The following is a 115,343-nucleotide window of genomic DNA, read 5'->3' on the forward strand; positions in this document are numbered from 1 at the left end:
ATCTTTAACCAAGTTAGCTAATATTTATTTACAAAAAGAAGATTGGAGCAACGGTATTGTAGTGCTCCAACAACTAGAAAAAGAAGCTAACTATCCGCAAAACATCATTTTTGCTCAAAGTAATTTAATGAAAGGATACTATAAGAAAGGTGATTACACCAATGCTATTACTTATGCTGAAAAAGTGTTACTCAAAGGAAAGGTAGATACTAATATTGCTGAGGATGCTAAAATCATTTTAGCCCGCTCTTCTTTCAAAAACAATGACTTTTTAACTGCTGAAGAATATTTTAACGAAGCTAGTAAAAAAGCTACTGGAGAGTTAAAAGCAGAGTGTTTATATTACAATGCTTTCTTTTTACATGAAAACAAAGAATATGAAGCCTCTACCAAAGCTGTACAAGATTTAATTGCTAACTACTCATCATATAAGTACTGGGGAGTTAAAAGTTATATAATTATGGCTAAAAACTATTATGCTTTAAAAGATGCTTATCAGGCAACATATATCTTGGAGAACATCATCAAAAACTTTACACAGTATAAAGATGTAATTGAAGAAGCAAAAAACGAGCTTCGTACCATTAAAAATAAAGAAGCAAAAACAAACGAATCAGTAACTACCCAAAACTAAAATTTGTTAATAACAAACGAAAGTTAAATGACTAGATCGATGAAAAAGCACTTAAGTTTACTTGTTTTATTTGTAGTAGCATACACAAATGCACAAGAAAAAAACACCACTAATAAAGCTAAAGACACTATTATAAAAACCGAAGTTGTAAATGTAGTAACTTCATATGTTCCTAAAATTACTGATGCTTTTAAAATAAAGCAAAAACCTGTAATTGAACACACAAAAGAAACTCAGAAAAAAGCTTTAGAATATCAAATATTTTCAGTCCCTGTTGCCTCTACCTTTATCCCCAAAAGCGGAACAATGAAAAAAGTTGACTTGGGTAAAAGAGAAAAGTTATATCCTAACTATGTATCGGTTGGATTTGGAAACGTCCTTTCACCTTTTTTAGAAGCATATGTAAGACGAAATGAAAGTTATAATAGTGAATTAACAGCACATCTAAAGTTCCTATTATCATCTGACCCTGTAGCTAACACAGAATTAAGCAGTACTTTTTATAATATTGACCTAAACATAAACTACACCCAACAAGAACGTTATTTTCAATGGTCAGCAGGTATCAGTGCTGAAAAAGACAAATACAACTGGTACGGTTTACCTACAAATATTACGTTTACAGAAACTACTTTAAGTGCTATTGAAGAAGCACAAAGTTACAATCACATAAAAATATTTGGTCAAATAAAACCAGATGACTCTTTTTTAGATGAAGCTAATGGGTCAATCGCTTTTTTCTCTGACTCGTTTGAAAGTGCTGAATTTTTAGTTGATGGTAATGCACAATTTCGTTTTCCTTTAGATAATTTTCATCGCCAATTAAACGATTTGTATATAAATACCACTATTAATTACTTAGGAGGTTCTTATGCTTACGCATACGATGCAATTACTCCGATAGATTATAACTTCATTACACTTGGAGTACATCCTACTTACAAATTCAATGTACAAGATTTAGCAATTCAATTAGGAGCAAAAAGTTACTTTTCAATGGATACAGAGAATAGCGAAAATAACTTTTTTATCTACCCTGATGTGGAGATTTCTTATCCTATAGTTAAAGAACTAGCAAATGTATTTCTTGGTGCTTCCGGTGATTTAACCACAAATATGTATCAATCTTTTACAGATGATAACCCATATTTGTCTCCTACTCTTGACATGAGACAAACTAATAAAAAGTTTGATGCTTTCGGAGGAATTAGAGGTAAACTAAATCATCAATTCAGTTATAATGCAAAAGTAAGTTATGCTGACATAGAAAATAATCCATTTTTTGTACTGAATCAATCAAAATCGGAGGGTGATAACATTGCTGGAACTAATGGATTTACATTCTATGGATATGAATATGGGAACTCTTTTAAAGTAATTTATGATGATATTAAGTTAATGACCTTCTTTGGTGAAGTTGCCTTTGATGGCATTAAAAATCTTACTATTGGAGCGAATGCTCAGTTTAATAAATTTACCTTAACCAATGAAGAAGAAGCTTGGAACACGCCTAAAATAAAAGGAGAAGTTTTTGGAACCTACAAAACCAATAAATGGTTTGCTGGTGCTAACTTATACTTCGTAGGAAATCGTAAAGGAAGAGTTTATGACACTTTACCTGCTGAGACCTTTACTTCAGTAGACTTAAAAAGTTATTTTGATGTAAACTTTAATGGTGGGTATCATTTTGATGATTCGTTCTCTGTTTTCTTAAGCTTAAACAATGTTTTAAACAACAGCTATCAACGATTCAACAACTTTAATGTACAAGGATTTCAAGCAATGGGCGGCTTAACCTGGAAGTTTGATACACTGTTCTAAAAATTAAAATATATAACTTACATTTAGGGTGTTAAAACTAATACCCTAAATGAAAAAACTAACTTTTTTATTACTTACAAGTATTACTTTTTTTGCTTGTAAAACAGAACAAAAACAACCTACAACAGCTTCAAACACCTACACAGAAGCAAACTACAAACAAGATTCAACACAAGTAAAAAAACTATTCAACACTGCACTTACCCAAGGTAAATCATATGAATGGCTACGTGATTTAACACAAAATATTGGAAGCCGTTTATCTGGTTCAGAAGGTGCAGCTAAATCAGTTATTTGGGGAGAAAAACTCATGAAAGAAGTTGGTTTAGATTCTGTTTGGCTACAACCCATTATGGTGCCTCATTGGGTTCGTGGAGAAAAAGAAGTTGCTAATTATGAATTTAACGGAGAAAAAATAAATGTCCCTATTTGTGCTTTAGGAGGCTCAATTGCAACACCTTCTAACGGAATTACAGCAAAAGTTATCGAAGTAAAAAATATTGAAGAAGCTAAAAACTTAGGTGATAAAGCCAATGGTAAAATTGTATTTTTCAATGGTGCTTTTGACAACACTCTTATTAATACCTTTCAAGCTTATGGAGGTTGTGTAGGACAACGCTATGGAGGAGCTGCCATAGTTGGAAAATTTGGAGCAAAAGCAGTCATTGTTCGCTCTATGACTAATGGAATTGATGATTATCCACACACAGGTTCTATGGGGTACGGTGATATTCCAAAAGAAGAATACATTCCTGCAGCTGCTATTAGTTCTCGTGCTGCTGAAAACTTAAGCAAGCATTTAAAAGAAAACCCTAGCTTACAGTTTTATTTTAAACAAAGTTGCAAGAACTTACCTGATGCCCCTTCACACAATGTCGTAGGAGAAATTAAAGGAAGTGAATACCCTAATAAAATTATGGTTGTTGGAGGACATTTAGATTCTTGGGATTTAGGGGAAGGCGCACACGATGACGGAACCGGAATTGTACAATCGTTAGAAGTTGCTTATTTATTCAAAAAGAACAACATTAAACCTAAAAACACCATACGTATTGTCTTTTTTATGAATGAGGAAAATGGTTTACGTGGCGCTACTGAATATGCTCGTTTAGCAAAGGAAAATAACGAATTACATATTGGAGCTTTAGAATCTGATGCCGGTGGGCATACTCCAAGAGGTTTCTCTATCGATGCTAATGAAAGAAACTTGCAACTAGTTCAAAGCTGGAAAAAGCTTTTAGCACCTTACGGATTACATGATATTACTGCTGGAGGTGGCGGTGCTGACATCGGACCTTTAAAAGACGACCATGTTACCTTAGTAGGCTACCGACCAGATTCACAACGCTATTTTGATTATCATCATGCAGCTACTGATACATTTGATAAAGTAAATAAACGTGAACTTGAGTTAGGAAGTGCTTCTATGGCTAGTATTGTATATTTAATGGATAAATATTTATATAACGAAGAAGCTTTAAAACCTTAAAAAGTATAAGATGAGCACTAGATTAAATAAAGAATACTTTGAAACTAAAAGAAAACACAAAGAAGGTTATGGAAAAAAGAAATTTACTTTAAAAAAAGTCATTTTTAATTTAATTATCACCTTTATTATAATTACCTTATATAATATTTTTAACAACTATTTATCTAAGAAGGCTGAACAGAATAAAAAAGAAAACTCTTCATCTTATATATTAATCCAGTAATAAACTCAGTTAATGAATATATTAATATTAGCATTAAGAATTATTTTCGGAATATTTTTCGCCTTTGCAGGTATTATGCACATTGTGAAACCTAAGATTTTCAATCGCTTTATTCCTAATTTCCTTCCCAAATTAGTTGTAAACTACATAGCTGGTTTATTAGAACTGCTTATTGGTATTGGATTACTAATTAATCAAACTACCAAACAAGCAGCCTTAGCAATGTTTTTATTAATGTTAATTTTCTTACCTATTCACATTTGGGATGTTTTTAGAGAAAAACCTGCAATTGGATCTAGGAAAATAGCCATTATAAGAGTGCCTCTTCAGTTTTTGTTATTATATATTGCCTATTTAATTTACACACACTAATGAAAAAAACACTACTCCCTCTGCTCTTTTTTAGTTTCCTACTTTCTTGTAAACAAAAAGAAAAAGTAGATACTATTGTTATTAATTCCTATACATACACGGTAAACTCTAATTTTGACACCGCTGAAAGTTTTGCTATTAAAGATGGAAAATTTATAGCCATAGGAAACAATAAAGAAATACAAGAAAAATACACAGCAACTAATCTTATCGATGCTAAAAATAAACCTGTTTACCCCGGATTTATCGATGCACACTGTCATTTTTTCGGATTAGGTTTACAACAACAGAAAGTAGACTTAGTTGGAACTGAGAGTTATGATGAAGTACTACAAAGATTAATTGATTTCCAAAAAGAAAAGAATACAACCTACATCACAGGCCGTGGTTGGGATCAAAATGATTGGGAAGTAAAAGAATTTCCTACCAAAGAAAAATTGGATAGTATATTTCCAAACACACCTGTTGCTATTCGAAGAATTGATGGTCATGCAATGTTAGTCAATCAAGCTGCTATTGATTTAGCTGGAATAACTCTTGACTCAAAAATTGACGGAGGAGAATTTATAAAAAAAGACGGTAAGCTAACAGGGGTGCTTATTGACAATGCAATGAACTTTATTAACAATCCAAAACCATCAAAAAAGGAGCAAATTCAAGCATTAAAAGATGCTGAAAAAATCTGTTTCGATTTAGGATTAACTACCGTTGACGATGCTGGTTTAGATAAAGAAGTTATTGAGTTAATTGATAGTTTACAAAAATCGGGGGATTTAAAAATGCGTATATACGCTATGATTTCTAACAATCAAAAAAACCTTGATTACTACCTCAACAATGGCATCATTAAAACGGATAGATTAAACGTTCGTTCAGTAAAAGTTTATTCTGACGGAGCTCTAGGTTCTCGAGGAGCTGCTCTTAAAGACGAGTATTCTGATAAAAAAGGACATTATGGTGCTTTGGTAAACTCTTATGAGAACTTACAAAAATTAGCTAAGAGAATTGCTGCCTCCAACTATCAAATGAATACCCATGCAATTGGTGACTCTGCCAATTATGTGATGTTAAAAACCTATAACGAAGTATTAAAAAACAAAACTGACAGACGTTGGCGTATTGAGCACGCTCAAATAGTAGACATAAAAGATTTTAATCTATTCAAAAATGTACTTCCATCTATACAACCAACACATGCCACTTCTGATATGTATTGGGCTGAAAATCGTGTAGGTGCTGAAAGAATTAAAGGCGCTTATGCTTATAATGATTTATTAAAAGAATACGGAAAAGTTGCCTTAGGAACGGACTTTCCTATTGAACATGTTAGTCCATTATATACATTTTACGCAGCAACCATCAGAAAAGATTTAAAAGGATATCCCGAAAAAGGTTATCAAATGGAAAACTCTTTATCTAGAGAAAATGCTTTAAAAGGAATGACCATTTGGAATGCTTATGCAAACTTTGAAGAAAAAGAAAAAGGAAGTATAGAAGTTGGTAAAGTAGCTGATTTTATCATTTTAGACAAAGACATCGTGAAAATCGACGGAAAAGAAATTCCGAATACAAAAGTTTTAGCAACCTATATTAATGGTGAAAAAGTAAATTAAAAATGCATCTTTTTCTATTCGTTGTAGTCTGATTTACAAAATCAATAAATCATGACACAACTACAACGAAAACAGGAGTTTTACAAGCAGTTAACTTTAGCTAAAAAGGCACTTAAAAGCAAAAGCTTTCAGGTGTCTTTTTATCATTTAGAAAACGCTCATGTATTAGGACAAAAACATGTTTATAGACACACTCTATCTCATTATTGGATGCTAGTTTACGGAATAAAAACAAACAGTAGCAAAGAAATTATTGGGCAACTTTTTAGAATTATAGCTTCAATTTTATTCACTTTAATTTGGGTACCTACAGGGAATACAGGAGGTACAAACATTTCAGCAGTGAAGCCTATTCCTATTAGAAAAGAACTTCAAAAATATTTTTAAAAATAAACGCATCTTTTTATTCTTTTCCTAGTCTATTATACGAACACACAAAACATATAATATCATGAAAAATAATAATCAATGTACCTGCACTTGCGAAGGATGTAAAACAAATGACTGCTCAAATTGTACATGTGAAAACTGCACATGCAACAACTGTAACTGTTAATTAAATCAATTTTTAAATGTTTTGTCACGCTGAATAAAATGAAAAACAAATGTTTATTTATTCAACGTGGCATTTTTCGTAAATTTATAGAATGACAACGCAACAAGTTTGGAAAAAATACGCAGATGATATAAAACACTTTATTTTAAGTAAGGTGAAAGACACTACTGTGACTGATGACCTCTTACAAGAAACATTTATAAAAGTTCACACTAAACTTCATACATTAAACGATATCACCAAACTAAAACCTTGGATTTTTACGATTGCTCGGAATACGATGATGGATTACTTCAAGAATACTAATCAAACAATTGAATTTAAAAATTTTGAAGTTCAAACAGACATAAAAGAACACGAGCATACCGAGAAAGATTGCTTACGTGGAATCTTACAAAGCTTGCCTAAAAAGTATAGGGATCCACTATTTTTATCAGATATAAAAGGCTTAAAACAGCAAGAAGTTGCTGACATTTTAAAACAAAATTTACCAACTACTAAATCTCAAATTCAACGTGCTCGTAAATTAATTGCTCAAGGTTTTATGGATTGCTGTGGATTTTCACTTAACGAAGAAGGAAAATTAGTAGGTGAAATTCAAGACAAAGAAGATTGTAAAGTTTGTAAGTAGATTTTATTATTCAAATTGCACAAGCTACATTAAAAAAACAATTAAAAAGTACCTTGTTTAAAATATGAATCTATAATTTTTAAAACTTTCGTAACTTTGTGTAAATTCAACACTAAATGAAGATATCACAAAATATAAAAGTTGCTGTAGATGCTGTTGTTTTTGGCTACCAACAAAAAGAACTTTCTGTCTTATTAATAAAAAGAGGCATCGAACCTTTTAAAGGAGCTTGGGCATTGCCTGGTGGATTGGTTTTAGAAAACGAATCACTAGAACATGCAGTTGAAAGAGAATTATTAGAAGAAACAGGAGTTACTATCGATTATCTTGAACAACTATATACATTCGGAACTCCCAAAAGAGACCCAAGAAACAGAGTTATTTCTGTTACCTATTTTGGTTTGGTAAGTCCCAATCATTTTAAAATTAGTGCTGATACTGATGCCGCTGAAGTACAATGGTTTCCTATTCATGAACTCCCCAAACTAGCATTTGATCACAATCGTATTTTAACCACAGCTTTACAAAGACTTCAAAACAAAATAAACTACCAACCTATAGGTTTTGAATTACTAAAAAAAGAATTTCCTTTTTCTGATTTAGAAAATTTATATCAAACAATCCTTAATCAAAAAATTGATAGACGTAATTTCAGAAAAAAAATTATGAGCTTTGGAATACTTACCGAAACCGATAAAATACACCAGCCTTCTAGTGGTAGACCTGCAAAACTTTTTAAGTTTAATGCTAAGAAGTATAAAGATCTAGAAAAGAAAGGATTCCACTTCGAAATTAAGTTTGCGTAAAAAAAACACTAAAACATTTTTTATTTTAAAAAACCGTATTATATTTGTGTAAAAATTACGCAATATGATTTTAAACTTAGATAAAAGCTTTACTCCTTACGGAACAGAAAACAATGTAGACTATAATTTCTTTACTTTTTCAGGAGGGGAACCACATATTAAAATCATTTCTGAACTTGAAAATGTGTCAGAAGTTACCATTACACATCGCATCCAGTCTTTTAATGATATCGGTACGCTTTTATTGGCTACTAATGCATTAAAAAACATGGGGATTGCAAAGTTACATGTTGTCCTTCCCTATTTTCCAGCAGCTCGTCAAGATAGATTAATGGTATCGGGTGAACCTTTATCGATAAAAGTATATGCAGATATTATAAATGCGCAAAACTTTAAGTCAGTAACTGTTTTCGATCCACATTCTGAGGTAACTCCTGCCCTATTGAATAACTGTAAGGTTATCGATAATCACAAATTTATAGAGCTAGTTACACAACAGCTTTCAGAAGATTTGACTTTAATCTCTCCTGATGGTGGTGCTTTAAAAAAGATATACAAAGTTGCTGCTTACCTTCAAAACTATGAAGTAATTGAATGTTCTAAAAGCAGAAACGTAAAAACAGGTCAGTTGACAGGTTTTAAAGTATATACTGATGACTTACAAGGAAAAGATTGTTTGATAGTAGATGATATTTGTGATGGTGGAGGTACTTTTCTAGGGCTAGCTAAAGAACTAAAAGCTAAGAATGCTGGAAACCTCTACTTAGCCGTAAGTCACGGAATATTTAGTAAAGGTTTTGATGAACTTGAAAAACACTTCACCAAAATTTTTACAACGGATAGTTTTAAAACTATAGAAAACGATAATTGTATACAGATTGAATTGGGAAAATTGCTATAAAAATCATAAAAAACTACTATGAAAAATAACATTATAAAGTCAACATTTATTGGATTAGCTGTAGCTGATGCTCTAGGGGTACCTGTGGAGTTTAAAAACAGGCAAGAGTTAAAACAAAATCCTGTAATAGATATGAGAGAGTTTGGAACACATCATCAACCCAAAGGAACTTGGTCTGATGACAGTTCTCTTACATTTTGTTTAGCTGAAAGTTTATGTCAAGGGTACGATTTAGTGGATATTTCATATAAATTTATCCAATGGATGAATGCTGAGATATGGACTCCACACGGTAATGTTTTTGATATTGGAATCCAAACAAGAAAAGCGATTGAACAACTTTCAAAAATCATAAATAAAGAAGACTATAAAGAACTAGAAATTTTAAAATATTCTGATGATGAATATACCAATGGTAACGGTTCATTAATGAGAATTATTCCTTTACTCTTTTACATAAAGGGTAAAAAAATAAAGGACCAATTTAATATTATTTGGCATGTTTCATCACTAACACATCCACACATAAGGTCGGCAATTTCTTGTTTAATATATTTAAAATTAGCTGAACATATTTTAAATGGATTTTCAATTGTAGATTCATATAAAAAGATGCAAAAGGAAATTACTGTCTTTTTTTCAGAAAGAAATATTTCTTCTTACGAGCAAAATTATTTCTCTAGAATTTTAAAGCAAGATATATCTAGTTTAAAAGAAGAAGATATAAATTCCAGTGGCTATGTTCTACATACATTAGAAGCTTCACTTTGGTGTTTACTTATCACTTCTAATTATAGTGAAGCAGTTTTAAAAGCTGTAAATTTAGGGGATGATACTGATACTACAGCTACTGTAGTTGGAGCTATTGCTGGTATGTATTATGGAATTGATAATATACCTCAAAAATGGATAGATTCATTAGTAAGAAAAGATGATATTATTCTCTTAAGTCAACAATTCGCAAAAAAATATCGTTATGAAAATTAACCAATAAAAACGTAACAAATATTGCTTACGTTTTTGAATAAAATTGAAAAAAATGAATGAGAAGAACACAAAAAGAATAAGTAAGTTTTTAAGCCTGATATTAAGGCATCAGCCTGAAAAAATTGGGCTAAAATTAGACATCAACGGATGGGCTTCAGTAGAAGAACTTTTGAACAAATCAAGTAACAACGGAGTTACTTTTACAAAAGATGAATTGGAGTTTATTGTAAAAAACAACGACAAACAACGATTTTCATTAAATGAAAATCAAACAAAAATAAGAGCCAATCAAGGACACTCTTTAAAAAATGTAACCATAGTAACTGAAACAAAGACTCCTCCTCCCTTTTTATATCATGGAACAGTAGCTAAATTTATTCCTTCCATAAAAGAAAACGGATTACAAAAAATGAGTAGGCAACATGTTCATTTGAGTTCCGATGTAGAAACTGCTAAAAAAGTAGGCAGTAGAAGAGGTAAACCTATAATTTTGACTGTTCAGTCAGGTGTTATGCATAAAAAAAATTATGAGTTCTTTTTATCTGAAAATGGAGTTTGGTTAACTAACCTTGTCCCGGCTGAATTTATTGATTTTTTAGATTTATAATAGTATGAAAACATTTGTCATTGGTGATATTCATGGAGGCTTAAAAGCCTTACCCCAAGTTTTTAAAAAAGCCAAAATCACTATAGAAGATACCTTAATTTTTCTTGGTGATTATGTAGATGGCTGGAGTGAATCTGCACAAGTCATTGATTTTTTAATAGAGTTAAACAAAAAGCATGAATGTATTTTCATTAAAGGAAATCATGATTTGTGGTGTGAAGATTGGTTGAGAACTGGTGAAGGTGAAACCATTTGGTTAGCACATGGTGGAGAAGAAACCAAAAAGAGTTACGAATCTTATTCAGAAGAACAAAAAAATGAACATCTAGCATTTTTTCAACAAATGAAACCTTACCATATCGATAGTAAAAATCGTTTGTTTATTCATGCTGGATTTACCTCTATGCACGGAGTTGAAAAAGAGACATTCAAATTAAATTATCATTTTGATAGAACCTTATGGGAAACAGCGTTGGCTACTGATAAAAACTTATCTGAAAAATCTGAACTATATCCTGAAAGGTTTACACACTACTCAGAAATATACATTGGTCACACCCCAACTATACGCTATAGTTCATCAATACCTATAAACGCCTTAAACTTATGGAACATTGATACTGGAACTGCATTTACAGGGTGTTTAACAATCATGGATATCGACAACAAAGAGTTTTGGCAAAGTGACCAAGTAAAAAATTTGTATCCAAATGAAAAAGGGAGAAATTAAAATTCTCTATAAACTCATCTAAATAATAATACTTTGAAATATAATAATAAAACAATAATAGCACGTTACAACAATAATGAAAACTTAAGTTTCTTATTTTTTTGGGGGCATCAACCCAACAAGGATGGAAGCGTCGGTAAAAGCTGTTTCAGCCAGTGGTGGAAAGCTTCTTTTGAAATCGATGGTATTACCTACCCTACTGCTGAGCATTATATGATGGCTAGTAAAGCGAAAGTGTTTAATGATGAAGAAACTTTACAAGAAATCCTTTCTGTTAGTACACCTCATCAAGTAAAAAAACTAGGGAGGAAGGTTAAGAACTTTTCTCCAAAAGCATGGGATCAACACAAATTCGAAATCGTCGTAAAAGCCAATCATGCTAAATTTTCTCAAAATAAAGACTTAAAAGAATTTTTATTAAATACAAAAGATAGAATTATAGTAGAAGCAAGCCCTGTTGATTCTATATGGGGAATTGGAATGGCTGCTGACAACCCGAATGTTACTAATCCAGAGTTATGGAAAGGGCACAATTTATTAGGGTATGCCTTAATGGAAGTTAGAGATTTATTAAACAAAAATTCATAAGCATTTGATTACAAAATTTTGGATATAATTAAACATAAAATTGTGAATTTATACAATGTTTTACTGGGTATAGCTATAGGAGACGCTTTTGGTGCCGGTTTAGAGTTTCAAGATAGAAATTGGATTCAAAAAAATGTAGATTTTACCAAGTTCATCAACGTACGCCACTTAATTAAGATCTCAACTGATAAGTTAAGTGCTTTTACAGAAAATTATTACGATTGGCAATACACAGATGATACAGAAATGACTATTGGACTTATAAAAGCTCTCTATTCAAAAGAAGAGTTTAATGAGAGTTTATTAGTAGAAAAATGGAAAGATGAATACAACAAAGGGAAACATGAAAAAGGCCACGGCAGAAATGGCCATGGGTCAATGAGATGGTTTTTCTCTGGAGAAATGACAATTGAAGAAATTAAAAACTTTCAAAGAAATAGGCCAACTCCAGGAAATGCTCCAGCCATGAGATCAGTCCCATTAGGTTTCATTCCTTCGAATCTCATTAATAAATATGCAAAGATTAATGCTAACGCAACACATCCTAATATAAATGCCATACTTAGTAGTCAATGTATTGCAAGAGCTACTGAGTACTTACTTGTAAAAAAAGGAAATAAAGAAAACCTCATAAAATACTGTATAGAAAAAGTAAATCTAAATGATGAATATAAAAATTACCTTACCTCCGTTAATAAGATAAAATCAAATGAGATATTAACTAAGGGTAATTACGAAACATTGTGCGGACATCAACCGATAAGAAAACCATATTTTTTAAATGGGATTAACGGTATGCCATCAGATTCAAAATATACCACAGGCAGTGTTCTATATATCTTAAAAAATAGTACAAGTGCTTTTGATGCTCTTAAGAAATCTATTTTTCTTGGAGGTGATGTTGACTCTGTAGCATCTATAACAACAGGAATTAACTCAGGATTCTATGGAATTGGAAGCCTTCCTGACTTTATGATTGAGAATGTTGAAGGGAAACAATATATAAAAGAAATATCTTCTCGTTTTAATCAATATTTAGAGGAAATAAACTAAAATTTCAAAAGATTTAATTGTCAGTTAATTTTAATTTGCGTAATTTTGACACAAATAAAATAACATACTATGAATCCATTATTATATACAGACGGTTACAAAGTAGACCACAGAAGACAATACCCTAACAATACTACGTTAGTATATTCAAACTGGACACCAAGAAAAAGTAGAATTCAAGGAGTTGAAAAGGTAGTCTTTTTCGGACTACAATACTTCATTAAAAAATATATTATTGAAGAATTTCAAACCAACTTCTTTAACAAACCAAAAGAAGAAATTTGCAAACAATACAGTAGAAGAATCAATAATTATTTAGGTGAAAACTCTGTAGGTATAGAACATATTGCTGCATTACACGATTTAGGATACATTCCTATGGTTTTTAAAGCATTACCAGAGGGTGTTGAGGTTCCAATCAGAGTACCAATGTTTACCATGTATAATACATTGCCAGAATTCTTTTGGCTAACCAACTATTTTGAAACTTTATTGTCAACCACTGTTTGGTTACCATGTAATTCTGCAACCATTGCAAAACAGTACAGAAAAATATTAGACAAATACGCACAAGAAACCTCATCTGTTCCTGAAATGGTAGATTGGCAAGGACACGACTTTTCTATGAGAGGAATGGCTGGTTTAGAAGCTGCTGAAATGAGTGCTGCTGGTCACTTACTAAGTTTTACTGGTACAGATACAATTCCTGCTGTAGACTTTTTAGAAAAATATTACAATGCAAATTCTGATAATGAATTGATTGGTGGTTCTGTTGCAGCAACTGAACACTCTGTAATGTGTATGGGAACCAATAGTGGTGAAGAAGATACTTTTAAAAGATTAATTACTGAGGTATATCCAAACGGTATCGTTTCTATTGTTTCTGATACTTGGGATTTATGGAAAGTTCTTACCGAATACTTACCTAATCTAAAAGAAGAAGTCTTAGCCAGAGATGGAAAAGTAGTCATAAGACCAGACAGCGGGGATCCAGTAGATATTATTTGCGGAAATCAAAACGGTAAAACAGTAGAAGAACAAAAAGGAGTCATACAACTGCTTTGGGAAGTTTTTGGAGGAACAACCAACACAAAAGGATATAAAGAACTAGATAGTCATATTGGAGCTATCTATGGCGATAGCATTACCCTTGAAAGAGCCACACAAATTTGTGAACGTTTAAAACAAAAAGGGTTTGCCTCTACCAACGTAGTCTTAGGAATTGGTTCTTTTACCTATCAATACAACACAAGAGATACCTTTGGATTTGCCATGAAAGCTACTTACGGAGAAGTAGATGGAGAAGGAAGAGAAATTTTTAAAGACCCAATTACCGATGACGGAACTAAAAAATCTGCTAAAGGATTATTAAAAATAACGCTAGAAGATGGAAAATATAAATTACACGATCAAGTAAGTTGGGAAGAAGAACAAAAAGGCGAATTACGAGAAGTTTTTAAAGACGGAAAATTGTTAGTTGATGAAAAACTAAGTGAAATAAGACTCCGTACTAAAAACAGCGTATTAGAATTTTCAGAATAACAAAAAGCAGGAATTTTACTCCTGCTTTTTTGCTATTTAAAAACCTACTAAAAACACTAAATACCAACACCTTACAAACTACTTAATTTGCTTAACTCTTGATTTTTTCATATCTTAATTGCAACTAAAAAAGAAACTTATGACAGATCAAGAACAGAAAAGACTCGATACAATGAACTCTGTTTTAGTTAAAATGGAAGACATTAAAAACACGCAAAAAAGTTTAATTGAAAAAATTGGTGTGGTTGAAGTTCAACTATTCGATATCCAGTCAAAAGACTTAGACAAAGAACTCGAAAAAGTAATGGTAAGAGCTTCTGACACCTTAAATATTATAAAACAAGCTACCGAAGCTTTTGAAATGAAACGAAACCGTTTAGAAAACGAAGCATAAATAAAAAATCCGCCTAACAGCGGATTTTTTATTTTTTATCGTCTCTTCTTTTTAAAACCTTTATTCTTTCTTCTAGAAGGCTTTGATGGTTTATACGTCACAGTATCATCAAATGTATTTTTAGCTTTTCCTGCTTTATTTTTTCGCCAAGAAGTGTCTTCTGGAAGTAACTTTTTCAATAAATCAGTACGTCCAACTTTGTTTAACGTATCTTTAATCCATTGCTTATTTTCCTTTTTATACCAAAAGAAAAACTTGTGCTGATCTTCCTTCTCCTTTTTTGTTTTCGGAGTTTTCACCTCTTTTAAAGTATACGGATGATATCCACTGTAATAAATTACCGTAGCCACAGTCATAGGTGTTGGCGTAAATCCTTGTACCTGTTCTAGCTGAAAGCCCATATCTTTAGTCTCCGCAGCTAAGTTTGCCATGTCTTCTGCCTCACAAGCTGGGTGACTCGAAATAAAATATGGTATTAATTGAAGTTTTAATTTCTTTTTAATATTAATACGATCAAACCTATCTTTAAATAAATGAAAATACTTAAACGACGGTTTACGCATTAACTTTAGTACAGGATCAGAAGTGTGTTCTGGTGCTACTTTTAATCGCCCAGAAACGTGTTTTGTCATCACTTCTTCTGTATATGCATCTAACTCTTTAGGATCTGCATTTTTATTGAACTCAGGCACTAACATATCGTGTCTAATACCACTTCCAATAAATGATTTTTTAACCTTCGGATGTGCATCAACAGCTTGGTACAATTTTGTTAACGGCTTATGCGAGGTATCTAAATTACTACAAATTACTGGCGAAATACACGACGGAGCAACACATTTGTCGCAAATCGATTGTACTTTACCTTTCATTTTATACATATTTGCCGACGGTCCTCCAATATCAGATAAGTACCCTTTAAAATCATCCATTTGAGCAACTTGATCTACTTCTTTTAAAACAGATTCCTGACTTCTACTCGCAATAAACTTTCCTTGGTGTGCTGAAATAGTACAAAAACTACACCCTCCAAAACATCCACGGTGAATATTTATGGAAAACTTAATCATTTCAAACGCAGGAATAGGTCCGCGTTTGTTATACTTTGGATGCGGTAATCGTGTAAAAGGCAAATCAAACGAAGCATCAATTTCTTCCTCTGTCATTGTTGGAAACGGCGGATTAATCATCAACTTTTTATTCCCAACCTTTTGAAAAATACGACGTGCATATAATTTGTTTGACTCCTGCTCTATCACTTTAAAGTTAGAAGCATAGGCTTTCTTATCCTTCAAACAAGTTTCATGCGAATTAATTTCTACATCGTCCCAGTTCTTATTTTTCGGAGTTTTCTCACCTTCTTCTAATAAAACTGCTGTCTGCTTAATCGTTTTTAAGCTCGAAAATGGTACACCCTTTTGCAACAACTCAACAATTTCTCTTAGTGGCTGCTCTCCCATTCCGTAGACCAACATATCGGCTTTAGAAGTTTCTAAAATCGTTGGTAATAATTTATCAGACCAATAATCGTAATGCGTAACACGACGTAACGAAGCCTCAATTCCTCCAATTAATACAGGAACATCTGGAAACTTTTCCTTTAAAATTTTAGAATATACTGAAGTCGCATAATCAGGTCTGAACCCTTTATCTCCATTAGGAGTGTAAGCATCCTTATCACGACGGCGCTTACTAGCCGTGTAATTACTAACCATGGGATCCATACAACCACCGGTTACTGCAAAGAATAACCTTGGAGTTCCTAGCTTTTCAAAATCTTGTAAATTATCGTGTACACTTGGTTGCGGAACAATTGCCACACGCAAACCGTAACTCTCTAAAATACGTCCAATTACTGCAGGACCAAATGATGGATGATCTACATATGCATCTCCACTGAATAGGATTACGTCTAATTCATCCCATCCTCTTAACTTCACCTCCTTTTTCGTAGTCGGTAACCAATCTGAAAGTCGTCTAATTCTCATGCCGCTGCAAAGGTACGGGGTTTTATTTACACTACAATACAGTAAAAAACTGAAAACTAGCCATAAATAAAGAAAAAACTATACATCAAAACATCTCTTTAACAATTAATTAAGATAATTCTGGTAGTAGTTTTGCTAAATTCCGCACTTATTTATTCAATTAATTTTTACAATGACTAAAAAAATACTTTCAACTATTTTAGTGGTATTTCTTGCTTTAGGAGTTTCTTTGAATGCAGAAGCACAACGAAAGAAGAAAAAAAACACAAAAAAAGAGACTCCCGCTAAAAAAGACAAACCTAAAAAGGGCGGAATACAACCTTATGAAAAGGTAGTTACCAAAAAACACAAAACAGACGAAGGTTTGTTTAAGGTGCACTCAAAAGACGCTAACTATTTATTTGAAATTCCAGACTCTCTTCTGAACCGTGAAATGCTTATGGTGACTAGAATTGCTAAAACAGCTAGCGGTATTGGTTTTGGTGGTGGAAAACAAAATACACAAGTGTTACGTTGGGTAAAAAACAAGAAACAAATTTTACTAAAAGTAGTTTCTCACAATGTTGTAGCAGACACCATTTTACCGGTACACGAAGCCGTTGTAAACTCTAATTTTGAACCTATCTTATATGCTTTTCCAATCAAAGCATTTAGCAAAGACTCAACAGCTACTGTAATTGATGCTAGCCCTCTTTTTGAAGGTGATGTAAAAGCAATTACTTTTCCACAAAGAAGCAGAAAACGTTATAAGATTTCTAAAATGGATAAAACGAGATCTTATATTGACAGAATTAGTAGTTATCCTCAAAACATAGAAGTTAGAAATGTAAAAACTTACATTGCAGGAAATCCTCCTTCAAATTCTAGTGTAGGTTCTGTAACTATGGAATTGAGTAACTCTATGATTTTACTTCCTAAAACCCCTATGAAAAGACGTTATTTTGATGAGCGTGTAGGATGGTTTACAAGTTCTCAAACAGATTACGGTTTAGATGTTCAAAAAAGTAAATCAGTTACCTATTTAGACAGATGGCGTTTAGAAGTAAAAGACGAAGATTTAGAAAAGTTTAAAAGAGGTGAATTAGTAGAGCCTAAAAAGCAAATCGTTTATTACATCGACAGAGCTACTCCAAAAAAATGGCGTAAGTACATCAAACAAGGTATTGAAGATTGGCAAATTGCTTTTGAAGCAGCTGGATTTAAAAATGCTATCATTGCTAAAGATGCTCCTACTAAAGAAGAAGACCCTGATTGGAGCCCTGAAGATGTACGTTACTCTGTAGTTCGTTATTTAGCATCTCCAATTCCTAATGCAAATGGACCTCACGTTAGTGACCCTCGATCAGGAGAAATTTTAGAATCAGATATTAACTGGTATCATAATGTAATGACTTTATTACACAACTGGTTTTTTGTACAAACAGCTGCAATCAATCCAGATGCAAGAGGAAATCAATTTAAAGATGAAGTTATGGGACGCTTAATCCGTTTTGTTTCTTCTCATGAAGTTGGACATACTTTAGGGTTGCCTCACAACATGGGAAGTTCTGTTGCATATCCTGTAGATTCTTTACGTTCAGCTGAATTTACAAAAAAGAACGGAACAGCTCCTTCAATCATGGATTATGCTCGTTTTAACTATGTAGCACAACCAGAAGACAAAGGAGTTGCTTTAATGCCTAATATTGGACCTTACGATAAATATGCTATCAACTGGGGATACAGACCAATCTTAGATAAATCAGCTAAAGATGAAAAAACAATCTTAAATCAGTGGATTAAAGAAAAAGCAGGAAATTCTGTGTATAGATTCGGACACCAACAAGTTCGTAACATTATTGATCCTAGTTCACAAACAGAAGACTTAGGAGACGATGCTATGAAAGCGAGTGCTTATGGTATTAAAAACTTACAACGTATTTTACCTCGTTTAGAAGAGTGGACTACTGAAGATGGTGAAACTTACGAAGAGTTAAAAACTATGTACGGACAAGTAGTTGGACAGTTTAACAGATACATGGGGCACGTAAGTTCTAACATTGGTGGTGTATATGAGTATTTTAAAACTGCCGATCAAGATGGAGCTGTTTATATACACGTACCTAAAGATCATCAAAAAAGAGCGTTACAATTTGTAAATAACGAATTGTTTAAAACTCCTACTTGGTTAATTGATGAAAACATCATCAGTAAAACACAACACTCAGGAATTATTGAGCGTATTAGAGGTTTACAAGTACAAACCTTAAATAGGGTTTTAAAAACTGGAAGGTTAACTCGTATGATTGAGAATGAAACTTTAAACGGAACTAAAGCATATTCTCTTATTGAAATGATGGGTGATTTACGTAAAGGTATTTGGAGCGAAGTATACGCTAACAAAACCATTGATCCGTATCGTAGAAACTTACAACGTGCACATTTAGACAGATTGGACTTTTTACTAAACAAAGCAAAAGACCAAAAAGCACCAAGAAGTGATAGAGGCTATTTTAAACAAACAGCGGTTACTATCAATCAATCAGATATTAAACCTGTGGTAAGAGGAGAGCTAAAACGTTTACAAAAAGATATTAAACGTAGTATTCCTTCTACTCGTAACACAATAACCCGTTACCACTTACAAGATGCAGCAGATAGAATAGACACTATTCTAAACCCAAACAACTAATTTTTCTTACATAACAGCAATCTAGTAGATTGCTGTTATTTTTATACTTTTATTATACATCAACAAAACCAAATGAAAAAAAACTTAATTCTATTCTTTATAATTACAATTTCATTTGCTAGTTGTACTAAAAAAACAACAGTAAAGAAAGCTGAAAAGAAAGAAAACACTTACGTTAAAGACCATTACACTAAAAAAGAGGTAAAAATTACAATGAGAGATGGTGTAAAACTACACGCCACTATCTATTCACCAAAAGACACTAGTAAAACCTATCCTATTTTACTACAACGTACTCCGTATAGTTGCCAACCTTATGGAGAAGATAAATTTAGAAGAAAAATTGGTCCAAACCCAGTTTTAATGAAAGAAGGAAACATCATAGTATATCAAGATGTTCGCGGACGTTGGATGAGTGAAGGAGTGTATGACAATATGCGTGCTTACATTCCTAATAAAACAGAAAAACAAACCGATGAAACTACCGATACCTATGACACTATCGATTGGCTAGTGAACAATGTAGCTAACAATAATGGTAAGGTAGGTACATGGGGAATTTCATATCCAGGTCATTATGCTACTGTTTCAACCATTGATGCACACCCTGCTTTAAAAGCTGCTTCACCACAAGCGTGTATTGGAGATTTCTTTTTTGACGATTTTCATCATAACGGAGCTTTTTTATTAAGCTATTTCAAAGCTATTTCTTTATTCGGAACTTACAAAGATCAACCAACTGATTCTGCTTGGTACTCATTCCCTGATATGAAAACTCAAGACCAATATCAGTTTTTCTTAGATAAAGGGCCATTAAAAAACTTAAACGAATATTTTCAATACGATAAGCTAGACAGCAAAGTTACCGACAATAAGGAGCGTATTGATGATTTCTTTTGGAAGGAAATTGTAGAACATCCTAATTACGACTCGGTATGGCAAAGCAAAGGAATTATCCAACATTTAGATAAAGTTCCTTCTACAGTAGCAACAATGATTGTTGGAGGTGAATTTGATGCAGAGGACTTATACGGGCCTTTAGAAACTTATAAAAACATCGAAAAAAATCAACCAAACAACTATAATACAATTGTTTTTGGACCTTGGGATCATGGCGGATGGTCTAGAAATAAAGTAGCTAACAAAGTTGGTAACTACTACTTTGGAGATTCTATCTCTTTAAAATTCCAAAAAGAAGTAGAAACAAAATTCTTTAACCACTTCTTAAAAGGTGATGGTTCTAAAAACTCTGGATTACCAGAAGCCTATGTTTTTGATACAGGTAAAAAAACGTGGAAATCATACGATGTATGGCCACCAAAAAATGCTCAAAAACAAACATTTTTCCTTTCAGAAAACCAAAACTTATCAATCATTCCCCCAGCTCATAAAAAATACATAAAGCCTGTCAATTTTATAAGTGATATTAAACGTCCTGTGCCTTATTCAGAAGATATCAAAACGGTGTTTACTCCGCGTAAATATATGACAGATGATCAGCGTTTTGCTGCTCGAAGACCTGATGTATTGGTATTTGAAACAGAGGTATTAACAGAAGATTTTACCCTTGCTGGTGATATTTTAGCAAAGCTACAAGTAGCTACTACAGGTTCAGCAGCCGATTGGATTGTAAAGGTTGTTGATGTGCATCCTGCTGATTTAAAAAACGACAACAAAGAAATGCAATCACATTTAAAACTAAGCAACTACCACTTAATGGTACGTAGCGAAGTAATGCGTGGACGTTTTAGAAATAGTTTTTCAAATCCAGAACCATTTACTCCAAATCAAAAAACAGCCGTAAATATTAAACTACAAGATGTTTTCCACACGTTTAAAAAAGGACATAAAGTGCAAATACAAGTACAAAGTACTTGGTTTCCTTTAATAGATTTGAATCCGCAAACCTATGTAGATAATATTTACAAAGCAGACGAAAAAGATTTTAAAACACAAACACACTCAGTATTTACCGATTCTAGTATAGAATTTACAGTGTTAAAATAACAACAAACTTTTTTCTATTTAAAAACTCACAACACTTAAGTATTGTGAGTTTTTTTTATTTTAGAATTTATAACTCTAAATAACAATACGTACCTTTATCTTTAAATAATAATGTATTTTATGAACTGGATTTATTTAATTATAGCTGGTATTTTTGAAATAGGATGGCCTTTAGGCTTAAAGCTTTCTCAAAACGTTCAATATAAATTCTTAGGCATTTGTATTGCTATTATTTGTATGGCTACCAGTGGATATTTTTTATGGTTAGCTCAAAAAACAATTCCTATGGGAACAGCTTATGCTGTTTGGACAGGTATAGGCGCTGTAGGTACTTTACTTGTTGGTATTATATTTTTAGGAGACTCAGCCAACATTTGGCGTCTTATTTCTGCATCATTAATTGTATTTGGAATAGTAGGACTAAAACTAGCCAATTAAATTATTATTTTATTCTCAAAAAAAAACTAACTGTGCCTAAAAAATATTTTTTCCTTCTTTTTTTAAACATTCATTTTATAACATACGGACAAGAGAATTACCCTGTTCCTTCTAAAAACTCTAACAGCCTTTTTTACATACAACACAGCAATAATTTTAACACATATGTATACGATGTTAATCTTAAAAACTCTAAGTTAAACACCAAAAAGCCTATCAAAGAATACAGAATACTATATACCAAAAATGCTGAAATTAAGCCTCTAACTCCAACACAAAAAAGGCTTGCTTATGGTATGGTATTGCTTAATGCAGATGATAATTCTTTTAAATTTAGGCTAGCTGCTTCTTCAAAACTTGTTTTTAATTTAGAGAAAAAAAACAATCGTTACAAAATTTTTGTAAACCATAATACAACAAAAATATACCTAGACAGAATGTTCTTAAATATTAATGGAACTGGTTTAAGTACTGAAATAAAATCGGTTATTCTTTACGGAAAAGACTACAATACCAATAAAAAAATTGAAATTAAAGTTGAAGACTTTTAAACGATAAAACAATCTTATATAAATCTAGACACAAAAATTGATCTTTGAGTTTAATTTAAAATACTAGGTGATAATCCCTCCTGTTAGAACTTTTTAACGCTACTACAGGAGAGGTGATTCACACCATTCATTCGGGCAGTATACAAATGCTGACCGATGTATAACTGGAACCTACCTCAAACGGTAATGGAAGTAAAACCTGCCCCTGTTTATTCTACTTGGGGTGGTGGCTCTGGTGTTGTAGTGGTTTACGGAATAGCCAAACCTGCTCAAACTCCGCTTGCTGGTCCTGTGAGTGCTCTTTAAAATTTATAATACTAAATAAGCGTCTGTTTTAAAGACGCTTATTTAACTAACCCTATTAAATTAAACTCTTAGTACTCTTTTTATTTTTTTATATTTGGATGAAAAGTACTTATAGAAAACTGTTAGCTGCAAGTTTAACCTAAACCTATGAATCAAATTCCAGATAAATTAAAAGACTTTTATGACTCAATTGAAAACCTGAATTCATTGACCATATGGAATATTCATCGAGAACTGAAAGTAACAGCTAAAATAGAAGGAGATTGGAAAAAGAAAGTTATTGTAGAAAGGAAGTCTCTGAATTACAATCTAAATAAAGGAGAGTTACTTACGAATGTGCAAGTCACAGATTCACAAGGACAAATAACAAGTATTGGTTTAGAAAAGGAAGACATTGAATATCTGAAAGAGCGACTAGACTTCACTCAAAATTCTTGGCTAAAATCAAGATATTCTCATTTACTCTGGCAAGAAATAAGGCATAATAAATATGCTGAAGTTGCCATTGATAATTATATTGCTACAATTAATAGAATTAAGGTAGAAGAATCTCGAGAATTACCAATTATTCTTTCAGCAATTTTGTTTATTTCAAAGAAAACAAAGAAGAAGTTAGAGGTCGCAAAAGAAGTAGCTATTACCCTCATTAATGATTTACCAAATTGGTTTAAGCCAAATATTTTAAACTCTATCTTAGAAAATAACATTTTTTCAAAAGAAGAATTAAATGATATTGCTTTAAAAGTACCAAGCTGGGTTGAAGATGAAAACCCAGTTTCATATTTTGCAAATAAGCAAAAATTAGAAGCAGGAATACAACTTTATAAGTTACTAGAACTTCCACTTAATCAACTATATGAACTACTAGCAAAAAATGAAGATTTAATTCTAGAACAACATCAGGAGGACACAGACTTTGTCAAGTATACAACAATTGGAACAAAAGCTAAATATTTAAGACTGGCAGGCAAATTGGAGGAAGCTGAAGATAATCTTAAAGAGTATAATAGACTGAAGCAAACCGTAAAACTTGGAAAAGTAAGTTGGCAACTTGGGGAAAAGGAAACTGAAATGTTCAACAAGTATCTTGATATGAAATCAAAAGTCATATTAGATATGCCAACAGAAGGAGTACTTGCATTCTTCTCTATTAACGAAGATATTCTTGTTGACCCTGAAGAAAATCTAAAAAACGCTGAGAAAACGATTAAAAACTCTATACGTAGTCTATTTAGCACAAGTGTCTTTGATATAAATAGCAACTTCAAGAACTTAGAAGATTCAGAAAAAATTGATAAAGAAGTTATTCAGAGCTATACCATTTCTCATGGGGTTAAATGCTTTAGTCTTTTTCTGAAAGTTTTCGTTGATGGAATTTTAACTGGTAAACTGAACTATTATAAAATCTACGACTTTTTTGAATCACAAACTTGGTACGGCACTAAATTCAAAAGAGGTATGACCGATAATGAAATTGACCAAAATTCAAATTGGTTAACAATGCTTGCACCTGGAATTCATAATCTTATAGCCCAATTTGAACTTTCGGTATTAATGAACACCAATAAAATCAACAACTTCATTTTAGCAATGGATTCTTTGACATTAAAATTTGAAGGAGCGCTAAGAGATTTTATTAGACTATCTGGAGGAAATACATCAACATCAAAAAGAGGAGAAATAAAGGAACAACTACTTGAAGAACTTTTGGAAAACGATACAACGAAAAAATATTTTACGGAAAAGGACATAGAGCTTTTTAAATTTACATTTACTCAAAAAGGAAAGAACTTGAGAAATAATATTGCTCATTCATTTCTACAATTCTCAGATTATAATTTACAGGCTGTAACATTAGTTTTTTTCTGTATTTTAAGGCTTGGAAAATATACATTTAACGAAAAAACCAGTAGCTAACACTGTGTATAATCTATTGCTACTAAAGGCTCACTTTCGAATATCCTAGCGGATTTTCTATTCGGTTTGTATTTACTAAATTAGTTACTTCAAACACGTTCACAACCACTTCAAAAACTCCTCTCTAGGAATTTCCCTAGCTCCTAAACTTGCTAGATGGTCGTTATATACTTGACAATCGATGAGTTTGTAGCCTCCTTTTTGTGCTAAGTGAATAAATGCTACTTTACTCATATTGCTTACTTTGCTAAACATACTCTCGCCACAAAACACCCCGTTTCCTAAATCTACTCCGTACAAACCTGCAACTAGTTTGTCATCTATCCATACTTCAATAGATTTTGCATAGCCCTTATCGTGAAGGTTTATATAAGCATCTTCCATTTCATCGGTAATCCAAGTACCTAATTGATCAAAACGATTGATGTGTCGGCAATTAAAAATCACCTCGTCAAAAGCCTTGTTTTCCGTTATCGTAAAACCACCTTTTCGCAATACCTGTTTCATTGATTTGGAAATCTTCACCTCCTCAGGAAACAACACCATACGCTCCCATGGAGAATACCAAACAATCGGCTCCCCTTCATTAAACCACGGAAAAATTCCATGTTGGTAGGCATACACCAATCGTTCAGCCGATAAATCACCGCCCAAAGCCAGTAAACCATCATCAGTAGCCAACTCATACGGAGGAAACTCTATTTTTTCAGAAAGCCAAATCATTCGTTATATTCTTTTTTACAAAAATACTATATCCGCCAATTCAACATCAACGTTTTATCAATAAAAGAGACTATTCAATAAAACAAAGTATAGTCACCATCAGCGAAGCTCGCTGACGTTTCCTCAACATAACGGAGCCATCAGCGTGACGCGCTGGCGTTTCCTCAACACAACGAAACCATCAGCGTGACGCGCTGACGTTTCCTCAACACAACAAAACCATCAGCGTGACGCGTTGACGTTTCCTCAATAAACTCTTAAAACAAGGTAAGTCCTAATAAATAAATTACGCTACCTACCACCATTGCAATTAACGTGTAGGGTAAAATTTCTTTTGCTTTTAGTTTCGTAATTCCTAATAAAGGTAATGCCCAAAAAGGCTGTAACATGTTAGTTATTTGGTCTCCGTATGCTAGTGCCATAATTGCTTTAGGCAACGGAACCCCTAATTTTAATGCACTTTCTACCACAATAGGTCCTTGTACAATCCACTGTCCTCCCCCACTCGGCACAAAAACATTAACCAAACCTGCACTAAAAAACGTAAATATGGGTAAGGTCGTTGCAGTTGCTATCGACACGAAAAAATCAGAAATTAAAGTAACCATTCCCGTACTTTTCATCACGCCCATAATACCAAAATACAACGGAAACTGAATTAAAATTCCAGATACATCACTAATCGATTCTCCCACAGCATTGGTAAACTTTTTAAAACTTCCGTGTAGTATAATTCCTAATCCTAACATAAAAAAGTTAATTAGGTTAGGCGTAATTTTTAACTGCTGAATGTCTGCCCAATAACGATAACCAAACGCCACTAAAATCAACACACCAAAAGCAATGGCTAACCATTGAGAACTATCCAATCTTTCTGCTTGTGTACTAACCTTTTCATCGGTATGCATTTGATATTCTGGTAAATTAATCGCTGTTGGAGCTGCTTTCTTTCCTAAAAAATAAAAGGTTGCCGATACCGCCGCTACTACCACGAAAAAAATCAGCAAATTCCACCAACTAAAAATCGTTTGAGAATAATCAATCACATCAGGTATTTGAGCTAAAACCTCATCCGAAGAAACCGATTGCATAATACTTTTAATATGTCCGCTTTCGTTAATTTTTATCGGTGCCGATCCTGAAATTCCACCATGCCAAACCATCAATCCCATATAACCCGCCGCTCCAATCATTGGATAATTTAGTTTGATATTGTGTTCTTGTGCATGTTCTGCTACTTTACGTGCCAACAAAGCACCAAAAATGAGTCCTAGCCCCCAATTAAAAAAAGCTACCAACATAGTAGTACAACTTACAATAGCTGCGCTGTTTGCTGTGTTGGTACAGAATTTTGTTACTTTTAAAATTAAATTACTCACAGGCTTACTCAACACCAATACATGCCCTAATACCAAAATCAACATCATTTGATAGGCAAAAACAAGTAATCCGTTAGACCAAATTCCGTTTTCCCAAAATTGTAACACCTCTAAAGAATAATTAACCACAGAACTTTCTTCTGGTTTTGTAAAAAACAGTGCTAATAAAAGAGTTAACAGTGTTAATAATATAGCGATGGTAAAAGGTGAGGGTAAATATTTTTTAAAAACATTTTCTATAACCTGCGTAATCTTCATTGTTTAAAGTTTGATTTGCTAAAAATAATCAAATAGAATAAATAGTTTTTTACCTAGTTTTGCAATATGGTAAAAGAACTTCAATTACGTGTTAATTTAGTAGAAGAACGCAAAGACAATATTTTACAGCTAAAAGCTGCTAAAAAGCTAGGTATTAGCATTGCTGATATTACTAGCGTAAAGGTGTTACGTAAATCGATTGATGCACGTAAAAAGGAAGTTATTTTTAATTATAAAGTAGCGGTGTACATTAACGAACCGCAACCTGATACTCCCGACTACATTTTTGAATATCAAGATGTATCGAATGCGAAAGAAGTTCATATTGTAGGTTTTGGTCCTGCGGGGATGTATGCGGCGCTTCGTTGTATTGAGTTAGGATACAAACCTATTGTGTTAGAGCGTGGTAAAAATGTACAAGATCGTCGTAGAGATTTACGTGCTATTAACCAATTTCATGAAGTAAACCCAGATTCTAACTATTGTTTTGGTGAAGGTGGTGCAGGAACGTATTCTGACGGAAAATTATACACTCGTAGTTTAAAGCGTGGTGATGTTCGTAAAATATTTGAAAACTTAGTATATCACGGTGCTACCAATCAAATTTTAGTAGATGCGCATCCGCACATAGGAACGAACAAACTTCCGAAGATTATTCAAAATATTCGCGAAACGATTTTAAAACATGGGGGTGAAGTTCATTTTGAAACCCGTGTGACCGATTTTATCGTTAAAAACAATAAACTACAAGCTATACAGTTACAAAACGGGACTGAAATGTCTGTAAATGCTGTTGTTTTGGCTACTGGGCATTCTGCAAGAGATATATACGAACTATTGCATAAAAAAGACATTTTGCTAAAAGCGAAATCGTTTGCTATGGGAGTTCGTGTAGAACATCCGCAAGAAATTATCGATCAAATTCAATATAGTTGTTCAGGTAAACGTGATGAGTTATTGCCTGCTGCTGCGTATAGTTTAGTACACCAAGTAGGAAACCGTGGAGTGTATTCATTCTGTATGTGTCCTGGTGGATTCATTGTTCCTGCGGCAACTGCTAATGGTGAAGTGGTGGTAAACGGGATGTCACCATCGCGTCGTAATAACAAGTTTGCCAACTCGGGTATTGTCGTTGAAATTAATGTTGATAAAGATTTACCTAAGTATGAAAAATACGGAGTTTTAAAAGGCTTACAATATCAAAAAGATTTAGAAAAGTTAGCGTTTAACGCAGGCGGAAGAAGTCAAGTTGCTCCAGCGCAACGTTTAACCGATTTTGTGGAAGGTAGATTTTCTTCTTCTTTAAATGACTGTTCGTATCAACCCGGATTAAATTCTTCTCCGCTACATTCGTTACTTCCTAAATTAATTGGAAGCAGATTGCGTAAAGGTTTTGCGGCTTTCGGACAAAAGATGCACGGGTATTATACTGCGGAAGCAAACATTGTTGGGGTGGAATCTAGAACCTCATCGCCTGTAAATATTCCTAGAAAAGAAAACCTTGAACATCCACAAATTGATGGGCTCTTTCCTTGTGGTGAAGGTGGTGGTTATGCCGGTGGTATTATTTCAGCTGCTATGGACGGTGAACGTTGTGCTGAGGCTGCTATTACAAACCTGTAATAATTAACAACTATTTGTTAGTGTAATTTCTAATTACCTCGTACTTTTGCTATTCCTAAAAATTAGATGCTTTTTTTAGCGATGAGTAAAAAGAATAAAAAAAATAACAAAAAGAAAATAGATAAACCGCATTATAAACGTTTACACAACTATTATAATCGCACTGGTTTTTATATGTTTATATGGGTAAGCTTAAAAAAAGCTTTCTGGCCAATTGTAGGCGTTATTGTAGGGTTATTATTATTTAACAAGTATGTTTATAATATTAACGATGGTTTACAAACCATGACCGAAACCTTTTCTAGAACAGGAGTTTTAATTACTTTTTTTATCTCTGAAACAATTTTAGGATTAATTCCGCCAGAAATTTTCATCGCATGGTCTAAGAAAACTGAAGATCCTATTGTAAATATTTCTTTGTTAGCTACCTTATCTTATTTAGGAGGTTTGTGTGCTTATTTTATAGGAAGAGCTTCTTTAAAGATTGACTCTGTAAGAAATTATTTAGAGGTTAAAATGGCTAAAAACCTTAAAAACACAAGTAAATGGGGAGGTTTTTTAATTTTGGTAGGTGCACTATTACCACTACCCTTTGCCATTAGCTGTTTAACTGCTGGTATGATTAAATATCCTTTTAAAAATGTAGTTTTTGTAGGCTTATTTCGTTTTGCTCGTTTTGCTATTTATGCATGGGCTATTTTTTCAGTAGTAAATTAACTTAAAATAATTATGGGACTAACTAACAACGATATTTTTAAAAAGCTACGAGTAGCACATAAATTAAGAGATACTGATATTATTGACATCTGCGCTTTGGTAGATTTTAAAGTTTCTAAATCGGAAATCAACGCTATTTTTAGAAAAGAAGATCACCCTAAGTATATGGAATGTGGTGATCAGTTTTTACGTAACTTTTTAAACGGATTAATCATTCATTTAAGAGGTCCGATGCCTGAAAAAAAGCCAACAAAAAAGTAACCACACCACTAACACTTATAATTAAAAAACCTTCTGATTTAATATCAGAAGGTTTTTATTTTCCCCTTAAATTTTTCAATCAATAATTATTTATTGAATGATTATACTACAAATATATGACTGATTTTTAACTTATTAAAAGGGATAACCGTAAGTAAATATGTAGTTTTCCGCAAAACATAAAAAGAGCGCAAAATTTGCGCTCTTTTTTGTTGTATTCATATTTTTTCTAAGTATTCTTAGAAAGGTAGGTCATCTGGTTCGTTTGCAGATAAATCTGGAGCTGGTTCAAATTGATCAGCAGGTGGAATGTTTTGAGGAGCTGCTTGTGCTAAGTTTTCAATTCTCCATCCTTGAACAGAATTAAAGTATTTTGCTTCTCCTTGTGGGTTAATCCATTCTCTTCCTCTTAAATTAATAGAAACCTTTACATCTTGCCCTACTTGATAATTATTTAATAAATCACATTTATCTTGAATAAACTCAATCATTATCATTTGTGGGTACTGCTCATCAGTAGTTACAACCATTTCACGCTTTCTAAATCCGTTAGATCCAAATGTTTGCGTTTCGTTAATTAATTTGATTTTCCCTATTACTTCCATTTCTTATCTATTTAATTAAAAGTACCTTCCAAGCACTTTCTACATCATTGTTTTGTAAATACTCTTGTGCAAAAGTATGTTTTTTTTCAGTTGAAATACCCACAAATTGTGAATGTTCTTTTGCAAAGTTATTAACAGCTTCTTCTGTAGGTAGCTGTTCTACATTACCTAACATCCCTAAATTATTTCCTGTTAACACACTACTATTTCTTATTTCAGCAGGTATTTGGTCTACTCCAACTCCTAAGGTAGTTAGTGGTTTTGGTATTTCAAAAAAGCCATCTCTTGCTCTACTGTAATAACTCCCTCCTGCTCTGGCTACTAAATCTATTTTATGTTGATCTATACTACCATCTTCTGCTAACACATTTTCGTTTACGTGTAGTTTTACTACTTCACACACAATTAAATTTCCTGCTCCGCCTTCTTCACCTGTATAAATAATGTCTTTTACTTTACACTCAAATTGTACAGGAGATTCCGCTACTCTAAACGGCTTTACCTCATCTGAAGGTAACATTGTAAAACCAGCTTTTATAAATTCATTAACTCCTTTAGGATACATCGTACTACTCAACGACATTTGCTGAACAATATCGTAATTTACAATATTAATAACCACTTCTCTGGTTGCTTCAGCATTGTCTAACGTATGTTTGGTTTTATTTCCTCTTACACTACGTGCTGGAGAAAAAATCATAATTGGTGGGTTTGCCCCAAATACATTAAAAAAACTAAATGGTGATAAATTTGGGTTTCCATCTGCATCTACTGTACTTGCAAAAGCAATAGGTCTTGGTGCTACTGCTCCTAATAAATATCCATGCAGTTTAGAAGTTGGTATATCTTTAGGGTTTATTGATAACATTCTATATAATTTTAGTGTAAATATACTACCTATTTATAAATTTAGTTATTCTAGAGAATAGTTTATATTTGATTGATGGCTTTTTTTACAAACACTTATTGGGTAAAGCGAATTGCAATTAGTATTTCCTTACTTATCGTTTTATTTATTTTATGGAATACCTATGTGTTTTTTCAAAAATTTAAAAAAGATGAACGCGCTAAAATGGAGATTTATGCTACTGCTATTAAAGAAGTAGCTTCAAACCCTGACTCTGATGGCAACTTTAATTTAGTAAACAAAGTTTATGAAACCATAGAGAACATTCCTTCTATTTTAGTTGGTAAAGATGGTGAAATAAAGCAGTTCCATAACTTAGATTCTATAAAGTCTACGGATCCTAAATACCTTCAAAAGCAATTGAGCATCATGAAAAATCAAAATGAGCCAATTGCGATAGAATACTTAGGAATTAAAGAACATATCTACTATAGAAATTCTGACCTTTTATACAAGCTCAAATACTATCCGCTTGCCTTAGTACTAATTTTAGGGTTGTTTCTTACCATCATTTACATGGTGTACAAGTCTAACAAAGTAGCTGAACAAAATAAGTTGTGGACAGGAATGGCTAAAGAAACGGCACACCAAATAGGAACGCCACTTTCTTCATTATTAGGCTGGATAGCTATTTTACGTGCTGAAAATGTAAGTAACGATTATGTTGATGAAATTGAAAAAGATGTGCGACGCTTAAATACCATCGCAAATCGTTTTTCTAAAATAGGGTCTCTTCCTGAGTTAAAACCCAATAACGTTGTATCGATTACTAAAACTGCTTATGACTACTTAGAAAATAGAAGTTCTAAACAAATTTCTTTTTCTTTTACTACCGAAACTGAAGAAATCCGAATCAATATAAATACCGAATTATATGGTTGGGTAATAGAGAACTTAATTAAAAACGCTATTGATGCTATGCAAGGCAAAGGAAGTCTATCTGTTAGCATTAGTGAAAGTTCTAAAAATGTAAAAATCTTAATTTTAGATACTGGTAAAGGGATTCCTAAAACACAATTTTCACAAATATTCAACCCAGGATTTACCACAAAAAAACGTGGCTGGGGTCTGGGTTTATCGCTCTCTAAGCGTATTATCGAAGATTACCATAACGGAAGAATACATGTGTTAAAATCTGAACTAGGAAAAGGAACTACTTTTGAAATCTTATTGAATAAGGTTTAACTGTCTCTCTTTAGTTTGTTCATTAAAAAACCGTAAAAGAAGCCTCCTGCTCCCCATATAAGCGCTCCTACAAGCATTCTTTTTAATGTAATTTCCTCTCCATCATACCACGGAAAGAATATTACCATTATTATAAACATAATTACTCCCCAGGCTATCCCCTCTTTTATCCACTTTTTCATAGCTCTTTTTTATTTATTCAAAATTCTTAGCAATATCTTCTGCTACTGCTACAAACTCTTCATTTGTTAATTTTTCTTTCTTTACAAATCGGATATCCTCCATCGTTTGCAACGGAATTAAGTGTACATGTACATGAGGTACTTCTAAACCAATTACACTCATCCCTACACGTTCACACGGAATTGTTTTTTCAATAGCTTTGGCTACTCTGTAAGAGAAAGACATTAATCCGTCGTACTCTTCTTTCGACAAATCAAATAGTTTATTTTCTTCACGTTTAGGAATTACTAACGTATGTCCTTTTGCATTTGGATTGATATCTAAAAAAGCAAAATAGTTATCATCTTCAGCTATTTTATACGATGGAATTTCTCCGTTTATAATCTTTGTAAAAATACTTGCCATGTCTCTTTAATTTAATTTTACAGTAAAAGTAAAAAAGAAATCGGGTTCTAGCGAAGCTAAAACCCGAATAAATCTTTACTCTTTTGTATTTGTTTTTTTCTTATCGAGAAATCTCCATTACTTCAAACTTCATAATTCCGTTAGGCACTTGTATTTCGGCAACATCACCTACTTTTTTACCTAACAATCCTTTACCTATTGGTGAGTTAACAGATAATTTTCCGTTTCTTACATCACTTTCGCTATCTGCTACTAGCGTATACGTAAACTCCATTCCGTTTACCGTATTTTTAATCTTCACTATTGAGTGGATTAAAATTTTAGAAGTGTCTAACTGACTTTCATCAATAATACGAGCGTTAGCTACTACGTTTTTTAATTTTGCAATTTTTGTTTCTAACAACGATTGCTCTTCTTTTGCAGCGTGATATTCTGCATTCTCACTCAAATCTCCTTTATCACGAGCATCTGCAATTTCTTGAGAAACACGTGGTCTTTCTACTTGCTCTAAATGCGCTAATTCTTCTTTAAGTTTCTTTAATCCTTCTTCCGTATAATATGATACATTACTCATCTCTTCTCTCTTTTTAAAATCAACAAACTTTTATACACTTTCTTTAACGTTTTGTAAGAAGCATATAACTTTTCTTCCTATAACCCTGTGGGTTAAATTTAAAAATCTCACGCCGTTAGGAATGAGATTGTCTTACAAATGTACAAAATATTTGTAACTTCGTTGCGTTACAATAACAACTTCTATACTAAAAAATGAAAAAAATATTTTATTTATTTCTTGTTATAATTTGTTTTAGCTGTAGTGATAACACTCCTATTAACAACTGTTTTTCTGGAATAAAAATGAATGCTATTATTGATTTATCACTTCCAGAATTTAGTGGTTTATTAGTTCCTGGAGGAGAATCGCAAAACGTAATACAAGGGCGAAATGTTTTTATTTTTAGAACAGGAACTTCTGGTTACAGAGCTTTTGATCAACAATGTCCTGAACAAAACTGTAACTCTTTAATGACTTTCAACGGAGTGGAAATAACCTGTCCGTGTGATGATAAAAAGTATAACTACCTTTCAGGTGGTACTCCTTTAGATGGTGAGGGCTGTAATGCATTAATGTATTTTGTTACTCCTATTAGTAACAATCAGTTAAGAATATCTCGTTAATACTATTTGTACTAACAATTAGATTCTTATTTTTGCAGCAACAACAACACAATTAACACATTTATCGTGAAAAACTACTTTTCTTCAAACTTTAAATTGGGTGTTCTAGGAGGCGGCCAATTAGGAAGAATGTTACTTACCGAAACGCAAAAATTCGATATCTATACTGTTATTTTAGACGGAAATGCTGACGCTCCTTGCGCTCAGCTATGTAACGAATTCCATCAAGGAGATTTATTAGATTATGATACTGTTTACAATTTTGGTAAACAAGTAGATTTGTTAACCATTGAAATTGAAAACGTAAATATTGATGCTTTAGATGCTTTAGAAGCTGAGGGATTAACCATTTTTCCAAAGCCTAAAAACTTAAGAACTATTCAAAACAAAGCACATCAAAAGGTGTTTTATCACGATAATAACATCCCTACTGCTGACTTTTCTAGGTTTACTTCTTTAGAAGAATTAAAACATGCTATAAGTAATGAAGCTGTTACATATCCTTTTGTATGGAAATCAGCTCGATTTGGATACGATGGTAACGGAGTAAAAATAGTTCGTGCCATCAGCGATTTAGAAAACCTACCTACTGGTGAGTGTATTTCTGAAAAACTAGTTCCTTTTAAAAATGAATTAGCTGTTATTGTTGCAAGAAATGCAAGCGGAGAAACTAAAACTTACCCAGTAGTTGAAATGGAATTTCACCCAGAAGCAAATCAGGTAGAGTATGTAATTTGTCCTGCTAGAATTGAAGATGCAGTTGCTAAAAAAGCGCGCGAAGTTGCTTTAAAAGTTGCAGATGCATTTGATTTCGTTGGATTGTTAGCTGTGGAAATGTTTCAAACTGAAAATGATGAAATTTTAGTTAATGAAGCGGCTCCAAGAACTCATAATTCAGGGCATTATTCTATTGAAGCAAGTTATACTAGCCAATTTGAACAACACTTACGTAGCATCTTAAACCTTCCGTTAGGAAATACCGAAAGTAAAGTAGCTGGAATTATGGTGAATTTAGTGGGGGCAGAAGGCTATACTGGTGATGTAGTATACGAAAACATTGAAGAAATTTTAAAGATTGACGGCGTTACTCCTCACATCTACGGAAAAAAGACAACCAAACCTTTCCGTAAAATGGGACACGTAACTATTGTGAATGAAGATATAAATGAGGCGAGAAAAGTCGCTCAACAAGTAAAAGAAACTATTAAGGTAATAGCAAAATAACCTCTCGACTACGTTCGAGATGACAAAAACATAAATTTATGGTAGGAATTATCATGGGAAGCGATTCAGATCTTCCAATTATGCAAGAAGCAATTGATATTTTAGAGAGTTTTGATATTCAAGTTGAAGTAGATATCGTATCTGCACACAGAACTCCTGAAAAATTATTCGATTACGCTAACAATGCACACAAGCGTGGCATACAAGTTATTGTTGCCGGTGCTGGTGGTGCTGCTCATTTACCTGGAATGGTAGCCAGTATGAGTCCGTTACCAGTAATTGGAGTTCCTGTTAAAAGTAGAAACTCTATTGATGGTTGGGATTCTGTTTTATCTATTCTTCAAATGCCAGGGGGTGTTCCTGTGGCTACAGTTGCTTTAGACGGAGCAAAAAATGCAGGAATCTTAGCAGCTCAAATTATTGGAGCTTCAGACAAATGTGTGTTAGACAAAATTATCGCTTATAAAGAAGGCTTAAAACTGAAAGTTGAAAAAGCTTCTGAAAGCGTAAAAAAATAAGTACCTTAGTACAATATTAACTTGAAGGCCTCACAGATTTTTTTATTTGTGAGGTTTCTTCAATTTTTTAAACTAAATTTTCATGACTAAAAATCCACTTTTACAAGATTTTAATACGCCCCCTTTTTCTCAAATTAAAGAAGAAGATTATAAGCCCGCTATAAAAGAAGCTATACAAATAGCTAAAGACGAAATTGATGCTATTGTAGAAAACTCTGAAGCTCCAACTTTTGAAAACACTACAGTCGCTTTAGACAATACAGGTAATAAGTTAGATAGAGCTACTTCTATCTTTTTCAACTTAAACTCTGCTGAAACAAATGAAGAAATTCAAAAAATAGCTAAAGATATTTCTCCTTGGTTAAGTGAGTTTAGAAACGATATGATTTTAAATGAGGGGTTGTTTAAACGTGTAAAAACTGTATACGATCAATTACCTGATTTAAACTTGACTCCTGAACAAGAAATGTTGTTAGATAAACAATACAAAAGTTTTGCACGTAATGGAGCGAATTTAAATGAAACTGACAAAGCTGAGCTTCGCAAAATTGATGCTGAGTTAGCAAAATTATCGTTACAGTTTGGGGAGCATGTATTGGCTGAAACCAATGCTTTTGAATTATTAATTACCCATGAAGATGATTTAGCAGGCTTACCTGAAAGCGCTAAAGAAGCTGCTAAAGAACTTGCGAACTCAAAAGGTAAAGAGGGTTGGATGATTACCTTAGATTATCCAAGCTATATTCCTTTTATGACCTATGCTGATAATAGAGAATTGAGAAAAAAGTTAGCCATAGCTTTTGGTAAAAAAGGTTTCCAACAAAATGAATATAATAATGAGCAAATTGTAAAAGACATTGTAACCTTACGCCACAAACGTGCCAACCTATTAGGTTATAAAACCCACGCTCATTTTGTATTAGAAGAGCGTATGGCTGAAACTCCTGAAAAGGTTATGGAGTTTTTAAATGAATTGTTAGAAAAAGCGAAACCTGCTGCACAACGTGAATTTGATAATTTAGAGGCCTATGCTAAAAAACTAGACGGAATAGACCAGTTACAAAAGTGGGATGGTGCTTACTATTCTGAAAAACTAAAAAAGGAGTTGTTTAACTTAGATCAAGAATTATTAAAACCTTATTTTAAGTTAGAAAATGTAATTGACGGTGTGTTTACTGTGGCTAACAAATTGTACAACTTACAGTTTGAAGAAATTGACACTATTGATAAGTATCATGAAGATGTTAAGACGTATGCTGTAACTGATACTGATGGTAATTTTGTTTCGTATTTTTATGCTGATTTTCATCCAAGACCAGGAAAACGTAACGGTGCGTGGATGACTTCTTACAAATCACAATATAGGAGTAACGATACTAACGAAAGACCACAAGTCTCTATCGTTTGTAACTTTACCAAACCAACACAAACCAAACCTTCTTTATTAACTTTTAACGAGGTTACTACCCTTTTCCACGAATTTGGTCATGCTTTACACGGAATGCTTGCTAATACAACTTATAAAAGCTTATCAGGAACTTCTGTTTCTTGGGATTTCGTGGAATTACCTAGTCAGGTTTTAGAAAACTGGTGTTACGAAAAAGAAGCGTTGGAATTGTTTGCGAAACATTACGAAACTGGAGAAGTTATCCCTATGGAATATGTTGAGAAAATTAAAGAATCTGCGAGTTTCCATGAAGGAATGCAAACCTTACGTCAATTAAGCTTCGGATTATTAGATATGTCTTGGCACTCTGGAGATTCTCCTGAAACCATTACTGATGTAAAAGAGTTTGAAACGAATGCTTTTGCTGAGACTAAATTATATCCTGATGTAGCAGAAAATTGTATGAGTACTTCCTTTTCTCATATTTTTCAAGGCGGATACTCAGCTGGATATTATTCATATAAATGGGCAGAGGTTTTAGATGCCGATGCTTTTGAATATTTTAAAGAGGAAGGTATTTTTAATAAAGAAGTTGCAGATAAATTTAAAAACAATGTATTATCTAAAGGCGGAACAGAAGAGCCTATGGAGTTATACAAACGTTTTAGAGGTAGAGAACCAAAACCTGATGCTTTATTAAGACGTGCTGGATTAATGAGCTAAATCTCTTTATTACTTTATCTAACAAAAACAGCTTCCTCTTATTAGAAAGAAGAAGCTGTTTTTTTAATAAAAATTAACATAATTTAATATAAAAAAATACAACAAGCATTTATTTTTGCCATTTATCAGTTATAAAAAATGAGCTTATATAAAAATAGCATATTTCGTAAAATCACCTCTTTATCATTGGTGGTTCTTCTTATGCTTCCTATTCTTATAAAAGCTACTCATCATCATGATAATGAAGCACACCACCATAACTGTAAAGAAAAATCTACTCACTTACACGAATCGGTAAACGACCATTGTGATATTTGTTATTTTTCTTTTGCTTCTTTTGATTTACCTACACAAAATTTCTCACCAGCTTTAGCTATTCTTCCTAGCAAGACGATAGTAGATAATTACAAGTCAATTATCTTACCTTCTTACCAATGTCTGAATAGAAAGCTTAGAGGACCTCCAACTTACTCATAACATACTAAATTTAGAACATACTTAACTTTCTTGTATTAAGAATTGTTGTAAATATATATGCATATAAACCTACTAAGTCTGTACTGTATTTACCACTTACTTTTTCTATTAGTTAACTATCTGTTCTATATTATTTAATCAATAGTTGAGCGCTTACAGTTCAACTACTACAATTCGTTTAATTCTATTTACAATGACAAAACAAAGCTTAGGTGCTTTATTTTGTGTATTGTTTCATAATATTCTTTTTGGTCAGAACACTAATTCTGTTACTATTAAGGTTATTGATGCAACAACACAAAGTGAGTTACCCAATGCTCACGTGAGTATCGGTTCAAAGCACGCATACACAAACACTAGAGGAAGTAGTACTTTTTTTAAACTTTTAAACAAAGAATACCTCTTAACTGTTACTCATGTTGGGTATGTTACTTATAAAGAAAGTATTTCTCCTACTAATTCAGTAATAGTTATTCCTCTAATACAAGACAATTCAGTATTAAATGAGGTGGTTATTGCACAAAACCCTAAAAAAACACTAACAAAGTTCTCTAGCAACACACAAAGGATTGATGTTGATTTTTTAGAGAAAAACAGGGATAATAGTTTAATGCAAACTCTTAAAGACATACCAGGAGTTAGTACAATAACTATAGGTTCTGGTCAATCCAAACCTACCATTAGAGGTTTAGGTTTTAATAGAGTTGTTGTTGTTGAAAACGGTATAAAACACGAAGCACAACAATGGGGAGCCGATCATGGTTTGGAAATAGACCAATATAATATTGACAATATAGAAGTTACTAAAGGAGCTGCTTCTCTACTCTATGGTTCAGATGCAATATCGGGTGTAATTAGCCTGAAAAACAATTTACTACCTGATGTTAATTCCTTTGCTGGTGAACTAAACCTTACCAATAGAAGTAACAACGATTTTTATGGAGTTTCTTTAGGTGTTAAACAACGTTATAATCATTGGTATTACAAAGCTAGAATAACTCATGAAGATTATGGCGATTATAAAGTTCCTACCAAAAAAATAACGTACGATAATTACATTTTTGATTTGCATAAAAATTACTTACGTAATACAGCAGGATTTAATCATAATGTTGGAGTTTCTATAGGTTATGTATCTGATAATATAAGCTCTATAACTTCTTTTAGTAATGTTAATTCTAAAAACGGTTTTTTTGCTAATGCTCATGGTCTGGAAGTGAGAACTTCTAAAATAGACTACGATGTTGACAATAGAGATATTGATTTACCATATCATAAGGTCAATCATTTTAAAATAACAAATAATACCAGTTTTCTATTCCCCAATTATACGTTAGATGTTGAGCTTGGGTTTCAAAATAATCATCGCGAAGAACACTCAGAACCTGTTCCACATGGTTATATGCCCAAGCCGTCATCTACAATGGAACGCTTATTTAAAAAGAATACCTATAGTCTTAATGTAAAAAGTCAATTACATAACTTTAATAAACATAAAGTTACTACAGGTGTTAATTTAGAGTATCAAGATAATACTATTGATGGTTGGGGGTTTCTTATTCCTGAATATACTCGTTTTACAGCTGGGGCTTTTGTGTACGATCAAATAAAACTCAACGACAAATTATATTTAGATGGTGGTGTACGTTACGATTATGGTATAATAAAAACACAGCCATATTACGAGTGGTTTTTATCTCCTGTTACTGACGAAAACGGAAACACTACTCAGCAACAACTACAGCGTTCAAAAAGAAAGAGCTTAACTTTTGGAAGTTTTAGTGCTTCAGCTGGATTAAGTTATGGACTTAAAAACACATCGTATAAAATAAATATAGGTAAGAGTTTTAGAATTCCACTGGCAAACGAATTGGCTTCAGACGGAGTAAACTATCACATGTACCGATATGAAGAAGGAAACCTTGATTTAGAGCCTGAAAGTTCTTATCAAATAGATGGAGAATTTAAAGCAAAATATAATAAAGCCTCTATCCAGCTTACTCCTTTTGTCAATTATTTTGATAATTATATTTATTTAAGTCCAACCCCTGAGTATTACGAAACACTTCAGAAGTATCAATACAATCAAAGTCGTGTTTTTAGATATGGTGGCGAAATTATGACGCAATATGAACCTATTGATAAATTATCTATTACAGGTTCTTTAGAATATGTAAAAGCAAGACAGTTAAGTGGAAAAAAGAAAAACTTCACACTTCCTTTTTCCCCTCCATTAACAGGAGTTGTTTCGCTTGAATACACATTGAATCCTTGGTCTACTTTTGGAGAGACTAAAATATTCTCTAGTGTACGATTAGTTTCAGATCAAAACAATATTGTTCCTCCTGAAAAAACTACAGGAGGGTATTCTTTATTTAACATCGGTTTACATACTAGTGTAGATCTTTTCTCAAAAAAGCAGCCTCTTAAAATTCAAGGTAGGCTAAATAATATTTTAAACAACAAAGTATTCGACCATACAAGCTTCTACAGACTGATAGAGGTTCCTGAACCTGGAAGAAACTTTTCAATAACAATTATACAAACATTTTAATTATTTAATTTTTTTAATCATGAAAAACACATTTAAATCAGCAATCTTATTTTTCGTAAGTCTTTTAATCATTTCTTGTAGTGATGAAGATAACATCCCAGATACTTTTGATGAAAATATTAATACAGAAAATTTCAAAGGCTTGGAGTTAGGTAATTCTGATTTTGTTTTACCACAATCGAACATAGATGTTCATATTGAATTTGGCTATGAGGGTACTAGCAAAGTTTCTAAAATTTATTTTGACGTAGAAGCTTACGATGTTCCAAAAGTTAAAAACGGTGAACTAATTTGGGAGTTAAAAAACCATTTAGTACCTGTTGACCGATATGAAGGCCAATTAAACCCTCATATACATTACCATGTATATTTTGATGAAGAGAACAAGTACACTCCTTCTTTTACACCTGCTGAAGGGATTTATAAATTCAAAATTACTGTTGAACATGAAGACGGAACTAAAAGTGCTATTACTAAAAAGTTACATATCATTCAAAAATTTAAAGACTTAGAAATTGGGGAGAACAACTCAATCGCTTTTGGAAAAGATGAGTTACACACAGAATTTGAATATGTTTCTGGTAATAATACTGTTACTGAAATTAAATATGAGTTTTGGTTCGAAGAATGGAGAGAAGGACAGAATGTTGAAGTTGGAAAGTGGGACAAAGTAATTACTGTTTTACCTAAAAATTTATATGAAGGAGTTAAAAACCCACACATACATTATCACTACGATTTAATTCCTGGAGCTCCTGTAGGAAACTACTGGTTAAACATTTACGCTAAAGAAAGTGGTGAAAGTGAAACAGTAAAGCTGTCTATTCCTCTTGAAATAAAATAATTATAACTAATTAAAGACTACTTGATTTTCTCAAGTAGTCTTTTATAAATAATAAACTACCATGAAATTATTAAAAATAACAAGCGCTTTACTCTTCTTAACTTTGGTAAACTTTGGTTGTAGTAGTGATTCTGAAGAACCAGATACTGAAAAACCAACTATTACCATAAATTACAACGAAGGGTTTCCTAAATCGTGTGCTGTATTAGAAAAAGGAAAAGAGTACACAATACGTGTAAAAGTGTCTGACAACATAGCTTTGGCCACTTATGCTATTGATATCCACCATAATTTTGATCATCACACGCACGATGACCAAGGTTCTAATTGTGAATTATCTCCTATAAAAGATCCTGTTTCTCCTTTAATTTTTATGGAAAATTACACAATTGATAATAATCTTAAAGAATATGAAATAGCACAAAACATTACAATTCCTACTGATATTGATTCTGGTGATTACCATTGTCAAATTTCTGTAATTGATGTTACTGGATGGCAAAGTAGAACCTCTGTAGATATTAAAATTAAATAAGTTCTATTTTTTATTCTTCTCTTCAATCCACTTGCTCATAAACTTAGTAGTCTGTAAGGTTTGATGTTGCAACAAACTTCCAAGAAAATTTTGTGTACGATGTATTTCAAAATTTTCTTGGATTTTTTTAATCCCCCTAATAAAAGAAACACCTAACTTGTCTTTATCATATAGTGAATTAATTATTTCTATACCTTTTTGTTGAGACTTTTTCCAAAGAATATCATAAGTATATAGCTCTATAGCTTTGTTAGTAAACTTCTCAAAATTATCTTCTATAAATCCGTTCCAAGGTAAGTTGTCATACATTCCTTCTGCTCCTATCGAAGTAGTAACACTTGGAGTTCCACATTCCATTGCTTCGGTTAACTTTCCTTTAATTCCCGCACCAAAACGAATGGGAGCTAACACGACTCTAGCATTTTTAACTACTTCGAGCGCATCTTCTGCAAAACCTTTAATTATAAATCCTTCTTTTGGTTTATGCAATTGTTGAATTTGTTGCGTAACATAGGCTCCGTAAATATGTACTTCTGCTTTGGGTAGTTGTTTTCTGATCTGCTTCCATATTGTTTTTAATTGCAAAACAGCATCGACATTTGGAGCATGAAAAAAGTTACCTATAAACACAAAATGTTTTCGTTCTTCAAACGACTTCCAATTTTTAACCACCTTTTCATCAATCGCATTCAACAAAAAAGGCAAGTGATATAACAAAGCTTCATCAATTTTAAAAACGTCTTTTAAAAGTTCGATTTCATAGGTCGAAATAATCAAACTCATATCACAACGTAAAATAGCGGCTATTTCTCTTTTCGCTTCATTCGATTTCAACAAAGCTTCTGTTGAAAATTGTTTTCCTTTTTTTAATTGTTTATGGCGTGTTTTACGTAAAAAGTGTAAATCTTCTGTATCTAAAATTCGCAAAGCTTTCGGGCAATGTTCTGCAACACGCCAACCGAATTGTTCTTCCATCATAAAACGATCGAACAACACAACATCAGGTTGAAGTTCCATAATAAAATTATCAAAAGAACTTGAATTCAATTCGATAGATTTTTCTTCAATTCCTAATTCAGCTAAGTTTAAAGAGTTTTCAGTTTTTTGAGCTGGTGTGGCAAAAGTAATGGTATAATTATGGTTTTTAAAAACATTGATTAGCTGTAGCATTCGGTTACCAGCTCCTGTTGTTTTTTCTACCCAAACATACCCAATAATTAAAAGTTGTTGCATTAATTTAGTTCGCTAATTGCGTTTGGTAGTTATTTTGAACGCTTTTTGCCCACTCAGTGATTTGTTGTACTTCTTCTTTAGACAAACGAGCATCGGCATGCATCCAAGTATATGAATCTAATGGCATTTTTCCTTTTTCAACTTCTTCCCAAACTTCTTTCATTTTGTGTTCCTTTCTTTTTAAAGAATAGGTAGCCCATTCAGAAAAATTCAATTCTTCTTTTCCGTGATTTACATGATCTGCCAACCAATAATTCACAGGCGTAATACTACTATACCAAGGATAACGTGTTGAGTTACTATGACAATCAAAGCAAGCCGTTTTTAAAATTTTATGCACTGCATCATTTGGCTTGGTTTCTTCTATAAAATACTGAACAGAAGTAATTTCTCCTTCATTTTTTTCTGGTTGAAAAAATTGTACTATTACTAACAATAGTAATAAAACTATGATTATTTTTTTAAAAATTTTCATACAATGCGTTTAAGTTTTAAAGATATGAAAACTAATTTTATCGACAAATAATTGTACTTTTGTACTTCATTTTTACGAAAGCCCAAAATGGGCAATTGCAAACAATGGTTAACATAAACACAAATAGTTGAACTATTAGTAATGGACATTGTGCAATATAAATAGATGAAATTATAAAACACAACTCATGAAATACGATTTAATCGTTATTGGTTCTGGTCCAGGAGGATATATCGCTGCTATCAGAGCCGCTCAATTAGGTTCTAAAGTTGCTATCATTGAAAAATACTCAACTTTAGGTGGAACTTGTTTAAATGTTGGATGTATTCCTTCAAAAGCTTTATTAGATTCTTCGCACCATTACTATGATGCAGTAAATCATTTCGAAGAGCACGGTATCTCTGTAGAGAAACCTTCTTTTGACTTCGGAAAAATGGTAGCTCGTAAAGCAAATGTAGTAGAAACTACTACAGGAGGTATCAAATATTTAATGGACAAAAATAATATTGAAGTTTACGAAGGTTTAGGATCTTTTGAAGATGCTACGCACGTAAAAATCACTAAAAATGATGGTACTGAAGAAGTAATTGAAGGTACTAACATTATTATAGCTACTGGTTCTAAACCATCTTCTTTACCATTTATTACTATTGATAAAGAGCGTGTAATTACTTCTACAGAAGCTTTAAAACTTCCTGAAGTTCCTAAGCACTTGTTAGTTATTGGTGGTGGTGTTATTGGTTTAGAGTTAGGTTCTGTTTACAAGCGTTTAGGTGCTGAGGTAACTGTTATCGAGTACGCTCCAACAATTACTCCAACCATGGATAAAGATGTTTCTAAAGAACTGACTAAAGTTTTAAAGAAACAAGGAATGAAAATTAATGCTAGCCATGGAGTTACTTCTGTTGAAAGAAATGGTGACGAGGTTGTAGTAAAAGCTACTAATAAAAAAGGTGAAGAGGTTACTTTCACCGGAGATTACTGTTTAGTTTCTGTAGGTCGTCGTCCGTATACTGAAGGATTAGCTTTAGAAAAAGCGGGTGTAAAAGTTACTGAAAGAGGGATGGTTGAAGTAAATGATCATTTACAAACTAATGTTTCTAACATTTATGCAATTGGTGATGTAGTTCGTGGAGCTATGTTAGCGCATAAAGCAGAAGAAGAAGGTGTTGTGGTTGCTGAATATTTAGCTGGACAAAAACCTCATATTGACTATAACTTAATTCCTGGTATTGTTTACACATGGCCAGAAGTAGCGGCTGTTGGTAAAACTGAACAAGAATTAAAAGATGCTGGTATTGATTATAAGTCTGGAAAATTCTCAATGCGTGCATTAGGACGTTCTCGTGCAAGTGGAGATTTAGACGGATTTGTAAAAGTATTGGCTGATAAAAACACTGATGAAGTATTAGGAGTTCACATGGTAGGTGCTCGTGTTGCTGACTTGATTATGGAAGCAGCTGTAGCAATGGAATACAGAGCTTCTGCGGAAGATTTAGCTCGTATTTGTCATGGACATCCAACCTACTCTGAAGCTGTAAAAGAAGCAGCGAAAGCAGCTTGGGATGGTAAACCATTAAACGCTTAATAAAAAAGCTTTAAACATACTTTAAAAAGCAATCTCGTATGAGGTTGCTTTTTTACTTTACTTCAATTGGCTAACTTTTCTAAGTTTTACTAAATTCGTCTTTTTTATAAAAATATAGACAGAAAATACCTAACTTATAATTAATGAATAATGTCTTTGAAACTTTTAGACCAAAAAACCCTATAATAGCACAACATGTCCATTATTATTATTTGGATGTAAAACCACAAAATAAAAAAATAGAGTTTGATTGCTATCCACATTTCAATAATTCCATCTCTCTTTACAACTCACATTTTAGTCCTGAAATTGGAAAAATAGTTTTTAAAAATGATACTAATCCTCTTCAAATTTTCACTCCTTTAAGAGAAAATATTTTTAATGTCACACAAATTGGTAAAGTACATAGAATTGTAATAATTTTCAACCCTTTGGGTATTCATCAATTTTATAGGGGGTTATCTTTTACATATTTTATAACAAAATTCAATTTCTTTTCTGAACTTGAACTTAACGCTCTGTTTAGCTCACAAAATATTAACACTATTGCAGGATTATTAGACCAATTTTTATTTCGTAGATATGTAGCCTATAACAATACTATTTTAAATAATGCTATCGAGGTAATTTTTAACAATTTTGATACTATAACTATTGAATGTTTAGCTTCTAAATTAAACGTGAGTAGAAGGCACTTAAATAGACTTTTTAATTCTCATTTTGGTGTTTCAGTCAAAAAGTTCAACAAAATTGTACTCTTTAGAAAAACTTTAGAAAAAAAACTCTTAATCGATTCGGAACAAAGTTTTACTTCTTTGGCACATGAGTTCAATTATTTTGATCAATCACACCTTACTAAACTTTTCAAGAGCCTTACTTTAAGTTCCCCTAAAAACCTTATAAAAAAAGGAACACAACTTGGTAATGAAGATACTTTTTGGCATTTAAAATAGCTACCGTCCCATTTTTACAAGTTTCATTTCTTTTTTGCAATTACATTTGTAAAAAAAACAATAATGAAATTACTATTTTACACCTTCTTCTTTTTAGCTTTTATATCAACTAATGCTCAGACCACATATTCTGAACTAGTAAAAAAAGCTATGAAAACAATGAATACTTCAAAAGACACTACCTCTTACAAAAAAGCATTAAGCTTATTTGAAAAAGCTTTTGAAAAGTTTCCTGATAGTATTACCGATACTGAATTATACTATTCTTCTATTATTGCTGCTGATTTAAAACAAAATAATAAAGCTTTCAAATACTTAACTCCTCTATCTGAATTAATAGAAGATGAAGACGGTTATCCTGGTTGGGACTATGTTGTTGGTGAATATGCAGATGAAGATTACAAAAATATTCAAAACGACAAAAGATGGACAAAATTAAAAACTAAGGCTTTAAAAAGAAAAACTAAATTCTTTAGTAATCTAAAAAAATCAGAAGTAGAGTTTTTCAATACTTTAAAAATAAGTATTCCTGAAACCTTAAAGAGCGAAACACTTTTTAAATATTTAAAAGAATTTAATCCCTATATAACAAAACAACAACAAAGTTATTCTATAAGCTTTAAAATAAACGATTCTTTAAAAACATCTTATTACGTTCATTTACCCCAAAACTATACTCCTAAAAAAGAATATCCTGTCCTTATTTTTTTACATGGAGCTGTAAGACATACTAAACTTTCTGACTTTGAAACAAAGAAAAACCTAAAGTATTGGAACAGATATTATACAAAGTATGCAGATAAAAATAATGTTATTTTAATTTTTCCTAAAGGAAACAAAAAGTATAATTGGATGACCTCTGATGCTGGTTTTTTTATGGTGCCTTCAATTGTAAGACAATTAAAAAAAGCTATCAATATAAACGATGATAAAATTTTTATTTCTGGACATTCAAATGGAGCTACTGGGGCATTTTCATATTTAATGAAACAGCCTAATATATTTGCTGGATTTTATGGTTTTAATACTGAACCAAAAGTGTATACGGGTGGAACTTATATTGAAAACATATTAAATCGTTCATTCATTAATTTTTCTACCGACCAAGATTACTATTATCCTCCAAACGCTAATGATAATTTAGTTAAGTTAATGAAAAGTATAGCCGCAGATTATAAGGATTATCGATATAATGGTTATCCTCATTGGTTTCCTCAATTTGATGCTTCTGAGTCTGCTTATAAAATTCTTTTTTCAGATTTAATGAAAAGGAAAAGAAATCCTCATCCAAGAAAAATAACTTGGGAGTTTGATGATAATAATTATGGAAGTATTGATTGGTTAACTAACATACAACTTGACACTTTACAAAAGAAAACCTCTTGGCATAATAATTTAAATTTTGACATTAAAAAGTGGCTTACATATAATGAAAAAGATAGCTTAATAGAAAAAATTGTAGATAAAAAAGCCTTTGACTTTCCAAGAAAATCAGGAAAAATAATTGCTTCATACCAAAACAATACCTTCACCATTAAAACTTCTCGAATCAAATCTTTTAGAATTAATCTTTCTCCAGAAATGGTTGACTTAAGTAAGAAAATAACAATTTATGTTAATGGCAAGTGTTACTTAAAAAAAAGAATTATATATGAAAGAGAGTTCATGATAGAAAATTTTAAAGAGAATATGGATTATAAACGGATTTGGGTAAACTTTATCAAAATCACCATATAAAAAATCCCGAACTGAATAGTTCGGGATTTTTTTATTGGTATGACGTTATTTCTTATTGAATTCCGTAAAAAGAACTCATGTTATCTTCAATTTCAGACGCTTTTTTAACCGCCTCATACATTTGAAATGTCTTATTCTGTCTTTCAGCAACAATACGCTTTCTATATGTGTCATAGTTAGGTAATGCTGTTGGCTCTTCTCTCTTTTCTACTACAAAAGCAAATACACCTTTATCTCCTGCAACATTTTTAACCACCTTGTTTTCTTTAGCGTTCATCATTGCTCCTACTACTTTAGGCTCAAATCCTACACCAGAAATTGTTGGTGATTGTAAGTTTACATCGGTTGCTGCTCTCACTGACTGACTCACAGATTTTGCGATTTCTTCTAAAGTAGCTCCGCTCATCTTATCTTCAATCATTTTGGCTTTTCTTTCGTTCGTTAATATAGGACGAACAGAAGTAATTGCCTTATCAACAGGCATTAAACCTTTAGCTGTTTTTGCTGTTAGTACCGCTACAATATATCCTCCTTCAACATCAAAACGCTTGTAACTTCCTTCTTCAGTCTCTGGTTCAAAAGCCCAAGTAATAATTTGTCTTTCGTTACCAACTCCTGGTACGTTTTCATCTAAAGATTTTAATCCTACTGCTGGTAGTGAAGTTAAGTTTTTTTCTTTTACAGCTTCTTCAAAAGCTTTTCCATTAGCTAATTCTAAAGCAAATGTTTCTGCATTTTGGAATACTGCATTCTCCGTTTCTTCTGAAGCTTCTATCTTACGTCCAAAAGTAGCTAACTTCACTACTGGTTGAAAATTCTTTTGCCCATCAATTTTAATTACATGGAACCCAAATTGAGTCTTTACAACTCCCATATCTCCTTCTTTACCTTCAAAAACAAAATCTCTGAATGATGGTACCATTCTATTGTAAGCAAACCAATCGTAAAATCCTCCTTTTTCAGCAGAACCTTGATCAGATGACATTTTTTTAGCTAAATCTGCAAACTTAGATTTATCTGCTTTAACAACAGCTAATAAGCTATCTGCTGTTTTCTTAGCTTCCTCTTCCGTTTGAACAACAGTAGCATCAGCACTAGCAGAACCAACAAAAGGAATTAAAATATGACTTGCTTTCGCAGAGTCTGGTAATTGTTTTACCTCAGTAATTTTAGATAACTTAAAGAATCCTGCATCTTTGTATGGTCCGAATACATCACCTTCATTTCCATTGAAAACCTCTTCTGCAATTACTTGAGGAACTTGTATTTTAAATTTATAACTATTATCTAATCTTAAATCAGAATCATTTTCTTCTAAAAATTCATTGTAGTTAGTAGTATTTTTTAACCCTTTAACTGGAGTGTTATTTACTACAGAATCATCAATTAATTTGGCCACATTAGCTTTAATAGCTTCTTCATCTTTTGTTGAAGGTTCGATATTAAATTTTACAAAGTTAATGTCTCTTGAAGCTTCTACTTGAAAAGCATCTTGATGTTGGTTTATATAATTTTGAATATCGCTTTTCTTTAAAGTTACTAAGCTATCTGCAATTGTTGTATAAGGTACATATACATACCTACCAGATACTTTTGTGTTTTCAGTTAAATATCTAGACTCACCTTCTTTTAAAGAAGCTCCTAAACCAGCAGCTACTAAGTTGTCGTATGTTGTTTTTTCTATGTTACTTTTAATAGAAGCCATGTAATTTTGCCATGCAGCCCATTCTTGTCCATTTTCTTCTTTTATAGTAGCTAAATGTTCTTTTAACTTGTTTTTATCGAAAATACCTGAAGTTTGGAATCTAGCATCATTTTGAACTACAGGAGTTTCATATAAGGCATTTAAAATATCTACATCTCCTACAGTAATTCCAGCTTCTTCTAATTGTTTTTTGTATATTTTTTGACGGATTAAATTATTCCATACTGCCTTTGCTGCTTGCATCTCAGACATACTATTTCCTGTTTGCGCTTTGTAAGCTTCTAGTGCTTCAGCAAACTCTTGACGAGAAATGGCTTCTCCATTTACTTCACCTATTTCGTTTACTTTACTTGCGCTGAAAAAATCTGATATTGTAGAAGGGTCTAATACAAAAGCAAAAAGTGCTAAACCAATTACAAGAATTAAGAACATTGAACGTTCTCTAATTTTCGATAAAATTGCCATACGTAATTTATTTTATTAACAGTGTGCGAAAATACAATTTCACATTAAATAATGCAATGTTTTTTTACGCTGTTTTTGAGGGAGTTCTAAGTAAATGAGGCTAGCTTAATCTTCTTTATAGATTACTTTAAAATAAATTTCATCAATCTTAGTTGCACTTACTTTTAAAATTTTGATTTGGAAGTTTTCTATATCTAATACCTCATCTTGTAATGGTATTGTTTCTGTATGGTTTAAAATAAAACCTCCTAAGGTTTCATAAGCTTCTTCTTTAGGAATTCCTAAACCATATTCTTCATTTAAATAATCTACCTCTAAACGAGCTGAAAAATTAAATTCATACTCACTAATTCGTTCTTCTAATAATTGTTGCGTATCATGTTCATCTTCTATTTCTCCAAATAACTCCTCTACAATATCTTCAACTGTAATAATACCTGAAGTTCCTCCATACTCGTCAACTACAACTGCAATACTTTTACGCTTTTTTATTAAATTATTAAGTACATCATTAATAATCATTGACTCAGGAACAAACTCTACTGGTAACAAAATCGACTTAATAGTACGTGGTTTTTTAAAAAGCTCAAAGGCATTTACATACCCTAAAATATCATCTAATGAATTTTTATAAACCAAGATTTTCGATAACCCAGTTGTAATGAACATTTTTTTGAGATTACTTACCGTTTCGTGTAAATCAACCGCAACAATTTCTGTCCTAGGCACCATAATTTCACGAGATTTAACCTTATGAAACTCTAATGCATTTTGAAATATTTGAATTTCTGAATCAACTTCTTCTTCATCGTTTCCTGAATCTAACTGTTCTAAAATATAATTCCCTAATTCTTCTTTACTAAATTCGGTCTGAATTTCATCTTCTTTTGTTCTAAAAAATACATGTAGAAAAAAATCTGATATTCTGGTAATTACCCATGTAACCCCATAAAAAATAACATAAAAAATATAAGCTGGTAGTGCAAAGAACTTTAGCATTTCGTTTGCATAAATTCTAAAGATAGCTTTTGGCAAAAACTCTGCTGTTACCAATATAATTATAGTCGAAATAAGGGTTTGAGTTAATAAACTTACGTCTGATAACACATAGTTTACAACCGCATAATCTGATGGTAAAAAAGATTGAAACCATTTCATTAACAGCTCTCCCATAAAGTAACTATAAATAACTAAAGCTACATTATTACCTACTAACATAGTGGTAATAAACTTTGAGGATTTTTCAGTTAGCTTAGTTAGAATTTTAGAGAGCAAACCGTCTCCCTTTTTTTCTAACTCTATGTGAAGTTTATTTGCAGATATAAAGGCTATTTCCATCCCAGAAAAAAAGGCTGAAAATAAAATAGAAGTAAGAATTATTAAGAGTTCGGGTTGCATTAACGTTCTTTGTTTCTTTTTTCTACTTTTCTTCTAAAGTGTCGTTTGAAGAAGAAAATTAATATGATAAAGATAGCAAATCCAAACATAATAAATGCTTCTTGTCTGTCTGAATTCCATTTAAAGATTCCTTCAACAAAAAAGATTACTCCTATAATCAAGTATCCGTATTGTAAATATTTCCAAAGTGCGTTCATTATATATCTTTTTGTGTAGTTTCTACATCTCCAGTAATATCTTTAGCTATCCATTTAGTTAAGTCTTCGCTCGACTCAAATCCAAAACCATTAATTACAGATTCAGGTGTTGTAAATCGAAAACCGTCTTCTGTAAAAAAATAATGCTCCTTTTGATCCCAAAACAACTGGTTAGTTTCTAATTTTGTTTGATTGCTATGGTTAGTGATAACAACATTACCTCTAATTTCAGATATTTTTGTTTTATTATAGGTTAATGCATAATTACCAGAAATTGTTGTTGAATCTGCTCTTTTTTTTTCTATTGTTACTATTTCTATTCCTTTTGGAAACTCACTGTAAGGGTGTTCTTTTCTATTTGAATAGTCATAAAAAATAGGTGCTTTTGTTTTTGAACTTATTCTTCCAGAATCTTTGTGAACATGATAAATATTTACTGCCGAACCTACTGGTAAATTTTTATCAGCAAGAAAATCTCGCACCTCCTTTTTAGAATTAGTACAAGAAAAAAACATTGCTACCAAATAAATGGTAGCAATGCTATTGTATATATGTTTTGCTCTTTTAAGCATTAACTTCTATTAAGGTACACGAACAGTTTCTCCAATCCAACATCCTACTCTATAACTTGCACCTGAAGACATTCCTTTTTGGAAAATTAACTTTTTAGATGGTACATTTTTTTTGTAACTAGAAATATATCTTCCTGCTCCACATCCTGGATCAACTTTTTGTGCTTTTAAAGCTTTATTTAAGGCTGCTACATATACCATTCTTTTTTCAAACTCGTCGCTACCACATGAATTTGCGCTTCTTTGGTATAAACTTGCAATAAACAAATATGCTTTACCCATATTAGGATTGTATTTCAAAGCTTCGTAAGCTAAAGCTCTTCCTCTACTTCCACCAGCATTTTGGGCTTCTCTTAATTTATACTTGGCTTTTTTAAATGGATCTGTTTCTAAGTCAAATGCTTTTTTTCTCATCTCAGCAGCTCCACCTTTATCTCCATTTTTAGCCAAAACTCCTGCTAAGAAGTTATATGCATCTGCAGACTGTGTTACTTTAGCATACTCGTTTGCTAATTTTTCAAATAAAGGATCTGTTTGACACTCTTTGTTATACATTCTTGATACTGCTCTTTTTAACCAAACACCATCAGTTTTATTTTCTTCAAAATCTCTAGAATAAATAGGTATTAATCTCTCGCAAGTTGCTATCTTAGATATTTTAGCGTCTAAACCACCTTCTACTTGACCTAATGAAGAAGAGTTAATAGTATATGCTCTTAAAAGACTCTTTTCTCTTGATGTAATAGTACCCACAGAATCTTTCTCTTGTAACTTTGCTATCTTCTTACTGTAATCTTCCAGCTTTTCATCAACCGATTCCATTACATCATCATAAGTATCAAATACTTTTTGTGGATTTGTATCTTGATACTTATCAGCTATCATTTGGAAGTATCTAAAGATATTTTTTACCCCCATATCTTTAGGAGAAATATCATAAGCCTTTTTTAAGATTTCAAAAACTTCATCATCAGAAGCTAATTTATTATCTATTAAAAACTCAGCGTAATCACTATGCGCTTTTGCTGCCCCTTTCTTTGGATAATTAGCTAATCTTGTTTCATATACTTTTTTAGCTAAAACAGGATCTTTTAAGTTCTCTGCAACTTTTGCTCCATACTTGTATATGTTAATAGACAATGTAGCACAGTTATCTAATAAGTATTCTAAATTAGGTTTTGCTTGGTCATATTTTTTAGTTGTAGCATCTCCTTTAAAAAGATTGTATTTAATATGACACTCTTGACTTGCTTGCGCTTTCGCTCCACTTACGGCTACAAACAAAAATAATCCTGTTAGTAAATACGTAATTTTTTTCATCGTTCTCAGTTTATGTTAATCTATTCGTGTTTTTTGGAACCACTTAATACTATTTAAAGATAAACTTAATCTTACATTAAAGTAGTCTTCTTTTATTAAGTTATTGTTAGTAGTACCTCTTTGCCCATACTCAAACCCTATATTAACGTTTGATAGTTGTCTTGGCAACGGTAATCCTAATCCAACATTTATGCCAAAGTCTTTCACAGAAGTAAAATTATCGGTAGTTTTAACTAGCAATCCTGTATCTTCAAAACGCAAACCTGCCCTATAAGTAACTCTATCCCAATAACTTGAAATAGAATTTATTTTCGGTATAAAATATCCTCCTATTGCAAATTTATTTGAATCTTCATATTTATGAGATGATCCATCTGCTATAAAAACACTATTACTTTCTAAAGCTGTTTGAAATTCTTGATTAATTCCTACATACCATTTATTTTCTTTTCCTAAACCAAAACCATAAATACTTTTTAAAGGCATGTTGATATTACCATTTAAAGTTCTATTGAATAGTTCATTTCTAGGAACTTCTTGCCCTGATCCATTAAATGACAATGAATACATTTTCTCAGATCCTTTAGCAGATAAATCTGTAGACAAAATAAATGATGCTCCTGTAGATAGTTGTAGTTTATTTTTAAGTTCTGTTTTATATTGTATACCTAACTTAAACTGTCCTCCTCTTAAATTGAAAGACTCTTCATGTTTAGTTGCTAATGCTACATCTGCTCTTTGATTTAAAACGCTATTATCTATGCTTCCAAAAATAAATCCCGCTTCAGCACCAATAGACAAGCCTTTATAAACATACATACCATAACTAGCATATATCTTATTGGCTCCTCCTTCACCTGTGAATAAAGTAACATTATCAGCATTTTCATCATTTAGCAAAGAGTAGCCTACAGATGAAAAAGGTTGCAAACCAATAGATAAACCTGCATTTTTTCCTACAGGAAAACCTAACGATATATATCTTAAGTTTGTTGAGTTACCTGTTTGAGAAGCATTTTGTTCTTTAACTGTTAAAAAAGTCAAACTACCACCTATTGCGTAGGTTGCTGCTTTTAAATCAGCATTTGAAGCTGGGTTTGTAAAATTTAGGTGATGATAATCTTTCATTGCAACACCTATACCTCCCATAGAAGCTTGTTCTACTGTTACTGCCTCAAAACTCTCACCAATACCAAAATAAGAATAAGGTGATGCACTATTTCTTTGTGCTATTATTACTGATGAAGTAAGTACAAAAACTCCTAATATAAATCTCTTAATCATTCGCTAAATTGTGTATCAAAATAGTATGTAACCCCTCCAAAACAAAATTTGGATGGGCAAATATGACACTTTTTAATTGTTTTGACAAAAAATATGTATCTCCTCCTGTTAAAACTACTGTTAAATGTGGATATTTTTTTTGATATTGTACTATAATCCCGTCTATTTCATTACAAACTCCATTGATAATCCCTGAATGAATTGAACTTTCTGTATCTGTACCAATAAAGTTTTCTAATTCTTTTGCTTTTAATAACGGTAACTTAGAAGTAAAAGTATATAGTGCCTTATACCTCATAGTTATCCCCGGTGAAATAGCCCCTCCAAGATAATTTCCTTCATCTGTGATAAACTCATATGTTATACAAGTACCAGCATCTAGTACCAATACATTTTTATTTGGATATTTTTTTATCGCTGCTGATGCCAATGCTATCCTGTCTACTCCTAATGTTTTTGGCGTTTTATATAAGTTCTTAAATGGAACTTTGGTATTTGAGTCTAAAAAAACCGGATTCAAAAGTTCAGCTATTTTTTTCGTTTCCTCATCTGTAAAATTAGCTACAGACGATATAATACTATTCGAAATTGAAAAATTTGAAATTATTTTTTTTAGCTCTGAAATTATATTTGTTTTTTCAAAAGTAAAGACTTCTTTAATAGTATCTATTTCAAAAACAGCTACTTTAACTCTTGTATTTCCTACATCTATAATTAGGTACATATTTCATTTCTTAGATCTTGTAAATTTACGTTACATTTTTTTAAAGTTTTTACTTTGTATAATTAAAAAACGATTGTATATTTGCATCCGCTTAACGAAAGTAGCAACTGGTGCCTTAGCTCAGTTGGTAGAGCAAAGGACTGAAAATCCTTGTGTCCCTGGTTCGATTCCTGGAGGCACCACAATAAAACTAGTAAAATTAGTTGCGAGTTTTATTTTAAAGATGTTACTTTTTAAGTTATGACTGGTGCCTTAGCTCAGTTGGTAGAGCAAAGGACTGAAAATCCTTGTGTCCCTGGTTCGATTCCTGGAGGCACCACGATAAAAACCCGAACAAAATTGTTCGGGTTTTTTAGTTTTAACAATAAATCAAAATGTTCTCATACATTTTTATTTTTAATACAAATTCTTGCAAAATTCTATCATCTAAGAGGCATTAAGGTTTATTTCAGTTTCAAAAAATCAGGATATATAAGTAAGACTATGCATCTACCGCTGAACACCTCACTAAACATGATTTATAAATACTTACTTTTTTAAAAAACTTATATATTCTTTAATTTTCTTTAATCGTTTTTGTAATTATATATTTGTTTATTTTTAAATTGGTCATGTTAAAACAAGACCAATAAATACTTAGGAACCTTATCGTATGAAAAGAACAATGAGTCATACTCTTGAGATACTTCTCAGGTAGTAGAGTATTGAAAGTGTGTTAATGAGTAAGGTTAAGAAAGAAGAAAAAATTGCAAGACATAAAAATATTAATCAACTCATTTAGTTTCCAATCTAAATACAGTAAACGCTATGATACTTTAATTAACAAATTAAGCGATATATAACAGTTAATTTAGATTAAGTATTAAACGCTTTAGAAACTGTAATAAATGAGTTAAAACAAAAACAAGAATGAATAACACCAAACCTCGATGGCTACAAGACTTTAGAAGGTTTGTTCCTTTAAAAAGTCAATTTTTTCTTTCGGGTAATATTAAGGATTTTCAGTTACTGGAGAACGATTTTGGCAGCTACAGTTGGCATCGATTAGAAAATGTAATAGATTCTGAATTAAAAAACATAGGGTATACACATGTGGTTTACTATAACCCGTTAAGTGGTTTTGACATTCCCTTTTTTACAGGAAATTCAGATGAAAAAAAAGTGTTTTTTCAAAAACTTCAAATTCCTCTTCAGCAAGAAGGTGTCTATAACGATTTACAAACCTTTAATACGGTATTACAAAAGATTATTCACTATCCTGATGAACCCATTGGGTTAATTGTCGATTTCGCTTCTCAGTTTTTAATAAACCCTGAAAATTTGGTAAAAGCAGAACACGATTCTTTTAGTATAGCTCATATCTTATCTCAAACTACAGAAACTAAACCTTACGGTAACCCTCCTAATCCGTATTACAACATTGTAATATGGTTAGTTGATAAAGAAGGAGACTTACCTGACTGGATGGTGGTTAACAACCCAAAAATAAGACACATACCTATTGGAAAACCTAATCACATTGCTCGTAGAAGATTGATTCACCCGATTGTGGAGAGCCTAAGTAAAGATAAAACTAATGTAGATACTATAGTTACTGAATTTGTGGAAGAAACTGAAGGTCTTTTATTGTTAGACTTAGTGGCGATTATAGAACTAGCAAGGTCAGAAAACATACCAATATCTATGATAGCAGATGCAGTACGGCGATACAAAGTAGGTGTAACTGAAGACCCTTGGATGAAAATTCAACGTAGCAAAATTGAAAACGGAGAAGCTTTTATCAAAGAACGTGTTATTGGACAAGATCATTCTGTACAACATATCATGGATATTGTAAAGCGAGCCATCACTGGAGTGGGGAATTCTAAAAGAAATAATCGCCCAAGAGGTGTAGTTTTCTTAGCAGGGCCTACTGGTGTTGGAAAAACTGAATTAGCTAAAACCTTAACCAGTTTATTATTTGGTGATGAAAGTGCCTATATTCGGTTTGATATGTCTGAGTTCAGCGCTGAACATTCCGATCAACGCTTAATCGGTGCTCCTCCAGGATATGTGGGTTACGATGTTGGTGGCGAACTCACCAATGCTATAAGAGAAAAACCATTTAGTGTAGTCTTATTTGACGAAATTGAAAAGGCACACCCTAGAATATTAGATAAATTTCTTCAGATTCTAGATGATGGGGTTCTTACGAGTGGACGAGGAGACACCGTTTATTTCTCTGAGACACTAATAATTTTCACATCAAACCTTGGAATTTATAAAAATTCAACTACTGGTGAACGATTACCAAATGTGACTTATAAAGATAGTTTTGAAACTGTTGAAAAGAAAGTACGACATGAAATTGAGCGCTATTTTAAGTTTGAACTCAATCGACCTGAACTCCTCAATAGAATTGGAGACAACATTATTATTTTTGATTATATACGTAAAGATGTTGGTGAAATGATTTTTGATATGATGATGAAAAATAATATAAAGGGGATTCAAAAACAATTAAATATTACACTAAATATTCACCCCACAGTGATGCAAACATTAAAAGAATTATCTGTTACTGATTTAAACAATGGTGGTAGAGGCATTAGAAATAAAATTGAGTACCATTTTATCTCACCTTTCTCTAGAGCTTTGTTCTCTTTAAATCCAGACAAGGGAGAAACGGTAGAAGCAACTTCTATTTCTTTTGAAAACCGAAGTACTACCATTCATCTAACTAAAAAATAATTGAATGAAAATAGGAATCTCTCGTTTACACTTTCCAGTAACTACACTTGGTCCAGGACAAAGAGTTGGCATTTGGTTTCAAGGCTGCTCTCTACATTGTGAAGGATGCATCTCAGCAGATACCTGGCAATTCAAAACCAATTCAATAAATATAGAAGAAGTAAAAAATCTATTAAAAAAGTGGCTTCCAACATGCGATGGAATTACTATTTCCGGCGGAGAACCCTTTGATCAAGAACCTGCTTTACAAAATTTGCTAAAATTTCTTAAGCCTTATAAACTTTCCTTGTTAGTTTACAGTGGATACTCTTTCCAAGAATTAAAATATAAAAAAGTTGTTCAGGAGAAATTAATCGATGTGTTAATTTCTGAACCTTATGACTATACAAAAGCCCAAACCCGAGCTTTATTAGGAAGTGACAATCAACAAATTCATTTTCTTACTAATTTAGGAGCGCAAAGTTTTGCTAAATATTTAAACAAAAAACCCGAAAGTAAATTAGACATTCAGTTTAATAATGAGACTCTTTGGATGGCAGGCATACCTATTAATGGAATGAATAAAATAACTGAAAGTTTTCGACAAAACAACGTTGAAATAACCAATACTCAAGCGGTGATAAAGCAACATAAGAAATGAAACACATACGACTTTGTCCTGCATGTAATACTGAACGACCAGTAACCGAAATGTATTGCCAAAACATAATCAGTAATTCAACATGTAGTTGGTTATTAATGAATGTACCCCAAACTCCAGTAGGCGGTCGAATCGAAATTCATCCTGAAGCTGAAGAATCAATCAAACGCCTTTGTGAAAACGGGCATGAAGTTGGAGAAGACGATTTTATGTGCATGGAATGTGGTGCTGACATTCAAGAATTAACAATTAAAGAAGAAGCCCTCAAGAAAATTGATGCATACACCATTATTGAACCTATCGAGATTTCAGGAGCTACCAAAGAATGTTTTTTAGTTAAAGACACTAATGAAAAACACTTTTTTTTAACTTATTATCATGAAAATTCTGAGCCTGATAAAACAATTTATGATGTACTGCACCGAGCAGATGTTGATCATATTGCTAGATTAGTAAAAACAGGTTATTGGAACAATCGATTTTTTGAAGTTTCTGAGCATATCCAAGGAGGATCACTCAATGATTTAGGATATATAAAAGAAAACAGACTCGAAACTTTAGTAAACGAAATCGGTCGAGCACTACGAGATTTCTCAGAAGCTGGTTTTAGACATCGTAATTTATGTCCTAAAAACATTCTAATCCGTGATAATGAAACCTTCGATTTGGTAATTATCGATTACAGTTCTGCAAGGTTATCAGATTATGATCTTGATACCGATACACCTATACAATTAACTCGGTATACAGCTCCGGAAGCTATCATTGGTGGAGTAAGTCCTGCCTCGGATTGGTGGAGTTTAGGAATGATAGTTTTAGAGCAAATTACCAAAGGAGCGTTCTTTGAAAACATTAATAACAAGGCGTTCATGATCCATTTGGTAACCAGAGGCGTTCAAATTCCAGAAGGTATTGATGAACGTATACTTTTATTGCTAAAAGGCTTGTTATGTAGAGATCCTCTTAAACGTTGGCGCTGGGAACAAGTAGAAAAATGGCTGAATAAAGAATATGTTGCTCCTCCTATAGAAGCTACTTCGGGGACTGATCAAAAAAAAGAAAAAACCATCCAACTTGGAGATACAACTTACACCAATGTAAGCTATTTTGCACTTGCGGCAGCAGAGGAAAATAATTGGGAAAAAGGTTTGACCTTATTTACTTCTGGTGAAATTTCAAATTGGGTAAAAGAAATCCTTGGAGAAGGAAAAATAGCTGCTACTATTAGAAACTTACGCTCTAAAGAAGATATCGATTTGGAGTGGAGGTTTTCCTTAGCTTTAATGCACCTCAATGAAGCTTTACCACTTACTTGGCGAGGACAAATTATTATTCCTGCATGGTTACTTGGCAACCCAACACTCGCTTCAGAGCTTATAGAAGGAAACATTCCTGATTATTTAAACACACTTTCACGTGAAAAATGGTTGGTTAACCTCAAGAGTAGAAAACAAAATGTTTTGCAAAAAGCAAAGAGTTTAGGTATTGAATTGGATAATGACAAGCTCAAGATTAATACACTAAGTACTTCTAGGGTACGATTAAAATCTGAATTGAATCTTTTACGTCAAATTTATCCTGATGCCAAAAACATCAGTTTATCTGATTTAATGGGAGACATCCGACTTAGTGAAGAAGATTTGATACTTATTTTAAGCGCTCAACAAGATCAATTTATCTCCTTAAATCAATTAGTAAAAGAAGCTACTAATTTGGCAAGAGAAATAAAAATTGAATCTAATGAAAGTTTTTTTAGAGAAACTCTAATAAAATCCAGACTAGAAATTTACGAATCTCTACACGAGCTTTTAGAAGGGTTTTCACTAAGTAATAACAATAACTTAAATCGTTGGGCAGATCGTTTCAGGATAGAAAGACGATTACCCATATTGCAATCAATTTTATGTTTATCTATTCCCAAAGACAAATGGATTACACCACCAAAGCATGAATATGCTTCTAGTTTATTAAACTTTTTTGAAAAAAAGATTATTCATACTTCCTCTAGAGGTCCTTTAGTTAGATTAGTTATTTCTAAACATTCTCCTCGTTTAGATTTAAAGACATTAGGAACCTCATTAAAACCTTCAGAAAAAATACTCAATAGTATTATTAATCGCTCATCTAGTACGGAAAAAATAGATCCATTAAGTTTCAGCCAAAACCCATTACTTAGTTACCGAACAAGGAGGTTAGTTTTAAGAACAGCAAACTTTAAACGCGATACCGGCTTAGACTCTTTGTATTTAGGGTTTCCATTCCTAATTAGTCAGTTCAAAAAAAATAATCGTCCCCGAATATTACCTATTATTTTATGGCCAATTACACTGGAATTTAAATACCGATCAAACCCTACACTAAAAATTGGTTTCGACAAAGTTCGTGAAGAAATTCGACTAAACCCAGCTCTTTCAAGCTCCTTAGAACCTGAAAATTACAAAAGAATAACACAAATTTATAATGAGGTTTTAAGTAGGCAATCTCTAAGTGTTTCTGAGGTTATCGATGCCTTCGGTTCATTTGTAAAACACAAAACTTCAAAACTTGTTACTCATCCTGAAGTTACTTACATGATGGAAGATATAGGTCTTGAACTACATAGCTCTGGAGTAATTTTTAATGCCAATTTTACAGGTCAATCAATTAGTGAAGATTTGCGTTTACTTCAAAAATTACCACATTGGGGAACAGCTATGGAACCAATTTTAAAAATAAGCACGCCACAAACACCCGAATATAAGCCCATACAATCAGAAAATAATCGATTTACTGTCGTTAATGTAGATCCTTCACAAGAACACGCAGTAATGCATAGTCGATTAAAACCAGGTATTGTCATTGAAGGTCCACCTGGAACAGGGAAAAGCCAGACGATTGTTAATATTATTTCCGATTGTATTGGTAGAAAGGAAAAAGTATTAGTAGTCTCTCAAAAAAGAGCAGCAATTCAGGTAATTATGAAACGGCTAGAGGCTGTAGGTCTAGAAAAAAGAGCTCTTTCTATCACTGATATTGCTAAAGATAGACAAGAAATTATTCGAAGTATTCGTGAACAGGTTTCTTTCGATTTAAACAAATCTGAGCAACAAAATATTCTTGAAAAAATCACATTCAAGCGAAATAACCTGGCAAAACAAATTGATAGAATCGAATCGAAATTGAATATAATTTCTAAAGAGATTCATGTACTGGACGATCAAGCAGGCGCAAGTTATCGAAACATTTTATCTGAACTCATTGAAATTCAACATAGTGATTATATTGATATTCCTGAAGCCCGAAATTTTCTAGAAAATACTTCAGCAGATGATTTGAACATTCTTGAAACGGAAATCAGTACGTTAATGCGTGAATGGGTGCCTTCAAAATATGAAAATAATGCGCTTTCCAATTTAAAAATAACACAATATGATGACGCAACAAAAAAAGCAATTAAGCAAGATATAGAGCTTTTTAATGAGATTGAAGAAAAAAGAGTAGATTGTATAAAACAAACCACAGGAGTCTATGATAATGAACACGCTCAATTTTATAAAGCATGGCTGTATAAAAACGAACAAAAACTCCTAAATATTACTGATACAGAAGCTAAAAATGCTAAAATTTGGCTTGATTTTATTTGGGATGAATTCAATGAAAAGTCCATTGGTGACGATATTCTTGATGAACTAAAACAATTACTATCAAACCTCAAAATACTGATTTTCAAATACAAAAAAATCTATTTTTCGAGTTGGTTAATACAAACTGATAATGAAATCCTAGAAGAAGTAATTCGAGCTTGTGACAGCTATCTAAATACATCCATTTTTAAGTTTCTTAATCCTTTAACATGGAAACATCAATTTCTATTGAAGAAAGTCTTAAAAGAACTTGAACTTCACTCCAATAAAGAAAATATAAAACTATTAAAAACAAATTCTGAGTACGAAATTACTTTTAGAGCTTACCGAAACCACTTTAATAATGTATTAATAAAGTTAAACAATACAGTAGAAACCATTACAAACCCTAAGTTTCTTGCTGTGAAAATTAGTGATAAAATCAGCGAACTATTAGACACGATTGTTTTAGTAAAAGCATTAAAAAAATGCCCTTTGAAAGATGAAGCTAAAAAAGTTTTAAAATCCGGAAAAGAATCTGAATTTCAAAATTTCATAAAAGAATTAAGCAGTGCTAGTAATCGTTTTGAAAAAAGACAAGAATCCTACGAAAAACTAACTGACTTAAAACAATGGTTAATAGATTCTAGTTTTAATTTTTTCCATTCAAACATAAAAAATAACAATACCGATTTATCTGTCATTCAAAAAATGTCCCAAGACATAAACCACTTTATTCCATATCAAAAATTTAGGATAAGACTAGGAGATAAACTTCAAGAAGACAAAACATTACAACTTTTAGCAATTTTTAGGAATTACGAAAATAAAATTACTCAATACACCTCTGAACGTTGGCCTAAAATTATCCAAAAAACAATACGACGAGAAGGTTTATTGGGTTGGAAACAACGTATTGAAAAAGAAACACCAGCCTTACTAATGGCTGATAGTGAAATTGACCAAAATGTACGATTGTTAGAAAATAGTTTAGCTGAAATAAAAACATTAAACAAAGAACTACTTAACTTAAACTATGACTTTGAAAAAATTGGCTCAAAGTCACAATGGCATGGTATTACACGTCTACGAGGGCAGAACTATAAAAAACTACGAGAATTTATTCATTTAGGCAACAATTTAGGCTTAATGAATATTCGTCCAATTTGGTTGATGAGCCCAGAGGTAGTTTCACAAGCTTTACCTTTACAAGCGGGATTGTTTGATGTAGTAATTTTTGATGAAGCTTCTCAAATGTTAATTGATCATTCAATCCCTTCACTTTATCGTGCAAAACGTGTAATTGTAAGTGGTGATGAAAAGCAAATGCCTCCGGCAAACTTCTTTGGTCATAAAATGGATGATGACGAAAGTCAAGGCATAAATATCGAACTCAGTGAGGATAATTCCGAAGAAGAATTAACTCTATATGAAGAGGCTTGGAATAAAAAAGAAGTCAAAGATTGTCCAGATTTATTAACATTAGCCAAAACGGTTCTTCCCACCACTACACTTCAAATTCATTACCGTTCTCAATACAAAGCACTTATCAACTTTTCTAACCATGCCTTTTATGCTGGTCAATTACACATTCCTGCTTATCACCCTAAAAACGAAATTAAGAAAATAAAACCTCTAGAAGTCATTCGAGTAAATGGTGTTTATAATGAACAAACCAACGAAACTGAAGCTGAAGTGCTAATTGAATACTTATATAACCACTGGCAATTACCTGAAAATGAAATTTTAAGTACAGGTATTGTAACCTTCAATAAAAAACAAGCAGATCTTATTGAAGATAAAATTGAAGAAAAAGCGCTTTCAGATGATGCTTTTATGGAAGTTTTAAATCGTGAACGTAACAAACAACAAGAAGGAGAAGCCATGGGCTTTTTTGTTAAGAATGTAGAGAATGTTCAAGGAGATGAACGTGATATGATTTTATTTAGCACTACATTTGGTTTTAATAAACAAGGAGTTTTCCGCCGCAATTTTGGAGCTTTAGGGCATCGTGGAGGAGAAAGAAGACTCAATGTAGCTATTACAAGAGCAAGACATAAAGTAGTTATTGCCACCTCAATGCCCATCAAAGATATTTCTGATATGCTTTCTACAGGACGATCTCCATCAAAACCAAGGGATTATATTCAGGGCTATTTGAAATATACCGAAACACATTTTAGTAATCAAATAGAGTTTGCTAATCAATCGTTAAAAAGGCTTTCATCAAGAAAAATAGAAGAAAGTAAAACACTAAATAACGATGGTTTTAAAAATACTGTTAGAAATTACATTCACAGCTTGGGTTATGAAACCGTGGAAAATAATGATAACAATGTTTTTTATTTAGATTTAGCCATTGAAGATAAAAACACAGGACGATTTGTTATTGGAATTGAATGTGATGTACCTCAAAACTCATTACTTAAAGATGCAAGACATCGTGAAATATGGCGCCCATTGATTTTAAAAAAATCGATTCCTCATATACATAGAACTACCTCTTATAAGTGGTTACAAGATACAGATAATGAAAAATTAAGGCTGAAACACGCCATACAAAATGCTTTAAACAACACACCATGAGCGGACCAAAAGTTGTACGAATCGTTACCCCAGCTGAGCGAAAATTGATAAAGAAAAGGTGGTTAACTCGATTAAAAAACAAAATAGAACACGTGAAGGCTTATGCCATCAAACATAATATGTTTACAGAAGAACTTCAAGATGCTTTGGATGAAACATTGGAGTATTACCAAAATATCTCAGAAGATGATTATAGAAAAATAGAGCGAGAAGTTTCGGGACAAATCGAGTTTCTAGATAAGGAAAAAAAGAATTTGGTAAAAAAAGTAGTTAAAATTAGGACTTCTAAATGGGAATCTTTTAAGAACCTAAAGAGTACACATAACGAATTACGCTTTTTACTTAAAAACAAAAGCATTGATTTCCAAGATTTCGACACTCCTTCAAATATAAATGAAATAGAAGAATATCGTGAAAAAGTAGATTATTTGTATAGCCTTTTAAAAGAAGCTTCTTTTAATTCTCAAACACTGACAAATGAACAAAAAGCAATTCAAGAACGATTATCTTCTGGTGACAGTTTGCTGTCTGTACAAAAATGGCGTTCCAATCGTCCTAAAGTAATTTCCAGACTAAAAAAGTTGGAAAACGCGTTAAAGGAAATGTATATTTCTGAAATTCCTCAGAACAAAATACACGAATTTATGAATCGTTGTGCCGAATTAGAAGAAGAAGCTCCTAATTACGATTTGTTATTGGATTCATTAACTATTCAGGTAGCCGAGTTCAGTAAAAATCAATTGGCATTACGGGAAGCTAAAGAAAAGCTCAAAACAGCCATTGACCAATTAGAATCTTTAGAATTGAATCTGAGTTTTATTGATAGATGGACAGACTTACTTAATTCAGATAATCTAAATGATGTAAAAGATGCCTTAGAAAAAGCCAAATACTTGTATACTGAAGTTTCGGAGAAAATCATTATTGAAACTCGACGAAAGGCTATTAAAAAGGCATTACAAAATGCAGGTTATGAAGTTAATGACACAATGGAAACTGCATGGGTTGAAAATGGGAGCTTAGTGGTAAAAAAAGCTAAAAATTCGTTATATGGTGTAGAGTTTATGAGTCCCAAAAACCTAAGCCGCATTCAGGCACGAGTTGTTGCCGATAAAAATAGAAATAATGAACGCAGTCCAAATCTGGACAAAAATCACGAAGAAATTTGGTGTGATGAATTTTACGATATTAAAACTATTTTAGAAAGCCAAAATTTATCTATTGTTGTGGATAAAGCAGAAGAAGCAGGTGCAGTAAAAATGAAAGAAATTGCTCTAGGTAATGATTATGTAAAAAGAGAAAATCAATCCAAGAAAAGAAAAAATGTTTAAATTCAATACAAAAATATGTATAACTACATACCACTATAGACAGTATCTTATTGTAAGGTAGCTTTGAAAACAACTCTATATTTAAATAAAGAAACTTGGAGCTTTACCAAGCTTCTTTATTTTTTTAATTTAAACTTCATTTCAATAGGCAAATGATCTGATGCCTGTCCGAACTTTTTTAATACACTTCCCTCTACATACTCTATAAAATCCTTGGTATAAAAAATATAATCAATACGTTCTTCTGGATTTTTTGTATCAAAAGTATTCTCAGGATTTTCAGTTGAGAAAGCAGCATTTCCTACTCCATCCATTGCAAATATTTTTTGAATAACGGCTTCACTGTCTCTAGCTTTTGAGTTAAAATCTCCTAATAAAATTGTAGGGTATTGACTCTTATACTTATTAAAAAGATTCAATACGTACTCAAACTGTCTTACTCTCGTTGCTTTATCAAATGCTTCTAAATGTAAATTTATTACTACCACTTCTTTTCCTTCTACCTTAACTTTTACCACTTGTACCAACCTGTCTAAATACAAAGCGTCTCTATAAAAAGGGTTATCAGCTACTCGTTCTAAAACGATACGCTCATAATCTTTTAACTCATATTTACTTAAAATTGATTGACCTGAAACTATTTTACCAAAGTGCATACTTGGTGGCCAGTATGGAAAAGGCACATAATTCTCATCCCAGTTTACACCTCTTGCTACATAATTATAACCTAGTTCTGCTAATTTTTCTTCTTGGTTTACTTTATAAGATCTAGCTGCATTGTAATCAACTTCTTGAAGCGCTATAATATCTGGATTTACTTTTTTTATTTCAGTTAATACCTTTTTCATATTTCCCTCAAACAATTGCTTAGGTTTTGCTACTGCTCGGTTATTTGTCATCCCACTTAAGTACCCAATATTGTAGGTTACTATGCTATAGATTGAATCATTATCAGTTGTACTCGCATACTCATGCGTAATAATTTTAGCATATTCTGCTTCATCAATTGTTGGTGAAGACGCCCAAAAAAAGAAGATTACAAACACTCCTATAACCACCAATAAAAACCTTACAGCAATTCTGAAAATTAACTTCATAAAAAATAAAAAAATGTTAAATATAGTTTCAAATTTAAACTTTTTTAATCTGCAACGGTCTTAGAAGCGTAAATAATTAATAAACCTTAAAATTTAACAACATGAATAAAGCACTAACACTCTTGATTTTAGCAGTTGGTTTTACTGTTACTACTCAAGCTCAAAAGAGAGATAAAACTAAACATGAAAAATTAACTGTAGAGCAAAAAACAGAATTAGCTGTAAAAAAAATGACCTTACAGCTTGATTTAACAGAGTCTCAACAAAAACAAGTGAAGCCTTTAGTAGCAGAGCAAATTTCTGAAAGGCAGGAAATGTGGGCTAAAAGAAAAGCTATGAAAAAAAGTGGTACTAAACCTACTGCTGATCAAAAATATGCTATGAAAAGTAAAATGCTTGACAAACAAATTGCTTACAAAACTGAAATGAAACGCATTTTAAATGAGCAACAATATGAACGTTATGAAAAAATGGCTGCTCGAAAAATAAAGAGACATAGCAAGAAAGGTGATCGCAAAATACACAAAAAAAGAAAGCATCATAAAGAAAATAAAAGCGATAAGTAATATCGATTTATAGTAGATTAGTTTTTGATTGAAAAAAAAGCTCGGTTTTGGAAACAGAACCAGGCTTTTTTATTTTTTCATTACTCTTTAAACCAACTTGAATATTTCACATAATTATTGGCAATTCGATCAATTTCATCTGAAATAAGTTCTTTGGAAATATCTTTTACTTTTTTTGCTGGAACCCCAGCGTACACACTTCCACTTTCAATATGTGTATTTTTAGTAACTACAGCACCTGCTGCAATAATAGAATTTGACTCTACTACACAATCATCCATGATAATACTTCCCATACCTACCAACACATTATCATGAATAGTGCACCCATGTACTAAGGCATTATGACCAATAGACACATTATTTCCAATAGTTGTTGGTGATTTTTGATATGTTGCATGTATTACTGCACCATCTTGTACATTTACTTTATCTCCCATTTTTATATAGTGTACATCTCCGCGAATCACTGCATTAAACCATACACTACACGACTCCCCCATTTGCACATCGCCTACAATAGTTGCGTTTTCTGCAATGTAACAATCATTTGGAATTTGTGGGTGTTTTCCTCTTACTGGTTTTATAATTGGCATAAATTTTTATTTAAAATATGATAATAAATTTGCTTTTTTGGATGCTGAAACCATAATTTCTTTCTCGTTTGACAGCACAACACTTCCTCCTTTTCCTTTTTTATACTTTACTATTTCATTAACGTTGACTAAATACGATTTGTGTACCCTAACAAAAGAACTGTCTTTTAAAGCTTCTTCAAAATATTTAAGTGTTTTACTTACCACTTTTTTAGAATTATCAAAATAGATTTCCGTGTAGTTATCATCTGCTTTGCAAAATAAAATTTCCTCAACAGCTACTACTTCAAATCCATCTTGTTGCGGAATCGTAATTTTCCCATTTACTTGATGAGTCATTTTGGGAGTTAACACATTAGTTTCTAACTCATTTTCTTTCTCTTTAATTTCAGTTACAATACCTACTGCTTTAATCAACTCGTCGATTGAAATTGGTTTTAACAAATAATAAGTTGCTTGATTATTTAATGCCTCAATCGCGTAATGATCGTAAGCAGTTACAAAAACTGTTTCAAAAGTTTGATTTTCAACTTTTTCTAACAAGTCAAAAGCATTTCCAAAAGGCATTTCTACATCTAAAAACACCAAGTCCAATTCGTGTTTTTCAATTAGTTTTAGTGCTTCTTCAATATTACTTGCTTCTCCTAACAAGGTTACATTAGGACAGTATTTAGTAATATAGTTTCGTAAAATATCTCTACTTATTTGCTCATCTTCAACTATAATTGCTTTTATTTTCATTGCTAATTTTTATCCTTTTTTAGTGTCAATACTACTTTAGTTCCGCTTCCATCTTCAAAAGCATTTAAAACCACCACAGATATTTTATCCTGATACATATTATTTAAAATAGCAATTCTATTTTTTATTGTACTCATTCCTTTTGATTTTTGTTTGAGTTGGTTCTTCGTCTTCATTTCTATTGATTTCTCTCTTCCAACCCCATCATCTTCAATTAAAATAGTAATAGAATCATTGTTTTTTGGAAGCATTGAAATTTGAAGTTTTCCCTTTTCTTGTTTGTATCGAAGTCCATGCCAAATTGCATTTTCTATATACGGTTGCAATAACATTGGTGGAATCGAATATTCATCTAAAGGTATACTTTTGTCTATATTAATAGTATAATCAAACTTATCTTTAAACCGGTTGTGCTCTAACTTCACATACAATTCTAACAACTCAATTTCTTTGGTTAACGGTATGAAATCTTCATCTGAATTTTCTAATACCGAACGCATTAATACCGAAAACTCTGACAAATATCTATTTGCGCTTCGCTCGTCACTTACTGCAATAAAACTGTTAACTGAATTCAATGCATTGAAAATAAAGTGCGGATTCATCTGTGACCGCATCGATTTTAAAGCCAGTAAATTATTGGCTAACTTTTGTTGTTTATTCGTTCTAAACATAAAATACACCAACAAAACCATTAATAAAAAACCTCCAATTAATGAATAAATAATCCATTTTTGACGTCTATTACTCTCCTCTACCAATTGCTGGTCTTTGTATGCTAAACTTATTTTACTATCTGTTAATTCTTTGTCTTTTTCTAAACTTACTATTCTGTTTTGGTTATCTGAAATTCGTTTACTAAAACGTTTTACTTGTTGAATTTCCTGTTCTTTTCGTGAATATAAAGTATCTACCAATTTTACATAATCTTGATACGTTTTTAGAGCTTCTGTGTAATCTCCAACCGTAGCATATACTTCCGATAAACGCTTAGTCGCGTCTTTTTGAATAATTAAGTCTTTGTTTTTATCCGCATCTGCAATACTCTTTTTTAAATATGGAATTGCTTCTTCATATTCAGATTTTTGCATGTAGGCATTTCCTATTTTATAGTTGATTTTTTGTGAGGTAATTGAATCTACCAAAGATTCGTTGCTTTCCGCTTCTACAACTATATTATCTGCTTCTTTTAGGCTTTCTTTTCGCAACTGAATTTCTTCGTCGTATCGTTGAGATTTATTATAAAAATCGGCTACTTTTTGCTGTTCTTTTAACGAGCGCTTTTTGTTTTCTTCGGATGCTAATTTTAATGAGTTTTTAAAATAGCCATCTGCTTTTTGTGTGTTTCCTTGGGCTGCAAAAACTTCTGCTAGCTTAGAGTTTAAGTCTGTTATTTTAGGTGTGATTAAATTCTTTTTCGCAATTTCTAATCCTTTTTCGTAGTTTGCTTTAGCCTTGTTATAGTTTTTTTGAGCTAAGTACACATCTCCCAATCCTTGGTATGCAGTTAAACGTAAGTAATTATTAAGCACCCCGCTTTGTAGGCTTTGTATATAGTTTTGTTCACTACTGTTATAATCTTCCGATAAAAATGCTGCTTTTGCCAGTTTCAAACGAACCCTAGGCGAGTTTACTTCTTGTAAGGAAATTTGATAATTCTCAACCGCTAAATCGTACTGTTTCCAATAAAAGTACACCTCAGCTAACTCTTTAAACACAGTAGCTCTTTGGCTTTTATTTGGGTCTATCAACAACGTCTTTTCAACAAAAGACAAGCTCTTATCAATATTTTTCTTTTTGTAAAACTGAACAGAATCTAAATATTGTGAATATAAACCTGTTTGTTTTCTTGTACTATAAGAGCTTAGTTTTGATTTTTTTTGGGGCGTAAAATCTTCTACTTCCACCTTTATATCTTCATCATCTCTAATTGTATAAAAAACACGATTAAAACTAGGATGTGATACTTCTAGTTGACTTCCCGTTGTGGCTTTTACAGTATAGCTTCCCGTTATTTCAGAAAATCGATATGTTCTTCCATTTACTTCTACACTCGCATCTTTTATGGGACGACTTGTTTCTTTACTCACCACTTGAACTTTTACAGAAAATTCTTTCGATAGTTCTTTATCTACTTGAGAATAAACTGATGAAAACTTTAGTAAAAGTATAGGGAGTAATAATATGTAAAAAAGCTTTTTCATTCTTTAAATCTTACTGTAAACATACATACAAAAAGCCACACAAAAAAACACACAAACCACTAAAACACCACAAAAAACAGTCAAAAAATAGATGTTACTCATTTAACTCATTATTTCCCTAAATGAAACAACCTGTTCACTCATTCTGTATTTTTTAAGAAAAAAGTTGAAAGTAATTTTGAATAGAAATTAACACCAATCAAACTTATACCCAATTAATAACTAAAAATAAAAATTATGAAAACGCACACATTAAAAGTATTTTTCTTTTGCTTAATATTACTAACAACAACTACGTTTGCCAACAAAAACACCCCTATAAGAAAGGTAAAAAAACAAACTGTTAAAGTTGCTTTGTTACTGGATACCAGTAATAGTATGGACGGACTCATTAACCAAGCAAAAGCACAACTATGGGAAATTGTTAATGAATTATCGTATGCTAAATACAACGGTATTACTCCTAATTTAGAAATTGCTTTATACGAATACGGAAATTCAAGTTTATCTCCTAAAGAAGGATATATCCAACAGGTTTTACAATTTACGAGTGATTTAGATGAGATTTCTGAACATCTTTTTTCTTTAAGCACTAATGGCGGAAGTGAATATTGTGGTCAAGTAATACAAACTTCTTTAAACGAATTGGATTGGGGAACTAATAAACGTGATTTAAAAATGATTTTTATCGCCGGAAACGAGCCTTTTACTCAAGGAAAAGTAAACTATAAAGATGCTATTACTAATGCTAAAGAAAAAGATATTATAGTTAACACAATATTCTGCGGTGATTATAACCAAGGGATTACTGGAAGATGGCAAGACGGAGCTATTTATGGAGATGGTGATTATATGACTATTAATCAAAACAAACACATTGTACATATTGTAACACCTTATGACAACGATATTATTATTTTAAACAAACGTTTAAATGCCACCTATATTCACTATGGTTCTTATGGATATTCTAAATATAGTAACCAAGCGAAGCAAGACATGAATGCTGAGAGTTTAGATGAAGCTGTAGTTGTAAAACGTGCCGTAACTAAAAGCTCTAAACTATATAAAAATGCTGAATGGGATTTGGTGGATGCTTCAAAAGAAAAAGAAATTGATTATGGTTCTTTAAAAAAGAAGCAGCTTCCTAAACAGTTACAAAACAAATCTGCCAAAGAAATTAAAATGTATGTGGAGAAAAAACGTAAAGAGCGTACTGAAATTCAACAAAAAATTCAAGAACTAAATAAAAAAAGAAAAACGTATGTAGCTAAAAAACAAAGGGAAAGTTCTAAAAAAAATGAGTTAGAAAGTGTTATGATTAAAGCTATTAAAAAACAAGCAGAAAAGAAAAATTACTCTTGGTAGTTTTAATTGGGGTTTGGTTAGTTAAAGCGGAGTAAAACTCCGCTTTTTTTATTTTACCAATAGATCTTGCCCAATACTAATGTTATTATCACTTAAACCGTTCATCTTTTTCAATTGTTGTACCGAAACATTATATCTTCTTGATATAGAGTATAGCGTATCTCCTTTTTGAACTTTATGTGAAGTTGTTTTATACGTTGGCGTTTTTACTGCTAAAGAACCATCTCTTCTAACTCGATCGTATTTATCTAAGTTATACTTTGTAATAATAGAAATTAATTTTTGAGGATATTTTCTGTCCGTTGCATATCCTGCTCTTTTTAACCCGTATGCCCAACCTTTATAATCTGTATGCCTTAATCTAAATAAACTTGCATATCGTTTACGAGTTAGTAAAAACTGTGAGTGATCTTCATACGAAGTTTCAGGGTATTTATATTTTCTAAAACATTCTCCTTTTTCATCATCATCATGAGTTACACTATTACCTTGCCAACCTCTATGACATTTAATGCCAAAGTGATTGTTTGATCTTCGAGCTAAAGGGCTTCTTCCACTCCCCGATTCTAATACTCCTTGCGCTAAGGTAATACTAGCAGGAATACCATGTTCGTGCATTTTCTTCACTGCAATTGGTGCAAATTTTTGAATATAGGCCTCGGTATGGTTTGTAGTTGTTGATATTGGCTTTTGTATTTGCTCTAACTGTGGTAACTCAGGCATTTTTTCTTCTCTAGGTTCTAAAACCACCTCTTTTGGTGTATTTTTTACCACATTTTTACCCGACCCGCAACTTATAAATATTGCCGCACAAACTACTAAAAAAACTACCTTTATTTTCATTAAACCTTTATTAACTCTTTATTTTTATTCTTTAATTTCTGGTTTACTCCTGCTATTCCTTGTAAACCTCCTGTATGAATTACTAGTATTTTACTGTTTTTCGAAAACATATCTTTTGCTACTAAATCTAGTATTCCAAATAACATTTTCGCTGTATAAACTGGATCTAATAAAATACCTGTTTTCCCTTTAAATTCATTTATAAAACGGATTAACTCTTCAGTATATTTTCCGTAACCTCCAAAATGATAGTTGGTTTGCAAGTTCCAATTTTTACTTTCTTTTGCATAAGGTGTTATTTCTTCTGCTAAGAAATCACCTTTTAGTGCAGGAAACCCAATTACCTTTTGATTCTTTTTGGCCGAATTTATCAATCCAGAAATCGTTCCTCCAGTACCTACTGCGCAGCAAATATAATTGAATTTTTCATCTTCATTTGTTAAAATCTCCTCGCAACCTTTTACAGCTAAAGCATTTGTTCCTCCTTCAGGAATTAGGTAAAAATTACCAAATTCTTTTTTTAACTGATTAATAAATTCTTCAGATGTTTTACTTCGGTAGGCTTCTCTAGTAATAAACTTAAATTGCATACCACTTTCGTAAGCTTTTCTCAAGGTTTCGTTTTGTAAAAGTGTTTTGGCTACATCCTTTCCAAGTTCATCACCTCTAATAATTCCTATTGTTTTAAAACCTGCCATTTTTCCTGCAGCAGCAGTAGCTGCAATATGGTTTGAAAAAGCGCCTCCAAAAGTTAATAAGGTTTCTTTTTTTTGTTGTTTTGCTTCTGCAATATTATACTTCAGTTTTCTGAATTTATTGCCTGAAACGAATGGATGAATAGTATCTTCTCTTTTTATAAAAAGTTCAACCTCTTTTGTTGTTAAAATAGGTAAGTGAATTTGTTGGTTTTCTGGTATGGGAATTTCTAGTTTAAACAGCATTTTAAAAAGTTATCAATGCAAAAATAAGCCTTTAATCTATTTTTAGTTTATCCCCTACTATACCAATAGTAATTTTTTAAAAAAATAACAACATAGTAGTGAAAAGTATCAACGACCCATGCCGCGGTGTCTGCGGAGCATGCCGCGGTGTCTGCGGAGCATGCCGTGGTGTTAACGGAGCACGCCGTGATAGTGGCGACCCATGCCGTGGTGTCTTCGGAGCATGCCGTAATATCAGCGACCCGTGCCGCGGTGTCTGCGGAGCACGCCGTGATATCAGCGACCCGTGCCGCGGTGTCTTCGGAGCACGCCGTGATATCAACGACCTATGCCGCGGTGTCTTCGGAGCATGCCGTAATATCAGCGACCCGTGCCGCGGTGTCTTCGGAGCACGCCGTGATATCAGCGACCCATGCCGCGGTGTCTTCGGAGCACGCCGTGATATCAGCGACCCATGCCGCGGTGTCTGCGGAGCATGCCGTGGTATCAGCGACCCAATAAGGAGACCATTCAATAAAGTGTGTGGGAGTATTCAATGAAGTGTGTCAACTCGTTTTTAGTTTTCTAAATTAAGATATCAGAGGTCGTTAATAACGACTAAAACTACTTTTAGTACTTAAATCGCTGAGCTTATGGGCTTCCGTAAGAAAATTAAATTATTATTAGTAAGTTCGTAAAAGCATAAACAAACATAAAATACAACTATAAACCTACCAAAACAGGTGTATAACGATGTATTTTACATCTATATAAACAAGTTGGGCACTATAAAAAAAGACACACATGGAAACTTCAAAATCAGAACATATAATTGGTCTTGCAAAGGAAATAATTGATGATATTGAATTGTCACGACTTGACGCTCAAGCTATTTTACTTAAAACCACTAGACTAGCAAGGTATGTAAATAACGATATGATTAGAAAATGGCTTAGATTTGAAATGCAAGGTTATAGAAGTAGTGACGAAATAGCTTTAAAATACATGTCATTGACAGGTCGTTGGACAGATAAAGAAAACAACAAAGGTTATTGGGTTCCTCTCTCTCAAATTGAATCAATAATTGAATCTCAAAAACAAAAATTATCTTTGATAAGAATTCCTGATACAAGTGGAGACCAAGCATTAAGAGTTATATCTAGCGTTAAGAATGCAATGTCAAGTTCAACAGATATTATTTCAAAATTAGGCGGAGTTAAAAGTAGAGTAATTTCTTATTTGCATGATTTTGCAACAAGTGTGTATTATGAAAAAACATTTGATAGTTTGGCTGAAAGTATATTTGATAAATACAAAGAGGATATTGATTTATTAATTGCCGAAAATTCAGGAGATGTGATTGAGCAAATACCTTCTGTAATTAATAGATTGGCAGATGGAGATGCTGAATCTATAAGTCATGCATTAACAACTTGTCGCAGAATAATTGATTCTTTTGCAGATTATATATATCCAGCCTCTGATGAAACAATTGAGATTGGAGGAAATACACTCTCATTAAAGAAGGATAAAGTTCAAAACCGGATTAATGCATTTATACATAGCAACTGTGATAGTAGTTCAAGAAAGAAGAAATTAAGGCAGAATCTTTCAAATTTATATGAACGAGTTTCTGTCGGAGTCCATTCTGACGTTGATGAAAAAGAAGCTCGAAGTTTATTCTTTAATACTTATTTGTTGCTTGGAGAGATACTGTCACTGAAAAATTAACAGTGCCCAACATTTTGTATAAGTAATGGCAGGCAAAGTGCTAAATATCAAGGTTTGTAGCCCGCTCAAACTGCGTAGCGGTTTGACAGTAAACTACCACGCAATCTGCCACTACTCATACAATTTACCGTTGTGTGCAAGCTGAAGAAACATCACGAATTGAATGATATTTAAAGGAATAAATAACCAAACCGTTGAATTTAAAATAACGAATTATCAGTTTCCTGAAATAAATGATTGTGAATATGACTCGAATTGGTTGTTGGTTTATTTAAAAGTAAATAGTGATTGCGGAAATTGGGAAACGATTGACCCTTCACTTTTGGTAAGAGATTTAAAAGACATTATCGAATGGTTTGAACAACTTTCAAATGACATCGAAACGGATTCTGATTCGCTTGTGTTTATGGAGCCGAATTTGGAATTTGAATTAATTAAAAATCAATTGGATTTAAAAACTGTGCGAATAATATTTGACTTGGAATCTCGACCGCTAAATGCAAATGATGATAAAGAATATTATGTTGACTGCGAAATGGACAATGTGGAATTGAAAAAAGTTGCGGAGGAATTGACTAAAGAATTAGAATCGTTTCCCGAAAGAGCAATCCGATGAAAAAAAGCCAGCACACAACAAAGAACTGAGGTAAAAAACAAGTTAACTTTATACTTTTTTAAACCAACGTACTTTTATAATTTGCGTCATAAGGCAAACCACTTTTTACAATAGCAAAAGCTTGTTTTAGCAGCTTATTACATAAAGTTATTAAAACAAGTTTTTACTTTTATTCTTAATATTAAAAATCAACTAACTGCTCCTCAACTTGTTCCCATTCTTCCATTAGTGCATCAACTTTCGCCTTTTTTGCTTTGTAGTTTTCGAAGAAGTTAGGACGTGAAGATACTTCATCGTAGTTCTGTGCTAATTCTAAATCTATTTTTTCTATTTCTGCCTCTAAATTTGCTATTTGTGTTTCAATTTTATTAAGCTTATTTTTTAACTTTTTTAATTCTTTTTCTTGCTCTCTTGATAATTGATAGGCTTCTTTTTTAGAAGTATTTTTTTCTTTAGTAACTACGGTTCTTTTCTCAGCATCGCGCAAACTTTCCATTTTATGTTGCTCTAAGAAATAATCAATATCTCCTAAATATTCTTTTATTTCACGGTCTTTAAATCCGTAAACCGTTGTGGTTAATCCTTGTAAAAAATCACGGTCGTGAGATACGACAATTAGCGTACCATCAAAGTTTTGTAGTGCTTTTTTTAATACATTTTTAGAAGCAATATCTAAGTGGTTGGTAGGCTCATCCATTATTAAGACATTAAATGGCGATAGCAACAACTTACATAATGCCAAACGATTTCGCTCACCTCCTGATAGTACTTTTGCTTTTTTATCTACTGCCTCTCCTCCAAATAAAAACGAACCTAACATATCTCGCACACGCATTCTATTACTATCGGTAGCAGCGTCTTCCATAATTTCTAGCACTGTTTTCTCTGGTGGTAATTCTTCTGACTGATTTTGTGCAAAGTAACCTATTTCTACATTGTGTCCTAGTTTTAAGTTTCCTTCAAACGGAATTTCCCCTACCATCATTTTGGCCAAGGTAGATTTTCCCTGTCCGTTTTGTCCTACAAAGGCAATTCTACTATTACGTTCAATTAATAAGTTTACATCTTTTAACACCTCTTTTTCTCCATAGCTTTTTGCTAAATTTTCAGCCTCTACAATAATTTTGCCTGGTTCTTTTGATATAGCAAAACGCACATTCATTACCGCATTATCATCTTGGTCTACTTCAATACGTTCTACTTTTTCTAACTTTTTAATTAACGATTGTGCCATGGAAGCTTTGCTTGCTTTTGCACGGAATTTCTCTATTAATTTTTCGGTATGTTCTATTTCCTTCTGTTGATTTTTCTGTGTTTGCAGCTGCTTTTCTTTAATCTCTGCTCGCAGTTTTAGGAACTCAGAGTACGGTTTTTTATAATCGTAGATTTGACCTAACGAAATTTCTATAGTACGATTGGTTACATTATCTAAAAACATCTTATCGTGCGATACTAAAACGATAGCTCCTGCATAGTTTTTTAAAAAGTTTTCTAACCAAATAATCGACTCAATATCTAAGTGGTTTGTGGGCTCATCGAGTAATAAAATATCATTATTCTGAAGAAGGAGTTTTGCAAGTTCAATACGCATACGCCAACCTCCAGAAAAAGTATCAGTTAACTTATCAAAATCTTCTCGTTGAAAACCTAACCCTTGTAAAATCTTTTCGGTTTCTCCTTGGTAGTTATATCCACCAAGTAACTCGTAACGTTCAGTTTTCTCGTTTAAATCAATAATTAATTGATTATACGCTTCACTTTCATAATCAGTTCTTTCTGCTAGTTGACGATTAATTTCATCAAGCTCTAGTTCAATTTCTTTAATTTCAGTAAATGCTTGGTATGCTTCTTCTAAAATAGTTCTTCCATGTACAAAATCAATATCCTGTCGTAAAAACCCTATACGTACATCTTTATCAAATGCCAGTGTTCCGCCACTACTTTCAATATCTTTTGATAAAACTTTTAATAAGGTAGATTTTCCTGCTCCATTTTTTCCAATCAATCCAATTCTGTCTCCTTTTATTAACTTAAAAGTGATTCCAGAAAACAAATCTGTTCCCATAAATGAAACTGATACATCGTGTACGTTTAACATATTTTTAGCAAATTACTTTAGTTTTGTAACTAGAGTTACAAACGATAGTTTTATTTTTGTTGAAATTTGTACAAACTTACAAAAAGCAAATAGTTAATCGAACTTAATACCCATAAGAAATGTTTGGAAAAGGAAGTAAATTGTATAGTATTTTTAATAGTAAATGTCCTCGATGTCATGAAGGAGACTTCTTTAAATACAAACTTAACTTCAACCCTAAAAAAGTAACTACTTTACATGAAAATTGTCCTCAATGTAATTTTAAGTACATGATGGAGCCTTCTTTTTTCTTTGGTGCGATGTATGTAAATTACGCGCTTGCAGTAGCTCTTTTTGTTGCTATTTTTATTATTGCTAAAGTTTTTATTGGCTTATCTATTTTACATAGTTTCATAGCTATAATAGTTGTTTCTTTAATATTAACACCTATTACATTAAGACTTTCAAGAATTATTTGGATTAACCTATTTGTGGGTTATAAAAAGAACGCCAAAGAATTACAATCAGAAAAATAACTCTACTAGGAATAAGTTTATTATTTCTTAAAATATAAAAAGGTTCGTTATTCAACGAACCTTTTTATATTTATTTCTTTATCCAACTCTTCACCCTTCTCGAGATGATTATATAAGTTTTCTGCAACAGTTGGGGCAATCATTACACCACGTGTTCCTAAGCCGTTTAAAATAGCTAATTTTTGATATTCTGGATGTTTTCCTACTAAAGGTCTTCTATCTTTTACTGTAGGGCGTATTCCTGCTGATTGTTCAATTACTGTATATGGAACTGATATTATCTTTTGTAATTTTTCTTCCAACTCTTTTCTTCCTTCTTCTGTTGGAACTGATGTTTTATCTGTCCAATTAAAAGTAGCTCCTACTTTATATGTATCGTCACCTAACGGCATTATAAATACACTGCCTTTTAATAAAAAATCTATTTTTAGTTCGGGAGCATGAATTGTTATCGTTTCTCCTTTCGTTCCATTTAAAGGCAAATAATTAAAAAATGGATTTTTCTTTAAACCAAATCCTTCACTAAACACAATTCTTTTTGCTGTAATATTATCATAACTTACTTTATCTTCTTGAATAGTAACTTTTGAATAGTCAAAGGCTTGTTCTAGGAGACTTTTTAATGATTTTATATACTCTTTATAAGACTTTACTAATAAAGGGGTGTCAATTCTTCCTGTTCCTTTTAATTCTCCAAATCCATAATTACCTATAATTCCTTTTATTTTTTTTTTTGATATTTTTGGATTCATATAGTAAGACAACATTGGTTTATCTGATGCAATGAACCAATTGTTTTCATCTCCTACACTTGAAAATACTTTTTTAGTAGTAAATTTATAATCTAAGGTAAGTTGTAACTTTTCTTCTAGTTCTTCATAAAAAAGGATTGCCTTTTCTAGTTGTTCATGTCCATTCCAAACTGGCGTAAATCGTTTTAAGATTACAGGATTGTATACTCCACCAGCAACTACTGAAGATACTTGTGAAGTATTTTCAAAAACAATAAAACTTTTATTGTTTTTAATTAATTGTTCTGTAAAGGCTATTCCTGATAACCCTAAGCCAACGATGATATAATCTACCTCTTTATTCATAATTCAAAAGTACTACTATTGTAATAAAAAAGAGCTTGCAATGCAAGCTCTTTTTTGTTTATACTGAAAAGGAATATTAATAATTCCACATATCCATTTCTCTATTACGAATACCTTCTTTAATTCTATTTGCTTCTAACAATTGAAATAAAGAGTTACCACGAACATAATCAGAAATAGCTCTGTCTCCATAAATGTTCTCTTCTCTCAAAATGGTTGAGTTAAAACGTCTTGCATTTAACAAGTTGTCATAAGAAAGTGGTTGTGCTGAATTTTCTGGGTTGAATACTTTCGAACTATGTAACGTTTCACGAGCATCTGGGAAAAACACCCAAAATAATGGATATACATTTTCACTATCGTCAATTTCTTCAACTCCCATTACTTGTACATCTGGCCCCATAGGTGCTAAGGCTAATAAACGATATTTTAACTCGCCTTGACGTTTGTCAAAATACCAAATACCTTTCAATTTAAATCCTTTAATATCCTGAGACTGTACATAATAATCATCCACATAATCTCCATTTTGACGTTGATTATGAACCATCATTTCTATATCGTTCATACCAATCTTTGTAGTAAAATAAGAGTCGTTATAAACCTCAGTTATTTCACCGTTTTTGATACCTTTTAATAAAGTATCAAATAAAGAACGTCTTGTAAGACCTGCATTCATAGTATCAATTGGGTAATAATAAGGTAGATTTATTTTCTGGTTTAAATCTACATATTCCCACACCACTTTAGACCATAACACATCTCTATCACTAATGTAGCCATAAGGAAGTGGTTTGTCATCTTCTGAAGCTATTTGAGCTTCAGATTTAACTCCAATTTCATCTACCTTTTTAGCATTTAAAAGGTTAGCTTGTGCACTTGCATAGCTTGTCGCAGCAAACGCGAATAAAACCATATAAAAACGCTTCCAATTCATACTTTCTTATTTTTTACTTATTAATTTGTAATTTCTACGCTAACAGGTAATACTTTTTTAATTTTGTAGTTAGAACCTGATACTGATGCTTTGATATCAAAAATCGTAATTACATCATTTCTTCTAGCCTTATTTATAGCTGCTTTAGCTCTAGAGTTTAAGCCTCTACCACTAACTGAAATAGCTACTTGTCCTGGTACTTTAACCTTAAAGCTAGATACGTTTAGTTTTAAATCAAATAAGAAGTCTGGTAATCCTGCAGCTACGCTTATTCTTCCTAAACTAGCTTTTGGCATTTTTACGGTACCATATTGACCTCTAACCATACCTACTGCTGGTGGTATGTCTTTAATTCTAAATTTCTTAACAGAACGTACACCTTTTGATGCACCCGTTGGAGTTCCTGTAACTACGATGTTTACCTCACTACCTTTTCCTGGATACATAGTATACTTGTCTCCTCTAACTCTTTTCAATCCTGGAGCTTTTGCAGAAACTTTATTTCCTGGTACTCCTGGAATAGAAATAGTTAACGGGTTAGCTAAACCACGGTATACTACATTCATTTTATCTGCAGAAACTAGAGCTTCATTTGGTCTAGGAATAACAGCATAAGCTCCTTTAATATCTATTTTTACAATAGAATCTCCTTCTTTAAATTGGAACTCTCCTTTTAATTCCTTATCTCCTACATTACCTGCTGGACCGTCTAGAATAACTTGTCCTGCTTGAATTTTTTCTTGCTCAACTTCTTTATCATTAATAATAACTTTCTCTGCAGTTAAATTAGGATCTTTTTTTCCTAATACAATTCTACCTGATAAGTTTTCTCCAGGATAATAAGCACTCTTATCAAAAACAACCATTGCTTCATATTTGGTCATAGATACAGCACTTTGTAATTCTCCTTGTAATAAAGCTGTTAAAGCATCAGATTCTGTAGCTTTAATATCTGCTTGGATTTGAGTTAACTTAGTTAAAGACGCAATTAAAGGGAAACCTTCAAAATGATATTTTAACCAGTCAATTTTTTTACCGTCTTTATTTTCTACTTTACTTGTATTAAAACGAGCGGCTATTACATCTGCTACTTCTGTACCTTCTAAAGCAGCAACAGCATCATTTCTGAAAGCATCTATCTTAGCAACAAATTCTTGTCCTTTTTTTGATATTTTACCTCCTTTAAAGAACAATTCATCTAAAAATTTAGACTTATCCATTGTTTCATATGCTTTTTTATCTTCTAAATCACCAGTCATTTGGCTCTTTAAATCTCCTACGTAAGCATATAATTCATCAGCTGCTACTTTTAACTTATCTGTTTTCTCCTTAGCTTCACCGTATTGCTTAGCTTGTTCTGCTGCCTTTTGAGCTAACGTTTCGTAAGCTGTTTTATTTTTCTCTGTTGCTTTTTGGTTAGCTACTGTTAACTTTTCATTCATTAATCCAAAGGCAGATAATACTTCCTTACTCATGTTCATTGCTAACATTGCAATAAACACTAAGTACATAAGGTTAATCATCTTCTGCCTTGGTGATAGTTGTCCTCCTGCCATATTAATTAGTTTGTTTAGTTAATAATTAGATTAAACTAATTAATTATTTGTTAGACATTGCAGTTAACATTCCTCCATATACTCCATTTAATGAAGATAGGTTTGTTGCTAACGATTGCATTTGCTCTTGTAAACGTTGAGAGTTTTCTACCATAGCTGAGTTTAAATCGGCTTGTTTACTAGCATTTTCTACTTGAGTTTGGTATAAACTATTTAATGATTCCATTTGAGCTGCTGCTCTAGACATTTGTTCATTGTAACTATTAGTAGCTGAAATTGATTGAGAAGCTGAAGCTAATGGCTCTACTGCTCCTTGGAAGCTTTTAATACTGTCTCCTAAACGAGATACTAATTGAGCATCTAATTTAGCTTCACTTAGTATATTGTCTAATTTTTGAGATAACATGCTTTGTGCTTCTTCTGGTGAAGCAGAAACTTTTTTATCTCTTTTGTTACCTGATGATTGTCCATCTGCTAACTCTGGGTATACTTTTGTCCAATCTAAATCGTCTTCAACTGCTTCAAACGCTGACAATGCGAAAACTGCTGCTTCAACAATCATACCTACCATTAATACTTCATTTCCAAAAGGCCAGTGTAAAATTTTAAATAATGCTCCAATAATAACTACTGCGGCTCCTAAACCGTAAGCCATGTTGAACATTTTTTTAGTTGATTTTGATTGTGCCATAATTCTTGATTTTTAAAATTTGGGGATTAATATTTATTCTTGTTTTCTTGTTTAATTACTTTTATTGGTACCTAAATAATCTTGTACGGTTCTAAATCCGATATAACTTCTTGCGGTGTCAGCGTATTCCCAATCACGAGAACTTACCTCTAAGAAATATGCTACATCTTTCCAAGATCCTCCACGTATTATTTTTCTTCTATTTTCTTTTATTTCAACATTAGGGTTCATGGTAGATCCCATATAATAAGACATTTGATTGTAAGCTGTATTTGTCCATTCTGAAACATTACCTGCCATATTAAACAATCCATACTCATTAGGATTATAAGACATTGCTTCAACTGTGTAAAGGGCTCCATCAGCTGCATAATCTCCACGAACTGGTTTAAAGTTTGCTAAAAAACATCCTCTATCACTCGTTGTACTAGGTCCTCCCCAAGGATATTTACCATAATCTAATCCTCCACGTGCTGCATATTCCCACTCTGCTTCTGTAGGCAATCTGAAAGCAGGCACTAAACCTAACTTCTTTCTAGATCTTTGAAAATTATTTTTTGTTTGGGTTCTCCAATGACAGAATGCTTTTGCTTGATTCCATGTTACCCCTACTACTGGGTAATTCTCATACGCTTTGTGTCCGAAATACTCTTGATGCATTGGATCATTGTATGAATAATTAAAGTCTTTTATCCATACTGTTGTATCTGGATACACATTTATAACTTCGTCTTTTAAGAAATCTCTTCTATTCTTACCTGTTCTTGCTGCAGCTTCATTATCAAACCAATAATACCTATAGTTTAATAATTTTGTATTAAATGTTCTAATTCCATTTAAAGCCTCATCTTTTCTAATATATAAAGAGTCCATCACCTCTACATAATCAGCATCAGGATATTCTTGTGAATCCCAAATTAACTCTTCTTCCCAGTTTAATGGTTTTAGTGAATCTAATCCTTCTCCTAATTCGTAATAATTTTCACGCATGTACTTATCATACGGAGTTTCATTAACAGTATCTTTTGATGCAAAAGCATATAATTGTATTCCTTGTGCATTTTTACCTGTATTAGCTGCATCCTCTCCTCCTAAAGAAGCAAATTCTGCTTGATAAGCTAATTTAGTTCTTGTTATGGAATCTCTTACCCAATGAACAAAAGCTTTATACTCACTGTTTGTTATTTCAGTCTCATCCATGTAAAATGGTTGTACCGTAACTGTTTTAGTTGGAGCATTCATAGCCCCCATAGGGTCTTCATCTTGTTTTCCCATAGTGAAAGATCCTCCTGGGATTTTAGCCATACCATATGGTTTTTCAGCAAACCATTTCCTTTTAGATTTCACTCCTACTAACTCTCCCCTATCACCACTTGAACCACAAGAGTAAATGATAGATGCTAACAATGCAAGTACTGTTATTTTTTTCATATTAAATCTTTCTTATAAAAGAGGCGTAAACCTATTATTTTTTTTATTAAAAAACAATTACGAATTATTTTTTTTTACAGAACATACAACTTTCTTTTAAACAAGCTTTTGCAAAGCCTTATACCACCTTTCTGGTATTTTTTGTTGTAATGCTTGTTCATAATCTCGATAGTTACATGGTATTAACGCATGTCTTTTGTGTTTATTATTTGATATTAAATTTATTTCCATCCACCAACGACCGCTTTTATCACTCTTATAAAAGTTTATTGGATCATCATCATTTAAAAGTACCGTAAACTTTTGGTAACTTTCTTTGGTTACAAATGGGTAATCTTTAGCTCTTGAATTTACTCCTTCTATGAAATACCAAATTACTTGAGCTATTAATTTTGCTGTTTGATGATTTAAATCTAAAAGGCTATTGTACTCGTATATTCCAAAAGATGTTACCTTATCACTTATCCCTGCATAACGTGCAACAGCACATAACTCTTCTCCATAAAATCCATTTGGCGAAGCATTTTTATTTGCAGGAGCATCGCTTTGACGTACACTGCCTATATCTACGCTTACAACATCTGCGTCACGCATTATTGGTTCTACCAATGTTATGTTTTTAACTTCTCCTAATCTGTAGGCTTCAAAATATAATTTATCTAATAGATTTATTTCTTCTTGAGAATTAAAGTAGGTTTGGTACCCTATATTACTGAAGTTAAACAGATTATTAGGCTCCTCCATTACAATTCTACTTAAATAAGATTGAGAGCTTAATTCTTCTTCTAATGAGCCTAGATCAAACCGACTATCAACAACTACTAAGTTAACTGTTTGCTCTAGTTCGTCGTAAGCTCTATAATTTGCGTAAGTTAAATCTTGTCCTCCTCCAATTATTACAGGAAGTATATTTTTTTTTAGTAAAAATGCTACTGATGATTTAACAGCAAAGTAGGTATCTTCTAATGTATTTCCTTTCTCTATGTTTCCGAGATCTGCTATACGAGTATGCCAGTTACCAGGAAATAATTGATACAAATGTTTACGAATTTCGTGTAATTCTTTACCACTCCCTAAATTACCTGCTGCTCCTCTATCTTCTTTAACCCCTAAAATTGCGATAGTTACTTCTGTTAAATCTGGAAAACCATCTTGAACAGTATGTAGTTGAATAGTTCTTCCTAATACAGAAGAAGGCTGTAAAACTACACGAGTAGCTACAGAATCTTCAATAGGGGAAAAGAAGTCTATATTCATTTATTAGGGGAATTTTTGGAGTCGCAATATACTAAACTATTTTTTTTCTGAAAGCTTCTTTATTTTTTTTTGGCTGCTTTCTTTTTAGCTGTTTTTTTTTTAGGTGTTTTTGCTTCAATCATTTTAACAGCCTCTTCTTGTGTTAGTTTTTCTATCTCTGTTGTCTTTGGAAGTTCTACCTTTATCTTTCCTTTTATTACATTAAAACGTCCCCAGCGTGCTTTTTCTACACGAATACCAACCTCTTCAAAATTGTGGATTAGCTTTTCACGCTCTTTTCTTTTTTTATCTTCTATTAATTCTTCTAAATCTGCTTGACTTAAATTATCAAAGTCGTATTTTTTATTTACGTTGATAAAAATAGAATTCCATTTAATAAAAGGACCAAAACGCCCTACTCCCTTTTGAATTGGCATTCCTTCATATTCTCCAATAGGAGCATCTGCTTTTCTTTTTGCTTCAATCAATTCAATAGCTCTATCCATATCTACAGACATTGGATTTTCTCCTTTATCTAACGATACATATTTACCATCAAATTTAATATAAGGACCAAATCTTCCATTAGCTACAACTACTTCTTTCTCTTCATAGTCTCCCAATGTTTTTGGCAACTTAAATAAATCCATTGCCTCTTCATAGGTAATTGAATTCATTGTTTGGTCACCTTGTAAACTTGCAAAACGAGGTTTCTCTTCATCAGTTGCCTCTCCTATCTGCACCATTGCTCCGTAACGTCCTAAACGCACATACACATTCTTTCCACTTTCAGGATCTACACCTAATAAACGTTCCCCTTTTGCTCTTTCTGCATTTGCAGCAACATCTTCTACAACAACATGAAAGTTTTTATAAAAGTCTTTAATCATTGCTATCCAATCTTCTTTTCCTTCTGCAATTTCATCAAATTCATTTTCTACTTTAGCTGTAAAACCATAATCTAAAATTGCATCAAAATTTTCTACTAAGAAATCATTTACTATATTTCCTATATCTGTTGGCACGAGCTTTCCTTTATCTGAACCTACTCTTTCAGTTAAAATTTGCTCTGACACTTCTTGATTGGCTAAACTTAATTGAGTGTAATTTCTTTCTTTTCCTTCTACAGTTCCTTTTTCAATATACTCCCTTCTTTGAATAGTTGAAATGGTTGGTGCATACGTAGAAGGGCGACCAATACCTAACTCTTCTAATTGTTTTACCAAGGATGCTTCAGAAAACCTTGCTGGCGGACGTGTGTAACGCTCAGTTGCTGTTATCAACTCGTTTATTAATTCTTCATTTACTTCCATTTTAGGTAACATTCCTGCCTGTTCTTCCTCTTCGTTGTCTGTACCTTCTAAATATACTTTTAAAAATCCTTCAAAAGTAATTACCTCTCCATTTGCAGTAAACTGCTTTTTATTCTTATTGTTATCTATTTTTACGACGGTACGTTCTAGCTTAGCTTCACTCATTTGTGAAGCTAATGTGCGTTTCCAAATTAAGCTATACAACCTTGTTTGATCATACTCACCTGTAATTTCATGATTCTCCATGTTAGTCGGACGAATTGCCTCATGCGCTTCTTGTGCTCCTTTAGACTTAGTTGCATAATTACGTGGCTTGCTATATTCTTCACCATAAGAAGCTATAATTTCTGCTTGAGCAGCTTTTTTTGCATCATCAGATAAGTTTACACTGTCTGTTCTCATGTAGGTTATTAACCCTGCTTCATACAAACGTTGTGCTACCATCATAGTTTTGGCAACTGGAAAACCTAATTTTCTTGACGCTTCCTGTTGCAACGTCGATGTAGTAAATGGCGGTGCTGGAGATTTTTTTGCTGGTTTTTTTTGTAAATCAGCAACAGAAAACTCTGCTCCTAAACAAGAATTTAAGAAATTTTCAGCTTCTTTTTTTGTTGAAAAGTTCTTTGCTAATTTTGCTTTAAACTTTTTTCCTTCTTCATTTACAAACTCCGCGTCAACACGATAAGAAGCTACTGGTGTAAAACCTTCTATCTCTCTTTCACGCTCCACTATTAAACGGACAGCAACCGATTGTACTCTACCTGCTGACAATCCTGGTTTTACTTTTCTCCATAATACAGGAGATAATTCATATCCTACAATTCTATCTAACACACGTCTTGCTTGTTGAGCGTCAACAAGATTATAATTAATTGTACGTGGGTTTTCAATTGCTTTTAAAATTGCATTTTTAGTAATAGAGTTAAAAACAATACGCTTAGTGTTTTCATTTTTCAACTTCAATTGTTCCGCTAAGTGCCATGCTATAGCTTCTCCCTCGCGGTCTTCATCGGATGCTAACCAAACAGTTTCTGCTTTCTTTGCTAAGTCTTTCAGTTTTTTTACTACCGCTTTTTTATCGGTAGAAACTATATACTTCGGTTTGAAATCTCCTTCTACATTTACTCCCAACTCCTTAGATGGTAAGTCTGCAATGTGTCCAAAACTCGATTCAACCTGAAAGTCCTTTCCTAAAAACTTTTCTATTGTTTTCGCCTTAGCAGGTGACTCAACTATTACTAAATTTTTTGCCATACGTCTTATATCTCTTATCTCATTTTACACTTCTGTAATATAAGTGTAATTCAGTTTGCAAAAGTATATAGTTTTTTTTTAATGGGTCTTTTTTAACAAAATTTTACTTTTTCTTAAAAAAACAATCCATGTCAATTTGTCACAAATTACACTTTTTGGTTGTATCTTTGCAGCCTATTTTAGTACGATTTAAGGATTTATGGAACACGTAGAGAAAGTAATTGATGAAAAAAAACAAGGAAAAGCCCTTGTTACAGAACACAAAGAAGGAAACAACAAAAAACTTTTTATAGAAAGTTATGGTTGCCAAATGAATATGAACGATAGCGAAATTGTGGCGTCAATTTTAGCAGAGCAGGGTTTTAATACCACTCAAAATTTAGAAGATGCTGATTTAGTATTGGTAAATACGTGCTCTATTCGTGAAAAAGCAGAAACCACTGTTCGTAACAGACTCCAAAAATACAATGCTGTTAAAAAGGTAAATCCAACGATGAAAGTTGGTGTACTGGGTTGTATGGCAGAACGATTGAAAGAAAAGTTTTTAGAGGAAGAAAAAATCGTTGATTTAGTTGTTGGTCCTGATGCATATCGAGACTTACCTAATTTAATTGAAGAAGTTGACGCAGGTCGTGATGCGGTAAATGTAATTTTATCAAAAGAAGAAACGTACGCTGATGTTTCTCCTGTTCGTTTAAACTCTAACGGAGTTTCTGCATTTGTATCAATTACTCGTGGTTGTGATAATATGTGTACATTCTGCGTAGTTCCTTTTACTCGTGGTCGTGAACGTAGTCGTGACCCTAAGAGTATTATTGAAGAAATTCGCAGTATGCAAGAAAAGAACTTCAAAGAAATTACTTTATTAGGTCAAAATGTTGATTCTTATTTATGGTATGGCGGTGGATTGAAAAAAGATTTCAAAAAAGCATCTGAATTAGCACAAGCTTCTGCAGTAGATTTTGCTCAATTATTAGACATGTGTGCTACTGAGTTCCCAAAAATGCGTTTCCGTTTTTCTACGTCTAACCCACAGGATATGACACTGGATGTAATTCACGTTATGGCGAAGCACAAAAACATTTGTAAGTATATTCACTTACCTGTTCAAAGTGGAAGTAACAACATGCTTAAAGCTATGAACCGTCAACACACTCGTGAAGAGTACATGGAGTTAGTTGATAATATTTATAAAATTGTTCCTGAAATGGCTTTAAGTCAAGATATGATTGCGGGGTTCTGTGGAGAAACCGAAGAAGACCATCTTGATACTTTAGACATGATGAACTATGTAAAATATAGCTTCGGGTTTATGTTTGCTTATTCAGAAAGACCAGGAACCTTGGCTGCTAAGAAAATGGAAGACAATGTTCCTTTGACTATTAAAAAACGTCGTTTACAAGAAATAATTAATCTACAACAAGAACATAGTTTATACAGAGCTAAAGAGCATGTGGGTAAAATTCAGGAAGTTTTAATCGAGGGAACTTCTAAAAGAAATGAAAACGAATGGAAAGGTCGTAATACACAAAACACTGTTGTTGTTTTCCCTAAAGAAAACTACAAAATGGGTGATTTTGTAAATGTAAAAATTGAAGATTGTACTTCTACTACCTTAAAAGGTACGGCTGTTGGATATTCTGACAATAATTAATTTATAGAAAAGAGTGTAAAGAGAAAAGAAAAAGGTATAAGCTTTTCTCTCTGCTCTTTTTTCTTTATTCTAAAAAAGAAATGGAAAATTTACAAGCTATAAAACAACGCTTTGGCATTATCGGTAACGATATGCAACTAAATCGTGCTATTGAAAAATCGATTCGTGTTGCTCCCACTGATATTTCGGTATTAGTTACTGGTGAAAGTGGTGTTGGAAAAGAAAGTATACCAAAAATAATTCATCAATTATCACACAGAAAACATGCAAAATACATTGCAGTTAACTGTGGAGCGATTCCTGAAGGAACAATTGACAGCGAATTATTTGGACATGAAAAAGGAGCTTTTACAGGAGCTACACAAACCCGAAAAGGCTATTTTGAAGTGGCTGATGGCGGAACTATTTTTTTAGATGAAGTTGGTGAACTGCCGTTAACCACGCAAGTACGTTTATTACGTGTTTTAGAAAATGGAGAATTTATAAAAGTAGGATCTTCACAAGTACAAAAAACAAATGTTCGTATTGTAGCTGCAACCAACGTTAATATGCACGAAGCCATTTCTAAAGAGAAATTTCGTGAAGATTTATATTACCGTTTAAGTACTATAGAAATTTCACTACCTCCTTTGAGAGAACGTGGTGAAGACATTCATTTATTATTTAGAAAGTTTGCTGCCGATTTTGCACAAAAATACCGAATGCCTACCATCAGGTTAAATGAGAATGCTGTAAAGGTTTTATTGAACTATCATTTCCCTGGTAATATTCGTCAATTAAAAAACATTGCCGAACAAGTATCAATAGTTGAGGAAGATAGGCTAATTACCCCTGAAAAACTAATTCAATATTTGCCTGAAAACCGTAGTAATCTACCTGCTGTTGTAGGTGACAGAACTACAAGTCAGTCAGATTTTGCTAATGAACGAGACATCATGTATAAAATCTTGTTTGATATGCGTAATGACATTAATGATCTAAAAAAGCTAACGCTAGATTTAATGCAAAACGGAAACTCTGAACAGGTACAAGAAGACAATCATCGTTTAATTGAACGTATTTATCAAGATCAAGATTTATCAGAAGCTTCAAACATTGAGGTAGTACAAATTCCAAAATCAACTTCTCATCAAAATGATTATGATTATGCGGAAACCATTGAGGAAGATGAAAGTTTATCGTTACAAGAAAAAGAAATAGAAATGATAAAAAAGTCTCTCGAAAAAAACAATGGTAAGCGTAAATTAGCTGCCAAAGAATTAGGAATATCTGAGAGAACCTTATACAGAAAAATAAAACAATACGACTTATAATAGTTATATTGTTTACTTTTAAAAAATTATTCAACTTTAAATGAAAAAAACTCTTTATATAGTATCGTTACTTATTACTTTTACAACCATTATTGGTTGTGGAGCATACTCTTTTACTGGTGGAAACACAGGAAATGCAAAAACAATTCAGGTTGATTTTTTTCCTAACCAAGCACCTTTAGTTGAACCAATACTTAGTCAAAAATTCACACAAGATTTACAAGACTTATTTACACGTCAAACTAATTTAACCTTGGTTAGCACTAGTGGTGATTTACATTTTTATGGTGAAATTGTTGATTATCGCATTACACCAATGAGTGCCACAGCTCAACAAACAGCTGCTCAAAACCGATTAACAATTACTGTAAATGTAAACTTTGTTAATGCTTTAGAAGAGAAAGATAATTTTGAAAAACGTTTTTCTTTTTACTACGATTATGGAGCTAATCAACAATTAACTGGAGGAGTTTTAGAAACAGCTTTAAATGAAATCATAGAACGTATTACGCAAGATATTTTTAATGCCTCAGTGGCAAAATGGTAATTTTTTGAATAAGGATTTATACATACAGTTATTAGAAAAGCCTGAATTAATTTCGCAAGAATATCTTTCAGACATTACTGATATTATTCAAGAATATCCTTTTTTTCAATCTGCTAGAGCGCTTCGTTTAAAAATTTTAAAAAATCAAGAAAGTTATAAATACAACAACGAGTTAAAAATAACGGCAGCTCACACCAGTGATAGAACTATTTTATTTGATTTTATTACCTCTGAAGCTTTCAAAGAAGCTCCTATAAAAGAAGAAAAGATTAGTTTAAAAGACAAAATTCTTCCTAAAAGGAAACAAGTAAAAGTTTCAGCAATAGAAGAAGATTTAGCTATTGGCAAACCTCTTTCTTTCACACAAAACGAAACCTTTTCTTTTAATCAATGGTTGCAACTATCATCTAAAAAAACTATTGTTAGAACTTTAGATAATAAAATTTCAGAAAAACAAGCTAAAGAAGTGCCTGTTAAGTCTGAACACGAAGCTATTATTGATCGTTTTATCGAAACTGCTCCAAAAATTTCTCGTCCTAATAAAACAAATACTTCGGATATAAAAATATCCGAAAATCAACAGAACAACCAATTAGCTACTGAAACTTTAGCTAAAGTATATTTAGAACAAAAGAAATATGACAGTGCTATTCAAGCATATAAAATATTAAGTTTGAAATATCCAGAAAAAAGTGGTTTCTTTGCAGACCAAATTAAAAGAATACAAATTTTACAAAACAATAAATAGATGACAACGTATACTTTACTTTTAGTTTTAATATTGATTGTTGCAATAGCATTAATCTTAATTGTAATGGTTCAAAATCCTAAAGGTGGAGGATTATCTTCATCATTTGGAGGCGGTGGAGCTCAAAATATTGGAGGTGTACAAAATACAAATAGCTTTTTAGACAGAACTACTTGGACATTAGCTATTACTATGTTTGCTTTAATTTTATTAGCAAACTTCGCTATTCCAAGAGGTAATGCAGCTGACGCTCCTCAATTAAATGAAACTTTAAACAATATTGAAACTACAACAACTCCTGCTACACCAGCAGCAACAGATACAGCTAAAGACAGCGCTCAGTAGTTTTTAAAAAAATAGAATATAAAATGCCAACGTAAATGACACGTTGGCATTTTTTTTATTTATTAATCTAATGTATTAGAAAAATTGTCAGCAAAAATCTAATGGCATAATTTCTGACAAAATACTACCAGTAAAATTAATTTAATCAATCAAAATATATAAAATGGGATTAAACATTAAACCTTTAGCAGACAGAGTTCTTGTTGAACCAGCTGCAGCAGAAACTACTACAGCATCAGGAATCATCATCCCTGACAACGCAAAGGAAAAACCACAAAAAGGTACTGTCGTAGCCGTAGGGAACGGAACAAAAGATGAGCCTTTAACTGTAAAAGTTGGTGATACTGTTTTATACGGAAAGTACGCTGGTACAGAGCTTAAATTAGAAGGAAAAGATTATTTAATTATGAGAGAAAGCGACATTTTCGCTATTATCTAAAATTTCTTTGCTATTAGCTTTTCGCTATTAGCCTATTAAACAAAAAATTTAAAACCAAGCCAACAGCTATATGCTAACGGCAAAAAACTTAAACAAACATGGCAAAAGATATAAAATTTGATGTAGACGCTCGCGATGGATTAAAACGCGGGGTAGATGCATTAGCGAATGCAGTAAAAGTAACTTTAGGACCTAAAGGACGTAACGTTATTATTTCTAAATCTTTCGGAGCTCCTCATGTAACTAAAGATGGTGTTTCTGTAGCTAAAGAAGTAGAGTTAGAAGATGAGTTAGAAAACATGGGAGCTCAAATGGTAAAAGAAGTAGCTTCTAAAACTAACGATTTAGCAGGTGATGGTACTACTACTGCAACCGTATTAGCTCAAGCAATCGTAAAAGAAGGATTAAAAAATGTTGCTGCAGGTGCAAACCCAATGGATTTAAAACGTGGTATTGATAAGGCAGTAGTTGCTATTACTGAAGATTTAGCTAAACAATCTAAAGAGGTTGGTGATTCATCAGAGAAAATCAAGCAAGTAGCTGCAATCTCTTCTAACAACGATGCTATAATTGGTAACTTAATTGCTGAAGCTTTTGAAAAAGTTGGTAAAGAAGGAGTAATTACTGTAGAAGAAGCTAAAGGGACTGACACTTATGTTGATGTTGTTGAAGGAATGCAGTTTGACCGTGGATACTTATCTCCATACTTCGTTACAGATGCTGATAAAATGATTGCTGATTTAGAAAATCCATATATTTTATTATTTGATAAAAAGATTTCTAACTTACAAGAAATCTTACCTATTTTAGAGCCAGTTGCTCAATCAGGAAGACCTTTATTAATCATTGCTGAAGATGTTGATGGACAAGCATTGGCTACTTTAGTAGTAAACAAGTTACGTGGTGGATTAAAAATTGCTGCTGTTAAGGCTCCAGGATTCGGAGACAGAAGAAAAGCAATGTTAGAAGACATCGCTATTTTAACTGGTGGTACTGTAATTTCTGAAGAAAGAGGTTTCTCTTTAGAGAATGCTACTTTAGATTTATTAGGAACTGCTGAGACAGTAACTATTGATAAAGACAATACAACTATCGTAAACGGATCTGGTGATGAAGAACAAATTAAGGCTCGCGTAAACCAAATTAAAACACAAATTGAAACTACTACTTCTGACTACGATCGTGAGAAATTACAAGAACGTTTAGCGAAGTTAGCTGGTGGTGTTGCTGTATTATATGTTGGTGCTGCTTCTGAAGTAGAAATGAAAGAAAAGAAAGACCGTGTTGATGATGCTTTACATGCTACAAGAGCCGCTGTAGAAGAAGGAATTGTTGCCGGTGGTGGTGTTGCTTTAGTACGTGCTAAAAAGGTATTAGAAACTATTACTACAGAAAATTTAGACGAAACTACAGGTATTCAAATTGTGAATAGAGCTATTGAATCTCCATTACGTACGATTGTTGAAAATGCTGGTGGTGAAGGTTCTGTTGTAATTAACAAGGTATTAGAAGGTAAAAAAGACTTTGGATATGATGCTAAATCTGAACAATATGTAGATATGTTAGAGGTTGGTATTATCGATCCTAAGAAAGTAACTCGTGTAGCTTTAGAAAACGCTGCTTCTGTTGCTGGAATGATCTTAACTACTGAGTGTGCTTTGGTTGACATTAAAGAAGATGCTCCTGCAGGTGGTGGAATGCCTCCAATGGGTGGTGGAATGCCAGGAATGATGTAATGGCAAATCGCCATAGATAAATACAGAAAACCTCGAGACATATCTCGAGGTTTTTGTATGAAAAACAAAAAATTACTCATTAAAAAACAACCATAAAATTATCAGTTTTTTGTATAATTGATAAAAAATAATGTGAAGCTATGAACAACAATAAGATTAAAGAGGAAATTCGTAATTACAAACTATATAAAATCCAAACTACAGATCAAAAAATACGTGAGTTTGAAAATACCTTTAAAAAAATAGAAGAAAAATCTATTTTTAGAAGTATCAAGGATTTTTCTTTAAACTCTTTTAGGATTATCTTGCTTTTACTATCAATTTTAACGGTTAGCTTTTCTTTAATTTTCTTCTTTCCTGAATTTATAGTTACCATTATAGAAAAATCAACCAAATCTTCACTCACTCAAGACAGTAAAACAATTCTTTTATTAAATCATAATGTATTTTCATACATTTTCTTCTCTACCAGTATGGTTTTATTCATTTTAACCTATACAGTAAATAAAAACATAAAAAATCGTAACTACACATTTAAGCTACATCTTTTAACTAGTGATATTATAAATCATCTAAAAGATATATCTAAAGATGAGAAAATAAAATATGAAGCATACGTAGAAAATACTAAATAAAAGTTAGCTTATCTCATACATGTAAAGTTATATTTTCCTTTCCACAACATAATCAATCATTTGCAGTAGGGAATTTTTATAATCTGAGTCTGGATAATTGTCTAAAATGGCTAATGCCTTATTTTTATAGTCGTGCATTTTAGCAGTAGTATACTCCAATCCCCCATTTTCTTTGACAAAAGCAATAACTTCTTTTACCCGTTTTTTGTTTTTGTTATGCTTCTTAACGGAATTTATTAACCACGATTTTTCTTTTGGAGAACAAGTATTCAAGGTATAAATTAACGGAAGTGTCATCTTTTGTTCTTTGATATCTATTCCTGTTGGTTTACCTATTTTGTCTTCAGTGTAATCAAATAAATCATCTTTAATTTGAAAAGCAATACCAATATACTCTCCAAACTTACGCATCTGTTGCACTGTTTTATTATTTGCTCCTACCGAGGCAGCACCAATACCACAACAAGCTGCTATTAGCGTAGCTGTCTTTTGACGGATAATTTCAAAATAAACTTCTTCAGTAATATCTAGTTTGCGAGCTTTTTCAATTTGTAATAACTCCCCTTCACTCATTTCTCTAACCGCAATAGAAATCAGTTTTAACAAATCAAAATCTTCATTATCTATAGAGAGTAATAATCCTTTGGATAGTAAATAATCACCTACTAAAACAGCTATTTTATTCTTCCAAAGTGCATTAATTGAGAAAAAACCTCTACGTCTATTACTATCGTCAACTACATCATCATGTACTAATGTTGCTGTGTGGATTAATTCTACTACTGAAGCTCCTCGATATGTACGTTCATCAAAACCACCATTAGAAACCATTTTTGCTACCAAAAACACAAACATTGGTCGCATTTGCTTTCCTTTTCTGCGGACGATATAATAGGTAATTCTGTTTAATAATGGAACTTTAGACAACATCGAATCTTTGAACTTTGTTTCAAAGAGTTCCATTTCTTTAGCAATCGGAAGTTTTATTTGCTCAACTGGCTTCATATAGTGAACAAAAATAAGAATAAAAAATGTTTACTTTTGATTAAAAACAAAATATGAAACACTTAAAGAGAAGAGCGATTGTTTTTCTTATAATCTGTACCTGTTTAATATTATTAGGAAGCTACATTTCTGACGGTAATCAACGCTCTTGTTTAGGTAATCCAGTTATTTTACCATACATTTTTTTAGGTCTCCCTTTTGTATTTTTGTTAGGTATACTGGATATTATCGTTTTAACTTTTTTAAAGAAACTAAGACTTTATAAAATTATTATTAACTTAAGTTTAATTCTAGTTTCTTTTCTCATTGCTTTTCTATTTATAGAGTACTAAGATTTATTAGCTAATTGCCCACAAGCAGCATCAATATCTTTTCCTCTAGAACGACGCACATTTACCACAATATCGTTCATTTCAAGATTAGAAATATAATTGTTTAAAGCTCTATCTGATGCTTGTTGAAACTCTCCGTCATCTATTGGATTGTACTCAATTAAATTAACCTTACACGGAACATATTTGCAGAATTGCACCAAGGCATCAATATCTTCTTTTCGATCGTTAATTCCATTCCAAACAACGTACTCATATGTTATTTTTCGTTTAGTCTTTTCATACCAATACTCCAAAGATTCCCTTAGATCTTTTAATGGAAAAGTAGCATTAAATGGCATAATAGATGTTCGAACCTCATCAATAGCGGAGTGTAATGAAACTGCTAAATTAAAACGTACTTCATCATCTGCCATTTTTTTAATCATTTTAGGCACACCAGAAGTTGATACGGTAATTCTTCGAGCTGCCATTCCCAAGCCTTCTTCTGAAGTTATTTTATCAATAGCTTTAATTACGTTATTGTAATTCATTAAAGGTTCTCCCATTCCCATAAAAACAATATTTGACAATTTATGATTATGGTATAACCTACTTTGTTTATCAATTGCTACAACTTGATCGTAAATTTCATCCGCATTTAAATTACGCATACGTTTTAAACGAGCTGTTGCACAAAATTTACAATCTAAACTACATCCTACTTGACTAGATACACAAGCTGTAGTACGTTTTTCTGTAGGAATTAAAACTGACTCTACAATTAATCCGTCATGAAGTTTAATTGCATTTTTTATAGTACCATCATTACTACGCTGCATTGTATCAACTTCAATATGATTGATTACAAAGTTCTCATCAAGCATTTTTCTTGTTACTTTAGATAAACTTGTCATATCATCAAACGAATGTGCTGCTTTATGCCATAACCATTCATATACTTGGTTACCTCGAAAGGCTTTATCTCCGTTTTCAACAAAAAAGTCACGGAGTTGTTCTTTGGTTAATGCACGTATGTCTTTTTTCTTTACTATCATCATCAGGTACAAAAATACACAAAACCTCACAAGTAACTTGTGAGGTTTTGTAAATGGTTTAAAAACTGTTTTATAAAATTAACATCGCATCTCCGTACGAGTAAAATTTATATTTTTCTTTAATTGCTTCATGGTATGCTTCCATAATAAAATCGTGCCCTGCAAATGCAGAAACCATCATTAACAATGTAGATTTAGGCGTATGAAAATTCGTTACCATAGAGTTAGCTATACTAAAATCATAAGGAGGAAAAATAAACTTATTCGTCCATCCTTCAAAAGCGTTTAATTGATTGCTTGAAGAAACAGATGATTCTATAGTTCTCATTACAGTAGTTCCAATTGCACATACTCTTTTTTTGTTGGCTATAGCATTATTTACAATATCTGCACTAGCTTGTGGGATAATAATTTGCTCAGAATCCATTTTGTGCTTAGATAAATCTTCAACCTCAACTGGATTAAATGTACCTAAACCTACATGCAATGTTGTTTCAGCAAAATCTACTCCTTTAATTTCTAATCGTTTCATTAAGTGCTTAGAGAAGTGTAATCCTGCTGTTGGTGCTGCTACTGCTCCTTCGTGCTTAGCAAAAATAGTTTGGTAACGATCTTCATCTTCTGGCTCTACCTCACGTTTTATGTATTTTGGTAATGGAGTTTCTCCTAACTCAATTAATTTTTTTCTAAATTCATCGTAAGGTCCATCAAATAAGAAACGTAATGTTCTACCTCGTGAAGTAGTATTGTCAATAACTTCAGCTACTAAACTTTCATCGTCTCCAAAGAATAATTTATTACCTATTCTTATTTTTCTTGCTGGATCTACTAATACATCCCACAAACGATTTTCAGCATTTAATTCACGTAATAAAAATACTTCAATACGGGCTCCTGTTTTTTCCTTGTTCCCGTACATACGAGCTGGAAAAACTTTCGTATTGTTCAACATCATTACATCTCCTTCATCAAAATAATCGATTAAATCTTTAAATAGTTTATGCTCGATTTTTTGTGTGTCACGGTGCAATACCATTAATCGTGCTTCATCTCTATGCTCTGAAGGATATTCTGCCAATAATTCTTTTGGCAATTCAAAATTAAAATTTGATAATTTCATTTGTAAAATTTTCTTAACGGTGGCAAATATACAATTTCAACATAGGGGTTGTCAAGCTATTGCCCTATTATTTTATGGTAACATTCTGAATTCCTACACTCAGCATATCTTTCCAAAAACTTCTATACGATTTAGTTACTACTTCTGCTTCTAAAATTTCTATGGAAACTTTTAATGCTAACGGAGCAAATGCCATTGCCATACGGTGATCATTATAAGTGGCTATTTGAATATTCTCTTTAATTTTTATAGATGATTTTAAGTGTAAACTTTCATTAGTAACAGAAATATCTGCTCCTAATTTTGTTAACTCTTCACGTAATGCTTCTAAACGATCAGTCTCTTTAATTTTTAAGGTATGTAGCCCTGTTAAATCACAAGCAACACCTAATCCGAAACATGTAACTGCAATAGTTTGGGCTATATCTGGTGCATTTTTTAAATTTTCTTTCAATACAGCTGAACTATGTTCTTTTTCTTTGGTTAAAAGAATTGAGTTGTCTTTAAAAGTAGTCGTTACTCCAAATTGTTTATAAATTTTTTCCAAGCAACTATCTCCTTGCAAACTATCTTTTTTATACGCTGATAATTTCACAAAGGAACCTACTTTACTCAACGCTATAATCGAATAAAAATAAGACGCTGAACTCCAATCAGACTCAACTACAACTGTTTGTTTCTCTAAAGTTAATTTAGGTTTTATTTTAATAACCTGTCCTTTAAACTCAGCTTCAACCTTCAATTGATGTAATAGCTGTAAGGTCATATTGATGTATGGGACAGACGTTATTTCACCTATTAACTCAATCTCTAATCCGTTTTGTAAACCTGGAGCAATTAACATTAATGCTGAAATATATTGACTACTTACATTTCCATTAATCGAAACCTTATCCTTTGCTAGTTTTTTCCCTGATATTTTAAGTGGCGGGTATCCTTCTTTTTCAACGTACTCTATAGTTGCTCCTAAATCACGGAGCGCATTAACCAAAATTTCAATCGGTCGATTATGCATGCGGTCTGATCCTTGCAATATTTTTGTAACGCCTTCTTGTGTTGCAAAAAAAGCAGTTAAAAAGCGCATCGCAGTTCCTGCATGTCCAATATCTGCAACTATATCATCAGAGGTTAACGCTCCTTGTAAATGGTGTGTATCGTCAGAATCTGATAAATTTTCTATCCGTAAACCTGAATATAATTGCTGTAAAATCAACAATCTATTCGATTCACTTTTTGAACCTGAAATGGTTATGTGAGTACCTGAATTAAATTCTTCAGTTTTTAATCTTAAATCCATAAAAAACTATTTCGTTTTTTTATTTACAATGTATACACTATAAATAAGTGCGATTACTATTTTGCTCAACCAAAAACGAATCCACTGTTTATTTGCGAAATGTACATTGTACACAGTTTCAAAGTCTCCTGAAAAAATAGCCCCTCCTGTTTTAAATAATAAAGAAAATACCGCTACGATTATTAAAAAAGGAGTTCCTACTTTTAAAACATTAATCCAAAAACTTCCTTTTTGTATATTATTAATGAGACTCATTTATTGTAGTTTTTTGTTATTGTGATGACGATCGTGATCTCTTTTAGTTTTAATATCCAACTTCTTATCAAAGGCTTCTTGCAAATTTACGCCTGTTTGATTTGCTAAACACAACACTACAAACATTACATCGGCCAATTCTTCTCCTAAATCTTTGTTTTTATCACTTTCTTTTTCACTTTGCTCTCCATAACGACGCGCAATAATTCGAGCAACCTCTCCAACTTCTTCTGTTAGTTGCGCCATATTTGTTAACTCATTAAAGTAACGTACTCCGTGATTTTTAATCCAATCATCTACCTGTTTTTGTGCGTCTTGTATATTCATATTTTCTGCTTTCTTATTAAACATTCAAAGATAAAAACTTCTATTTCTTAATCGATTCGCCAAGGCGGATTTTTTCTGTGTTCTCCTGCTTTAAACAGAATTAATTTATTACCATCTGGATCTAACAAATGGGCTTCTCTCCATAACCATGTTTGATCTTTGGGTAATTGGGTGAATTGAACTCCCTTTTCTTGTAGTTTCTCTACTAATTCATCTAAATTTTCATCTTCAAAATACAATGTAACACCCTCTCCTTTAGGCAGCTTCTCTACTTGATGAATTGAGAAAGTTGTATTACCATCTGGCACTTCAAATCGGACATATCTAGGGCTTGCATCTACAATGAGAAGCAAGCCTAGTTTTTTATAAAATATTACAGATTCATTTACATCTATAGACGGAATTGTTACTTGATTTAAGTCCATGCGATTACTTTCTCTCTTTTTACAATTCGTATTAACATTAATAAAAATAATACTCCTATTCCCGATAATACAATCATAAAATTCCATGTATTATCAAATCCAATATTATCAATTAATTGCATTCCAGAATTGTGTCCGAAAATATGCGACATAGAAAATGCAATACTATAATACGCCATATATTCTCCTTGATTTCCTTTTTTGGCTCGTTCCATTACAAAGGCGTTTGAAAAAGGGAAAGCTATCATTTCTCCAATAGTCATTAACAACATTCCTACAATTAAAATTCCAGCCCAACCTGTTAAATTGATTACTACAAAACTTAATCCTGTAAGTGATAAGCCAAAAAACATTAAGAATTCTTTAGTATACTTACTTTTTTCTAACCAAGTAATCAGCGGCATTTCTAATAGGAAAATGAAAAAACCGTTCATGCCCATTAACAGTCCTATTTCTAACTCTGTTAAATGATGTATATCTTTATAATATAATGGCATGGTAGAGAAATATTGTAAAAAAATAAACCCGAACACAAACATTCCTACAAAAAATATCCAAAAAGCCTTATCTGAAAAAATCGACTTTGGATTTTCTACCTTTACTTCATCTAACACTCTTGCTTTTTTAGGATGTAATACATTTATCAATAATAAAGTTGCTAAAACACAAGTAACTCCATCTACCCAAAACAGCCCGCTATACCCCATTGAGGTAATTATTAATCCTCCAACTGCTGGACCTGCAGAAAAACCCAAGTTAATTGCCAGACGGATTAAGGTTATTGAACGTGTTTTATTTTCTGGTTTACTATAAGTATTTAAGGCTACAAACATAGCGGGTCTAAAAGTATCTGCTACTAGCATCACCAAAAAGATACCAATACAAAACCCCCAGAAAGTTTCTACAAATTGTAAGGATACAAAGAGTAATCCTGTTAAAAACAAACTGGTTTTCATTACCTTGTAAAAACCTATTTTATCTGCTAATTTTCCTCCCAACCAAGAGCCTACAACAGAACCTAATCCAAAGCAAGTCATAATCCAACCTACATCTTTTAAAGTAAACTGTAAACTTTCTCTTAAATACAAAGACATAAACGGAATTACCATTGTACCTGCCCTGTTTATTAGAGTTATTAAAGCGAGCCACCATACTTCGATTGATAAACCTTTAAAGGTATCTAAATAATTAAAATAGAGTTTTTTCATGTGGTTTGGTTTTAGTGTTGATGTTGATATAAAAATAAAAAGTCCGACTATGAAGTCGGACTTTTTATTATCGTTATATTTTATGTAAACATAATTATAATACATACATTGCCCGATCGTCTTTGTGTCTTACCACAGTCGATTTACATTGCTTATATGTATTAAAAATTGTCATTACTTTAATTCTACGGCTGTAAATTTATAAAAAAACAAATTGTTTCTACAAAAATTTTATTTTTTATTTTTTTTAATAGTTTTTACACGCTTAAAAGTTTACTTTTAACCATTCGTCTACAGTAACACTCTTTTAATCTTATTTTTTATTTTCACTTTAATATCTACATTATCTTTGAAGTGTAAGTGAAACATAAAGTAAATCTCGCCGAACAGATAGAGATCCCTAAAAAGAAACATTTACTAAGTAACATCAATAAACTATTCTATTTTAAATATTCAGAAAAGCATGCTTATCTAAAACTTTTCAGTAGTTTGTTTTTATCATAACAATTAACACAATTTATAAAGAATTGGCTTACTTGGAGTAGCATCATTTTCAAATGGTGCTATCATAAGGTTCAAAAAGTAAGTTCCATCCTCTATTTTATTAGGTACATATATAAATTCTGTTATTGTTGCCTGCATTCTAATTTCTCCTTGTGTATCCCAAAAAGCATTATGTGCTAACAATTTTCCTTCGTCTTTTTCTTTGTCTACCGATGGTAAATCAATTAGTAAATGTTCTATTCCTTTTTCTTTTAAGTATATAGCACCTTCTTCTAACAAATAGGTTGGATTTGTGTTTGAATAACGCATCGATTTTTTGTCTGAAAGGTTTGGTAAGGTTCTGATTACAATTGCATCACGCTTTTTGTTTCCTAAAACATTTTGTAATTGTTTTTTTGAAATTACAAAGTCCTTATTTTTTAACTGCTCAGGAGCAATAGTCACTACTTCTGCTAAGAAGAAAAATTTTGATAGTTCTTTGTTTACTGAATAAACTTCTTCTGTTATATGCCCCACACATTCAGTATGTGTAATATGTGAGTGCGGATTAAACTGTATGTTATTAAAATTTACATCAGCTCCTTGTTGTACACTTCCAATCCAATTCCCATCTGAAACAGGAAAAATTTTAGGATCATCAAGATACCATGCATTTATATTTTCTTTTGAGGTATCAATTGCTATTGAAATGTCTAGTGGTTTTGATAAATCTATTTTGTATTTTCTTGAGTTGTATTCAATTGTTGCAATCATACTCAAATATACTTAAATAATAAATAATTCGGAAGCCAATCCATCTGCTAAGAACTTTCCTTTTTCTGTAGTCTTCAAAACTTCATTTGTAATGACTAGTAGCCCTTGCTGGATAAATTTCTTAGCATTTTTAAGGAGGTTTTTTCTAAACTCTTCCCCGAAATCCTCCTCAATTTTCTCTAACGACACTCCCCAAATGGTTCTTAATCCTGTCATTAAATATTCATTAAACTGATCTTTCTTAGTGAGTTTTTCTTCTTCTAAAGGGAGTTTTCCTTCTTGAATTGCTTTTATATATTTTGCATTGTTAGCTACATTCCAACTACGGTGTGTTTTATTAAACGAGTGTGCTGATGGACCAATGCCTATATATTTTTTCCCTAGCCAGTAACTTGTATTGTGTTTTGAAAAATAATTAGGTTTTCCAAAGTTGGAAATTTCGTAGTGAACAAATCCATTTTTAGCGGTTTCTACTACCAGAATATCAAAATGTTCTTTAGCTACAGCTTCGTCTACATCAGGATACTTTCCTTGTTTTATAAACGAATCTAACACTGTTTTGGGCTCTACTGTTAGCGCATACGATGAAATATGATTGATTCCAAACTCAAAAGCAGTTTGCAGATTTTCTCTCCAACGTTCATTACACATATTCGGAACTCCGTAAATCAAATCAATAGTAATATTATCAAAGTAGCGTGTCGCGACAGACAAGCAGTTTTTTGCTTCTTGTGAATTATGAGCTCGATTCATCAATTGTAAATCTTCTTCAAAAAAAGATTGTATTCCTATGCTTAAGCGATTAACAGGGGTTTTAGATAATTCAATTATTTTTTCTTCTGATAAATCATCTGGATTTGCTTCTAAGGTAATTTCTAGATTTGATACTACTGTATAGTTCTGATAAATAGTATCTATCAACAACCTTAATTCTTCAACCGACAACAAACTCGGTGTTCCTCCTCCAAAATAGATGGTTTCTATTTCTTCATTTTGTAACTCTTCCTTTCGTAATTCTAGCTCTTTCACCAAGCAATAAACTAACTCCTCTTTCTTTTTTAATAAAGTAGAAAAGTGAAAATCGCAATAATAACATGCTTGCTTACAAAAAGGGATATGTAGATAAATTCCTGCCAAATTAATTTAGTAAATCGTTTTCTTTTTGATACCAATAAATGAACTGCTGTAAATTTTTATCTTCTGATACAGTTTCGTCAACGAAAAGATCTATGAGGTTGTCTATTTTTAGTAAATCAGGTTCTAGGCTTTTTATTCTATCATAAAGTTTTTCAACATCAACAAGTTCTTTCATGTATTGATAGTTTTGCTCTTCCAAGTTCCCATGATACTCATTATTCCAAAAAGCTGGGAAGTTTCTAATCAACTTTTTAACACTCTCCATTGTATCAATATTATGCTCTATGTAATTCATGAAAGACTTATTATCATGCATTTTCCAATAAAACATCACCATTTTGTTTGTATGATTTTCAACCTCATAGAAAAAGGGTATATTTTTTCCTATAAACTCTTCTTCTGCTTTTTTACCTATTGATTTGTTTAAATCTTCCCTAACTTTACTTTTTATCTTTATTTTCCTAGTAAAATAACATAAATCAGAAACGTTTAGCTTTTCAGCTAAACTAACAATATTAATTTCATCTTCTTTCTTATCCAATATAGAAGCTATTAATTCAATTATTCTTAATTGATAAGATAACCCAAAAACATCGATTTCTTTTTCAGGTAATAACTCCAAATTTGTAAGTAAAAAATCATAGAAGAAAATATAATCAATTTCTTGTTCGTTAATTAAATCTTCTACTAAACCGTAGAAATGATAGACCTCTATACCTCTATTATCTCTCACATAAACAAAATTTTCCTTTAACCTTCCTACATCTTTATCTCTTATATTTTGAATTATTTTTTTCCTTTCTACATTAGAAATTTTTCTGATGGTATGATACGAAAAATACTTCTCAAAATGCTCTCTAGAGTTTATTCTTGATTCCTTTTGTACTAATTTTACATACCCTTCATCCTCCTCTAATTTTTGCTTTAATACATCATTATACCTATCAGGAAATAAAAAACCAACAATTTCACTTGATTCTTTTCTGAGCACCTTATAATCAGTATTTAAAGCCCCTATCCCTCCAAATAAATTAGCTTTAACAATTAATCTTTTGTTTATATTGTAATGTATATATTCCTTAATATGGTTATAAACTTCAGCGTCTACTATCTTTAAATAATCCACCCAAAACAAATCTCTTAAATTGACTTCTTCTCCTATAGCAAAAACACTTATAAAAAAACTATTTAACACTTTTATAATCTCTCGTGCATTCTTAAAGTAGTAATGTTTAAATTCTTGTCTTATTTCACTAATCTCTTCTTCCCGTTCAAAAAGGTTTAAATTATCTACAACTTCTTTTAACTTTATATTAAAAAAATGTTTGTAATCTTGCTTTTCTATTTTGGGTAAGTGTACAGGTATATTAATTATTTTTTCTAGAAATAATTTTCCATCTTCAATATTATCTCCATATCTCTTTCTTATAGCTTTTGAAACATACCCTTCATCTAAAGCAACTACGTAAATAAAGTTATTAAAACTAGCATTTAATTTTATCAACTTTAAAATAGTATATATTTCATCTTTATCTAACCTATCAATATCATCAATAAAAACGATTATTTTATAATTCGATTCGTTTAATTTCTCATTAATCTCTTTAATTAGGCTTACTAAGGTTATTTCTTTCTCAATAAAATCTTCTCCCATAGCCTTCATTATTTCGCTAACTTCAAATGTAGATCCAATTTTATTGCTAGAATTGAAACCTACTGAAGCAGAAAACTTAATTGCTTTTGCATATCTACTATATTTAACTAACTGTTTCCCTATTTTCTGAAGTACACTTTCCTTTTTTAAAAACATTAATTTAGAAAGCCCGTCAAAAAAATCAAATAGCATTTCATCTTCTGAACCATATCTCCAAGGGTTAAAATGATATGTTAAAATCCCTTTCTGATTTTCTTTCTTTTCTTTCCATACATCAATTTGTTTCTCTAAAAGATTTAAAAAAGAAGTCTTTCCTTCTCCCCATTTTCCATAAACCCCTACCGTAAGAGGTTCTACATTATTAGAATTATTCTGCAGTATTCTTTGAACTTTTTTAGCATAATGACTAAAATTGAAAAGGTCTTCATCTTTACTCTTTATCGGGGAGAATTTAATAAAACTCATTTTTCTTATACAATTAATTAGCTTTTCTTTACTCTACTTTCATTCTGTTTTACAAACGCAGCCCAACCTGTATAGTTCTTACCTCCTACTTTAGTCCCTGAATTATAAAAATGACATACCGCAGCTGCTAAACCATCCGTTGCATCTAAGTTTTTAGGTAGCACTTTTAAATTCAATAACGATTTTAACATTAAGGCTACCTGTTCTTTACTTGAAGTTCCTTTTCCTGTAATGGCCATTTTTATTTTCTTGGGCGCATACTCGGTTACTGGTATTTGTCTTGACAATCCTGCTGCCATGGCTACTCCTTGTGCACGCCCTAATTTCAACATGGATTGTACATTCTTCCCATAAAAAGGAGCTTCCAACGCTATTTCATCTGGATGATAAGTGTCAATCAATTCAATGGTACGTTCAAAAATAATTTTGAGTTTTAAATAATGATCGTCATATTTTTTTAAGAGCAATTCGTTCATTTGAACAAATTCCATCTTTTTACCTACTACCTTTATAATTCCAAATCCCATAATGGAAGTTCCTGGGTCAATCCCTAATATAATTTTTTCTGTCTTCAAACTCTCGTTTATTTAACTTCTAAAGAAGTAAATTTAAATGTGTTCCCATCAAACAAGCCTTTGTCTGATAGTTTTAAGGATGGAATTACCAACAACGCCATAAAAGATAAGGTCATGTACGGAGCTCGTAATTTGCTACCTAGTTGTTTTGCCATCGCATCCAATTCTGCATAGGCTTTTCCTATTTCAACAGCTGGTTTATCTGACATGATTCCTGCCACAGGAAGCGGAACAACTTTTTCTTCAGAAGATGTTACAGCACAAACCCCTCCTTTATTTTCAATCAATAAATTTACTGCCTTACAAATCAATTCATCCGATACACCGACAGCGATAATATTATGAGAATCATGCCCTACAGAACTTGCTATTGCTCCTTCTTTTAATCCGAAGTTTTTGATAAACGCAATCGAAGGCTCCGCATTTTGATAACGATTTACTACCGTCATTTTTAGCACATCGTTTGCTACATCTGAAACTAAATTTCCATCTTTTATCAACGAATCTGCTTCAATTTCATTCGTCACTAATTCTCCATCTAGAGCTTCTATCACTCGAATCTTTTCAGATGCTGAATGGAATTCAAAATCGGAAACGTTTTTTGCATCAGTGTCAAAATTATTCAACACTTCAAAATCTACATGCTCTACAAATGATTTTCCTTTCTCAGCTACTAATTCACCATTAATATACGTTTGTAGTACTTCAAACTTTTGTAAATCTTTCACCACAATAAAATCAGCATCATCTCCTTCGTTTAAAATCCCAACATCCAAATTGTAATGCTCTACTGGGTTTATACAGGCTGCTTGCAATACTTTAAAAACATCTATTTCTTTCGCTACTGCGCGCTCACATAATTGGTTAATATGTCCTAATAACAAATCATCGGGATGTTTATCATCGGAACAGAACATCATGTTCTCATAATGCTCAGGTAGTAAATCAATTAATGCTTCAAAGTTTTTTGCAGCACTTCCTTCACGGATAATGACTTTCATCCCTTTTTCTAACTTCTCCAATCCTTCTTCATAGGTAAAGCATTCGTGGTCGGTATAAATTCCTGCCGCTATGTATTTATCTAAATCTTCTCCACGTAGTCCAGGTGCATGACCATCTACAGGTTTGTTGTAATGTTTTGCCCAAGCTATTTTTTGCAACACTTCTTCATCTTGATAAATAACCCCCGGATAATTCATCATTTCTGCTAAATATTTGATATCAGGATTCTCCATCATTTTTTTTATGTCTTCTGAATCAATTACTGCTCCTGCACTTTCAAAAGAAGTCGCTGGCACGCATGATGGTGCTCCAAAATTGAATTTCAACGGGACTTTCTTTCCGTTTTCAATCATAAAATCAACCCCTTTTACCCCTAGCACATTGGCTATTTCATGCGGATCAGACACCGTTGCTACCGTACCGTGTGTTACGGCTATTTTAGCAAATTCTGAAGGCACTAACATTGAACTTTCAATATGAATATGTGCGTCTACAAATCCAGGTAAAATATAGTTTTCTACAGTATGTTCTACTGCTCTAATTTGTGTAATCTTTCCTTCTTTAACCTCAACTTCTCCTTTAAATATTCGTTTGTTTTGAATATCGACTATATTTCCCTGTACAATCATGCTAAAATTTATTTATTGCTAAAGTACTGAGTATTTTTCACAAAAAAAGCACCCGTAACGGATGCTTTTTTGATAAGTATATTTTTTTTAAGGTTACGCTATTGGTCCTCCTTTAATAATTTCCTCGCTTGCCATTTCTTCAAACTGAGCAAAGTTCTTTCTAAATGAATTCGCTAATTCCATAGCTTTTGCATCATAAGCATCTTTGTCTGCCCATGTTTGCTTTGGATTTAATACTTCATCAGGAACATTTTCACAAGTAGTTGGCATTGATAATCCAAAAATTGGGTGTTGTACAAATTCAACATTTTCTAAATTACCTTCTAAAGCTTCTGTAATCATAGCACGAGTATACTTTAATTTCATTCTGCTACCAGTACCGTAAGCACCACCTGTCCATCCAGTATTAATTAACCAAACGTTTACACCTGCTTCTTGCATTTTCTTACTTAACATTTCAGCGTAACGCGTTGGGTGTAATGGCATAAATGGAGCTCCAAAACAAGCTGAGAAACTTGGTAATGGTTCGTTAATTCCAGCCTCTGTACCTGCTACTTTTGCTGTGTACCCAGAAATAAAGTGATATGCTGCCTGCCCTGGTGTTAATTTAGAGATTGGAGGCAGTACTCCAAAAGCATCTGCTGTTAAGAAGAAAATATTCTTTGGGTTTGCACCTTTAGATGGTTTTTGAATATTTTCAATGTGATAAATAGGATAACTTACACGAGTATTTTGTGTAATTGATGTATCATGAAAATCTACATTTCCTTTATCATCCATCACAATGTTTTCAAGGATCGCTCCTCTTTTAATTGCTCCGTAAATTTCTGGCTCTTTCTCTTGAGATAAGTCAATTACTTTTGCATAACATCCTCCTTCAAAGTTAAAGATTGTGTTTTCAGCAGTCCAACCATGCTCGTCATCACCAATTAAACTACGGTTTGGATCGGTAGATAATGTAGTTTTACCTGTTCCTGATAATCCAAAGAAAATAGCTGTATCACCATCTTTACCAACGTTTGCAGAACAATGCATTGGTAACGTGTTTTTGAATACAGGTAAAATAAAGTTTAATGCAGAGAAAATTCCTTTTTTAATTTCCCCTGTGTATCCTGTACCACCAATTAACGCTACTTTTCTAGTAAAGTTTAAAATAGCAAAGTTATGTTGGCGTGTTCCATCCACTTCAGGATCTGCCATAAAACCTGGAGCGTTTACTACTGTCCACTCTGGAGAAAAGTTTTTTAACTCCTCTGCGGTAGGACGTAAAAACATATTGTGCGCAAACATGTTACTCCAAGGGTATTCATTTACAACACGAATATTTAATTTATAATCTTCGTCTGCACATGCATAACTATCACGTACAAATACTTCTTTGTTAGATAAATAATTAGTTACTTTATCGTATAGCTTGTCAAATTTTTCTGAATCGAAAGGAATATTAATATCTCCCCACCAAACTTGGTCTTTAGTTATATCGTCTTTAACAATAAAACGATCCATTGGAGAACGTCCTGTGAACTCACCTGTTTTAACAGCTAATGCTCCAAAACTGGTTTCTACTCCTTGTTCTTTTTCAATAGTGATGTCGTGTAACTCGTCTGAAGTTAATTGATAACGAACCGTAGCGTCTTTTATGCCTAAGTTATCTAACGATATCGTTTTCGTATCAAGATTTGTCATCTTAAAAGATTTTAGTTGTGTTTAATTTTGGACAAAAATAGTTCTTTTTGATTAAACAGCTATATCATTAAATGATTTTATCAACTTTAACCTTTAATAACTTTTTTAAAAAAGCTATATGCTAAAAGGCTCCAACCAACGATTAATAACACTCCTCCTAACGGCGTTACAAACCAAATTGCTTTTGCAGGAACATTCGCTAAGTAAATTAAATATATAGACCCAGAAAACAATAAAATCCCAGCTATTAAAAAATAACTAATTCTGTTTTTTTCTTTGTTAGTAAGCTCAGTAAACATATTTACAAAAAGTAATAAAAACACATGAAAAAACTGATAACGTACAGCAGTTTCAAAACTCTCGAGGGCTTCTAGTGTTAATTTTGTTTTTAAAGCATGAGCTCCGAAGGCACCTAAAATCACAGCAATCATTCCCAAGACTGCAGCTATTGTTAAATTTTTATACATTATTTTAATTTTTGTTTAAATTTAAACTTTTTTAGCGATATTGTCGCCTCAAATTTTATACACAACAAAAATAATTATAAATGAGAAACATATTGATTATTGGTGCTGGTAGATCGAGCTCTTCACTTATAAAATATTTATTGGATAAATCTTCACAAGAAAACCTACATATAACTATTGGTGATGTTTCGTTAGAAAGCGCTCAATCTAAAATTCACAATCATTCAAGTGCTACAGCAATACAGCTAGATGTTTTTAATGCTGAAGAGCGCTCAAATGCAATTCAAAAAGCTGACATTGTTATTTCAATGTTACCTGCTCGTTTTCATATTGAAGTAGCTAAAGATTGTATTACTTATGGAAAACACATGGTTACTGCGTCTTATATTTCTGATGAAATGAAAGCTTTAGATGAAGAAGCTAAAGCTAAAGGTTTAGTATTTATGAACGAAATTGGTCTGGATCCAGGAATTGACCACATGAGTGCTATGCAAGTTATTGATCGTATAAAAGAACAAGGAGGAAAAATGCTATTATTTGAATCTTTTTGTGGTGGATTAGTAGCTCCTGAAAGCGATACCAACTTATGGAATTATAAATTTACTTGGAACCCAAGAAATGTAGTATTAGCTGGTCAAGGTGGAGCTTCAATGTTTATTCAAGAAGGAACCTATAAGTATATTCCATATCAAAAATTATTTAGAAGAACTGAATTTTTAACTATTAATGGCAGTGGAAGATTTGAAGCGTATGCAAACCGTGATTCTTTAAAGTATAGAAGTATTTATGGTTTAGAAGATATTAAAACCATGTATCGTGGAACTATTCGTAAAGTTGGTTTTTCTCGTGCTTGGAATGTTTTTGTCCAGTTAGGAATGACTGATGATACATACACTATTGAAGATTCTGAAAACATGAGCTATCGTGATTTTACAAATCTTTTCTTAGCCTATTCTCCTTCAGATTCTGTTGAATTAAAATTCCGTTCGTATGCAAAGATTGATCAAGATGATTTAATGTGGGATAAATTTGTAGAGTTAGACATCTTCAATCCGAACAAAAAAGTAGGCTTGAAAAACGCTACCCCTGCTGAAATTTTACAAAAAATATTGATGGATTCTTGGACTCTTGAAGCTGAGGATAAAGATATGATTGTAATGCATCATATTTTTGGGTATCAATACAAGGAGGAAAATCATCAAATAGAAAGTAGCATGGTTATTAAAGGTGATGATCAAACCTATACTGCTATGGCAAAAACTGTTGGCTTACCTGTAGCTATGGCTACGGTACGTATTTTAAACGGTGACATCACAACTCCTGGAGTTCAATTACCGATTAACAAAGAGGTGTACGAACCAATTTTAAAAGAATTAGAAGATTACGGAATTACTTTTGTTGAAAAAGAAGTTCCGTATTTAGGCTATAACCCTGAGAGTATAAAAGGATAAAGTCTTCCAAAACGAACACAAGGCATCAATTTATTTGGTGCCTTTTTCTTTTAAAAATAAAAGGAATCTCTATAAAGTTGGTATTTTTACCTTTAAATACTAAACTAAGATATGGGTAAAAGCATTTTAAAAAATCATATTAAAAATTACACAAATCTTTCTGAAGAAAAATTAACGGAAATACTTTCTTTTTTTGATTGTCAATCCTATAAAAAAAAAGAAATTTTATTACTCACAAATAAACGTTGTAATAAACTATTTTTTGTTACCAAAGGTTGCTTACATTTATATTTTATTGATAGTTTGGGCTACAAAAAAACTACACAGTTTGCTCTAGAAAATTGGTGGTTAACTGACTTTTTAGCTTTTCAGAACCAAAAACATGCTAACTTTACCATAGAAACAGTTGAAAACTCTGAAATTTTGTCAATCTCCTTTTCAAAATATAACGAGTTATTAAATAAGTTTCCCTTATTAGAAAAATATTTTAGAAGTATATATGAAACCGCATACGGAGCTGCTTTAATGCGTTTAAAATACATTAACAGTTACTCTAAAGAAGATATCTTTTTTAGATTTAGAAAAGACTTCCCTGATTTTGTACAACGAGTACCTCAATATTTATTAGCTAGTTTTTTAGGATTAACTCCTGAATATTTAAGTGAAATTAAAAGAAAATAGTTATTCTTAAGTTAGTTTATTTTTTACTAAAACATACTTAACTACCTTTGCATT

At 32.2% G+C, this 115,343-nt stretch carries 104 protein-coding genes, 2 tRNA genes and 1 pseudogene (1 of these 107 running past the window's edge); 60 read left to right on the top strand and 47 right to left on the bottom strand.

Annotated elements, in window-relative coordinates; genetic code table 11:
* The 17 genes from ACXIHB_RS06720 to ACXIHB_RS06800 form a co-directional block, all read left to right on the top strand.
* Positions 1 to 634: the 3' portion of a tetratricopeptide repeat protein gene (locus tag ACXIHB_RS06720; protein WP_462099233.1), read on the top strand. It extends 2,387 nt beyond the left edge of the window; 634 of the gene's 3,021 nt are visible here — the last part of the coding sequence; its start codon lies beyond the left edge, outside the window; its stop codon occupies positions 632 to 634.
* Between the two features lie 39 nt (positions 635 to 673).
* Positions 674 to 2,455, top strand: a complete 1,782-nt coding sequence (locus ACXIHB_RS06725; RefSeq protein ID WP_462099234.1) for a TonB-dependent receptor — start codon at positions 674 to 676, stop codon at positions 2,453 to 2,455.
* 49 nt (positions 2,456 to 2,504) lie between these two features.
* Positions 2,505 to 3,944: a M20/M25/M40 family metallo-hydrolase gene (locus ACXIHB_RS06730; RefSeq protein WP_462099235.1), complete on the top strand. Its 1,440-nt coding sequence runs from the start codon at positions 2,505 to 2,507 to the stop codon at positions 3,942 to 3,944.
* Positions 3,945 to 3,954: 10 nt separating this feature from the next.
* Positions 3,955 to 4,167 carry a hypothetical protein gene (locus ACXIHB_RS06735; RefSeq protein WP_047788481.1) on the top strand — a complete coding sequence of 71 codons (213 nt, stop codon included), beginning with the start codon at positions 3,955 to 3,957 and terminating at the stop codon, positions 4,165 to 4,167.
* Positions 4,168 to 4,179: 12 nt separating this feature from the next.
* Positions 4,180 to 4,539 (top strand): MauE/DoxX family redox-associated membrane protein, encoded by a 360-nt coding sequence (locus tag ACXIHB_RS06740; protein ID WP_047788482.1) that lies wholly within the window; start codon positions 4,180 to 4,182, stop codon positions 4,537 to 4,539.
* A complete protein-coding gene (locus tag ACXIHB_RS06745) occupies positions 4,539 to 6,152 on the top strand; it encodes an amidohydrolase (protein WP_462099236.1) in 1,614 nt (537 codons plus the stop codon). The genes ACXIHB_RS06740 and ACXIHB_RS06745 overlap by 1 nt, the downstream gene beginning before the upstream one ends.
* A 51-nt stretch (positions 6,153 to 6,203) precedes the next feature.
* Positions 6,204 to 6,539 (top strand): DUF3703 domain-containing protein, encoded by a 336-nt coding sequence (locus ACXIHB_RS06750; RefSeq protein ID WP_349264472.1) that lies wholly within the window; start codon positions 6,204 to 6,206, stop codon positions 6,537 to 6,539.
* A 260-nt stretch (positions 6,540 to 6,799) separates the two neighbouring features.
* The gene (locus tag ACXIHB_RS06755) at positions 6,800 to 7,339 is read left to right on the top strand and encodes a sigma-70 family RNA polymerase sigma factor (RefSeq protein WP_173359890.1); all 540 of its coding nucleotides are present in this window, start codon (positions 6,800 to 6,802) and stop codon (positions 7,337 to 7,339) included.
* A gap of 116 nt (positions 7,340 to 7,455) precedes the next feature.
* Complete coding sequence (locus ACXIHB_RS06760) at positions 7,456 to 8,145, top strand: NUDIX hydrolase (protein ID WP_462099237.1); 690 nt, start codon at positions 7,456 to 7,458, stop codon at positions 8,143 to 8,145.
* A gap of 64 nt (positions 8,146 to 8,209) precedes the next feature.
* On the top strand, positions 8,210 to 9,046 hold the full coding sequence (prs, locus tag ACXIHB_RS06765; RefSeq protein WP_462099238.1) for a ribose-phosphate diphosphokinase: 837 nt from the start codon (positions 8,210 to 8,212) through the stop codon (positions 9,044 to 9,046).
* A gap of 18 nt (positions 9,047 to 9,064) precedes the next feature.
* Entirely contained in the window at positions 9,065 to 10,033 is a 969-nt protein-coding gene (locus ACXIHB_RS06770) for an ADP-ribosylglycohydrolase family protein (protein ID WP_462099239.1), read from the top strand.
* Positions 10,034 to 10,085: 52 nt separating this feature from the next.
* Positions 10,086 to 10,640: an RNA 2'-phosphotransferase gene (locus ACXIHB_RS06775; protein ID WP_462099240.1), complete on the top strand. Its 555-nt coding sequence runs from the start codon at positions 10,086 to 10,088 to the stop codon at positions 10,638 to 10,640.
* Between the two features lie 4 nt (positions 10,641 to 10,644).
* Complete coding sequence (locus ACXIHB_RS06780; protein ID WP_462099241.1) at positions 10,645 to 11,370, top strand: metallophosphoesterase; 726 nt, start codon at positions 10,645 to 10,647, stop codon at positions 11,368 to 11,370.
* A 33-nt stretch (positions 11,371 to 11,403) separates the two neighbouring features.
* The gene (locus ACXIHB_RS06785; protein WP_462099242.1) at positions 11,404 to 11,958 is read left to right on the top strand and encodes an NADAR family protein; all 555 of its coding nucleotides are present in this window, start codon (positions 11,404 to 11,406) and stop codon (positions 11,956 to 11,958) included.
* Between the two features lie 42 nt (positions 11,959 to 12,000).
* Positions 12,001 to 13,011, top strand: coding sequence for an ADP-ribosylglycohydrolase family protein (locus tag ACXIHB_RS06790; RefSeq protein ID WP_462099243.1), 1,011 nt, complete (start codon positions 12,001 to 12,003; stop codon positions 13,009 to 13,011).
* Positions 13,012 to 13,080: 69 nt separating this feature from the next.
* Complete coding sequence (locus tag ACXIHB_RS06795; RefSeq protein WP_462099244.1) at positions 13,081 to 14,553, top strand: nicotinate phosphoribosyltransferase; 1,473 nt, start codon at positions 13,081 to 13,083, stop codon at positions 14,551 to 14,553.
* Positions 14,554 to 14,692: 139 nt separating this feature from the next.
* Positions 14,693 to 14,947 carry a hypothetical protein gene (locus ACXIHB_RS06800; protein ID WP_047788492.1) on the top strand — a complete coding sequence of 85 codons (255 nt, stop codon included), beginning with the start codon at positions 14,693 to 14,695 and terminating at the stop codon, positions 14,945 to 14,947.
* A gap of 35 nt (positions 14,948 to 14,982) precedes the next feature.
* On the opposite strand, the gene ACXIHB_RS06805 is transcribed toward ACXIHB_RS06800, so the two are convergent.
* Complete coding sequence (locus ACXIHB_RS06805; protein WP_159613506.1) at positions 14,983 to 16,935, bottom strand: YgiQ family radical SAM protein; 1,953 nt, start codon at positions 16,933 to 16,935, stop codon at positions 14,983 to 14,985.
* Between the two features lie 172 nt (positions 16,936 to 17,107).
* Here ACXIHB_RS06805 and ACXIHB_RS06810 point away from each other — a divergent pair, with 172 nt between their 5' ends.
* The 6 genes from ACXIHB_RS06810 to ACXIHB_RS06835 all read left to right on the top strand — a co-directional run bounded on the left by ACXIHB_RS06810 (position 17,108) and on the right by ACXIHB_RS06835 (position 24,825).
* Complete coding sequence (locus tag ACXIHB_RS06810; RefSeq protein ID WP_462099245.1) at positions 17,108 to 19,606, top strand: zinc-dependent metalloprotease; 2,499 nt, start codon at positions 17,108 to 17,110, stop codon at positions 19,604 to 19,606.
* 72 nt (positions 19,607 to 19,678) lie between these two features.
* Positions 19,679 to 21,613, top strand: coding sequence for a CocE/NonD family hydrolase (locus ACXIHB_RS06815; RefSeq protein WP_462099246.1), 1,935 nt, complete (start codon positions 19,679 to 19,681; stop codon positions 21,611 to 21,613).
* A 120-nt stretch (positions 21,614 to 21,733) separates the two neighbouring features.
* Positions 21,734 to 22,051 (top strand): DMT family transporter, encoded by a 318-nt coding sequence (locus tag ACXIHB_RS06820; RefSeq protein WP_159613500.1) that lies wholly within the window; start codon positions 21,734 to 21,736, stop codon positions 22,049 to 22,051.
* Between the two features lie 32 nt (positions 22,052 to 22,083).
* Entirely contained in the window at positions 22,084 to 22,602 is a 519-nt protein-coding gene (locus ACXIHB_RS06825; protein ID WP_159613498.1) for a DUF4833 domain-containing protein, read from the top strand.
* Between the two features lie 156 nt (positions 22,603 to 22,758).
* On the top strand, positions 22,759 to 22,908 hold the full coding sequence (locus tag ACXIHB_RS06830; RefSeq protein WP_159613496.1) for a hypothetical protein: 150 nt from the start codon (positions 22,759 to 22,761) through the stop codon (positions 22,906 to 22,908).
* A 147-nt stretch (positions 22,909 to 23,055) separates the two neighbouring features.
* The gene (locus ACXIHB_RS06835) at positions 23,056 to 24,825 is read left to right on the top strand and encodes a DUF4209 domain-containing protein (protein WP_462099247.1); all 1,770 of its coding nucleotides are present in this window, start codon (positions 23,056 to 23,058) and stop codon (positions 24,823 to 24,825) included.
* Positions 24,826 to 24,924: 99 nt separating this feature from the next.
* Here ACXIHB_RS06835 and aat read toward each other — a convergent pair whose 3' ends face one another.
* On the bottom strand, positions 24,925 to 25,548 hold the full coding sequence (gene aat / locus ACXIHB_RS06840) for a leucyl/phenylalanyl-tRNA--protein transferase (protein ID WP_159489795.1): 624 nt from the start codon (positions 25,546 to 25,548) through the stop codon (positions 24,925 to 24,927).
* A 257-nt stretch (positions 25,549 to 25,805) separates the two neighbouring features.
* Positions 25,806 to 27,185, bottom strand: coding sequence for a short-chain fatty acid transporter (locus ACXIHB_RS06845; RefSeq protein WP_073181703.1), 1,380 nt, complete (start codon positions 27,183 to 27,185; stop codon positions 25,806 to 25,808).
* Between the two features lie 66 nt (positions 27,186 to 27,251).
* On the opposite strand from ACXIHB_RS06845, the gene ACXIHB_RS06850 reads away from it, so the two are divergent.
* From ACXIHB_RS06850 to ACXIHB_RS06860, 3 genes are all read left to right on the top strand, one after another.
* Positions 27,252 to 28,808 (top strand): NAD(P)/FAD-dependent oxidoreductase, encoded by a 1,557-nt coding sequence (locus ACXIHB_RS06850; RefSeq protein WP_462099248.1) that lies wholly within the window; start codon positions 27,252 to 27,254, stop codon positions 28,806 to 28,808.
* 81 nt (positions 28,809 to 28,889) lie between these two features.
* Positions 28,890 to 29,525: a YqaA family protein gene (locus ACXIHB_RS06855; protein ID WP_047788676.1), complete on the top strand. Its 636-nt coding sequence runs from the start codon at positions 28,890 to 28,892 to the stop codon at positions 29,523 to 29,525.
* Positions 29,526 to 29,537: 12 nt separating this feature from the next.
* Positions 29,538 to 29,786, top strand: coding sequence for a DUF1456 family protein (locus ACXIHB_RS06860; RefSeq protein ID WP_047788507.1), 249 nt, complete (start codon positions 29,538 to 29,540; stop codon positions 29,784 to 29,786).
* Positions 29,787 to 30,025: 239 nt separating this feature from the next.
* Here ACXIHB_RS06860 and ACXIHB_RS06865 read toward each other — a convergent pair whose 3' ends face one another.
* Positions 30,026 to 30,391: a DUF3127 domain-containing protein gene (locus ACXIHB_RS06865; RefSeq protein WP_047788508.1), complete on the bottom strand. Its 366-nt coding sequence runs from the start codon at positions 30,389 to 30,391 to the stop codon at positions 30,026 to 30,028.
* Positions 30,392 to 30,398: 7 nt separating this feature from the next.
* Positions 30,399 to 31,259: a flavin reductase family protein gene (locus ACXIHB_RS06870; protein WP_239179189.1), complete on the bottom strand. Its 861-nt coding sequence runs from the start codon at positions 31,257 to 31,259 to the stop codon at positions 30,399 to 30,401.
* Positions 31,260 to 31,334: 75 nt separating this feature from the next.
* Here ACXIHB_RS06870 and ACXIHB_RS06875 point away from each other — a divergent pair, with 75 nt between their 5' ends.
* Positions 31,335 to 32,483, top strand: coding sequence for a sensor histidine kinase (locus ACXIHB_RS06875; RefSeq protein WP_462099249.1), 1,149 nt, complete (start codon positions 31,335 to 31,337; stop codon positions 32,481 to 32,483).
* On the opposite strand, the gene ACXIHB_RS06880 is transcribed toward ACXIHB_RS06875, so the two are convergent.
* The 3 genes from ACXIHB_RS06880 to greA form a co-directional block, all read right to left on the bottom strand.
* The gene (locus ACXIHB_RS06880; protein WP_159489786.1) at positions 32,480 to 32,665 is read right to left on the bottom strand and encodes a hypothetical protein; all 186 of its coding nucleotides are present in this window, start codon (positions 32,663 to 32,665) and stop codon (positions 32,480 to 32,482) included. The two genes, ACXIHB_RS06875 and ACXIHB_RS06880, sit on opposite strands and share 4 nt — an antisense overlap.
* A gap of 13 nt (positions 32,666 to 32,678) precedes the next feature.
* On the bottom strand, positions 32,679 to 33,071 hold the full coding sequence (locus ACXIHB_RS06885) for an HIT family protein (protein ID WP_159489784.1): 393 nt from the start codon (positions 33,069 to 33,071) through the stop codon (positions 32,679 to 32,681).
* 100 nt (positions 33,072 to 33,171) lie between these two features.
* Entirely contained in the window at positions 33,172 to 33,645 is a 474-nt protein-coding gene (gene greA / locus ACXIHB_RS06890; protein WP_047788513.1) for a transcription elongation factor GreA, read from the bottom strand.
* Between the two features lie 194 nt (positions 33,646 to 33,839).
* Between greA and ACXIHB_RS06895 the strand changes: the two genes are divergently transcribed.
* The 8 genes from ACXIHB_RS06895 (at position 33,840) to ACXIHB_RS06930 (ending at position 42,512) form a co-directional block, all read left to right on the top strand.
* A complete protein-coding gene (locus ACXIHB_RS06895; protein ID WP_073181714.1) occupies positions 33,840 to 34,250 on the top strand; it encodes a Rieske (2Fe-2S) protein in 411 nt (136 codons plus the stop codon).
* Positions 34,251 to 34,316: 66 nt separating this feature from the next.
* Positions 34,317 to 35,474 carry a 5-(carboxyamino)imidazole ribonucleotide synthase gene (locus ACXIHB_RS06900; RefSeq protein ID WP_462099250.1) on the top strand — a complete coding sequence of 386 codons (1,158 nt, stop codon included), beginning with the start codon at positions 34,317 to 34,319 and terminating at the stop codon, positions 35,472 to 35,474.
* Positions 35,475 to 35,512: 38 nt separating this feature from the next.
* Entirely contained in the window at positions 35,513 to 35,992 is a 480-nt protein-coding gene (gene purE, locus ACXIHB_RS06905) for a 5-(carboxyamino)imidazole ribonucleotide mutase (RefSeq protein ID WP_047788515.1), read from the top strand.
* Positions 35,993 to 36,074: 82 nt separating this feature from the next.
* Positions 36,075 to 38,102, top strand: a complete 2,028-nt coding sequence (locus tag ACXIHB_RS06910; RefSeq protein WP_462099251.1) for a M3 family metallopeptidase — start codon at positions 36,075 to 36,077, stop codon at positions 38,100 to 38,102.
* Between the two features lie 138 nt (positions 38,103 to 38,240).
* The gene (locus ACXIHB_RS06915; RefSeq protein ID WP_462099252.1) at positions 38,241 to 38,579 is read left to right on the top strand and encodes a hypothetical protein; all 339 of its coding nucleotides are present in this window, start codon (positions 38,241 to 38,243) and stop codon (positions 38,577 to 38,579) included.
* A gap of 193 nt (positions 38,580 to 38,772) precedes the next feature.
* Positions 38,773 to 41,133 (top strand): TonB-dependent receptor, encoded by a 2,361-nt coding sequence (locus ACXIHB_RS06920; protein WP_462099253.1) that lies wholly within the window; start codon positions 38,773 to 38,775, stop codon positions 41,131 to 41,133.
* Between the two features lie 19 nt (positions 41,134 to 41,152).
* Positions 41,153 to 41,977, top strand: coding sequence for a hypothetical protein (locus ACXIHB_RS06925; RefSeq protein ID WP_047788518.1), 825 nt, complete (start codon positions 41,153 to 41,155; stop codon positions 41,975 to 41,977).
* Between the two features lie 61 nt (positions 41,978 to 42,038).
* Positions 42,039 to 42,512 carry a DUF4625 domain-containing protein gene (locus ACXIHB_RS06930; protein WP_239179204.1) on the top strand — a complete coding sequence of 158 codons (474 nt, stop codon included), beginning with the start codon at positions 42,039 to 42,041 and terminating at the stop codon, positions 42,510 to 42,512.
* A 3-nt stretch (positions 42,513 to 42,515) separates the two neighbouring features.
* On the opposite strand, the gene ACXIHB_RS06935 is transcribed toward ACXIHB_RS06930, so the two are convergent.
* Together ACXIHB_RS06935 and ACXIHB_RS06940 are read right to left on the bottom strand one after the other, a co-directional pair.
* Entirely contained in the window at positions 42,516 to 43,745 is a 1,230-nt protein-coding gene (locus ACXIHB_RS06935; protein WP_462099254.1) for a glycosyltransferase, read from the bottom strand.
* 4 nt (positions 43,746 to 43,749) lie between these two features.
* Complete coding sequence (locus ACXIHB_RS06940; protein WP_047788521.1) at positions 43,750 to 44,220, bottom strand: heme-binding domain-containing protein; 471 nt, start codon at positions 44,218 to 44,220, stop codon at positions 43,750 to 43,752.
* 187 nt (positions 44,221 to 44,407) lie between these two features.
* Here ACXIHB_RS06940 and lpdA point away from each other — a divergent pair, with 187 nt between their 5' ends.
* The 3 genes from lpdA (at position 44,408) to ACXIHB_RS06955 (ending at position 48,498) form a co-directional block, all read left to right on the top strand.
* Positions 44,408 to 45,808, top strand: a complete 1,401-nt coding sequence (gene lpdA / locus ACXIHB_RS06945) for a dihydrolipoyl dehydrogenase (RefSeq protein ID WP_073181729.1) — start codon at positions 44,408 to 44,410, stop codon at positions 45,806 to 45,808.
* 143 nt (positions 45,809 to 45,951) lie between these two features.
* Complete coding sequence (locus ACXIHB_RS06950; protein WP_239179213.1) at positions 45,952 to 46,761, top strand: helix-turn-helix domain-containing protein; 810 nt, start codon at positions 45,952 to 45,954, stop codon at positions 46,759 to 46,761.
* Between the two features lie 63 nt (positions 46,762 to 46,824).
* On the top strand, positions 46,825 to 48,498 hold the full coding sequence (locus tag ACXIHB_RS06955) for an alpha/beta hydrolase-fold protein (protein WP_253056209.1): 1,674 nt from the start codon (positions 46,825 to 46,827) through the stop codon (positions 48,496 to 48,498).
* A 52-nt stretch (positions 48,499 to 48,550) separates the two neighbouring features.
* On the opposite strand, the gene ACXIHB_RS06960 is transcribed toward ACXIHB_RS06955, so the two are convergent.
* From ACXIHB_RS06960 to ACXIHB_RS06990, 7 genes are all read right to left on the bottom strand, one after another.
* Positions 48,551 to 50,668 (bottom strand): peptidylprolyl isomerase, encoded by a 2,118-nt coding sequence (locus ACXIHB_RS06960; RefSeq protein WP_462099255.1) that lies wholly within the window; start codon positions 50,666 to 50,668, stop codon positions 48,551 to 48,553.
* Between the two features lie 105 nt (positions 50,669 to 50,773).
* Positions 50,774 to 52,066 carry a hemolysin family protein gene (locus ACXIHB_RS06965; protein ID WP_173359916.1) on the bottom strand — a complete coding sequence of 431 codons (1,293 nt, stop codon included), beginning with the start codon at positions 52,064 to 52,066 and terminating at the stop codon, positions 50,774 to 50,776.
* Complete coding sequence (locus ACXIHB_RS06970; protein WP_159489762.1) at positions 52,066 to 52,263, bottom strand: hypothetical protein; 198 nt, start codon at positions 52,261 to 52,263, stop codon at positions 52,066 to 52,068. Before ACXIHB_RS06970 ends, ACXIHB_RS06965 begins: the two co-directional genes overlap by 1 nt.
* Positions 52,263 to 52,835, bottom strand: coding sequence for an LPS export ABC transporter periplasmic protein LptC (gene lptC / locus ACXIHB_RS06975; protein ID WP_462099256.1), 573 nt, complete (start codon positions 52,833 to 52,835; stop codon positions 52,263 to 52,265). The genes ACXIHB_RS06970 and lptC overlap by 1 nt, the downstream gene beginning before the upstream one ends.
* 9 nt (positions 52,836 to 52,844) lie before the next feature.
* Positions 52,845 to 54,155 carry a hypothetical protein gene (locus tag ACXIHB_RS06980; protein WP_047788527.1) on the bottom strand — a complete coding sequence of 437 codons (1,311 nt, stop codon included), beginning with the start codon at positions 54,153 to 54,155 and terminating at the stop codon, positions 52,845 to 52,847.
* A gap of 15 nt (positions 54,156 to 54,170) precedes the next feature.
* Complete coding sequence (locus tag ACXIHB_RS06985) at positions 54,171 to 55,439, bottom strand: hypothetical protein (RefSeq protein WP_073181738.1); 1,269 nt, start codon at positions 55,437 to 55,439, stop codon at positions 54,171 to 54,173.
* Complete coding sequence (locus tag ACXIHB_RS06990) at positions 55,432 to 56,163, bottom strand: type III pantothenate kinase (RefSeq protein ID WP_462099257.1); 732 nt, start codon at positions 56,161 to 56,163, stop codon at positions 55,432 to 55,434. The genes ACXIHB_RS06985 and ACXIHB_RS06990 overlap by 8 nt, the downstream gene beginning before the upstream one ends.
* A gap of 109 nt (positions 56,164 to 56,272) precedes the next feature.
* Between ACXIHB_RS06990 and ACXIHB_RS06995 the strand changes: the two genes are divergently transcribed.
* The 6 genes from ACXIHB_RS06995 to ACXIHB_RS07020 all read left to right on the top strand — a co-directional run bounded on the left by ACXIHB_RS06995 (position 56,273) and on the right by ACXIHB_RS07020 (position 67,052).
* Positions 56,273 to 56,345: transfer RNA gene (locus ACXIHB_RS06995), tRNA-Phe, on the top strand.
* Between the two features lie 64 nt (positions 56,346 to 56,409).
* A tRNA-Phe gene (locus ACXIHB_RS07000) sits at positions 56,410 to 56,482 on the top strand.
* 590 nt (positions 56,483 to 57,072) lie between these two features.
* Positions 57,073 to 58,893, top strand: coding sequence for an AAA family ATPase (locus tag ACXIHB_RS07005; RefSeq protein WP_462099258.1), 1,821 nt, complete (start codon positions 57,073 to 57,075; stop codon positions 58,891 to 58,893).
* A gap of 4 nt (positions 58,894 to 58,897) precedes the next feature.
* Positions 58,898 to 59,533: a 4Fe-4S single cluster domain-containing protein gene (locus ACXIHB_RS07010; RefSeq protein ID WP_047788531.1), complete on the top strand. Its 636-nt coding sequence runs from the start codon at positions 58,898 to 58,900 to the stop codon at positions 59,531 to 59,533.
* Positions 59,530 to 65,721 (top strand): protein kinase domain-containing protein, encoded by a 6,192-nt coding sequence (locus ACXIHB_RS07015; RefSeq protein ID WP_462099259.1) that lies wholly within the window; start codon positions 59,530 to 59,532, stop codon positions 65,719 to 65,721. Before ACXIHB_RS07010 ends, ACXIHB_RS07015 begins: the two co-directional genes overlap by 4 nt.
* Positions 65,718 to 67,052 (top strand): hypothetical protein, encoded by a 1,335-nt coding sequence (locus ACXIHB_RS07020; RefSeq protein ID WP_462099260.1) that lies wholly within the window; start codon positions 65,718 to 65,720, stop codon positions 67,050 to 67,052. The genes ACXIHB_RS07015 and ACXIHB_RS07020 overlap by 4 nt, the downstream gene beginning before the upstream one ends.
* A 116-nt stretch (positions 67,053 to 67,168) precedes the next feature.
* Here ACXIHB_RS07020 and ACXIHB_RS07025 read toward each other — a convergent pair whose 3' ends face one another.
* Positions 67,169 to 68,149: an endonuclease/exonuclease/phosphatase family protein gene (locus ACXIHB_RS07025; RefSeq protein WP_462099261.1), complete on the bottom strand. Its 981-nt coding sequence runs from the start codon at positions 68,147 to 68,149 to the stop codon at positions 67,169 to 67,171.
* Positions 68,150 to 68,250: 101 nt separating this feature from the next.
* Between ACXIHB_RS07025 and ACXIHB_RS07030 the strand changes: the two genes are divergently transcribed.
* A complete protein-coding gene (locus ACXIHB_RS07030) occupies positions 68,251 to 68,715 on the top strand; it encodes a hypothetical protein (protein WP_462099262.1) in 465 nt (154 codons plus the stop codon).
* A gap of 80 nt (positions 68,716 to 68,795) precedes the next feature.
* On the opposite strand, the gene ACXIHB_RS07035 is transcribed toward ACXIHB_RS07030, so the two are convergent.
* From ACXIHB_RS07035 to ACXIHB_RS07045, 3 genes are read right to left on the bottom strand one after another with little or no spacing between them, the layout of a single operon-like run.
* Complete coding sequence (locus ACXIHB_RS07035) at positions 68,796 to 69,311, bottom strand: gamma carbonic anhydrase family protein (protein WP_073181751.1); 516 nt, start codon at positions 69,309 to 69,311, stop codon at positions 68,796 to 68,798.
* A gap of 6 nt (positions 69,312 to 69,317) precedes the next feature.
* Complete coding sequence (locus ACXIHB_RS07040; RefSeq protein ID WP_047788537.1) at positions 69,318 to 70,052, bottom strand: LytR/AlgR family response regulator transcription factor; 735 nt, start codon at positions 70,050 to 70,052, stop codon at positions 69,318 to 69,320.
* Between the two features lie 2 nt (positions 70,053 to 70,054).
* A complete protein-coding gene (locus ACXIHB_RS07045) occupies positions 70,055 to 72,256 on the bottom strand; it encodes a tetratricopeptide repeat-containing sensor histidine kinase (RefSeq protein ID WP_462099263.1) in 2,202 nt (733 codons plus the stop codon).
* 237 nt (positions 72,257 to 72,493) lie between these two features.
* On the opposite strand from ACXIHB_RS07045, the gene ACXIHB_RS07050 reads away from it, so the two are divergent.
* The gene (locus ACXIHB_RS07050) at positions 72,494 to 73,624 is read left to right on the top strand and encodes a VWA domain-containing protein (protein WP_173359926.1); all 1,131 of its coding nucleotides are present in this window, start codon (positions 72,494 to 72,496) and stop codon (positions 73,622 to 73,624) included.
* 48 nt (positions 73,625 to 73,672) lie between these two features.
* Here ACXIHB_RS07050 and ACXIHB_RS07055 read toward each other — a convergent pair whose 3' ends face one another.
* Together ACXIHB_RS07055 and ACXIHB_RS07060 are read right to left on the bottom strand one after the other, a co-directional pair.
* Entirely contained in the window at positions 73,673 to 74,467 is a 795-nt protein-coding gene (locus tag ACXIHB_RS07055) for a glucosaminidase domain-containing protein (protein WP_047788541.1), read from the bottom strand.
* The gene (locus ACXIHB_RS07060; protein WP_281979772.1) at positions 74,467 to 75,408 is read right to left on the bottom strand and encodes a 1-aminocyclopropane-1-carboxylate deaminase/D-cysteine desulfhydrase; all 942 of its coding nucleotides are present in this window, start codon (positions 75,406 to 75,408) and stop codon (positions 74,467 to 74,469) included. The genes ACXIHB_RS07055 and ACXIHB_RS07060 overlap by 1 nt, the downstream gene beginning before the upstream one ends.
* A gap of 312 nt (positions 75,409 to 75,720) precedes the next feature.
* Between ACXIHB_RS07060 and ACXIHB_RS07065 the strand changes: the two genes are divergently transcribed.
* From ACXIHB_RS07065 to ACXIHB_RS07075, 3 genes are all read left to right on the top strand, one after another.
* Positions 75,721 to 75,909 (top strand): hypothetical protein, encoded by a 189-nt coding sequence (locus ACXIHB_RS07065; RefSeq protein WP_462099264.1) that lies wholly within the window; start codon positions 75,721 to 75,723, stop codon positions 75,907 to 75,909.
* A 282-nt stretch (positions 75,910 to 76,191) separates the two neighbouring features.
* Positions 76,192 to 77,118 carry an AbiTii domain-containing protein gene (locus ACXIHB_RS07070; RefSeq protein WP_462099265.1) on the top strand — a complete coding sequence of 309 codons (927 nt, stop codon included), beginning with the start codon at positions 76,192 to 76,194 and terminating at the stop codon, positions 77,116 to 77,118.
* A 163-nt stretch (positions 77,119 to 77,281) separates the two neighbouring features.
* Positions 77,282 to 77,734: a WapI family immunity protein gene (locus tag ACXIHB_RS07075; RefSeq protein ID WP_462099266.1), complete on the top strand. Its 453-nt coding sequence runs from the start codon at positions 77,282 to 77,284 to the stop codon at positions 77,732 to 77,734.
* 58 nt (positions 77,735 to 77,792) lie between these two features.
* Here ACXIHB_RS07075 and ACXIHB_RS07080 read toward each other — a convergent pair.
* Both ACXIHB_RS07080 and ACXIHB_RS07085 read right to left on the bottom strand, forming a co-directional pair.
* Positions 77,793 to 77,897 (bottom strand): annotated as a pseudogene (locus ACXIHB_RS07080) (IS110 family transposase); the annotation flags it as partial.
* An 18-nt stretch (positions 77,898 to 77,915) separates the two neighbouring features.
* A complete protein-coding gene (locus ACXIHB_RS07085; RefSeq protein WP_462099267.1) occupies positions 77,916 to 79,832 on the bottom strand; it encodes an ABC-F family ATP-binding cassette domain-containing protein in 1,917 nt (638 codons plus the stop codon).
* Between the two features lie 119 nt (positions 79,833 to 79,951).
* Here ACXIHB_RS07085 and ACXIHB_RS07090 point away from each other — a divergent pair, with 119 nt between their 5' ends.
* Entirely contained in the window at positions 79,952 to 80,347 is a 396-nt protein-coding gene (locus ACXIHB_RS07090; RefSeq protein WP_047788549.1) for a DUF983 domain-containing protein, read from the top strand.
* Between the two features lie 47 nt (positions 80,348 to 80,394).
* Here the strand turns inward: ACXIHB_RS07090 and ACXIHB_RS07095 are convergent, their stop codons facing one another.
* The 7 genes from ACXIHB_RS07095 to topA all read right to left on the bottom strand — a co-directional run bounded on the left by ACXIHB_RS07095 (position 80,395) and on the right by topA (position 89,862).
* Positions 80,395 to 81,444, bottom strand: a complete 1,050-nt coding sequence (locus ACXIHB_RS07095) for an NAD(P)/FAD-dependent oxidoreductase (protein WP_462099268.1) — start codon at positions 81,442 to 81,444, stop codon at positions 80,395 to 80,397.
* 76 nt (positions 81,445 to 81,520) lie between these two features.
* Entirely contained in the window at positions 81,521 to 82,381 is an 861-nt protein-coding gene (gene porN / locus ACXIHB_RS07100) for a type IX secretion system ring subunit PorN/GldN (protein WP_083574764.1), read from the bottom strand.
* 20 nt (positions 82,382 to 82,401) lie between these two features.
* Positions 82,402 to 83,937 (bottom strand): type IX secretion system motor protein PorM/GldM, encoded by a 1,536-nt coding sequence (gene porM / locus ACXIHB_RS07105; protein WP_073181768.1) that lies wholly within the window; start codon positions 83,935 to 83,937, stop codon positions 82,402 to 82,404.
* Positions 83,938 to 83,980: 43 nt separating this feature from the next.
* Entirely contained in the window at positions 83,981 to 84,628 is a 648-nt protein-coding gene (gene porL / locus ACXIHB_RS07110; RefSeq protein ID WP_073181770.1) for a type IX secretion system motor protein PorL/GldL, read from the bottom strand.
* A gap of 51 nt (positions 84,629 to 84,679) precedes the next feature.
* Positions 84,680 to 86,059 carry a T9SS ring complex lipoprotein PorK/GldK gene (porK, locus tag ACXIHB_RS07115; RefSeq protein WP_073181772.1) on the bottom strand — a complete coding sequence of 460 codons (1,380 nt, stop codon included), beginning with the start codon at positions 86,057 to 86,059 and terminating at the stop codon, positions 84,680 to 84,682.
* Between the two features lie 96 nt (positions 86,060 to 86,155).
* Complete coding sequence (locus tag ACXIHB_RS07120; RefSeq protein ID WP_167713151.1) at positions 86,156 to 87,316, bottom strand: formimidoylglutamase; 1,161 nt, start codon at positions 87,314 to 87,316, stop codon at positions 86,156 to 86,158.
* A 59-nt stretch (positions 87,317 to 87,375) separates the two neighbouring features.
* The gene (gene topA, locus ACXIHB_RS07125; protein ID WP_462099269.1) at positions 87,376 to 89,862 is read right to left on the bottom strand and encodes a type I DNA topoisomerase; all 2,487 of its coding nucleotides are present in this window, start codon (positions 89,860 to 89,862) and stop codon (positions 87,376 to 87,378) included.
* Between the two features lie 199 nt (positions 89,863 to 90,061).
* Between topA and miaB the strand changes: the two genes are divergently transcribed.
* From miaB to ACXIHB_RS07165, 8 genes are all read left to right on the top strand, one after another.
* Positions 90,062 to 91,516 carry a tRNA (N6-isopentenyl adenosine(37)-C2)-methylthiotransferase MiaB gene (gene miaB, locus ACXIHB_RS07130; protein WP_462099270.1) on the top strand — a complete coding sequence of 485 codons (1,455 nt, stop codon included), beginning with the start codon at positions 90,062 to 90,064 and terminating at the stop codon, positions 91,514 to 91,516.
* Positions 91,517 to 91,596: 80 nt separating this feature from the next.
* Positions 91,597 to 92,829 (top strand): sigma-54 interaction domain-containing protein, encoded by a 1,233-nt coding sequence (locus ACXIHB_RS07135; RefSeq protein ID WP_159493334.1) that lies wholly within the window; start codon positions 91,597 to 91,599, stop codon positions 92,827 to 92,829.
* 40 nt (positions 92,830 to 92,869) lie between these two features.
* Positions 92,870 to 93,376 carry an LptE family protein gene (locus ACXIHB_RS07140; protein ID WP_047788558.1) on the top strand — a complete coding sequence of 169 codons (507 nt, stop codon included), beginning with the start codon at positions 92,870 to 92,872 and terminating at the stop codon, positions 93,374 to 93,376.
* Positions 93,354 to 94,124 carry a hypothetical protein gene (locus ACXIHB_RS07145; protein ID WP_462099271.1) on the top strand — a complete coding sequence of 257 codons (771 nt, stop codon included), beginning with the start codon at positions 93,354 to 93,356 and terminating at the stop codon, positions 94,122 to 94,124. The genes ACXIHB_RS07140 and ACXIHB_RS07145 overlap by 23 nt, the downstream gene beginning before the upstream one ends.
* Complete coding sequence (secG, locus tag ACXIHB_RS07150; RefSeq protein ID WP_047788559.1) at positions 94,125 to 94,469, top strand: preprotein translocase subunit SecG; 345 nt, start codon at positions 94,125 to 94,127, stop codon at positions 94,467 to 94,469.
* Positions 94,470 to 94,632: 163 nt separating this feature from the next.
* Positions 94,633 to 94,908 (top strand): co-chaperone GroES, encoded by a 276-nt coding sequence (locus ACXIHB_RS07155; protein ID WP_047788560.1) that lies wholly within the window; start codon positions 94,633 to 94,635, stop codon positions 94,906 to 94,908.
* Between the two features lie 98 nt (positions 94,909 to 95,006).
* Entirely contained in the window at positions 95,007 to 96,644 is a 1,638-nt protein-coding gene (gene groL, locus ACXIHB_RS07160; protein ID WP_462099272.1) for a chaperonin GroEL, read from the top strand.
* A 140-nt stretch (positions 96,645 to 96,784) separates the two neighbouring features.
* Positions 96,785 to 97,279: a hypothetical protein gene (locus tag ACXIHB_RS07165; protein ID WP_125068884.1), complete on the top strand. Its 495-nt coding sequence runs from the start codon at positions 96,785 to 96,787 to the stop codon at positions 97,277 to 97,279.
* Positions 97,280 to 97,306: 27 nt separating this feature from the next.
* Here ACXIHB_RS07165 and ACXIHB_RS07170 read toward each other — a convergent pair whose 3' ends face one another.
* The 15 genes from ACXIHB_RS07170 to ACXIHB_RS07240 all read right to left on the bottom strand — a co-directional run bounded on the left by ACXIHB_RS07170 (position 97,307) and on the right by ACXIHB_RS07240 (position 113,157).
* Positions 97,307 to 98,284 carry a polyprenyl synthetase family protein gene (locus ACXIHB_RS07170; protein ID WP_047788564.1) on the bottom strand — a complete coding sequence of 326 codons (978 nt, stop codon included), beginning with the start codon at positions 98,282 to 98,284 and terminating at the stop codon, positions 97,307 to 97,309.
* Positions 98,285 to 98,612: 328 nt separating this feature from the next.
* Positions 98,613 to 99,653, bottom strand: coding sequence for a dual-specificity RNA methyltransferase RlmN (gene rlmN / locus ACXIHB_RS07175; protein ID WP_172644833.1), 1,041 nt, complete (start codon positions 99,651 to 99,653; stop codon positions 98,613 to 98,615).
* 70 nt (positions 99,654 to 99,723) lie between these two features.
* Positions 99,724 to 100,773, bottom strand: coding sequence for a tRNA preQ1(34) S-adenosylmethionine ribosyltransferase-isomerase QueA (queA, locus tag ACXIHB_RS07180; protein ID WP_047788566.1), 1,050 nt, complete (start codon positions 100,771 to 100,773; stop codon positions 99,724 to 99,726).
* Positions 100,774 to 100,840: 67 nt separating this feature from the next.
* Positions 100,841 to 102,070: a 3-phosphoshikimate 1-carboxyvinyltransferase gene (locus ACXIHB_RS07185; protein WP_437823162.1), complete on the bottom strand. Its 1,230-nt coding sequence runs from the start codon at positions 102,068 to 102,070 to the stop codon at positions 100,841 to 100,843.
* Between the two features lie 6 nt (positions 102,071 to 102,076).
* Entirely contained in the window at positions 102,077 to 102,325 is a 249-nt protein-coding gene (locus ACXIHB_RS07190; RefSeq protein WP_073181790.1) for a hypothetical protein, read from the bottom strand.
* Positions 102,326 to 102,652, bottom strand: coding sequence for a nucleotide pyrophosphohydrolase (locus ACXIHB_RS07195; protein WP_073182681.1), 327 nt, complete (start codon positions 102,650 to 102,652; stop codon positions 102,326 to 102,328).
* Between the two features lie 47 nt (positions 102,653 to 102,699).
* Positions 102,700 to 103,077, bottom strand: coding sequence for a VOC family protein (locus tag ACXIHB_RS07200; protein WP_073181792.1), 378 nt, complete (start codon positions 103,075 to 103,077; stop codon positions 102,700 to 102,702).
* The gene (locus ACXIHB_RS07205; RefSeq protein ID WP_159613997.1) at positions 103,068 to 104,285 is read right to left on the bottom strand and encodes an MFS transporter; all 1,218 of its coding nucleotides are present in this window, start codon (positions 104,283 to 104,285) and stop codon (positions 103,068 to 103,070) included. Before ACXIHB_RS07205 ends, ACXIHB_RS07200 begins: the two co-directional genes overlap by 10 nt.
* 507 nt (positions 104,286 to 104,792) lie before the next feature.
* Positions 104,793 to 105,542: a cyclase family protein gene (locus ACXIHB_RS07210; RefSeq protein WP_167713137.1), complete on the bottom strand. Its 750-nt coding sequence runs from the start codon at positions 105,540 to 105,542 to the stop codon at positions 104,793 to 104,795.
* 12 nt (positions 105,543 to 105,554) lie between these two features.
* Positions 105,555 to 106,679: a radical SAM family heme chaperone HemW gene (gene hemW / locus ACXIHB_RS07215; RefSeq protein ID WP_462099273.1), complete on the bottom strand. Its 1,125-nt coding sequence runs from the start codon at positions 106,677 to 106,679 to the stop codon at positions 105,555 to 105,557.
* A 1-nt stretch (position 106,680) separates the two neighbouring features.
* A complete protein-coding gene (locus ACXIHB_RS07220) occupies positions 106,681 to 108,798 on the bottom strand; it encodes a KAP family P-loop NTPase fold protein (protein WP_173360520.1) in 2,118 nt (705 codons plus the stop codon).
* A gap of 17 nt (positions 108,799 to 108,815) precedes the next feature.
* Positions 108,816 to 109,373, bottom strand: a complete 558-nt coding sequence (gene ruvC, locus ACXIHB_RS07225) for a crossover junction endodeoxyribonuclease RuvC (RefSeq protein WP_173360521.1) — start codon at positions 109,371 to 109,373, stop codon at positions 108,816 to 108,818.
* An 8-nt stretch (positions 109,374 to 109,381) separates the two neighbouring features.
* Complete coding sequence (ade, locus tag ACXIHB_RS07230) at positions 109,382 to 111,004, bottom strand: adenine deaminase (RefSeq protein WP_462099274.1); 1,623 nt, start codon at positions 111,002 to 111,004, stop codon at positions 109,382 to 109,384.
* A 93-nt stretch (positions 111,005 to 111,097) separates the two neighbouring features.
* On the bottom strand, positions 111,098 to 112,690 hold the full coding sequence (gene pckA, locus ACXIHB_RS07235; RefSeq protein WP_073181804.1) for a phosphoenolpyruvate carboxykinase (ATP): 1,593 nt from the start codon (positions 112,688 to 112,690) through the stop codon (positions 111,098 to 111,100).
* 86 nt (positions 112,691 to 112,776) lie between these two features.
* Complete coding sequence (locus tag ACXIHB_RS07240) at positions 112,777 to 113,157, bottom strand: DUF423 domain-containing protein (protein ID WP_047788577.1); 381 nt, start codon at positions 113,155 to 113,157, stop codon at positions 112,777 to 112,779.
* An 80-nt stretch (positions 113,158 to 113,237) separates the two neighbouring features.
* Here ACXIHB_RS07240 and ACXIHB_RS07245 point away from each other — a divergent pair, with 80 nt between their 5' ends.
* Both ACXIHB_RS07245 and ACXIHB_RS07250 read left to right on the top strand, forming a co-directional pair.
* Positions 113,238 to 114,608: a saccharopine dehydrogenase family protein gene (locus ACXIHB_RS07245; protein ID WP_047788578.1), complete on the top strand. Its 1,371-nt coding sequence runs from the start codon at positions 113,238 to 113,240 to the stop codon at positions 114,606 to 114,608.
* 111 nt (positions 114,609 to 114,719) lie between these two features.
* The gene (locus ACXIHB_RS07250) at positions 114,720 to 115,289 is read left to right on the top strand and encodes a Crp/Fnr family transcriptional regulator (RefSeq protein WP_047788579.1); all 570 of its coding nucleotides are present in this window, start codon (positions 114,720 to 114,722) and stop codon (positions 115,287 to 115,289) included.
* Positions 115,290 to 115,343 lie beyond the last annotated feature (54 nt).

This window comes from Tenacibaculum sp. IMCC1 (assembly GCF_054906355.1).

Bases quoted from the DNA above. Each gene is read 5' to 3' on its own strand.
- ACXIHB_RS06725 (WP_462099234.1), top strand. From the start codon at position 674: ATGAAAAAGCACTTAAGTTTACTTGTTTTATTTGTAGTAGCATACACA.
- ACXIHB_RS06730 (WP_462099235.1), top strand. From the start codon at position 2,505: ATGAAAAAACTAACTTTTTTATTACTTACAAGTATTACTTTTTTTGCT.
- ACXIHB_RS06735 (WP_047788481.1), top strand. From the start codon at position 3,955: ATGAGCACTAGATTAAATAAAGAATACTTTGAAACTAAAAGAAAACAC.
- ACXIHB_RS06740 (WP_047788482.1), top strand. From the start codon at position 4,180: ATGAATATATTAATATTAGCATTAAGAATTATTTTCGGAATATTTTTC.
- ACXIHB_RS06745 (WP_462099236.1), top strand. From the start codon at position 4,539: ATGAAAAAAACACTACTCCCTCTGCTCTTTTTTAGTTTCCTACTTTCT.
- ACXIHB_RS06750 (WP_349264472.1), top strand. From the start codon at position 6,204: ATGACACAACTACAACGAAAACAGGAGTTTTACAAGCAGTTAACTTTA.
- ACXIHB_RS06755 (WP_173359890.1), top strand. From the start codon at position 6,800: ATGACAACGCAACAAGTTTGGAAAAAATACGCAGATGATATAAAACAC.
- ACXIHB_RS06760 (WP_462099237.1), top strand. From the start codon at position 7,456: ATGAAGATATCACAAAATATAAAAGTTGCTGTAGATGCTGTTGTTTTT.
- prs (WP_462099238.1), top strand. From the start codon at position 8,210: ATGATTTTAAACTTAGATAAAAGCTTTACTCCTTACGGAACAGAAAAC.
- ACXIHB_RS06770 (WP_462099239.1), top strand. From the start codon at position 9,065: ATGAAAAATAACATTATAAAGTCAACATTTATTGGATTAGCTGTAGCT.
- ACXIHB_RS06775 (WP_462099240.1), top strand. From the start codon at position 10,086: ATGAATGAGAAGAACACAAAAAGAATAAGTAAGTTTTTAAGCCTGATA.
- ACXIHB_RS06780 (WP_462099241.1), top strand. From the start codon at position 10,645: ATGAAAACATTTGTCATTGGTGATATTCATGGAGGCTTAAAAGCCTTA.
- ACXIHB_RS06795 (WP_462099244.1), top strand. From the start codon at position 13,081: ATGAATCCATTATTATATACAGACGGTTACAAAGTAGACCACAGAAGA.
- ACXIHB_RS06800 (WP_047788492.1), top strand. From the start codon at position 14,693: ATGACAGATCAAGAACAGAAAAGACTCGATACAATGAACTCTGTTTTA.
- ACXIHB_RS06805 (WP_159613506.1), bottom strand. From the start codon at position 16,935: ATGAGAATTAGACGACTTTCAGATTGGTTACCGACTACGAAAAAGGAG.
- ACXIHB_RS06810 (WP_462099245.1), top strand. From the start codon at position 17,108: ATGACTAAAAAAATACTTTCAACTATTTTAGTGGTATTTCTTGCTTTA.
- ACXIHB_RS06815 (WP_462099246.1), top strand. From the start codon at position 19,679: ATGAAAAAAAACTTAATTCTATTCTTTATAATTACAATTTCATTTGCT.
- ACXIHB_RS06820 (WP_159613500.1), top strand. From the start codon at position 21,734: ATGAACTGGATTTATTTAATTATAGCTGGTATTTTTGAAATAGGATGG.
- ACXIHB_RS06830 (WP_159613496.1), top strand. From the start codon at position 22,759: ATGTATAACTGGAACCTACCTCAAACGGTAATGGAAGTAAAACCTGCC.
- ACXIHB_RS06835 (WP_462099247.1), top strand. From the start codon at position 23,056: ATGAATCAAATTCCAGATAAATTAAAAGACTTTTATGACTCAATTGAA.
- aat (WP_159489795.1), bottom strand. From the start codon at position 25,548: ATGATTTGGCTTTCTGAAAAAATAGAGTTTCCTCCGTATGAGTTGGCT.
- ACXIHB_RS06845 (WP_073181703.1), bottom strand. From the start codon at position 27,185: ATGAAGATTACGCAGGTTATAGAAAATGTTTTTAAAAAATATTTACCC.
- ACXIHB_RS06850 (WP_462099248.1), top strand. From the start codon at position 27,252: ATGGTAAAAGAACTTCAATTACGTGTTAATTTAGTAGAAGAACGCAAA.
- ACXIHB_RS06855 (WP_047788676.1), top strand. From the start codon at position 28,890: ATGAGTAAAAAGAATAAAAAAAATAACAAAAAGAAAATAGATAAACCG.
- ACXIHB_RS06860 (WP_047788507.1), top strand. From the start codon at position 29,538: ATGGGACTAACTAACAACGATATTTTTAAAAAGCTACGAGTAGCACAT.
- ACXIHB_RS06865 (WP_047788508.1), bottom strand. From the start codon at position 30,391: ATGGAAGTAATAGGGAAAATCAAATTAATTAACGAAACGCAAACATTT.
- ACXIHB_RS06870 (WP_239179189.1), bottom strand. From the start codon at position 31,259: ATGTTATCAATAAACCCTAAAGATATACCAACTTCTAAACTGCATGGA.
- ACXIHB_RS06875 (WP_462099249.1), top strand. From the start codon at position 31,335: ATGGCTTTTTTTACAAACACTTATTGGGTAAAGCGAATTGCAATTAGT.
- ACXIHB_RS06880 (WP_159489786.1), bottom strand. From the start codon at position 32,665: ATGAAAAAGTGGATAAAAGAGGGGATAGCCTGGGGAGTAATTATGTTT.
- ACXIHB_RS06885 (WP_159489784.1), bottom strand. From the start codon at position 33,071: ATGGCAAGTATTTTTACAAAGATTATAAACGGAGAAATTCCATCGTAT.
- greA (WP_047788513.1), bottom strand. From the start codon at position 33,645: ATGAGTAATGTATCATATTATACGGAAGAAGGATTAAAGAAACTTAAA.
- ACXIHB_RS06895 (WP_073181714.1), top strand. From the start codon at position 33,840: ATGAAAAAAATATTTTATTTATTTCTTGTTATAATTTGTTTTAGCTGT.
- purE (WP_047788515.1), top strand. From the start codon at position 35,513: ATGGTAGGAATTATCATGGGAAGCGATTCAGATCTTCCAATTATGCAA.
- ACXIHB_RS06910 (WP_462099251.1), top strand. From the start codon at position 36,075: ATGACTAAAAATCCACTTTTACAAGATTTTAATACGCCCCCTTTTTCT.
- ACXIHB_RS06915 (WP_462099252.1), top strand. From the start codon at position 38,241: ATGAGCTTATATAAAAATAGCATATTTCGTAAAATCACCTCTTTATCA.
- ACXIHB_RS06920 (WP_462099253.1), top strand. From the start codon at position 38,773: ATGACAAAACAAAGCTTAGGTGCTTTATTTTGTGTATTGTTTCATAAT.
- ACXIHB_RS06925 (WP_047788518.1), top strand. From the start codon at position 41,153: ATGAAAAACACATTTAAATCAGCAATCTTATTTTTCGTAAGTCTTTTA.
- ACXIHB_RS06930 (WP_239179204.1), top strand. From the start codon at position 42,039: ATGAAATTATTAAAAATAACAAGCGCTTTACTCTTCTTAACTTTGGTA.
- ACXIHB_RS06935 (WP_462099254.1), bottom strand. From the start codon at position 43,745: ATGCAACAACTTTTAATTATTGGGTATGTTTGGGTAGAAAAAACAACA.
- ACXIHB_RS06940 (WP_047788521.1), bottom strand. From the start codon at position 44,220: ATGAAAATTTTTAAAAAAATAATCATAGTTTTATTACTATTGTTAGTA.
- lpdA (WP_073181729.1), top strand. From the start codon at position 44,408: ATGAAATACGATTTAATCGTTATTGGTTCTGGTCCAGGAGGATATATC.
- ACXIHB_RS06950 (WP_239179213.1), top strand. From the start codon at position 45,952: ATGAATAATGTCTTTGAAACTTTTAGACCAAAAAACCCTATAATAGCA.
- ACXIHB_RS06955 (WP_253056209.1), top strand. From the start codon at position 46,825: ATGAAATTACTATTTTACACCTTCTTCTTTTTAGCTTTTATATCAACT.
- ACXIHB_RS06960 (WP_462099255.1), bottom strand. From the start codon at position 50,668: ATGGCAATTTTATCGAAAATTAGAGAACGTTCAATGTTCTTAATTCTT.
- ACXIHB_RS06965 (WP_173359916.1), bottom strand. From the start codon at position 52,066: ATGCAACCCGAACTCTTAATAATTCTTACTTCTATTTTATTTTCAGCC.
- ACXIHB_RS06970 (WP_159489762.1), bottom strand. From the start codon at position 52,263: ATGAACGCACTTTGGAAATATTTACAATACGGATACTTGATTATAGGA.
- lptC (WP_462099256.1), bottom strand. From the start codon at position 52,835: ATGCTTAAAAGAGCAAAACATATATACAATAGCATTGCTACCATTTAT.
- ACXIHB_RS06980 (WP_047788527.1), bottom strand. From the start codon at position 54,155: ATGAAAAAAATTACGTATTTACTAACAGGATTATTTTTGTTTGTAGCC.
- ACXIHB_RS06985 (WP_073181738.1), bottom strand. From the start codon at position 55,439: ATGATTAAGAGATTTATATTAGGAGTTTTTGTACTTACTTCATCAGTA.
- ACXIHB_RS06990 (WP_462099257.1), bottom strand. From the start codon at position 56,163: ATGTACCTAATTATAGATGTAGGAAATACAAGAGTTAAAGTAGCTGTT.
- ACXIHB_RS07005 (WP_462099258.1), top strand. From the start codon at position 57,073: ATGAATAACACCAAACCTCGATGGCTACAAGACTTTAGAAGGTTTGTT.
- ACXIHB_RS07010 (WP_047788531.1), top strand. From the start codon at position 58,898: ATGAAAATAGGAATCTCTCGTTTACACTTTCCAGTAACTACACTTGGT.
- ACXIHB_RS07015 (WP_462099259.1), top strand. From the start codon at position 59,530: ATGAAACACATACGACTTTGTCCTGCATGTAATACTGAACGACCAGTA.
- ACXIHB_RS07020 (WP_462099260.1), top strand. From the start codon at position 65,718: ATGAGCGGACCAAAAGTTGTACGAATCGTTACCCCAGCTGAGCGAAAA.
- ACXIHB_RS07025 (WP_462099261.1), bottom strand. From the start codon at position 68,149: ATGAAGTTAATTTTCAGAATTGCTGTAAGGTTTTTATTGGTGGTTATA.
- ACXIHB_RS07030 (WP_462099262.1), top strand. From the start codon at position 68,251: ATGAATAAAGCACTAACACTCTTGATTTTAGCAGTTGGTTTTACTGTT.
- ACXIHB_RS07035 (WP_073181751.1), bottom strand. From the start codon at position 69,311: ATGCCAATTATAAAACCAGTAAGAGGAAAACACCCACAAATTCCAAAT.
- ACXIHB_RS07040 (WP_047788537.1), bottom strand. From the start codon at position 70,052: ATGAAAATAAAAGCAATTATAGTTGAAGATGAGCAAATAAGTAGAGAT.
- ACXIHB_RS07045 (WP_462099263.1), bottom strand. From the start codon at position 72,256: ATGAAAAAGCTTTTTTACATATTATTACTCCCTATACTTTTACTAAAG.
- ACXIHB_RS07050 (WP_173359926.1), top strand. From the start codon at position 72,494: ATGAAAACGCACACATTAAAAGTATTTTTCTTTTGCTTAATATTACTA.
- ACXIHB_RS07055 (WP_047788541.1), bottom strand. From the start codon at position 74,467: ATGAAAATAAAGGTAGTTTTTTTAGTAGTTTGTGCGGCAATATTTATA.
- ACXIHB_RS07060 (WP_281979772.1), bottom strand. From the start codon at position 75,408: ATGCTGTTTAAACTAGAAATTCCCATACCAGAAAACCAACAAATTCAC.
- ACXIHB_RS07070 (WP_462099265.1), top strand. From the start codon at position 76,192: ATGGAAACTTCAAAATCAGAACATATAATTGGTCTTGCAAAGGAAATA.
- ACXIHB_RS07075 (WP_462099266.1), top strand. From the start codon at position 77,282: ATGATATTTAAAGGAATAAATAACCAAACCGTTGAATTTAAAATAACG.
- ACXIHB_RS07085 (WP_462099267.1), bottom strand. From the start codon at position 79,832: ATGTTAAACGTACACGATGTATCAGTTTCATTTATGGGAACAGATTTG.
- ACXIHB_RS07090 (WP_047788549.1), top strand. From the start codon at position 79,952: ATGTTTGGAAAAGGAAGTAAATTGTATAGTATTTTTAATAGTAAATGT.
- ACXIHB_RS07095 (WP_462099268.1), bottom strand. From the start codon at position 81,444: ATGAATAAAGAGGTAGATTATATCATCGTTGGCTTAGGGTTATCAGGA.
- porN (WP_083574764.1), bottom strand. From the start codon at position 82,381: ATGAATTGGAAGCGTTTTTATATGGTTTTATTCGCGTTTGCTGCGACA.
- porM (WP_073181768.1), bottom strand. From the start codon at position 83,937: ATGGCAGGAGGACAACTATCACCAAGGCAGAAGATGATTAACCTTATG.
- porL (WP_073181770.1), bottom strand. From the start codon at position 84,628: ATGGCACAATCAAAATCAACTAAAAAAATGTTCAACATGGCTTACGGT.
- porK (WP_073181772.1), bottom strand. From the start codon at position 86,059: ATGAAAAAAATAACAGTACTTGCATTGTTAGCATCTATCATTTACTCT.
- ACXIHB_RS07120 (WP_167713151.1), bottom strand. From the start codon at position 87,316: ATGAATATAGACTTCTTTTCCCCTATTGAAGATTCTGTAGCTACTCGT.
- topA (WP_462099269.1), bottom strand. From the start codon at position 89,862: ATGGCAAAAAATTTAGTAATAGTTGAGTCACCTGCTAAGGCGAAAACA.
- miaB (WP_462099270.1), top strand. From the start codon at position 90,062: ATGGAACACGTAGAGAAAGTAATTGATGAAAAAAAACAAGGAAAAGCC.
- ACXIHB_RS07135 (WP_159493334.1), top strand. From the start codon at position 91,597: ATGGAAAATTTACAAGCTATAAAACAACGCTTTGGCATTATCGGTAAC.
- ACXIHB_RS07140 (WP_047788558.1), top strand. From the start codon at position 92,870: ATGAAAAAAACTCTTTATATAGTATCGTTACTTATTACTTTTACAACC.
- ACXIHB_RS07145 (WP_462099271.1), top strand. From the start codon at position 93,354: ATGCCTCAGTGGCAAAATGGTAATTTTTTGAATAAGGATTTATACATA.
- secG (WP_047788559.1), top strand. From the start codon at position 94,125: ATGACAACGTATACTTTACTTTTAGTTTTAATATTGATTGTTGCAATA.
- ACXIHB_RS07155 (WP_047788560.1), top strand. From the start codon at position 94,633: ATGGGATTAAACATTAAACCTTTAGCAGACAGAGTTCTTGTTGAACCA.
- groL (WP_462099272.1), top strand. From the start codon at position 95,007: ATGGCAAAAGATATAAAATTTGATGTAGACGCTCGCGATGGATTAAAA.
- ACXIHB_RS07165 (WP_125068884.1), top strand. From the start codon at position 96,785: ATGAACAACAATAAGATTAAAGAGGAAATTCGTAATTACAAACTATAT.
- ACXIHB_RS07170 (WP_047788564.1), bottom strand. From the start codon at position 98,284: ATGAAGCCAGTTGAGCAAATAAAACTTCCGATTGCTAAAGAAATGGAA.
- rlmN (WP_172644833.1), bottom strand. From the start codon at position 99,653: ATGATAGTAAAGAAAAAAGACATACGTGCATTAACCAAAGAACAACTC.
- queA (WP_047788566.1), bottom strand. From the start codon at position 100,773: ATGAAATTATCAAATTTTAATTTTGAATTGCCAAAAGAATTATTGGCA.
- ACXIHB_RS07185 (WP_437823162.1), bottom strand. From the start codon at position 102,070: ATGGATTTAAGATTAAAAACTGAAGAATTTAATTCAGGTACTCACATA.
- ACXIHB_RS07190 (WP_073181790.1), bottom strand. From the start codon at position 102,325: ATGAGTCTCATTAATAATATACAAAAAGGAAGTTTTTGGATTAATGTT.
- ACXIHB_RS07195 (WP_073182681.1), bottom strand. From the start codon at position 102,652: ATGAATATACAAGACGCACAAAAACAGGTAGATGATTGGATTAAAAAT.
- ACXIHB_RS07200 (WP_073181792.1), bottom strand. From the start codon at position 103,077: ATGGACTTAAATCAAGTAACAATTCCGTCTATAGATGTAAATGAATCT.
- ACXIHB_RS07205 (WP_159613997.1), bottom strand. From the start codon at position 104,285: ATGAAAAAACTCTATTTTAATTATTTAGATACCTTTAAAGGTTTATCA.
- ACXIHB_RS07210 (WP_167713137.1), bottom strand. From the start codon at position 105,542: ATGATTGCAACAATTGAATACAACTCAAGAAAATACAAAATAGATTTA.
- ACXIHB_RS07220 (WP_173360520.1), bottom strand. From the start codon at position 108,798: ATGAGTTTTATTAAATTCTCCCCGATAAAGAGTAAAGATGAAGACCTT.
- ade (WP_462099274.1), bottom strand. From the start codon at position 111,004: ATGATTGTACAGGGAAATATAGTCGATATTCAAAACAAACGAATATTT.
- pckA (WP_073181804.1), bottom strand. From the start codon at position 112,690: ATGACAAATCTTGATACGAAAACGATATCGTTAGATAACTTAGGCATA.
- ACXIHB_RS07240 (WP_047788577.1), bottom strand. From the start codon at position 113,157: ATGTATAAAAATTTAACAATAGCTGCAGTCTTGGGAATGATTGCTGTG.
- ACXIHB_RS07245 (WP_047788578.1), top strand. From the start codon at position 113,238: ATGAGAAACATATTGATTATTGGTGCTGGTAGATCGAGCTCTTCACTT.
- ACXIHB_RS07250 (WP_047788579.1), top strand. From the start codon at position 114,720: ATGGGTAAAAGCATTTTAAAAAATCATATTAAAAATTACACAAATCTT.